This is a genomic window from Candidatus Baltobacteraceae bacterium (genome assembly GCA_036489885.1).
Taxonomy (GTDB): Bacteria; Vulcanimicrobiota; Vulcanimicrobiia; order Vulcanimicrobiales; family Vulcanimicrobiaceae; genus JAFAMS01.
Map to the genome: position 1 here is coordinate 1606638 of DASXEW010000003.1, position 113711 is coordinate 1720348.

The 113711-nt window shown below is 60.7% G+C and carries 125 protein-coding genes and 1 tRNA gene (2 of these 126 cut by a window edge); 100 read left to right on the top strand and 26 right to left on the bottom strand.

Annotation, left to right across the window (positions count from 1 at the left end):
- On the top strand, nucleotides 1-350 hold the end of the coding sequence (locus tag VGG22_13800) for a glycosyltransferase (GenBank protein ID HEY1729447.1). The gene continues 799 nt to the left of window position 1, outside the view; the window shows 350 of its 1149 coding nt (coding positions 800-1149); the start codon falls outside the window, past its left edge; the stop codon is at nucleotides 348-350.
- Here the strand turns inward: VGG22_13800 and VGG22_13805 are convergent.
- From VGG22_13805 to VGG22_13820, 4 genes are read right to left on the bottom strand one after another with little or no spacing between them, the layout of a single operon-like run.
- Entirely contained in the window at nucleotides 243-1229 is a 987-nt protein-coding gene (locus VGG22_13805; GenBank protein HEY1729448.1) for a glycosyltransferase family 1 protein, read from the bottom strand. The genes VGG22_13800 and VGG22_13805 overlap by 108 nt on opposite strands.
- Nucleotide 1230: 1 nt before the next feature.
- Nucleotides 1231-1980, bottom strand: coding sequence for a type II CAAX endopeptidase family protein (locus tag VGG22_13810; GenBank protein HEY1729449.1), 750 nt, complete (start codon nucleotides 1978-1980; stop codon nucleotides 1231-1233).
- On the bottom strand, nucleotides 1922-2737 hold the full coding sequence (rsmA, locus tag VGG22_13815) for a 16S rRNA (adenine(1518)-N(6)/adenine(1519)-N(6))-dimethyltransferase RsmA (GenBank protein HEY1729450.1): 816 nt from the start codon (nucleotides 2735-2737) through the stop codon (nucleotides 1922-1924). Before rsmA ends, VGG22_13810 begins: the two co-directional genes overlap by 59 nt.
- A complete protein-coding gene (locus VGG22_13820) occupies nucleotides 2734-3429 on the bottom strand; it encodes a 3D domain-containing protein (protein HEY1729451.1) in 696 nt (231 codons plus the stop codon). Before VGG22_13820 ends, rsmA begins: the two co-directional genes overlap by 4 nt.
- A gap of 126 nt (nucleotides 3430-3555) precedes the next feature.
- Between VGG22_13820 and VGG22_13825 the strand changes: the two genes are divergently transcribed.
- The 20 genes from VGG22_13825 to VGG22_13920 all read left to right on the top strand — a co-directional run bounded on the left by VGG22_13825 (nucleotide 3556) and on the right by VGG22_13920 (nucleotide 19351).
- Complete coding sequence (locus tag VGG22_13825; GenBank protein HEY1729452.1) at nucleotides 3556-4773, top strand: glycosyltransferase; 1218 nt, start codon at nucleotides 3556-3558, stop codon at nucleotides 4771-4773.
- A gap of 39 nt (nucleotides 4774-4812) precedes the next feature.
- Complete coding sequence (locus VGG22_13830) at nucleotides 4813-5238, top strand: hypothetical protein (protein HEY1729453.1); 426 nt, start codon at nucleotides 4813-4815, stop codon at nucleotides 5236-5238.
- Between the two features lie 16 nt (nucleotides 5239-5254).
- Nucleotides 5255-5824, top strand: coding sequence for a DNA-3-methyladenine glycosylase (locus tag VGG22_13835; protein HEY1729454.1), 570 nt, complete (start codon nucleotides 5255-5257; stop codon nucleotides 5822-5824).
- A complete protein-coding gene (locus VGG22_13840) occupies nucleotides 5821-6636 on the top strand; it encodes a pseudouridine synthase (protein HEY1729455.1) in 816 nt (271 codons plus the stop codon). The genes VGG22_13835 and VGG22_13840 overlap by 4 nt, the downstream gene beginning before the upstream one ends.
- Complete coding sequence (gene aroH, locus VGG22_13845) at nucleotides 6551-6928, top strand: chorismate mutase (protein ID HEY1729456.1); 378 nt, start codon at nucleotides 6551-6553, stop codon at nucleotides 6926-6928. Before VGG22_13840 ends, aroH begins: the two co-directional genes overlap by 86 nt.
- Nucleotides 6925-7737, top strand: coding sequence for a prephenate dehydrogenase/arogenate dehydrogenase family protein (locus VGG22_13850; GenBank protein HEY1729457.1), 813 nt, complete (start codon nucleotides 6925-6927; stop codon nucleotides 7735-7737). Before aroH ends, VGG22_13850 begins: the two co-directional genes overlap by 4 nt.
- Before the next feature lie 70 nt (nucleotides 7738-7807).
- Nucleotides 7808-9094 carry a tetratricopeptide repeat protein gene (locus VGG22_13855; protein ID HEY1729458.1) on the top strand — a complete coding sequence of 429 codons (1287 nt, stop codon included), beginning with the start codon at nucleotides 7808-7810 and terminating at the stop codon, nucleotides 9092-9094.
- 116 nt (nucleotides 9095-9210) lie between these two features.
- Nucleotides 9211-9900: a MotA/TolQ/ExbB proton channel family protein gene (locus VGG22_13860; GenBank protein HEY1729459.1), complete on the top strand. Its 690-nt coding sequence runs from the start codon at nucleotides 9211-9213 to the stop codon at nucleotides 9898-9900.
- 3 nt (nucleotides 9901-9903) lie between these two features.
- Nucleotides 9904-10317, top strand: coding sequence for a biopolymer transporter ExbD (locus VGG22_13865; GenBank protein HEY1729460.1), 414 nt, complete (start codon nucleotides 9904-9906; stop codon nucleotides 10315-10317).
- Nucleotides 10318-10334: 17 nt separating this feature from the next.
- Nucleotides 10335-10787 (top strand): biopolymer transporter ExbD, encoded by a 453-nt coding sequence (locus VGG22_13870; GenBank protein HEY1729461.1) that lies wholly within the window; start codon nucleotides 10335-10337, stop codon nucleotides 10785-10787.
- A gap of 11 nt (nucleotides 10788-10798) precedes the next feature.
- Nucleotides 10799-11560: a TonB family protein gene (locus tag VGG22_13875; protein HEY1729462.1), complete on the top strand. Its 762-nt coding sequence runs from the start codon at nucleotides 10799-10801 to the stop codon at nucleotides 11558-11560.
- Nucleotides 11561-11566: 6 nt separating this feature from the next.
- Nucleotides 11567-12412, top strand: coding sequence for an undecaprenyl-diphosphate phosphatase (locus tag VGG22_13880; protein ID HEY1729463.1), 846 nt, complete (start codon nucleotides 11567-11569; stop codon nucleotides 12410-12412).
- Entirely contained in the window at nucleotides 12409-12600 is a 192-nt protein-coding gene (locus tag VGG22_13885) for a hypothetical protein (GenBank protein HEY1729464.1), read from the top strand. Before VGG22_13880 ends, VGG22_13885 begins: the two co-directional genes overlap by 4 nt.
- The gene (gene moaC, locus VGG22_13890; protein ID HEY1729465.1) at nucleotides 12597-13073 is read left to right on the top strand and encodes a cyclic pyranopterin monophosphate synthase MoaC; all 477 of its coding nucleotides are present in this window, start codon (nucleotides 12597-12599) and stop codon (nucleotides 13071-13073) included. The genes VGG22_13885 and moaC overlap by 4 nt, the downstream gene beginning before the upstream one ends.
- A gap of 14 nt (nucleotides 13074-13087) precedes the next feature.
- Nucleotides 13088-13552: a MogA/MoaB family molybdenum cofactor biosynthesis protein gene (locus VGG22_13895; GenBank protein ID HEY1729466.1), complete on the top strand. Its 465-nt coding sequence runs from the start codon at nucleotides 13088-13090 to the stop codon at nucleotides 13550-13552.
- A 26-nt stretch (nucleotides 13553-13578) separates the two neighbouring features.
- Entirely contained in the window at nucleotides 13579-14910 is a 1332-nt protein-coding gene (locus tag VGG22_13900) for a folylpolyglutamate synthase/dihydrofolate synthase family protein (protein ID HEY1729467.1), read from the top strand.
- A 97-nt stretch (nucleotides 14911-15007) separates the two neighbouring features.
- Nucleotides 15008-15928, top strand: a complete 921-nt coding sequence (gene panB, locus VGG22_13905) for a 3-methyl-2-oxobutanoate hydroxymethyltransferase (GenBank protein HEY1729468.1) — start codon at nucleotides 15008-15010, stop codon at nucleotides 15926-15928.
- Complete coding sequence (gene folD, locus VGG22_13910) at nucleotides 15925-16797, top strand: bifunctional methylenetetrahydrofolate dehydrogenase/methenyltetrahydrofolate cyclohydrolase FolD (protein HEY1729469.1); 873 nt, start codon at nucleotides 15925-15927, stop codon at nucleotides 16795-16797. Before panB ends, folD begins: the two co-directional genes overlap by 4 nt.
- 9 nt (nucleotides 16798-16806) lie before the next feature.
- A complete protein-coding gene (locus tag VGG22_13915; GenBank protein ID HEY1729470.1) occupies nucleotides 16807-18504 on the top strand; it encodes a formate--tetrahydrofolate ligase in 1698 nt (565 codons plus the stop codon).
- A gap of 13 nt (nucleotides 18505-18517) precedes the next feature.
- Nucleotides 18518-19351: a bifunctional 5,10-methylenetetrahydrofolate dehydrogenase/5,10-methenyltetrahydrofolate cyclohydrolase gene (locus VGG22_13920; protein HEY1729471.1), complete on the top strand. Its 834-nt coding sequence runs from the start codon at nucleotides 18518-18520 to the stop codon at nucleotides 19349-19351.
- Here the strand turns inward: VGG22_13920 and VGG22_13925 are convergent.
- Genes VGG22_13925 through VGG22_13945 form a run of 5 tightly spaced genes read right to left on the bottom strand, consistent with a single transcriptional unit; the run spans nucleotide 19348 to nucleotide 23905 of the window.
- Entirely contained in the window at nucleotides 19348-20199 is an 852-nt protein-coding gene (locus VGG22_13925; GenBank protein HEY1729472.1) for an ABC transporter ATP-binding protein, read from the bottom strand. The genes VGG22_13920 and VGG22_13925 overlap by 4 nt on opposite strands.
- A gap of 2 nt (nucleotides 20200-20201) precedes the next feature.
- Complete coding sequence (locus VGG22_13930) at nucleotides 20202-21008, bottom strand: ABC transporter permease (GenBank protein ID HEY1729473.1); 807 nt, start codon at nucleotides 21006-21008, stop codon at nucleotides 20202-20204.
- Entirely contained in the window at nucleotides 21008-21832 is an 825-nt protein-coding gene (locus tag VGG22_13935; protein HEY1729474.1) for an ABC transporter ATP-binding protein, read from the bottom strand. The genes VGG22_13930 and VGG22_13935 overlap by 1 nt, the downstream gene beginning before the upstream one ends.
- Nucleotides 21829-22749 (bottom strand): ABC transporter permease, encoded by a 921-nt coding sequence (locus VGG22_13940; protein HEY1729475.1) that lies wholly within the window; start codon nucleotides 22747-22749, stop codon nucleotides 21829-21831. Before VGG22_13940 ends, VGG22_13935 begins: the two co-directional genes overlap by 4 nt.
- A gap of 10 nt (nucleotides 22750-22759) precedes the next feature.
- Complete coding sequence (locus tag VGG22_13945) at nucleotides 22760-23905, bottom strand: ABC transporter substrate-binding protein (GenBank protein ID HEY1729476.1); 1146 nt, start codon at nucleotides 23903-23905, stop codon at nucleotides 22760-22762.
- Nucleotides 23906-24000: 95 nt separating this feature from the next.
- Here VGG22_13945 and VGG22_13950 point away from each other — a divergent pair, with 95 nt between their 5' ends.
- The 11 genes from VGG22_13950 to folK all read left to right on the top strand — a co-directional run bounded on the left by VGG22_13950 (nucleotide 24001) and on the right by folK (nucleotide 32161).
- Nucleotides 24001-24300: a hypothetical protein gene (locus VGG22_13950; protein ID HEY1729477.1), complete on the top strand. Its 300-nt coding sequence runs from the start codon at nucleotides 24001-24003 to the stop codon at nucleotides 24298-24300.
- A gap of 10 nt (nucleotides 24301-24310) precedes the next feature.
- Entirely contained in the window at nucleotides 24311-25930 is a 1620-nt protein-coding gene (locus VGG22_13955) for an ATP-binding protein (GenBank protein HEY1729478.1), read from the top strand.
- Nucleotides 25930-26679 (top strand): sulfite exporter TauE/SafE family protein, encoded by a 750-nt coding sequence (locus VGG22_13960; GenBank protein HEY1729479.1) that lies wholly within the window; start codon nucleotides 25930-25932, stop codon nucleotides 26677-26679. The genes VGG22_13955 and VGG22_13960 overlap by 1 nt, the downstream gene beginning before the upstream one ends.
- A gap of 2 nt (nucleotides 26680-26681) precedes the next feature.
- Nucleotides 26682-27380, top strand: a complete 699-nt coding sequence (locus tag VGG22_13965) for a response regulator transcription factor (GenBank protein ID HEY1729480.1) — start codon at nucleotides 26682-26684, stop codon at nucleotides 27378-27380.
- 82 nt (nucleotides 27381-27462) lie between these two features.
- The gene (locus tag VGG22_13970) at nucleotides 27463-28659 is read left to right on the top strand and encodes a Rieske 2Fe-2S domain-containing protein (protein HEY1729481.1); all 1197 of its coding nucleotides are present in this window, start codon (nucleotides 27463-27465) and stop codon (nucleotides 28657-28659) included.
- Nucleotides 28649-29140: a nuclear transport factor 2 family protein gene (locus VGG22_13975; GenBank protein HEY1729482.1), complete on the top strand. Its 492-nt coding sequence runs from the start codon at nucleotides 28649-28651 to the stop codon at nucleotides 29138-29140. Before VGG22_13970 ends, VGG22_13975 begins: the two co-directional genes overlap by 11 nt.
- Nucleotides 29112-30185, top strand: a complete 1074-nt coding sequence (locus VGG22_13980) for a 2Fe-2S iron-sulfur cluster binding domain-containing protein (GenBank protein HEY1729483.1) — start codon at nucleotides 29112-29114, stop codon at nucleotides 30183-30185. Before VGG22_13975 ends, VGG22_13980 begins: the two co-directional genes overlap by 29 nt.
- On the top strand, nucleotides 30185-30496 hold the full coding sequence (locus tag VGG22_13985) for a Rieske 2Fe-2S domain-containing protein (protein HEY1729484.1): 312 nt from the start codon (nucleotides 30185-30187) through the stop codon (nucleotides 30494-30496). The genes VGG22_13980 and VGG22_13985 overlap by 1 nt, the downstream gene beginning before the upstream one ends.
- Nucleotides 30497-30510: 14 nt before the next feature.
- Nucleotides 30511-31353 (top strand): dihydropteroate synthase, encoded by an 843-nt coding sequence (gene folP / locus VGG22_13990; GenBank protein HEY1729485.1) that lies wholly within the window; start codon nucleotides 30511-30513, stop codon nucleotides 31351-31353.
- Nucleotides 31350-31700 (top strand): dihydroneopterin aldolase, encoded by a 351-nt coding sequence (gene folB, locus VGG22_13995; protein HEY1729486.1) that lies wholly within the window; start codon nucleotides 31350-31352, stop codon nucleotides 31698-31700. The genes folP and folB overlap by 4 nt, the downstream gene beginning before the upstream one ends.
- Entirely contained in the window at nucleotides 31700-32161 is a 462-nt protein-coding gene (gene folK / locus VGG22_14000; GenBank protein ID HEY1729487.1) for a 2-amino-4-hydroxy-6-hydroxymethyldihydropteridine diphosphokinase, read from the top strand. Before folB ends, folK begins: the two co-directional genes overlap by 1 nt.
- Nucleotides 32162-32178: 17 nt before the next feature.
- Here folK and VGG22_14005 read toward each other — a convergent pair whose 3' ends face one another.
- The gene (locus VGG22_14005; GenBank protein HEY1729488.1) at nucleotides 32179-32355 is read right to left on the bottom strand and encodes a hypothetical protein; all 177 of its coding nucleotides are present in this window, start codon (nucleotides 32353-32355) and stop codon (nucleotides 32179-32181) included.
- Nucleotides 32356-32394: 39 nt separating this feature from the next.
- On the bottom strand, nucleotides 32395-34332 hold the full coding sequence (locus tag VGG22_14010) for an HD domain-containing phosphohydrolase (GenBank protein HEY1729489.1): 1938 nt from the start codon (nucleotides 34330-34332) through the stop codon (nucleotides 32395-32397).
- Between the two features lie 141 nt (nucleotides 34333-34473).
- On the opposite strand from VGG22_14010, the gene VGG22_14015 reads away from it, so the two are divergent.
- From VGG22_14015 to recN, 9 genes are read left to right on the top strand one after another with little or no spacing between them, the layout of a single operon-like run.
- Nucleotides 34474-34887: a biotin/lipoyl-containing protein gene (locus VGG22_14015; GenBank protein HEY1729490.1), complete on the top strand. Its 414-nt coding sequence runs from the start codon at nucleotides 34474-34476 to the stop codon at nucleotides 34885-34887.
- On the top strand, nucleotides 34880-36241 hold the full coding sequence (gene accC / locus VGG22_14020; protein HEY1729491.1) for an acetyl-CoA carboxylase biotin carboxylase subunit: 1362 nt from the start codon (nucleotides 34880-34882) through the stop codon (nucleotides 36239-36241). Before VGG22_14015 ends, accC begins: the two co-directional genes overlap by 8 nt.
- Nucleotides 36242-36643 (top strand): transcription antitermination factor NusB, encoded by a 402-nt coding sequence (gene nusB / locus VGG22_14025; protein HEY1729492.1) that lies wholly within the window; start codon nucleotides 36242-36244, stop codon nucleotides 36641-36643.
- Nucleotides 36640-38781 carry a PBP1A family penicillin-binding protein gene (locus tag VGG22_14030; GenBank protein ID HEY1729493.1) on the top strand — a complete coding sequence of 714 codons (2142 nt, stop codon included), beginning with the start codon at nucleotides 36640-36642 and terminating at the stop codon, nucleotides 38779-38781. The genes nusB and VGG22_14030 overlap by 4 nt, the downstream gene beginning before the upstream one ends.
- A complete protein-coding gene (gene xseA, locus VGG22_14035) occupies nucleotides 38781-40148 on the top strand; it encodes an exodeoxyribonuclease VII large subunit (protein HEY1729494.1) in 1368 nt (455 codons plus the stop codon). The genes VGG22_14030 and xseA overlap by 1 nt, the downstream gene beginning before the upstream one ends.
- Complete coding sequence (xseB, locus tag VGG22_14040) at nucleotides 40129-40341, top strand: exodeoxyribonuclease VII small subunit (protein HEY1729495.1); 213 nt, start codon at nucleotides 40129-40131, stop codon at nucleotides 40339-40341. The genes xseA and xseB overlap by 20 nt, the downstream gene beginning before the upstream one ends.
- Before the next feature lie 7 nt (nucleotides 40342-40348).
- Complete coding sequence (locus VGG22_14045) at nucleotides 40349-41110, top strand: TlyA family RNA methyltransferase (protein ID HEY1729496.1); 762 nt, start codon at nucleotides 40349-40351, stop codon at nucleotides 41108-41110.
- Complete coding sequence (locus VGG22_14050) at nucleotides 41110-41979, top strand: NAD(+)/NADH kinase (GenBank protein HEY1729497.1); 870 nt, start codon at nucleotides 41110-41112, stop codon at nucleotides 41977-41979. The genes VGG22_14045 and VGG22_14050 overlap by 1 nt, the downstream gene beginning before the upstream one ends.
- Entirely contained in the window at nucleotides 41979-43649 is a 1671-nt protein-coding gene (recN, locus tag VGG22_14055) for a DNA repair protein RecN (GenBank protein ID HEY1729498.1), read from the top strand. The genes VGG22_14050 and recN overlap by 1 nt, the downstream gene beginning before the upstream one ends.
- Before the next feature lie 84 nt (nucleotides 43650-43733).
- Here the strand turns inward: recN and pyk are convergent, their stop codons facing one another.
- The gene (pyk, locus tag VGG22_14060; protein ID HEY1729499.1) at nucleotides 43734-45170 is read right to left on the bottom strand and encodes a pyruvate kinase; all 1437 of its coding nucleotides are present in this window, start codon (nucleotides 45168-45170) and stop codon (nucleotides 43734-43736) included.
- A gap of 89 nt (nucleotides 45171-45259) precedes the next feature.
- Here pyk and VGG22_14065 point away from each other — a divergent pair, with 89 nt between their 5' ends.
- The 9 genes from VGG22_14065 to VGG22_14105 all read left to right on the top strand — a co-directional run bounded on the left by VGG22_14065 (nucleotide 45260) and on the right by VGG22_14105 (nucleotide 54935).
- Nucleotides 45260-46444 (top strand): hypothetical protein, encoded by a 1185-nt coding sequence (locus tag VGG22_14065; protein HEY1729500.1) that lies wholly within the window; start codon nucleotides 45260-45262, stop codon nucleotides 46442-46444.
- Between the two features lie 76 nt (nucleotides 46445-46520).
- Entirely contained in the window at nucleotides 46521-47036 is a 516-nt protein-coding gene (locus VGG22_14070; protein ID HEY1729501.1) for a hypothetical protein, read from the top strand.
- Nucleotides 47033-48232 carry a transcription termination factor NusA gene (gene nusA / locus VGG22_14075; protein ID HEY1729502.1) on the top strand — a complete coding sequence of 400 codons (1200 nt, stop codon included), beginning with the start codon at nucleotides 47033-47035 and terminating at the stop codon, nucleotides 48230-48232. Before VGG22_14070 ends, nusA begins: the two co-directional genes overlap by 4 nt.
- A gap of 298 nt (nucleotides 48233-48530) precedes the next feature.
- Complete coding sequence (gene infB, locus VGG22_14080) at nucleotides 48531-51266, top strand: translation initiation factor IF-2 (GenBank protein ID HEY1729503.1); 2736 nt, start codon at nucleotides 48531-48533, stop codon at nucleotides 51264-51266.
- A complete protein-coding gene (gene rbfA, locus VGG22_14085) occupies nucleotides 51263-51628 on the top strand; it encodes a 30S ribosome-binding factor RbfA (GenBank protein HEY1729504.1) in 366 nt (121 codons plus the stop codon). The genes infB and rbfA overlap by 4 nt, the downstream gene beginning before the upstream one ends.
- Complete coding sequence (locus VGG22_14090) at nucleotides 51625-52605, top strand: bifunctional oligoribonuclease/PAP phosphatase NrnA (protein ID HEY1729505.1); 981 nt, start codon at nucleotides 51625-51627, stop codon at nucleotides 52603-52605. The genes rbfA and VGG22_14090 overlap by 4 nt, the downstream gene beginning before the upstream one ends.
- A 70-nt stretch (nucleotides 52606-52675) precedes the next feature.
- Nucleotides 52676-53536: a tRNA pseudouridine(55) synthase TruB gene (truB, locus tag VGG22_14095; GenBank protein HEY1729506.1), complete on the top strand. Its 861-nt coding sequence runs from the start codon at nucleotides 52676-52678 to the stop codon at nucleotides 53534-53536.
- On the top strand, nucleotides 53533-54456 hold the full coding sequence (ribF, locus tag VGG22_14100; protein HEY1729507.1) for a riboflavin biosynthesis protein RibF: 924 nt from the start codon (nucleotides 53533-53535) through the stop codon (nucleotides 54454-54456). Before truB ends, ribF begins: the two co-directional genes overlap by 4 nt.
- A complete protein-coding gene (locus VGG22_14105; protein HEY1729508.1) occupies nucleotides 54453-54935 on the top strand; it encodes a TlpA disulfide reductase family protein in 483 nt (160 codons plus the stop codon). Before ribF ends, VGG22_14105 begins: the two co-directional genes overlap by 4 nt.
- 338 nt (nucleotides 54936-55273) lie before the next feature.
- On the opposite strand, the gene VGG22_14110 is transcribed toward VGG22_14105, so the two are convergent.
- Both VGG22_14110 and VGG22_14115 read right to left on the bottom strand, forming a co-directional pair.
- Nucleotides 55274-57238, bottom strand: a complete 1965-nt coding sequence (locus VGG22_14110; GenBank protein HEY1729509.1) for an ATP-dependent Clp protease ATP-binding subunit — start codon at nucleotides 57236-57238, stop codon at nucleotides 55274-55276.
- 41 nt (nucleotides 57239-57279) lie between these two features.
- A complete protein-coding gene (locus tag VGG22_14115; protein ID HEY1729510.1) occupies nucleotides 57280-57903 on the bottom strand; it encodes an SIMPL domain-containing protein in 624 nt (207 codons plus the stop codon).
- Nucleotides 57904-58033: 130 nt separating this feature from the next.
- Here VGG22_14115 and VGG22_14120 point away from each other — a divergent pair, with 130 nt between their 5' ends.
- The 14 genes from VGG22_14120 to VGG22_14185 all read left to right on the top strand — a co-directional run bounded on the left by VGG22_14120 (nucleotide 58034) and on the right by VGG22_14185 (nucleotide 70519).
- The gene (locus tag VGG22_14120; protein HEY1729511.1) at nucleotides 58034-58291 is read left to right on the top strand and encodes a GlsB/YeaQ/YmgE family stress response membrane protein; all 258 of its coding nucleotides are present in this window, start codon (nucleotides 58034-58036) and stop codon (nucleotides 58289-58291) included.
- A 65-nt stretch (nucleotides 58292-58356) separates the two neighbouring features.
- Complete coding sequence (locus VGG22_14125) at nucleotides 58357-58611, top strand: 4Fe-4S binding protein (GenBank protein HEY1729512.1); 255 nt, start codon at nucleotides 58357-58359, stop codon at nucleotides 58609-58611.
- A gap of 26 nt (nucleotides 58612-58637) precedes the next feature.
- Nucleotides 58638-59279 (top strand): methyltransferase domain-containing protein, encoded by a 642-nt coding sequence (locus tag VGG22_14130; GenBank protein ID HEY1729513.1) that lies wholly within the window; start codon nucleotides 58638-58640, stop codon nucleotides 59277-59279.
- Nucleotides 59266-60387 (top strand): FAD-dependent monooxygenase, encoded by a 1122-nt coding sequence (locus VGG22_14135; protein HEY1729514.1) that lies wholly within the window; start codon nucleotides 59266-59268, stop codon nucleotides 60385-60387. The genes VGG22_14130 and VGG22_14135 overlap by 14 nt, the downstream gene beginning before the upstream one ends.
- A complete protein-coding gene (locus tag VGG22_14140; GenBank protein ID HEY1729515.1) occupies nucleotides 60384-60830 on the top strand; it encodes an SRPBCC family protein in 447 nt (148 codons plus the stop codon). Before VGG22_14135 ends, VGG22_14140 begins: the two co-directional genes overlap by 4 nt.
- Entirely contained in the window at nucleotides 60824-62071 is a 1248-nt protein-coding gene (locus tag VGG22_14145) for a beta-ketoacyl-ACP synthase II (GenBank protein ID HEY1729516.1), read from the top strand. Before VGG22_14140 ends, VGG22_14145 begins: the two co-directional genes overlap by 7 nt.
- A complete protein-coding gene (locus tag VGG22_14150) occupies nucleotides 62068-62751 on the top strand; it encodes an ABC transporter ATP-binding protein (protein ID HEY1729517.1) in 684 nt (227 codons plus the stop codon). Before VGG22_14145 ends, VGG22_14150 begins: the two co-directional genes overlap by 4 nt.
- On the top strand, nucleotides 62727-65276 hold the full coding sequence (locus tag VGG22_14155) for an FtsX-like permease family protein (GenBank protein HEY1729518.1): 2550 nt from the start codon (nucleotides 62727-62729) through the stop codon (nucleotides 65274-65276). Before VGG22_14150 ends, VGG22_14155 begins: the two co-directional genes overlap by 25 nt.
- Nucleotides 65273-66334 carry a lipocalin-like domain-containing protein gene (locus VGG22_14160; protein ID HEY1729519.1) on the top strand — a complete coding sequence of 354 codons (1062 nt, stop codon included), beginning with the start codon at nucleotides 65273-65275 and terminating at the stop codon, nucleotides 66332-66334. Before VGG22_14155 ends, VGG22_14160 begins: the two co-directional genes overlap by 4 nt.
- 38 nt (nucleotides 66335-66372) lie before the next feature.
- Nucleotides 66373-67188 carry an FAD binding domain-containing protein gene (locus tag VGG22_14165; protein HEY1729520.1) on the top strand — a complete coding sequence of 272 codons (816 nt, stop codon included), beginning with the start codon at nucleotides 66373-66375 and terminating at the stop codon, nucleotides 67186-67188.
- Nucleotides 67185-67991, top strand: a complete 807-nt coding sequence (locus tag VGG22_14170) for a transporter substrate-binding domain-containing protein (GenBank protein ID HEY1729521.1) — start codon at nucleotides 67185-67187, stop codon at nucleotides 67989-67991. Before VGG22_14165 ends, VGG22_14170 begins: the two co-directional genes overlap by 4 nt.
- Entirely contained in the window at nucleotides 67988-68878 is an 891-nt protein-coding gene (locus tag VGG22_14175) for a hydroxymethylglutaryl-CoA lyase (protein HEY1729522.1), read from the top strand. Before VGG22_14170 ends, VGG22_14175 begins: the two co-directional genes overlap by 4 nt.
- 21 nt (nucleotides 68879-68899) lie before the next feature.
- Entirely contained in the window at nucleotides 68900-69568 is a 669-nt protein-coding gene (locus tag VGG22_14180) for an HAD-IA family hydrolase (protein ID HEY1729523.1), read from the top strand.
- A 57-nt stretch (nucleotides 69569-69625) separates the two neighbouring features.
- Nucleotides 69626-70519 carry a fructose bisphosphate aldolase gene (locus tag VGG22_14185; GenBank protein HEY1729524.1) on the top strand — a complete coding sequence of 298 codons (894 nt, stop codon included), beginning with the start codon at nucleotides 69626-69628 and terminating at the stop codon, nucleotides 70517-70519.
- On the opposite strand, the gene VGG22_14190 is transcribed toward VGG22_14185, so the two are convergent.
- A complete protein-coding gene (locus VGG22_14190; protein HEY1729525.1) occupies nucleotides 70509-71402 on the bottom strand; it encodes a prenyltransferase in 894 nt (297 codons plus the stop codon). The genes VGG22_14185 and VGG22_14190 overlap by 11 nt on opposite strands.
- Nucleotides 71403-71426: 24 nt before the next feature.
- Here VGG22_14190 and VGG22_14195 point away from each other — a divergent pair, with 24 nt between their 5' ends.
- From VGG22_14195 to VGG22_14230, 8 genes are all read left to right on the top strand, one after another.
- Nucleotides 71427-72995, top strand: coding sequence for a Ppx/GppA phosphatase family protein (locus VGG22_14195; protein ID HEY1729526.1), 1569 nt, complete (start codon nucleotides 71427-71429; stop codon nucleotides 72993-72995).
- Nucleotides 72996-73001: 6 nt separating this feature from the next.
- A complete protein-coding gene (locus tag VGG22_14200) occupies nucleotides 73002-73706 on the top strand; it encodes a response regulator transcription factor (GenBank protein ID HEY1729527.1) in 705 nt (234 codons plus the stop codon).
- Nucleotides 73706-74863, top strand: coding sequence for an ATP-binding protein (locus tag VGG22_14205; GenBank protein HEY1729528.1), 1158 nt, complete (start codon nucleotides 73706-73708; stop codon nucleotides 74861-74863). The genes VGG22_14200 and VGG22_14205 overlap by 1 nt, the downstream gene beginning before the upstream one ends.
- Nucleotides 74864-74967: 104 nt before the next feature.
- On the top strand, nucleotides 74968-75756 hold the full coding sequence (pstB, locus tag VGG22_14210; protein HEY1729529.1) for a phosphate ABC transporter ATP-binding protein PstB: 789 nt from the start codon (nucleotides 74968-74970) through the stop codon (nucleotides 75754-75756).
- 98 nt (nucleotides 75757-75854) lie between these two features.
- Nucleotides 75855-76904 carry a phosphate ABC transporter substrate-binding protein PstS gene (gene pstS / locus VGG22_14215; protein HEY1729530.1) on the top strand — a complete coding sequence of 350 codons (1050 nt, stop codon included), beginning with the start codon at nucleotides 75855-75857 and terminating at the stop codon, nucleotides 76902-76904.
- A 6-nt stretch (nucleotides 76905-76910) separates the two neighbouring features.
- Nucleotides 76911-77933: a phosphate ABC transporter permease subunit PstC gene (pstC, locus tag VGG22_14220; GenBank protein ID HEY1729531.1), complete on the top strand. Its 1023-nt coding sequence runs from the start codon at nucleotides 76911-76913 to the stop codon at nucleotides 77931-77933.
- Entirely contained in the window at nucleotides 77930-78841 is a 912-nt protein-coding gene (gene pstA, locus VGG22_14225) for a phosphate ABC transporter permease PstA (GenBank protein ID HEY1729532.1), read from the top strand. The genes pstC and pstA overlap by 4 nt, the downstream gene beginning before the upstream one ends.
- A 14-nt stretch (nucleotides 78842-78855) precedes the next feature.
- Nucleotides 78856-79506, top strand: coding sequence for a PhoU domain-containing protein (locus VGG22_14230; protein HEY1729533.1), 651 nt, complete (start codon nucleotides 78856-78858; stop codon nucleotides 79504-79506).
- Here the strand turns inward: VGG22_14230 and VGG22_14235 are convergent.
- The gene (locus VGG22_14235) at nucleotides 79497-80048 is read right to left on the bottom strand and encodes a carboxypeptidase-like regulatory domain-containing protein (GenBank protein ID HEY1729534.1); all 552 of its coding nucleotides are present in this window, start codon (nucleotides 80046-80048) and stop codon (nucleotides 79497-79499) included. The genes VGG22_14230 and VGG22_14235 overlap by 10 nt on opposite strands.
- A 73-nt stretch (nucleotides 80049-80121) precedes the next feature.
- Here VGG22_14235 and VGG22_14240 point away from each other — a divergent pair, with 73 nt between their 5' ends.
- The 3 genes from VGG22_14240 (at nucleotide 80122) to VGG22_14250 (ending at nucleotide 83556) form a co-directional block, all read left to right on the top strand.
- On the top strand, nucleotides 80122-81306 hold the full coding sequence (locus VGG22_14240) for a glycine C-acetyltransferase (protein HEY1729535.1): 1185 nt from the start codon (nucleotides 80122-80124) through the stop codon (nucleotides 81304-81306).
- Nucleotides 81293-82603, top strand: coding sequence for a homoserine dehydrogenase (locus tag VGG22_14245; protein ID HEY1729536.1), 1311 nt, complete (start codon nucleotides 81293-81295; stop codon nucleotides 82601-82603). Before VGG22_14240 ends, VGG22_14245 begins: the two co-directional genes overlap by 14 nt.
- Before the next feature lie 122 nt (nucleotides 82604-82725).
- Nucleotides 82726-83556 carry a hypothetical protein gene (locus VGG22_14250; GenBank protein HEY1729537.1) on the top strand — a complete coding sequence of 277 codons (831 nt, stop codon included), beginning with the start codon at nucleotides 82726-82728 and terminating at the stop codon, nucleotides 83554-83556.
- Nucleotides 83557-83607: 51 nt separating this feature from the next.
- Here VGG22_14250 and VGG22_14255 read toward each other — a convergent pair whose 3' ends face one another.
- Nucleotides 83608-83946, bottom strand: a complete 339-nt coding sequence (locus VGG22_14255) for a hypothetical protein (GenBank protein HEY1729538.1) — start codon at nucleotides 83944-83946, stop codon at nucleotides 83608-83610.
- A gap of 61 nt (nucleotides 83947-84007) precedes the next feature.
- The gene (locus VGG22_14260) at nucleotides 84008-84313 is read right to left on the bottom strand and encodes a hypothetical protein (GenBank protein HEY1729539.1); all 306 of its coding nucleotides are present in this window, start codon (nucleotides 84311-84313) and stop codon (nucleotides 84008-84010) included.
- Nucleotides 84314-84435: 122 nt separating this feature from the next.
- On the opposite strand from VGG22_14260, the gene VGG22_14265 reads away from it, so the two are divergent.
- Nucleotides 84436-85290 (top strand): FecR family protein, encoded by an 855-nt coding sequence (locus tag VGG22_14265; protein HEY1729540.1) that lies wholly within the window; start codon nucleotides 84436-84438, stop codon nucleotides 85288-85290.
- Nucleotides 85291-87084 (top strand): hypothetical protein, encoded by a 1794-nt coding sequence (locus VGG22_14270; GenBank protein HEY1729541.1) that lies wholly within the window; start codon nucleotides 85291-85293, stop codon nucleotides 87082-87084.
- 3 nt (nucleotides 87085-87087) lie between these two features.
- Here the strand turns inward: VGG22_14270 and VGG22_14275 are convergent, their stop codons facing one another.
- On the bottom strand, nucleotides 87088-87495 hold the full coding sequence (locus VGG22_14275) for a cupin domain-containing protein (protein ID HEY1729542.1): 408 nt from the start codon (nucleotides 87493-87495) through the stop codon (nucleotides 87088-87090).
- 36 nt (nucleotides 87496-87531) lie between these two features.
- Nucleotides 87532-87942, bottom strand: a complete 411-nt coding sequence (locus VGG22_14280) for a cupin domain-containing protein (GenBank protein ID HEY1729543.1) — start codon at nucleotides 87940-87942, stop codon at nucleotides 87532-87534.
- A 64-nt stretch (nucleotides 87943-88006) separates the two neighbouring features.
- Here VGG22_14280 and VGG22_14285 point away from each other — a divergent pair, with 64 nt between their 5' ends.
- Nucleotides 88007-88507 carry a lipocalin-like domain-containing protein gene (locus VGG22_14285; GenBank protein HEY1729544.1) on the top strand — a complete coding sequence of 167 codons (501 nt, stop codon included), beginning with the start codon at nucleotides 88007-88009 and terminating at the stop codon, nucleotides 88505-88507.
- Nucleotides 88508-89953, top strand: a complete 1446-nt coding sequence (locus tag VGG22_14290; protein HEY1729545.1) for an MmgE/PrpD family protein — start codon at nucleotides 88508-88510, stop codon at nucleotides 89951-89953. It begins immediately after the preceding gene.
- A 2-nt stretch (nucleotides 89954-89955) separates the two neighbouring features.
- Here VGG22_14290 and VGG22_14295 read toward each other — a convergent pair whose 3' ends face one another.
- Entirely contained in the window at nucleotides 89956-90777 is an 822-nt protein-coding gene (locus VGG22_14295) for a fumarylacetoacetate hydrolase family protein (GenBank protein HEY1729546.1), read from the bottom strand.
- Between the two features lie 210 nt (nucleotides 90778-90987).
- On the opposite strand from VGG22_14295, the gene VGG22_14300 reads away from it, so the two are divergent.
- Nucleotides 90988-91719 (top strand): hypothetical protein, encoded by a 732-nt coding sequence (locus VGG22_14300; protein HEY1729547.1) that lies wholly within the window; start codon nucleotides 90988-90990, stop codon nucleotides 91717-91719.
- Between the two features lie 92 nt (nucleotides 91720-91811).
- On the opposite strand, the gene VGG22_14305 is transcribed toward VGG22_14300, so the two are convergent.
- Nucleotides 91812-91888: transfer RNA gene (locus tag VGG22_14305), tRNA-Met, on the bottom strand.
- Nucleotides 91889-91949: 61 nt separating this feature from the next.
- On the opposite strand from VGG22_14305, the gene add reads away from it, so the two are divergent.
- From add to VGG22_14330, 5 genes are read left to right on the top strand one after another with little or no spacing between them, the layout of a single operon-like run.
- Nucleotides 91950-92936 (top strand): adenosine deaminase, encoded by a 987-nt coding sequence (add, locus tag VGG22_14310; GenBank protein HEY1729548.1) that lies wholly within the window; start codon nucleotides 91950-91952, stop codon nucleotides 92934-92936.
- Nucleotides 92937-92940: 4 nt separating this feature from the next.
- Entirely contained in the window at nucleotides 92941-93612 is a 672-nt protein-coding gene (locus VGG22_14315) for a metal-dependent transcriptional regulator (protein HEY1729549.1), read from the top strand.
- A 3-nt stretch (nucleotides 93613-93615) separates the two neighbouring features.
- Nucleotides 93616-94254 carry a rhomboid family intramembrane serine protease gene (locus VGG22_14320; GenBank protein HEY1729550.1) on the top strand — a complete coding sequence of 213 codons (639 nt, stop codon included), beginning with the start codon at nucleotides 93616-93618 and terminating at the stop codon, nucleotides 94252-94254.
- The gene (locus VGG22_14325; protein HEY1729551.1) at nucleotides 94251-96161 is read left to right on the top strand and encodes an ATP-dependent DNA helicase; all 1911 of its coding nucleotides are present in this window, start codon (nucleotides 94251-94253) and stop codon (nucleotides 96159-96161) included. The genes VGG22_14320 and VGG22_14325 overlap by 4 nt, the downstream gene beginning before the upstream one ends.
- On the top strand, nucleotides 96158-97150 hold the full coding sequence (locus VGG22_14330; GenBank protein ID HEY1729552.1) for a hypothetical protein: 993 nt from the start codon (nucleotides 96158-96160) through the stop codon (nucleotides 97148-97150). Before VGG22_14325 ends, VGG22_14330 begins: the two co-directional genes overlap by 4 nt.
- On the opposite strand, the gene VGG22_14335 is transcribed toward VGG22_14330, so the two are convergent.
- Nucleotides 97116-98174, bottom strand: coding sequence for a homoserine O-acetyltransferase (locus VGG22_14335; GenBank protein HEY1729553.1), 1059 nt, complete (start codon nucleotides 98172-98174; stop codon nucleotides 97116-97118). The two genes, VGG22_14330 and VGG22_14335, sit on opposite strands and share 35 nt — an antisense overlap.
- Nucleotides 98175-98396: 222 nt before the next feature.
- Here VGG22_14335 and VGG22_14340 point away from each other — a divergent pair, with 222 nt between their 5' ends.
- Together VGG22_14340 and VGG22_14345 are read left to right on the top strand one after the other, a co-directional pair.
- The gene (locus VGG22_14340; GenBank protein HEY1729554.1) at nucleotides 98397-98681 is read left to right on the top strand and encodes a hypothetical protein; all 285 of its coding nucleotides are present in this window, start codon (nucleotides 98397-98399) and stop codon (nucleotides 98679-98681) included.
- Complete coding sequence (locus VGG22_14345; protein ID HEY1729555.1) at nucleotides 98678-99238, top strand: hypothetical protein; 561 nt, start codon at nucleotides 98678-98680, stop codon at nucleotides 99236-99238. The genes VGG22_14340 and VGG22_14345 overlap by 4 nt, the downstream gene beginning before the upstream one ends.
- On the opposite strand, the gene acs is transcribed toward VGG22_14345, so the two are convergent.
- Complete coding sequence (gene acs / locus VGG22_14350) at nucleotides 99235-101193, bottom strand: acetate--CoA ligase (GenBank protein ID HEY1729556.1); 1959 nt, start codon at nucleotides 101191-101193, stop codon at nucleotides 99235-99237. The genes VGG22_14345 and acs overlap by 4 nt on opposite strands.
- Nucleotides 101194-101232: 39 nt before the next feature.
- Between acs and VGG22_14355 the strand changes: the two genes are divergently transcribed.
- The 11 genes from VGG22_14355 to VGG22_14405 all read left to right on the top strand — a co-directional run bounded on the left by VGG22_14355 (nucleotide 101233) and on the right by VGG22_14405 (nucleotide 110013).
- Complete coding sequence (locus tag VGG22_14355; GenBank protein ID HEY1729557.1) at nucleotides 101233-101760, top strand: hypothetical protein; 528 nt, start codon at nucleotides 101233-101235, stop codon at nucleotides 101758-101760.
- 86 nt (nucleotides 101761-101846) lie between these two features.
- Nucleotides 101847-102890 (top strand): heat-inducible transcriptional repressor HrcA, encoded by a 1044-nt coding sequence (gene hrcA / locus VGG22_14360; protein ID HEY1729558.1) that lies wholly within the window; start codon nucleotides 101847-101849, stop codon nucleotides 102888-102890.
- 6 nt (nucleotides 102891-102896) lie between these two features.
- Nucleotides 102897-104027: a molecular chaperone DnaJ gene (gene dnaJ / locus VGG22_14365; GenBank protein HEY1729559.1), complete on the top strand. Its 1131-nt coding sequence runs from the start codon at nucleotides 102897-102899 to the stop codon at nucleotides 104025-104027.
- Nucleotides 104028-104044: 17 nt separating this feature from the next.
- Nucleotides 104045-104752, top strand: a complete 708-nt coding sequence (locus VGG22_14370) for a 16S rRNA (uracil(1498)-N(3))-methyltransferase (GenBank protein ID HEY1729560.1) — start codon at nucleotides 104045-104047, stop codon at nucleotides 104750-104752.
- An 18-nt stretch (nucleotides 104753-104770) separates the two neighbouring features.
- Complete coding sequence (locus VGG22_14375) at nucleotides 104771-106471, top strand: thiamine pyrophosphate-binding protein (protein HEY1729561.1); 1701 nt, start codon at nucleotides 104771-104773, stop codon at nucleotides 106469-106471.
- Complete coding sequence (locus VGG22_14380) at nucleotides 106461-106745, top strand: hypothetical protein (protein HEY1729562.1); 285 nt, start codon at nucleotides 106461-106463, stop codon at nucleotides 106743-106745. The genes VGG22_14375 and VGG22_14380 overlap by 11 nt, the downstream gene beginning before the upstream one ends.
- Nucleotides 106746-106753: 8 nt before the next feature.
- Nucleotides 106754-107461, top strand: coding sequence for a polyprenol monophosphomannose synthase (locus VGG22_14385; GenBank protein ID HEY1729563.1), 708 nt, complete (start codon nucleotides 106754-106756; stop codon nucleotides 107459-107461).
- 5 nt (nucleotides 107462-107466) lie between these two features.
- Nucleotides 107467-108336, top strand: a complete 870-nt coding sequence (gene accD / locus VGG22_14390) for an acetyl-CoA carboxylase, carboxyltransferase subunit beta (protein ID HEY1729564.1) — start codon at nucleotides 107467-107469, stop codon at nucleotides 108334-108336.
- Entirely contained in the window at nucleotides 108333-109313 is a 981-nt protein-coding gene (locus VGG22_14395; protein ID HEY1729565.1) for an acetyl-CoA carboxylase carboxyltransferase subunit alpha, read from the top strand. The genes accD and VGG22_14395 overlap by 4 nt, the downstream gene beginning before the upstream one ends.
- Nucleotides 109310-109624 (top strand): hypothetical protein, encoded by a 315-nt coding sequence (locus VGG22_14400; protein ID HEY1729566.1) that lies wholly within the window; start codon nucleotides 109310-109312, stop codon nucleotides 109622-109624. Before VGG22_14395 ends, VGG22_14400 begins: the two co-directional genes overlap by 4 nt.
- Complete coding sequence (locus VGG22_14405) at nucleotides 109621-110013, top strand: hypothetical protein (protein HEY1729567.1); 393 nt, start codon at nucleotides 109621-109623, stop codon at nucleotides 110011-110013. The genes VGG22_14400 and VGG22_14405 overlap by 4 nt, the downstream gene beginning before the upstream one ends.
- Here the strand turns inward: VGG22_14405 and VGG22_14410 are convergent.
- Nucleotides 109946-111118, bottom strand: coding sequence for an MFS transporter (locus tag VGG22_14410; GenBank protein ID HEY1729568.1), 1173 nt, complete (start codon nucleotides 111116-111118; stop codon nucleotides 109946-109948). The genes VGG22_14405 and VGG22_14410 overlap by 68 nt on opposite strands.
- A gap of 222 nt (nucleotides 111119-111340) precedes the next feature.
- Here VGG22_14410 and VGG22_14415 point away from each other — a divergent pair, with 222 nt between their 5' ends.
- Nucleotides 111341-112231, top strand: coding sequence for a MurR/RpiR family transcriptional regulator (locus tag VGG22_14415; protein HEY1729569.1), 891 nt, complete (start codon nucleotides 111341-111343; stop codon nucleotides 112229-112231).
- Nucleotides 112146-113129 (top strand): 2-hydroxy-3-oxopropionate reductase, encoded by a 984-nt coding sequence (locus VGG22_14420; GenBank protein HEY1729570.1) that lies wholly within the window; start codon nucleotides 112146-112148, stop codon nucleotides 113127-113129. The genes VGG22_14415 and VGG22_14420 overlap by 86 nt, the downstream gene beginning before the upstream one ends.
- A gap of 371 nt (nucleotides 113130-113500) precedes the next feature.
- Here the strand turns inward: VGG22_14420 and VGG22_14425 are convergent, their stop codons facing one another.
- Nucleotides 113501-113711 carry the final stretch of an NADH:flavin oxidoreductase/NADH oxidase gene (locus VGG22_14425; protein ID HEY1729571.1) on the bottom strand. The gene runs 878 nt beyond the window's last position, so the window shows 211 of its 1089 coding nt (coding positions 879-1089); the start codon falls outside the window, past its right edge; its stop codon occupies nucleotides 113501-113503.

The following is a 113711-nucleotide window of genomic DNA, read 5'->3' on the forward strand; positions in this document are numbered from 1 at the left end:
CAGGTGAGGAGGATTTCGGGCTGGTTCCCCTCGAGGCGGCAGCCGCCGGGCGTCCGGCAATCGCGCTGCGTGCGGGCGGAGCGCTCGAAACGATCGTCGATGGCGTGACCGGCGTGTTTTTCCACGAGCCCAGCGCAGCATCGCTCGCTCGCGTGCTCACGGATTTCGAACCCTCGCGCTTCGATCCGCAGCAGTTGCGCGCGCACGCCGAGCAATTCTCACCCGCGCGCTTTATCGAGCGTCTACGCACGATGGTCGGCGAGATCGCGCAGCGCAGCGAGAATGGCGCGCGCCGGTTCGTCGCGCCGTCCCAAACCGAAACGAGTAATTCCGAGCGCGCGCAAGCGTAGCGCCACGCTTTCGTCGTCGATAACCTCGCGCAGTGCGTCGCGCCATCCGGCGCGATCGTGCGGATCGACGAGCAGAGCGGCGTTACCGGCAGCTTCGGGTAACGCGCTCGCATTCGACGCAACGACAGGCGCACCACAGGCTTGCGCCTCAACCACTACCAGGCCGAAGCCTTCGGCAAGCGAGGGTACCGCAACGCAGGCTGCGCCGCGATAGAGATCGCGCAGACGCGTATCGTCGATTCGGGATTCGATGTGGAGGGCGATTGCGCGCGCACGCGCTTCGCCCTCTGCATCCGGAGCGAGTGACCCGACCACGACGAGTTGCACGTCGCGACCCCCAAACGCGTCAGCAAACGCGCCGGCCAAGAGCCGGGCGTTCTTCCGCGGTTCGCCGGCTCCAACCATCAGAACGTACGGAGACGACGGAAGCGATTGCGGTGATTCGGCCTCGCCAGGACTGAAGAAAGCATCAGGCTGCAGCGGAATCGAGACGATCCGTTCGGGACTTACGCGCAGCTCCCGCTCGATCTGCTCCGCGCTCCAGGTCGAATCGGTCGCGATGCGATCCGCTTCGCGCGCTGCGCGCCGGAGCGGCCTTTGTACGCGACGTCGTGCGATCCAATTGACGCGTTCATGCAATGCGAAGGTGTCGTGAATGTGCGCGAGCGACGGCGCTGCGGCACGAAACCGAATGCCGTTCCACGGATACCACACCACGTCATAAGCGTCGCGCCGGCGCGCGCTGCGCGTCGGTTTGTCGATGCCGAGCAGCGTGACGTCGACGCCGGCCTTCTCAGCCTCGCGCAAGACGCTCCGAACGACACGTCCCATTCCGCGCCGATCGTTGCGCAGATTGAGCGCATCGACCGCGAGGCGCACGCTACGTCTTGATTCCGGCGAGCAACAGCAGCGAGAGCGTGATGCCGTTGAACGTTCCGTGCGCAATCATCGAGGACCAAAGCGATCCGCTGCGCGCGTACACCGAGGCGAGCACGATGCCGCCGGCCGCCAGCGGAGCAATCCCCGCCGATTGCCCATGCGCAAGCCCGAAAAGTATTCCGCTCCCGAGCGCCGAGAGCGAGAACGGCATTCGCTTCCAAAGCGCGTTGAAGATGAAGCCGCGGAAGAGCAGCTCTTCCGCGAACGGCGCCAAGCCGACCGCGACGATCGCCATCACGTCGAGCCAAATGCCGGGCTTTGCGTTTTCGAACAGCTTTACCGCGGTTTGCGTCGGCGTATGGCCGACGATGCCGGCTTGAATCGCGCCGACGGTCGTTACGGAAAGCCACATGAGGATCGCGCCAACGAATCCGGCAAATATTTGGCGTCCGTGCAAAGGACCGAGAATCAAACCGAGCGGGCGATCAGCAAGCCAGGGCAGCGTCCACGCAATGTACGCGATAATCGGCACGTAACTGAGCACTTGCGCCAAGACGATGCCTCGCGTCAGCTCCTCGGCATGAACAACGTTCGGCGCGATTGCGAACGCGTGCACCAAGTAAATAATCGTGAGGAAGTAGATCCCCATCGCGCCGATCAGTGCAAGAATCGATGCCCAAATCGGGAACGCGTTAGGCGGCCAGCTCGCGGGAGAGTTCGGTAAACGCCGAAAGGTCGAGTTGTTCTGCACGGATCTCCGGATCGAGCTCGAGAGACTTCAGCGCGGCGACGGTGCGCTCGCGAGGGATTCCGAGCGCGTGCGACAGGCTGTTCGCGAGGGTCTTACGACGGTATGCGAAAGCCGCCTTCACGATCGAATCGAATCGCTGGAAATCTTCGATGTTCGGCCGGACCGTCAGCGGCTCCAAAACGACGACCGATGAATCGACGTTCGGACGCGGATAGAAATGCGAACGCCCGATCGTGAATGCGCGATGCACCTGCATGCGCGCCCGAACGACGAGACTCAAACTGCCGTAGGCAGGCGTCGACGGGCCGGCCACGAGCCGGTCGACGACATCTTTTTGCAGCATTACGACCATGCGCTCGGGCGGATTGTGCATTTTGGACAGTTCCGCAACGAGCGGCGTGCCGATGTTGTACGGCAAGTTCGCGGCGATGCGCCATGCTCCACGCGACGCGTAATCATCAAATGCAAAACGCATCGCATCGGCTTCGATGATCTCAACGCCTTCGAGATCGCGCCTATCGCGAAGCAGCGCGACTAGCGAAGAATCGATCTCGATCGCCGTGACAGCGGCGCCCCGTTCGCGCAGTGCGGCCGTGAGCGTGCCCGTGCCGGCTCCGATTTCAAGGATGCGTGAGCCGCCGCCGTCGAGCGTCAACGTCGCGATTCGCTGGGCGATCGCGCCATCGATCAGGAAGTGTTGACCGAGCCGGCGTTTCGGACGGAGGCCGCGGGCTCGTAGCTCCTGGCGAGTTTCTATTTCAGGATGTACACGTGCACGGGACGTGCACCGAACTCAAACGCCGCTGCCGATGAATCGAAGCCCAGATCGATGCGATTGCCTCGAATTGCTCCACCGGTGTCGCCCGCGATCGCGGGACCGTAACCCTTGATGTACAGATGCGTGCCCAGCGGAATCACGCGTGGATCGACGGCGACAACACCGAATCCGGCGTGCACGCCCGACTTCGTCATCCCGGAACATCCGTAACAATCGGCGGTATAAGCCGTAGCGAACATTTCAAGCGCGGCGTTTGCGAGGCGCATCGTGCCTTCAAAACCGCGTTTTGCAAGCTGCGCGTAATGTTCGTACGCCAAAATGCCGCTGATGACGACTTTCGGCTTTCCACGCTGAATTATGCGTGACGATATGACTTTCACTTGTACACGCGCATTGTCGTCCGAACGCCGAAATGACAGAATTTTTTCGCGAATCGTCGGCGTTCCGGCGCTTACGACTTTCGATCGCGTCGGCGGAAGAAAAATCGAAAGGCGATGTTCGATGATCGGATTCGTTTTGACCCGTATGCGCTGCGTCCAATGCGAGACGTGCGCGACGCTGGCAGTATGCGACCGCTCGGCTAGTGCGACGACCCTATTCTGCACGATGGGAACGGAGACGAGCGGAAGCACGATACCTACCGATAGCATGCCTGTGGCGAGAAACCGCATCGATGCGGCTTTAGTCGTCCCCTCGTTCAGAAACCGGCTCCTTCGTCTGTGCGTGTTGGTTCGAAGTTACGCAGTAAGCTGCCGTAACTGGACAGTGGCGAAAGCGGGGCGGAGTCCTTGGACTCGGTGAGTGATTCCCCAGTGGCGTCGCCCTTCGCAGGGAAGGTGGAGGGCGAACGGCGGTACGATAGCACAATCGTAAACCGTCCGTCAAATCCGGGTGTCGGAGCCCAGCTGTTGCTACGTATGAAGATCGGGATATTTTCTGAGTGTTACCATCCGATTGCGAACGGTGTCGTCGCTAGCATCGACGCGCTCTGCGATGGTCTACGAATTGCAGGACACGATGCATTTGTTGTTGCTCCGTCCGGTCGCTCCGCAGTTTGCGTGCCGTCGCTTCCGTTGCCGACGCGAACGGCATATCGTCTCGTTCTTCCGTTACTCGATCGACGTGCGCGCGCGCACGTAAGAAGCTTCGACGTAATTCACACGCACTCGCCGTTTGTTACTGGATGGATGGGCGTGCGTTTAGCGCGCAGACACGGCATTCCACTCGTGTTTACGTATCATACGCAGCTTGAAGAATACGCGCATTACGTTCCGTTCGAGCGGACCGCGACGCGCCGCGCTGCGACGACTTTGACGCGCACGTACGCGAACTTAGCCGACAGGGTTATCGTCCCGACATCCGCGATGGAGGCTCGGCTCCGGGGGCTCGGGGTAACTGCTCCGATTGCAGTCATCCCGACCGGCATCGACGTCGAACGCTTTGCCGCCGGCCGGCGCAGTGACACACTCCGCGCACGCTTCGGGGCCTCGAAGCTTGTTCTGCTCGTTTCGCGCCTGGCACGAGAGAAGAACATCGATCTCGCGATTCAAGCGCTGGGGGGCCTCGAGGATCCCGGCGTTCACCTGGCCCTGGCCGGAGACGGTCCGGAGCGGGCAGGGCTGGCAGAGCTGGCCCGCGCGGCGGGTGTCGAGGAGCGGGTTCATTTCCTCGGCCACATCCCCCGGATGGAATTGCCGGATCTCTATGCCTCCTGCGATGCGTTCGTCTTTCCGAGCTTCACCGAGACGCAGGGCCTCGTGCTGGCCGAAGCGCTGGTCTGTGGGCTTCCCGTCGTCGCCGTGGACACTCCGCAGAGCCGGGACGCGCTGGAGGGCCACGGACTGCTCGTTAGCCCACACTCAGATGCCGTGGCGTGGGGGATCGGCGAGGCACTTCGTATTGAACCGAATCAGAGTGCCGCGCATTTGGCACTCAAGCGGTTTAGTCTTGGATTACAGGCTGACCGCACCATAGAAATCTACCAGGGGCTCCTGGCGGAGCGGAGGACAGCCTGACAGTCAGATCGAACATATGTTCGATAACGAAAGTCAGTGATGAAACCGAGAAAGCCGAATTTCAAGCAAATCCACTACGTCGCGATCGCATACGCTGCGAATCTGCAGGGCGACGGCGTCGCGTACGCCGAGATCGCGGGCGAAAACGAGCCGCGGCGGATTGCATTTCGGCTCGAGCGCTATCCCGCGCTCCTCGGTCGCGAAATCGGCTACGCTGCCTTGATTGCGGTTGCAACTGCTCTGCGCGCCGAGGGCTTCCGAGCCGTTCGCCTGGCCATCCCCGACGAGCGCGTCATCGAGGACCTCGAACAGCGCCGTCAGTTGCCGCAAGCGCTCGCATTGCAGTACGTTCAGTTGAAATGCCGGCTGAACATGTTCTCGCGCGTTGACGTCATCGTCGCGAATCCGTCCGACGATCTTTGCGCACGCGCGCGTGCGGAGGTCGAGCTCGCCATCGCGGCCTAAACGCATCACACGTGCGATGCTTCCCGTGGATACAGTCGAGCTTTCGAAATTTCTGATCGGCAAGTTGCTCGTGTCGCGCATCGGCGGGACACGCAGTACTGCGCGTATCGTTGAAGTCGAGGCCTACGTTACGGGCGATCCGGCCTCGCATGCCTTTCGTGGAATCACGAAACGCAACAAGGTGATGTTCGGCCGGCGCGGTTTTGCGTACGTTTACCGTATCTACGGAACCAGCTGGTGCTTGAACGTCACCAGCGCCAAGCCCGGAGTCGGCGAAGCGGTACTCATCCGCGCGCTCGAACCCGTTGCGGGAATCGACGCAATGCGCGCAAGGCGTCCCAGTGTCGCCGATCGCGATCTCCTGCGCGGTCCCGGCCGGTTGTGCGCCGCGCTCGGGATCGACGGCGCTGTCGATGGTTTGGATTTGTGCGCTGCGCGCTCGCCGCTCGCGTTGTTCGATGATGCAGTCGCGCTTCCGATCGGCGTCTCGACGCGCATCGGTTTGACGAAGGCTGCCGAACGCGCGCTGCGCTATTATGCGCGCGGCAGCAAGTGGCTGAGCGGACGCGCTTCACTATCGCCATGAGGCTGCAACGTTATCTCGCGCTTGCGGGAATCGCATCACGGCGCGCCGCGGAAGAAATGATCGTCGGCGGTAAGGTTCGCGTGAACGGCAAACTCGTGCGCGAGCTCGGTTCGCGCGTCGAAGACGGCGATCGCGTCGAGTTCGACGGCCGCACGGTCGTCATGCCGCAACGCGAAGTCTTAGTGTTGAACAAACCCGTCGGAGTCGTCACGACGATGAGCGATCCGGAAGGCCGGCGCACCGTCGAAGATCTCGTGCGGGCGGAGCGCGGTCCGAAAGCGGCACGCCTCGTTCCGGTCGGGCGCTTGGATTACGATACGTCGGGCGTGCTGCTATTGACCAACGACGGCGATCTAGCGTACGCGTTGACGCATCCGCGTTTCGGCGTCGACAAAGTCTATCGCGCGACTCTGCGTGGCCGGCTCGAGCCCGAGGCCGTTGAAAAGCTGCGCGTCGGCATTTTCCTGGAAGGCCGCCGCACGTCGCCCGCGGCGTTGCGGGTCGTTACGGTTGCACGTGATCGTTCGGTCATCGATCTCACGTTGCACGAGGGCCGGTACCGGCAAGTGCGCCGGATGTTCGAGGCGGTCGGCCATCCGCTCGTTGCGCTCGAACGCTTGAGTTTTGGTCCGGTGAGCCTGGGCTCACTGCGGCCCGCGCATCTCCGCGAGCTCTCACCTCGTGAACGCAAGGCGCTCGATGTGCTTCTCCTGAACTCGCGCGGAGATGCCGGACGGGCTAAGGGTACGGGGAATTCGCGGCGCGACGCAGGCCGTAAGCGACGATCGCGAGGCGATACTCAGCGCGACTGAAAAAATGCTGATTGCAATCCGCGAGCGGAACAAGTTCGAGCTCGAAGATGTCGCATCGGCATTGTTCACGGTTACGCCCGACCTGCGAGCCGGTTTCCCCGCGTCCGCGGCGCGTCGTCTGGGTTGGACGAGCATCCCGCTTCTCAATTTCACGGAGATCCCTGTTCCCGGCGATTTGCCGCGCTGCATTCGCACGATGATCCTCATTAATACGACGCTCGCACAGCACGAGATCGTGCACGTCTACCTCGAGGGTGCCGTCGCACTGCGACCGGACTTGCAACGCCAGTGAGCTTCGACGGCCCGCTCGGAGTCGCGGGCGTCGGGTTGATCGGCGGTTCGATCGCGTTACGGGCCCGCAAGGTGGGGATTGAGGTCGCCGGTTTCGATGCGAACCCGTCGGCTGCGGATCTCGTCGATCGAAGCGTCGACTCGCTCGAGGCGCTGGCGCGCGTCTCGAAAACGCTTGTGATAGCACTGCCGCTGGACGCAACGCTGACCGCGATCGATGCCCTGCGTGCACTCGATGCTCCGGCTCTCGTCTTCGACGTCGCATCGGTGAAGGTTCCCGTCGTCGATCGTTCTGCCGGATGGAAGAAGTTCGTCGCGACGCATCCGATCGCCGGAGCCGAGCAACGCGGGCCGAGTGCCGCGCGGGACGATTTGTTCGAGGGACGCGTGTGGACGTACGTGCCGAGCGATCGCGAGCGCGACGCAGCGATCGAGACCTTCATTAGAGCAATGGGCGCACGTTCGTACCCGATCGATGCCGCCGAGCACGACCGCGCGCTCGCGCTCACCTCACACCTTCCGCAAGCCGTGGTCAGCGCGCTTGCCGCGCTGCTCAGCGAGCGTGAGATCGCACCCGATCTCGTAGGGTCGGGGCTCGCCTCCACTCTGCGCCTGGCCGGTTCGCCCTGGGAGATATGGGAGCCGATTCTTAAGGCGAACGGCGTCGCGATCGGGGCCGCTCTGCGAGAGCTTTCGGAACGATTAGAAGGGCTCGCCGATGATGTCGAGGCAGGAACTCTTCACCTCTCGGCGTCGTATTTCGAGAGCGCCCGCGCGGCTTACGAGGCGCTCGTAAAGCCATGGCGTTGAGCTTGCGAACGGTTTAGGCGGGCAGCACTTAAGGTAGGGTTTTAGTCTGGCGATGAACGGACGTATTTTTGTGGCGACCACGGTCGCAGTGGTTGCGCTTTCAAGTCTGCCGGCGTTGGGCGACAACCTCGGTTATTACACGCCACCGAAACTGGTAAAGCAGGGCACCTCCGCGACGCCGATCGCAGGAAACGGCACGGTGCTCATTCAGGTGTTGGTAAATCCCGACGCGTCGTTCAAAGTACAAAAGATCATCAAGTCGTCAAACTCCGACGACAATCAAGCCGCGATGGAAATCGCGAATTCCGCAAAATATTCTCCGGCGACCAAAGGCGGAAAGAAGATTGCGGCGTTCTACACGTACACGCTGAAATTCGTGGTCAACACCAAGACCAGCAACGCTGCGCCGGTTAACCCGCTCTCCAAGTACGATGCGGAAGTTCATGCCGGACACTATATCGATGCCCGCAACGGCCTGCAATCATATCTGCAGTCGCATCCCGACGATCCGCAGGCCAACGCGCTGCTCGGCGTCTCGGAATTCTTCCTCAATAACTTCGTGGATTCGGCCACGGCCTTCAACAAGGCCGGAACGGTTTCGTCGCAATACGCGACCGTTGCAGCGAACGCGTACGCGAAAGCAGCGCAAGCTGCCATTACTACGAAGAACGGCGCGGCTGCCGTTGCTTATGCAACGAAGGCCAAAGCCGTGACGCCCGGAGCGGCTACCTGGAATCTCTTAGGCAACGCCCAGCTTGTCAACAACGACACGACTGATGCGATTCAGTCCTTCGAACAGGCGCGCGCTCTTAGCCCGAGCGATCCGAAGCTGGATCCAAAAGAGCGTGGCACGATCGTGGCCAATCTGATTGCCGCGTACGCCGATTCCGATCAAATCGACAAAGCGGTTGCGCTGCTACCCGAGATGAAGCAGCTCGATCCGGATAATATGGTCGGGACGTCGCACGTCGTCGCTTACTACGCGAAGAAGGCGCTGGCTGCGTCGAACGCAGGAAAAACGTCGGACGCAATCGCCGCGTACGAGAAGGGGGGCTCCTACGGTGGGCCGCTTGCGCACACGATGTATACAAATGAAGCCATGCAGCTCATGCGCCTCGCACATCCGGACTGGAATCAGATCCAAATCGTCGCCGGAAAGGCGATTGCGCTGACCCCGGACGACGCACGCGCGAACTTGGCCTACGGCAACGTGCTCCTCAACGAGAAGAAATACAACGAAGCCTTGCCCTACCTACAAAAAGCTCAAAGCTCGGCAAAAGCCTCCGGCGACGCGGACGCAGAGAAGATGGCGTCGCAATTGTTAACTCAAGTTTCTGCCCAAGGCGCCTCCAAGTAAGGGCGCGAGGGCGGACCTAGGAGAACGCGCAGCCTTAGGAAAAGAGCGCGGCTTGTTTCGGGCCCATCGCGGCCCGCGTTTTGTAAAGAAAACACAACCGGAAGGCGGTTCACACGGTGGGCGAATTTTTCGGAAACTTTTGGTACTTCATCATCGCGGGCGGCGTGGCGATGTGGGCCTTGCTGCTCCTCTCGGTGATTGCGGTGGCGATCGTTATCGAGCGGCTATTCTTCTTCGCAACGCAGAAAAGCGACTCGCGAGCCCTCTTGCGCCAGATCGGTGAGCGCATCGCCGCGGACGACCTCCCCGGAGCACTGAAAGTCGTACGGCAAAACCGCGGCATGTTGCCTCGAATCTTGGAATTCGGACTATTGCGCGGTGAGAAGAACCGCGCCGACATCACGGACGCGCTTTCGATCGCCCTGATGGAGAATCTGAACATGCTCGAGCGAAACTTGGGCGTGATCGGTACCACCGCCGTCATCGCGCCGTTCGTGGGGCTGTTCGGAACCGTACTTGGTATCATCCGCGCCTTCCAAGACATCGCTCTCAAGGGCAACTCGACGCCGGCCGTCGTGGCCGCTGGCGTCTCGGAAGCGTTGATCACCACCGCCGCCGGACTGTTCGTTGCCGTTATCTCGGTTATTTTCTTCAACTACTTCAAGACGCGAATTAAAGCGTACAACCAAGATATGATCGTCGCCGCCAACCAGCTGGCCGAGATGCTGCACTTCCACAATACGGGAGCGCCGATCCCGACCGATCTCTACACGCCGAAGGGCGCTGCTTCGCCCGCAAAGGCCTAACTCGTGGCTCTCACCGGCGCAGCGCAAGACGATTCGGTCATGGCGGAAATCAACATCACGCCCTTCACGGACGTGCTGTTGGTGTTGTTGATCATTTTCATGATCTTGGCTGCGCTGATTACGCCGCCGGGCTTCCAAAAGCAGCTCCCCAATAAATCGAATCCGAATCAAGTCAACAACGACGATAAGAAGAAGACGATCGAGGTCGACGTCAACAACAAAGACGTCATCTTCGTCGACGGTAAACGCTCGAGCGAGCAGGCCTTGTACTATGACATGGCCGAGGTCGCGCGGCGTCGCGGACAGCTGCACGTTTCGATCGTTGCCGACGCAAAAGCAAAGTACGGGGTCATCATTCGGATACTCGACGCGGCGAAACAGGCTGGTCTAACCGACGTCGGTTTCGTTACGTCTTAAGGGGCGCACAGTAACGTATGGCAGTCAGTACAGGCGAAGACGGCGAAGAAGTAATGTCGACCATCAACATCACGCCGTTCACGGACGTGTTGTTGGTGCTCTTGATCATCTTCATCATTCTCGCGGCCGTGACGAAAGAGCCAAAGCTTCCGGACGCAAAGAACACCGAAAAAGTCAAGGATTCGCAGATCGTCGTCATCATCGACGCCAAGAACAAGATCCAAATCGGTTCCGACTCCGTCGATATCCCTGATGCGCCTGCGGCATTCAAGCGCCTGGCCGACAATACCGGACACCGTTACACTAGTGTGATCGTGAAGGCTGACCCGGCCGCTTCGTACGGTACGGTGCTGCAAGTCATGGACGCCGCTAAAAAAGAAGACCTCGTCAACTTCGGTCTCGCGAACCACGTCGAGGGGACTCCACAAGGCTCGAACGGCGCCGCCGCACCCGCCGGCGGAAAGAGCTAACCCCCGAAACGATGGCGCAAAAAAAACCAGCGGCACCAGATCCGAAACAACCGCCGAATACCGTACGAAACGTCCTCGCATACTCGCGCCGTTTTATCTTTTACGGGTTCGTGATCTCGGTTCTGCTGCACGGGCTGTTCGGACCGTTCGTCGAGTGGAAGCCGTCGAACGGGGGTACGCCTGAGCCGATTCAAACCGTAAGCGTCACGAAGCTTCAGACTCCGAGGCCGACGCCGCCGCCGACACCAACGCCGACGCCGCCGCCCAAACAAACGCCGCAACCGACGCAGCCGCCGCACGTAGTCACGAAGCTACGCGTGCAGCCGCCGAAGACGCACAGCAATAGCAACAGCGGCCCCTCGGAAAACGCGTACACGAATACGCAAGGTTCCGAAAGCGGTGTGCCGCAGGGCAATGCCAATACCGGACCGCCGGCGCCGACGGCCGGACCCGCAACCGCGACGGCAGCGCCGACGCCGACCAAGCCCGCATGCGCGGTCCCGAACGCGGCGGCAAGAGCCACGCAAAAGGTTGTGCCCGACATGCCGGAGATCGCGCGTCAAATGGGCGCGAGCGGAACGGCCCAAGTAAAAGTCACCCTCGATGCAAACGGGAACGTCACCGCTGCGACGATTGCGACGTCGACGCATAATTCGGCGCTCGACAAAGCTGCGGTGCAGGCCGCGCAGCAATCGAAATATCAGCCCGATATCGTCAACTGCGTTCCGACTCCCGGCAGCTATCTGTACGTAGTGACCTTCGAAACTCAGTAAGCTCGCGTGACATTCGCGCAGGCGATGCTGCTCGCAATCCTACAAGGGTTCAGCGAGCTATTCCCGATCAGCAGCCTCGGACATACGGTTTTGATTCCCGCGCTGTTGCACTGGAACATCGATCTTGCCAGCCCGGGCTTCTTGGCATTCGTCGTCGTGCTGCATCTCGGGACGGCACTCGCGCTGCTCGTATTCTATTGGCGCGAATGGCGTGGAATCGTCGGTGCGTTCCTCGGGAGCATCGTGCGTGGCCGCTTTTCTGGCAGCGCCGACGAGAAGACAGCGTGGCTGCTCGTCATCGGGACGATTCCCGTTGGACTATTGGGATTATTTTTCGAACGCGAGGTGCGCGGCTTGTTCGCGTCGCCGATTCCGGTCGCGCTCTTTCTTGCGCTCAACGGTCTCGTAATGTTCGCGGGTGAGTGGCTGAAGCGCAAAGATGATGGTCAGCGCGAGATGCAATCGCTTTCGTACGTCGATGTGGTTAAAGTCGGGCTTGCTGAATCGTTTGCGCTCTTGCCGGGTATTTCGCGTTCGGGAAGTGCGATCGTGGCCGGACTACTCATGAATCTCTCGGAGGCCGAAGCGGCGCGCTTTTCATTCTTGCTGGGAACGCCCGTGATTCTCGCCGCCGGCCTGCTCGAGGTCCCGCGATTGTTCGATCCGACGGCGCACGTCGCACTCGTCCAGTCGGTTGCCGGTGGGATTCTCTCGGCGATAACCGCGTATGTATCGCTGGCCTTCCTGACACGCTATTTCCGCTCGAACGACCTGCGGCCGTTCGGCTGGTACTGCCTGGCCGCGGGCGTCATTTGCTTCATCCTGTTCTTTTCCGGTATGGTGAAAGCATGAAGGGTCTCTCGTTGTTGCTTGCGATCGCGTTCTTTGTCATCGCAGTGCTCTACTGGACCGGGACGCTGCAGATTGCGGCGCACGAGCCCGGGCCGCACCACAAACACGCCGTGCTCTTCGCGGGTCTCGGCATTCTCTGCCTGATCTGGTTCCGGTTCCAAAGCGCAGCGCCATCGCGAGTCCGATGAGCCGGCCGAGCCACATTGCGCCCGACGGCTCGATCGTGATGGTCGACGTCGGCAGCAAAGCGACAACAGAACGCAGCGCGCGCGCACGCGCTGAAGTTCGTCTTGGTGCAAAAGCCGCGCAAGCAGTGCGCGAGGCGACGCTCGAAAAAGGTGACGCGCTCGTCGCGGCTCAGCTCGCGGGCATCATGGCCGCGAAAGCGACACCAACGTTGATCCCGCTCGCACACCCGATTCCGCTGTCATCGGTCGAGGTCACGTTTTCGTGGGACGGCGACGTGCTCATCATCGAAACGCGTGCGCGCACCGTTGCGCAAACCGGTGTCGAGATGGAAGCGATGACGGCGGCGAGCGTTGCCGCACTCGTCGTCTACGACATGACCAAAGCGGTCGACAAAGGCATCTCGATCGAACGAGTCCGTCTTCTCGAGAAGACCGGCGGCAAGAGTGGCAACTGGGAGTCGAAAAGCTCCTGACGTATCGCACCGGCCTGATCGTGCTTTCCGATCGAGCGGCGAGCGGCGAGCGCGCAGACGCCTGCATCCCTGTGATGCGCGAAGTGCTGACAGATGCCTACAGTATCGATGAGACGCGTGTGTTGCCCGACGATGCAGCTGCACTTTCGGCAGAGTTAATCGAGCTTGCAGACGATCGACGGCTCGCGTTGATTTTGACTAGCGGCGGAACGGGACTCGGTCCGCGCGATCGCACGCCGCAGGCGACCTTGGCAATTATCGATTACGAAGTGCCCGGAATGGCCGAGCAGATGCGCGCGGCATCCGTTGCGCGCGTACCGACGGCGATGCTCTCGCGTGCGGTTGCCGGCGTGCGTGGGAAGACGCTGATCGTCAATTTGCCCGGCAGCCCGAAGGCCGTTCGGGAAACCCTCGAGGTGATTCTACCGGTTCTGCCTCACGCGCTCGACCTTCTCACAGGCGACGTCAAAGATGGTTGAGCTTCGGCCGGGGGAATGGTAGAAGAGTGAGCTTTGCGGCAGCGCAAGCGTACTTGCAGGGAACGATCAACGAAACGATTTCGCGGCATCAACCGCATCGGTTAGAGCGCATGCGTGCGTTGCTGCGTGCGCTCGGTGATCCCCAAGAGAAATATCCGACACTGCACGTCGGCGGAACGAGCGGCAAAGGCTCGACGTCGACGATGTTGGCTGCGGTGCTGACGCAATCCGGAAAGCGCACGGGACTTCACACCAAGCCCCACATCGTGTCGCTCACCGAACGCATGCGCGTCGACGGCATCGCGATTCCGGAGGAAGAGTTCGCGAGCTTGCTCAGCGAGATCAAGCCTGCGATCGAAAGCGTGGTGCCCGAATACGGACGCCCGACGTACTACGAGACGGTCTTGGCGCTCGCGTTTACGTATTTCGTGCAAATGGAAGTCGACGTCGCCGTGATTGAGGTCGGCATCGGCGGGATGCTCGACGGCACGAACGTGCTGCGCCATCCGCAAGTCTCGGTGATCACGAACATCGGTCTCGACCACATGGACGTCTTGGGCAACACGCTCGAAGACATCGCGCTCGATAAAGCCGGGATCGCGCGGCGCGGCGTTCCGCTCGTTTCGGACGTCGCCGATCCCGGTCCGCGCGAACAGATCGAACGGATTTGCGCCCAGGTCGGCGCGCCGTTTTTTTCGGTTCGGGATCTCGCGCAGATCGAATCGCAGCCCGGTGAGACGTACGGTCAGAGCTTTACCATACGCACGCCGGAAGACGCCTATGCGCTCTCGCTCCCGATTTTGGGACGCTTTCAACAGCGCAACGCCGCAACCGCAATTCTTGCGCTCGAACAATTGAAAGACGATTTGCGGCCGACGCGAGAGAACATCGAGACCGGGATGAGCCGCCTCGTCATCCCGGGCCGTATGGAGTTCTTCCCATCGCATCCGGCTGTCGTTTTCGACATCGCGCACAATGAAGACAAAGCGCGCAATCTCGTCGACGCATTGCTTGAAACGTTTGCGGGCCGACGCTTCATGGCCGTCGTCGCCATTGGCGAAGCCAAGGATGCTCGCCAGATTCTCGCGGAGCTGAGCCGCTTGCCGGCCTCGTTCATCTTTACGTCGTTCGAAGCCGTGGGCCGAACCCCGATCTCGCCGACGCGTCTGGCGAGCTTGATGCAGGATTACGGTGCGTGGGGACGAGCCGTAAACGATCCCGTCGAAGCGTTCTCAATTGCGCGGCGTAACGCGGGCGCCGATGAAATCGTCCTTGTTACCGGCTCGACATACGTTGTCGGGACGCTGCGCGATTGGTGGTCCGCAAACGTGGCGGCCCGTTCTACGTCGCAAACCTAAATAAACCCAAGCGCGTATTTAGGAAATGTAGCGCGGCAGGAATTGAGCCACGCTCATCTTACTCGTGAGCGTACATACGCGCGTTCTTCCATTCACTATGGAAACGGAGACGAAGATGTCGAGCAATCCTGCCGAAGTCAAGCGCAAGAAAGTTACGATCCCCTCGCTAACGGCGAAGAAGAAGCAAGGGATCCCGATCTCGCAGATGGCGATCTATGATTATCCCAGCGCAATTCTCGCAGATCGGGTCGGCATCGACATTCTGTGTGTGAGCGACAGCGGCGCGATGGCGCTTTTCGGACACGAATCGACGCTCGACGTCACGTTCGACGAAGTGCTCTACATGGCGCAAGCCGTGAAGCGCGGTTCGAAATACGGGCTTCGCATGGTCGACATGCCGTACATGTCCTTCCATCTCTCCGAAGAACAAGCCATCACCAATGCGGCGCGCTATGTCGCCGAAGCCGGTGCCGAAGTGATGAAGTGCGAAGGCAACAAGCATCACGCGAAAAATATTGGCGCAATTGTGAAGGCCGGCATTCCCGTGCAAGGTCACATCGGCATCACGCCGATGCGCGAAGCGCAGCTTGGCGGTTTCAGCGCTCAGGGCAAGACTGCAGACCGTGCCAAGGAGCTGATCGAAGATGCGTGGGCAATGGTCGAGGCGGGATGCTTCTCGATTCTGTGCGAGGTTACGACGTCGGAAGTTGCCGAGTATCTGGCCGAGACGCTCCCGGTTCCGGTGATCAGCCTTGGTGCAGGGAACAAAGCCGACGGCGTGCACATCATCACTTGTGATCTTTTTCGGCTCTACGATCGTCACGTGCCGCGTCACTCGAAGATCTACGTCGAGCTCATGCCCGTCATGCAGAAAGTTTTTGAGGACTACAAGTCTGACGTCGAAACGCGCGCTTACCCCGGGCCTGAACACAGCGTGTTCATGAAGCCCGACGAGCTCGAGAAGCTTCGCAAGCTCGTGAACTGGCAGGAGAAGAGACAGCCGGTCGGAGCTCGGTGAACCCGGCGCCGCGAATCATCGACGGGGCAGCGTACGCGGCGACCGTCCGCGCCAGCGTGCGCGATGGCGTTTCGGCGCTCGAGCGCGATCGCGGTTTTGTTCCCACATTGGCGGTCGTGATCGTCGGCGACGATCCGGCGAGCCACGTTTACGTTCGCACCAAGACAAAGGCAGCCAAGGATGCCGGTATTCGTTCGATCGAGTACAAACTCGGGGACCAAACGCCGGAGGCCGAGCTTCTTGCGTTGCTCGGCGAGTTGAATGCACGCGACGACGTGCACGGGATTCTTGTCCAACTTCCTTTGCCGAAACACATCAGCGCGGATCGCATCATCTATGCGATCGACCCAGGGAAGGACGTCGACGGCTTTCACCCGCAGAACGCCGGCCTTCTGGCGCTGGGCAAGCCTGCGCTCGTGCCGTGCACGCCCCGAGGCTGCGTGATGTTGGCGAAGACCGTTCACGAATCGCTGCGGGGATTCGAGACGGTGATCATCGGCAGGTCGACAATTGTCGGTCGCCCGGCTGCCCAGCTCTTCCTGATGGAAGACTGCACGACGACCATCGCCCATTCACGGACGCGCGACATCGAAACGGTCTGCCGGCGGGCTGACCTGCTCGTCGTCGCGGCTGGGAAGCCGGAACTCGTAAAGGAGAATTGGATAAAGCCTGGCGCAACCGTAATCGACGTTGGCGTCAACCGCGTGGTCAAAGACAATGGCGCGATCCGCATCGTTGGCGACGTCGATTTTGAATCAGCTTGTCGCGTCGCTGGCGCGATAACGCCGGTTCCCGGAGGCGTAGGTCCCATGACCGTCGCTCTTCTTCTTGAAAACACTCTGCAATGCGCCCGGAATAAGGTGAGGTAACGCAGTCAGATGGCGGTAAAGTTCAAGTCAGACCTAGAGATCGCGCACGAAGCCAAAATGAAGCCGATCCGCGAGATCGCGGAGCAGATCGGGATATCTGAAGATTTCCTGATCCCGTACGGCAAGTACGTCGCGAAAGTTCAGCTCGAAGCAATCGATGAGCTCAAGAAACGTCCGCGGGCCAAATATATCGTCATGTCTGCGATTACACCGACGCCGCTCGGCGAAGGTAAGACGACGACGACTGTTGGCCTTGCGCAGGGCTTTCATCATATCGGCAAGCGCGCCACGATGTCGATTCGCCAAGCCTCGATGGGGCCGGTGTTCGGAATCAAGGGCGGTGCTGCCGGGGGCGGATACAGCCAAGTCGTCCCGATGGAAGCGCTCAATCTCCATCTTACCGGCGATTTTCACGCCATTACCTCGGCGCACAATCTGCTGTCGGCAATCGTCGACAATCATCTGCACCAAGGCAACGAGCTCGAGCTCGACAACATCACCTGGCGGCGCGTTCTCGATGTGAATGACCGCTCGCTGCGTAACATCGTCATCGGTCTGGGCGGAAAAGACGATGGCGTCACGCGTCAAACCGGTTTCGACATCACTGCGGCATCCGAGGTGATGGCGATTCTCGCGCTTGCGACGTCGCTGAAGGATTTGCGTTCGCGTCTCGAACGCATCGTCGTCGGTTACACCAAGAAGGGCAAGCCCGTCACGGCGGCCGAGCTGAAGGGCGCAGGCTCGATGGCTGTGTTGTTACGCGATGCGCTGCAGCCGAACTTGATGCAAACGCTGGAGAACACGCCTGCAATCGTTCACGCAGGTCCGTTCGGCAACATCGCGCACGGCAACTCGTCGATCGTCGGCGATATGGTCGCGATTCACACCGGCGACTATCTTGTTACTGAAGCCGGTTTCGGTGCGGATATGGGCGCAGAGCGTTTCTTCAACATCAAGTGCCGCGCGTCCGGAATGAAGCCCGATGCGGCGGTTATCGTTGCGACCGTTCGTGCGCTGAAGTCGCATTCGGGTAAGCACAAGATCGTCGGCGGAAAGCCGCTGCCCGAAGCGATCCTCAAAGAAAATCCCGACGAAGTCCATGAGGGCGCCGCGAATCTGCGCAAGCAGATCGAGAACATCCGCATTCACGGCGTCTCGCCGGTCGTCGCGATCAATTCATTCCCCGGCGACCATCCCTCCGAGCACGAAGCAATCCGCGAGATTGCAGCCTCGATGGGAGCGCGTGCCGCCGTCTCGACGCACTTCGTGAACGGCGGCAAGGGAGCCGTCGACCTCGCGGAGGCGGTTGCTGCTGCTTGCAACGAGCCGAGCAACTTCAAGTTCCTCTACTCCGACACGGCCTCACTCCGCGAAAAGATCGAAACGGTCGCCACGAAGATCTATGGCGCGGCGAAAGTGGAGTACAGCCCGGCTGCGGCGAGACAGCTCGACAGCTACGAGAAAAACGGATACGGTCACTTCCCGGTTTGCATCGCGAAGACGCAGAACTCGATCTCGTCGGATCCGTCGCTGAAGGGCGCACCGACCGGCTGGACGATGCCGGTTCGCGAGGTACGCGCTTCGGTCGGCGCAGGCTTCGTGTACCCGATCTGCGGCGACATGCGTACGATGCCGGGACTGGGCGCCGATCCTGCGGCGTTCAAGATTTCGCTCGACGACAACGGCGAGATCGTCGGACTCTCCTAACTCTACGTCGCGCATCGACGGTGCGCGATATCTGGACGATGTGGTACGCCGGCTGCGGGACGAAATTTCCGCAGCCGGTAGCCCACCTACGTGCTTGGCGACCGTGCTTGTCAGCGGCGATCCGCGCGACTTATCGAACGCGCGTCGCAAGCACGTTCACGCCGAGCGAGCGGGGATGCAGTTTCGACACGTGCAGCTGAGCCCGCGCTCCACACAGGCGGAGGTCGAGGGTGCAATCGATGAGCTCGCAGCCTCGCCGTCAGTGCACGGCATCTTCATTCAACTGCCGCTGCCTCCGCATTTACACCAAGCGGCGCTCTTCGATCGGATTCCCGTAGAAAAAGATGTCGACGGCTTGGGCCCGCTTTCGCTCGGCAAACTTGCGCGCGGCGACACTAGCATGGCTCCCGCGACTCCGAGCGGGATCGTCGGCATGCTCTTGCGGCACGGTGTAGCGTTGCGCGACGCTGCTACCGTGATTGTCGGCAGCTCGCTCGAGATTGCAATACCGCTTGCGTTATTGCTGATGCACCTATCGAAGGACGGCTCGGTGCGTCTCATAAGCCCCGACGCGCGCGACTTAGCGGCGACCACGCGTGAAGCCGACATCCTCGTGACCTGTGCTGAGCGACCGGGGTTCATTGGAGCGCCACATCTGCGTCCCGGCGCGACGGTCGTCGATGCGGGTTACAACCGAACGAAAAGCGGCGTGACCGGCGATGTCGACGTCGAGAGTGTCATGGGTCTCGCGGGCGCTCTCATTCCGTTGCCGGGCGGTATCGGGCCGGCGACGGTTGCGACCTTGCTCGAGAAAACTTGGGCTACGGCCCGCCGCTGCGCCGGCTAACCATCACCGCCGGCGACGCGACGCGAATACGCGTCGACGAAGTCGGCCGCGGCCTTGCTGCCATCGGCAAACGACTTCATCGCTTCCTCGTGGAGCAACGAGAGAGCTTGAATCTTTAGCTCGTTGGCCCGGTCGTTTTCGAAGACGTCTTTGACTTGACGCGGACGCGGTAAGTCGACTTCGAGCACGGTCCGCACGCGCGTCGGAATGTTGGTCATCACGATCAAACGATCCGCAAGATAGATCGCTTCGTCGATATCGGTCGTGACGAAGAAATTCGTGCGACGGTTCTCTTCGTAGAGCCTCGCGTAGTAGTCCCACATGAGCGACTTCGTCATTGCGTCGAGCCCGCGGAACGGCTCGTCGAGGATCATGATCGAGGGATTGTTGATCATCGCGCGCGCAAGCTCTGCACGTCGCTGCATCCCGCCGGAGAGCTGGCTCGGAAACTTGTCCCGGAAACCGTTCAGTCCGACCTTCTCGAGAAGATATTCGGCTTGCGCGCGCGTTTCGGAATTGTCTTCGCCGCAAGCGCGTGGCCCGTACATGATGTTCTCGTACGTCGACATCCACGGAAAGAGTGCCGTCTCTTGAAAGACGACCAGCCGGTCGCGACCTGGGCCGTTCACTTCCTTACCGTCGATCGTTATCGTGCCGTTCGTCGGCCGTTCGAATCCGGCCAAGAGCCGGATGAGCGTTGATTTTCCGCAACCCGAGGGCCCGACCATGACGGTGAGCTTGCCCGCCTCGATCGTAAGCGAGCAATCTTTGACGACGTCCTTTTCGAACTGCGCGAGGCCGTACGATTTGCTGACGCCCTTAACGACGACTTCGCCGGTTGTTGCCATCGTCAGCGGCTCCGTAGCCACGGAGTCACGCGATTGCCGAGCCTGCGCAGCAATTCGCTCGAAAGATAACCGGCGATGCCGATGCTAATCATGCCGACGACGATTTGCGGATACGAGCCGCCGACGTACGAATTCCAGATGAAGAAACCGAGCCCACCGCCGGCGCCCGTGGCTTGGCTTGCGCCACCCGATATCATCTCGGCCGCAACGACGACGTTCCACGTGATCCCCATTCCGACGGCAGCGCCGACCGCAATCGACGGCAACACACCGGGCAGAATGATCCGGCGAAAGATATCGAACGAGCTCGACCCCATCGAACGCGCGGCTTGAAAATAGCGAATGTCGATCGACTTGGCACCGCCGACGACGTTGAGCACCATCGTGAAGAACGCGCCAAGGAACGTTACGAAGGTGATCGACAGCTCTTGTGTGGGCCAGAAGATGATCGAGAGCGGCACCCACGCGAGCGGCGGTATCGGCCGCAGGACCTCAAAGGTCGGGAAAAGCACGCCGTATGCGGTCCGATTGACCGCGAGTGCGAGACCGAACGGAATTCCCACGACCATTGCAGCGAGAAAGCCGACGGAAACGCGCCAGATGCTCAGATAGCAGCTTTGCCAGTAGCCGGAATCGTGGACGAGTGCTGCCCATATGAGAATGACGTCGGTGGGTGCGGGGATCGCGCTGATCCACGGCAATGCGAATCCCATCCAAGATTTCGACGTAGAACCGAGCTGCCACAAAACGAGGAACACGATGATCGCGACGACTCCGCGCCAGATCGCAATGCTCGTACTCCTGCGCATCAGCCGCCTTCCTTTTCGCCGGCGGCGAACGCCTTGATCGCTTCCTCGTGGACCGCTTCGATCGTCTCTTCCATCAGCGCGCGAAAGCGCGGCGCGGTTAGGACGCTGTAATTGCGCGGATGCGGGATATCGACATCCAGGATTTTCTTCGGCCGGCAGGGGCGCGTCGTCATGATGGCAACGCGCTGCCCAAGGAAAAGCGCTTCCTCCAGATCGTGCGTGATGAAGAAGATCGTCACCGGGTTGCGGTAGTAGATCTCGAGCAGCGCCTCGTGCATAACCGATTTCGTCAGCGAATCGAGTGCGCGATACGGCTCGTCGAGGAGCAAAACTTTGGGATCATTCATCAGCGCTCGGACGATTTCGACGCGACGACGTACACCCGAGGAGAGCTCGCCCGGAAAGTTTTTCTCCATACCGGAGAGGCCGGCGTCTGCCATCATCTGGCGGGCCTTGTCTTCTGCATCCTTGCGTGAGAGGCGGCCTTGCACGATTGGCCCGAACGAAACATTCTCGAGAATCGTCTTCCATGGAAAGAGCGCGCCATTTTGGAAGACGACGACGCGATCGGGACCCGGAGCTGCCTGCGGCTTTCCCGGTCCGCACAAAACCTCACCGTCGAGATAAATCGTTCCCGACGTAATGCTGTGAAATCCGGCGATCGCATTGAGCAGCGTTGTCTTTCCGCAGCCGGAAGGCCCGACGATCATACAGATTTCTCCGGCCGGTATGTCGAGGGAGCAGTGATCGACGGCGAGGATCGCCGCTCCGTCCGGATCGTATACCTTGACGACGTCGTCGATTCGAATCGCGCCGCCGCTCATGCCGCCTCACCCAGCGCCAGCTCACGAACGCGCCACTCCATCAGGAAATTCCCGGCAGCGCGCACGAGCGCACTCGTCGCGTATCCGACGAGTCCGAGCGTGATCATCCCGATGACGATCGTCGGATACTGCACGTCGGTGTACGAGTTCATGATCAGATAGCCGAGGCCGTACTTACCGGAGACCATCTCGGCGGCGACGAGTGAGAACCACGCAACGCCCATCGAGATCTGCAAGCCGGTAAAAATAAACGGCATCGCGCCCGGGACGACAACGTTGAGGAAGACCTGAGGACGACTCGCGCCCAAACATTGCGCGGCGCGAAAGTACGTCTCATCGATCGATTCGACGCCGAGCATCGTGTTTAGCGCAGTCGCGTAGAACGACGCAAGGAACGTCAGGAAGATGACAGGCGTCTCGAGACCCTTGAACATGACAATCGCGAGCGGCACCCATGCTAGGATCGGGATGGGGCGGAGTAATTCGAAAACGGGGAAGATGAATTCTCGGAACGTCTTCGACCATCCGAGAAACAACCCGAGCGGAATGCCGAGCACCGTCGCCAGTGCGAACCCAATCGCGACGCGGCGCACGCTCACCCAAATGTCTAAATAGTAATCGGGCGTGTAGATCGAGATTCCGAACGCCGGGTTCTTACTAAACCACTCTTTGAGGACGCCGTCGGGTCCGGGCAGCTGTGCAAAGCGCGGCAGCTTCCAAACGTCGACGGCGAGATACCAAAATCCGACAAAGAGTGCGAAGCCGATCAGCATCAGATACGGACGCGGACTGCGCAGCCATTGGGCAAACTGCAGCATCGCGACCGAAAGACCGGCGTACTCGCTCGGTTTCGCTCGTTCGCGGAGCTGCTCGCCATGTTCCACCGGGCCGACGGGCAGCCCCACGGGCCGTGCCACGCTACTCGATCTAGCCGGGAAGCGGCGACATGATCACGGCCGACCCGACCGGTGTGGTTAAATGGCGCTCCTTGAGGATGCCTTCCGCAAATTGCGGCATGATGGCATCCGTCCGCAATTTATCGACGTCGATCGAGTGCACGGAGTGCAAGAACGCGGCGTCGTTCTGGATGAGCTGCAGCGTCTCAGGCGTGAAGATGAACGGCATAGTAAGGCGTTCCTTGGCGTTGTTCTGATCGGGGAATTTCCCGTAGAGTGCGCTCGCCATTGTTTTGTTCGTAAAGCCCGTCGTTTGATCGGTCGCCATTGCGACGATCTCCGAAGCATTCTTTGGGTTGGCGAGATAGCGCTGCGCATCCAGCTCGGCCTTAAGCCAACCTTGGACGACATCGGGTCGCGACTGTATGAGATCCGCGCGCATCGTCAGGTAGCCGCTATCGGGTTCGCCGATGCTGAAGCCCGAAGCAACGCGCTTAGCATAGCCTTCTTGAATGATGTGCGACGCGGTCGGCTCCCACAGCACGGCAGCGTCGAGCTTGCCGGAACGAAAGCCGCTCGTGATCACTTCGATATTCTGATTGAGGTAGGAATCCGGCTTGACCCCCAGCTTTTGGAATGCCGCTTGTGCGAAGCGGTCGGCACAGCTGCCTTTGGGAACCGCGACCGTCTTCCCGGTCAGCCATTTGAGAGCTACGATCGGGCTCGAGAAAGTCGGCGCATCGTTGCGCACGAGTAGAATGTTGCACTCATCGTGGCCGACGCCGAGCACTGCTACCATGCGAATGTCCGCGACGCTTTCTTTCGTCGTCGACACGATCGCAGGCATGTCGCCCATGTAGCCGATGTGCTGTTTGCCGGCGAGCATGTTGTTCACGATAATCGCGCCTTGCAAGCCGATTTGGAATTCGACCGTCGACCCGGCGGGCAAGTACTTCTCGTAGAACTTCTTGCCTCGCATTACGACACCCGACCACGACTCGGTGTAATACGGCTGGTATCCCACGACCAGATGTACGGGCTGTCCCGGCTTCCCGAAATCCAATCCCTGATCGGAATACGTCGGCGTAGGCGCAGTTGTGAGGAGAAGTGTTGCGCATATTGCACCGACAGTCCACAGCTGTACCGACTTCAGTGCGCGGACGAGATGAACGGCCATAAATCCCCCCTACCTAAACAGCGCCAAAAAAAGATTCTTTTAGTGCCGACCAAAACATATCAAGTGCGACCTAAATCTCCTTCACGGTTGAATGTATGCGCGATTGGCCTAATCCGGTGTATCGCGGCACGCTCGAAGAAGCGTGTGCAGCGGTTCCAACATATCCGTTCGTTGAACGAATTGGTTTGGAAGTCGAATCGATCGAAGCACCGCACGAAAAAATTGTTTTGCAACCGACATACGATGTCGGACTTCCGCCATGGTCGGGAGATTACGCGCGATGCTCCGATGCAGGCTTCGATCGGATCTTTCTCGTGCTTCGCGTTGCGAAAGGCTATCCGGGTTCGATGACGTGCGGCCATTATCCGGACGATTTTCCGACCGGGCGCCGCTGAGAGCAAAGCGATGGCAAAACGGAGGCCGGAACCTGATCTCACCGCGCAGTCGTTAGCCGTCCGTTGCGCGCGCCTGCAGCTTCAGGCTGAAGCGACGCTCGAAATCAACCGCACGATCTGCAACGCCGACGATCTCGATGAGCTCTTGATGCTGATCGCCGAGCGCTGTCGTGACCTCTTTCAGTGCGAGGTTGCCGGGTTCGCGCTGCTTCAGGATCAGGAACCGCACATCGCATGGCGCGCATGGAGTGGTTGCCGGACCGATTATCGCAATGTCATCTTTCCAAAGCGCGGCGGCATTGCGGGACGGGCCATGTCGAGCCGCAAGCCGGTGATACTACATGATCTCAACCGGCGAAAAGACGCGGCTTCTGAATTTCCGATCTCGTTCGCCGAGGGTCTACGGTCCGTATTAGGCGTCCCACTCGAGATAATGAATGCTCCGAGCGGCTGCCTGATGATCGGCTATCGTCATATTCACGATTTTGCACAGGACGAAATCGACTCGCTGTGCAGCTTTGCATCGCAAGCAGCGATCGCGGTTGAAAACGCGCGGCTCTACGAGACGTTGCGAAGCGAGCAAGCTCGACTTGAGAGCGTCGTGCAGAGCATAAACGAGGGATTGATCCTCGTCGATCTCGATGAGCGCCTGGCCTACGTCAATCGCCAAGCCCGCGCCCTGCTGCGACTCGGCGACGACGAGCCGCTCAAATTGGATCTGGCCGGATTCTTCGAACGAATCGCGCGCCAGTCTACCGATCCGACCGGCGTGCGCGAGGAGCTTACCAAGCTCGATGCCGTCGCGAGTGGATTTCCGACGCTGGACGTGCAGCTCTCCGGCTCGCCGGCCGTCGCTATTCGTTTAACGCGATTCGTCGTCTACGATTCAAAAGGCGAGAGATTGGGCCGCGGGTTCCTGTGCCGCGACGTAACCTCGGAACGTCAGGTCGACGCGATGAAATCGGAAGTTATCTCGCTCGTCTCGCATGAGCTGCGTACCCCGCTCGCGCTGATACGCGGATATGCGTCGGCGCTATTGGACGGGACGAAATCCCGCGGTGCAGCTTTACGCCGGGAATATCTCACGACCATCGACACCGAAAGCTCGAGGCTTGACGAGCTCGTGCGTAAGCTCACCGACGTCAGCAAGTTGGATCAAGGCTTGCTCGATCTCGACATGCACGACGTCGATCCGATTGCGCTGGTTCGCGCAGTCGTCGGGCGTTGGCGTAAAGCAACTTCACAGCGCACGTTTACGCTGCGAGTCACGAATCGGCTTGCGGCGGTTCGCATCGATCGAAAGCGCATCGAGCAAGTCCTGGACAATCTTTTGAGCAATGCCGTGAAGTATTCACCGCAGGACTCTGCAATAGCACTGGGCGTCGAACGGCATTTGGATTCCGTCGTGTTTTCCGTGACGGATCGTGGACCCGGGATTCCGGCCGATCAGCGTCAACGCGTCTTCGAACGATTCTTCCGCGCGCAGGTACGCGGACGCAAGCGCGACGGCAGCGGTCTCGGCTTGTACATCGCACGCGGGATCGTCAGCGCGCACGGCGGCCGGATCTGGCTCGATTCGAAAAGTGCACGCGGGACGACCGTGTTCTTTTCGGTTCCGTTCGAACACTGATGCTCGCCGTTCTCGCCGGCACGAGCGCGGTTGGCGTCTCGATCGGACTCGTCGGTATCGGGGGAATTTTCTTGATCCCGCTGCTCGTGTGGTTTGGGCTTCCGCTGGAGACTGCGATCGGGACATCGCTGCTAACCTTTACCGTAGCCGGAGTCGTTGCCACGATCGTGTACGCGATGCACGGCTCGATCGATTGGCGTGCCGCGTTGATCACGAGTGCCGGAAGTCTTGCGAGCGGCGCGTTCGGCGCCAAGCTCAGCGCGATGCTCCCGGATCGCACCGTAACGGCGTGCTTCGCGACGTTTCTTTTGTTGACGGGCCTCTTTGCGCTGTTCGGGCGTCGATTCTTCGGTCACACGGAGACCTCTCGCCCGTTGAGTGTCCCCATACTCGTTGTTTGCGGCATCCTCACCGGTATCGGTTCAGGACTTACCGGCGTCGGCGGGCCGGCGCTTCTGGTCCCGCTGCTCTTGCTCGCCGGTGCATCGCCGGCAGTTGCGGTTGCAATCAGCCAGCCGAACGCGATCTTCTCGGCCGCATCGGGCGCGACGGGACACATTCTGCTGGGGCACGTCGATTTTCACTTAGCCGGATACCTCTCAGTTTTTTGCGCGATCGGCGTGGTCGCAGGTGCGATTGCGTACCGGTACGTCAGCGCCGAGCGACTACGAACGATCGTAGGCGTTGCAGTTCTCGGTCTTGCGGTCTGGCTGATCGGGAAACTGCTCGTTGCCGGTGAAGGTCTTTAGGCGTGCCGATTACCGTACTCGTTGCAGACGATGAAGAAGGTCTGGTTCGCCTGCTTAGCTCCGAGCTCGAGCTGGCGGGCTATAGCGTACTCGCGGCCGAGGACGGAATTCGCGCCGTTGAGGTTGCCGCCAAGCGCGATCCCGACGTTATCATTTTGGATATCATGATGCCGGGCAAAGACGGTTTTGCCGTGTGCGAGGAGATTCGTGATTTCTCGTACGCGCCGATCATTATGCTCTCGGCGCGCGGACAGGAGAGCGACAAAGTACAGGCGCTGAACATCGGCGCCGACGACTACCTTACGAAGCCTTTCGGCATGAGCGAGCTGTTGGCTCGCGTCGGCGCCGCCGTGCGACGAACCCGTATCGCGCAAGGCGAGGTTCAACGCGCGCCGTTACGGATCGGCAAGATCACGATCGATTTTGCCGCGCGTCAAGTGCGAAAAGATGGTCAGCCGGTCAAATTGACGACGACCGAATACAAGCTGTTGTGCGCGCTCGCAAAAAGCCCGGGACGTGTCTTTTCGCATGAGGCGCTGCTCAACACGGTTTGGGGCCCTGAATATACGGACCAAACGGAATATTTGTGGGTGTATATGGGACGTCTTCGCAATCGATTGGAAGACGACGTAAATCACCCGAAAGTAATCGTAACGGTACCCGGTGTCGGCTACCGTTTTGACCCCGATGGAGCTGCGTAGAAGGCGGCGCTGTTTAGGCTCTATTTAGAGCGGGGTGCTACGATTGCTTGGAGAAACCCGCCCTGCTTCCGGAGGAAACAGAATGGCGCGAACGCCTGCGCAGTGGACATCACAACCGCCCGTGCCGTCGACGCATTACGTCGATCCATCCGTGTACACGGATCCGCAAATCTTTGCGGAAGAACGCGAGAAGATTTTCGCAAAGACATGGTTCCTCGCGTGTCACGAGAGCGAGATTCCGGAAAAATACGATTATCGAACGTTCCGCCATCCTGCCGGCCGCAATCTAATGATCGTGCGCGGTGACGACATGCAGGTCCGCGCGTTTTACAACGTTTGCCCGCATCGCGGCAACACGATCCTCTACAATCCCTCCGGCAACGCCAAGCATCTGATCTGCATCTTCCATGCCTTTGCGTTCGACTCACGCGGAAGCTGCGTCGATATCCCGCGCGAGAAAGCCGGCTATCAGGAACGGTTGAGTAAAGACGATTTCGGTCTGCGGACCGTGCGCTGCGAGACAGGTTTCGGCGGATTCGTCTACGTGGCGCTTGATGAGTCGGTCGAGAGTCTGAGCGATTTCATCGGACACGCCCTGGACGGCATGCTCGAGAGCCTGAACATGGAGCCGCTGGAAGTGTTCAGCTTCCACCGCGCGCAAGTCGATACCAACTTCAAGCTATGGCATGATACGAACAGCGAGTTCTACCACGATTACATGCACTATCACAACCGCCAGACGAGCATGTTGCAGCCTGGATACTTCGAGCGGCGCTATACGCCGTTCAAGAACGGACATGCGGAAGTCGGCGATCAGATCGTCAACTACGAAGCCTACGAAGGCTACAAAGGGCGCGACCTTTCGTTCCCGGGCATGAAGATGAACCAATGGAAGATGGTCGATCTTTTCCCAGGAATGACATACAATCTGCGCGGCTCGTCGTTGCGCATCGACACGGTGATGCCGGTTTCGGCGACGAGCACGTTCGTCGAGTATCGCGGCTTGGGCCTCAAGCGTGACACTCCTGATGAGCGCGCAAAGCGCGTTCACGACTACAACTCGATTTGGGGCCCCTTCGGACGCAATCTGCACGAAGACTTGCTCGGCGTTCACGGTCAAGGTAAGGCGCTCGGTCGCGGTCAGACCTACATCGTGCAAGCTCGCGAAGAAGATCGTACGATTCACGACGAGATCGGCATGCGCCATTTCTACGCCGAGTGGAGTGCGCGTATGGGACGGCCGTCGAGCGGAAACGGCAACGGTTCGCATGGCGGTTGAGACGCTGGCGTCCGGCGAAGACCGCGCTTTTCGCTCCGTCAGCGAGTTCTTGTATCGTGCATGCTTGATGCTCGACGCACGGAATTTCAAAGACTGGTTGGACGTGTGCGCCGAGGGGTTCACGTACGTCATTTGCGCCTTCAGCCCGGAGATTCGGCGTGACATGGTTTTCCTGGATCTCGACTTGGAAGGCATGACGACGCTCGTCAAACATTTGCCGCGCCATAATACCGATCAATCCACGTTTACGCGTCATATGACGGTCTACACCGCCGAGTTCGACGCGCCCGGAACGACGTGCAAAGCGCTTTCCAGCGTAGCCGTATATCGCACCGAGCTCGATGGTGGAACGACGCATCTCTTTGCGCTGGGCCGTTACCACGACACCCTGAAAATGACTCCCGGCGGTTGGCGTTTTACGGCGCGCGAGGTTCGCCTCGAAACACGGAACCTTGGCATCGGAACCCACTACCCACTCTAAAACGCATAGCGTCGTCGTCAGCGCCAGGGGCGAGACGCGCGAATTCGCGTGCGCCGAAGACGAGCGGATCCTCTATGCCGGACTGCGTGCCGGATTGCCGTTGCCGTACGAATGCGCGAGCGGGACCTGTGGTACGTGCAAGGCGGCAGTCAACGAAGGCACGACGCTCTATGCGTGGGACGCTGCTCCCGGACGCAAATATACGCGTGCCGAGCGCAACGAGGTATTGACTTGCCAAAGCTTCGCGCTCTCGGCGCTCACGCTGACGCTTCCGGGCGCGTTTGTGGCGAAGCCTGCGCGGATTGCGCCGGAGTACTTCTCGGGGACGATGGCGCGTTCGCGACTGCTCGTTCCCGACGTCATCGAGTTTGACGTCGAACTCAACCACCCGATGTCGTTCGACGCCGGTCAATTCGTGTTGCTTGAAGTCGAGGACGTCAGAGGTGCGCGGTCCTATTCGATGGTAAACTTCGAGCCCGAGTCGCGCGTCTTGCGTTTCCTCGTCAAGCGTTTTCCGGGCGGCGCGCTGACGGAGTGGATGTTCTCGCATCCGCTCGATGGGACGCAGGTCAGGATTTTCGGGCCGCTGGGACGCGCGTCGTTTGATTCGGACGAGATTCGCCATGTCGTGTGCATTGCGGGTGGTTCGGGAATCGCCGGGATGATGTCGATCCTCGAAAGCGGAAAGCGCGACGACCATTTTGACCGCCACGACATGCGGGTATTCTTCGGGGTTCGCACGTTGCAAGACGCATTCTATCTCGATGAGCTGAAAGCGCACGCCCGGAGATTTTCCGATCGCATGCGCATAACGCTCGGCCTCTCGCACGAAGAACCCTCGGAGGCGGCGAGAGTCCAACATCCGGAGCTCGAATTCGATCAGGGGTTTATTCACGAGATCGTAAAGCGCGCGCTAGCGGAGTCGCCCGCGGAAACGACGATCTACGTCGCGGGTCCGCCGCCGATGGTCGATGCGACGTTGCGGATGTTGCTGCTCGAGCTGAAGCACAGCGGAAGTCAAATCCGCTATGATAAGTTCAGCTGATGGGTTGGGACCGTGTTTCCGGCGCCGAGAATCTGGCGCCCGGTAAGATGCAACAGCTCGCGACCGAGGGCGGCAACGACGTACTGATCTTGAACGGCGCGGGCACGTTCTACGCTTGTCAGGCGATCTGTCCGCACATGGACACGCCGCTCGAAGAGGGTATGTTCGATGGCGAAACGCTGACGTGCCATCAGCATTTGTGGCAATGGGATATTGCAACCGGCGATCCGAAGGGGTTATCGGAATCTCCACTCGAGTGCCTGCGTGTTAAGAATGAAGATGGCGCCGTCATGGTCTGGCGCGACGACTGATAACCGAAACCACCGTGATTCGCGGTAGCTTGAATCTGCGCGGACGCTCGCTGGAATGGGGCGTCCGCACGTATGTAATGGGCGTCGTCAACATCACGCCTGATTCGTTCTCGAAAGACGGGACGAGCGATCCGGACGCGGCGACTGCGATCGCCGTTCATCAGCGCGATGCGGGCGCCGACATTCTCGACTTCGGGGCCGAGTCGACGCGTCCGGGACATCAACCGATCGACGAAGCGACCGAGCTCTCGCGCCTCATGCCGGTGCTCGGGCGCTTTCGAGCGCAGGACCAATCGACGATCCTTTCGATCGACACGTTCAAGCCGGCGGTGTTTCGTCGCGCGCACGCGGCGGGCGGTGACATTCTCAATTCGATCTGGGGGCTTGACGAGGCGCTCCTGGAGGTTGCGATCGAATGCGACGCACCGGTCATTGCGATGCATAACAAATCGGTGGCTGTCTATCGCAACGTGGTGGACGAAGTGCTAGCATCGTTAGATGCAACGGCGCAGCGGGCGGTACGTCGTGGTATGAAAACCCAGAACGTCATTCTCGATCCCGGAATCGGCTTCGGAAAAACTGCCGATCACAATCTCGAGCTGCTCGCCGCGCTGGATCGATTGGTCGCGCTCGGCTTCCCAACGATTCTCGGGACATCGCGAAAGTCAACGATCGGCAAGCTTACGGGGAAGCCGGTAACAGATCGGGTTTACGGAACCGCCGCGACGCTCGCGCTCGCGGCCGCAGCGGGGATCGACATCGTGCGCGTCCATGACGTCGCGCCGGCACGCGACGTCGTTCGCGTTGCGGATGCGATTGCTCGCAAGTGGCGGCCCGAAGATTGGGGTGCGCAGTGACGGATCGGATTGCGATTCGCGGGATGCGCGTTTTCGGACGTCACGGAGCGAATCCGGGCGAACAAGACGTTCCGCAACCTTTCGATGTCGACGTCGAGCTCGAAGTCGATCTCGAGCGTTCCATCCACACGGACGCACTCGACGACACGCTCGACTACCGCAAAGTGCAACAGATCGTCGCCGACGTCGTCGGAACCGGACGGTTCATGTTGCTCGAACGTCTAGCACAAGAAATTGCGCGCGTGATCTTGCAAGAGCATCGCGTTCATGCGGTGACGATCACGATCGCCAAGCCGGGCTTGCTAGCGGGAGCGACTCCCAGCGTTACGTTGCGGCGAACCCGCTAGTGCCGCTCGCGCGGATTGGTATCGGCGCGAATCTCGGAAATGCGCTGCGCACCGTGCAAATCGCTCTCCGAGAGTTGAAACGCTACGGAACGCTGGTCCGCGCGTCGTCGCTCTACAGTACGAAGCCCTGGGGCGTAAAGAACCAACCCGATTTCATCAACGCCGCGGCTCTACTGGAGACGACCCTGTCGCCACGCGAGTTGCTCGGCGAGTTGAAGAAGCTCGAGGCCGAACTTGGACGCGAGCAGACATACCGGTGGGGTCCGCGTGTCGTCGATTTCGACATTCTCGCATACAACGATTGCAAGCTCGACGAACCCGATCTCATCCTGCCGCACCCGCGCTTACACGAGCGCGCGTTTGCGCTGGTCCCGCTTGCGGAGATCGATCCGGGTTACGAGTCCGCCCGCGACGCACTTTCAGAAGAAGACCGTGGCACGGTAACTAAGGTGAGCGCGTAGTCGACGTCTCCGCCTTGTCATCCCGAGTGAAGTCGAGGGACAACGGCCATCGTCAGTGCGTAGATCGACATCACCCAAAGCATCAAGCCTGCGCCGACGCACGCCGCCACTGCCAAGACAGTCCCATGCAGAATGATCGTGCAGGCTATGGACCATACGACCATGGCAGCTCCGAGAATCGTGTAGGGCGGCACGTGAAATATCAACGAGGCAAACCCGCTCGGAAACCGGGCTCAGCCGGCGGCGGCGGCCTTCGCAGCCATGATGGGCTCGTAGACTTTCTTCGCGACGAAGACGTCGAGCAATTGCGCGTCGATCTTGCCGCGCTCCGCGAATTCTTTCGTGAGGATGTCGAGTGCGCGCTCGATGCTCATGGCCGGCTTGTATGGACGATCGCTTGCGGTGAGCGCGTCGAAAACGTCAGAGATCGTTAGCATGCGGACTTGCGGCGCGATCTCTTCGCCGCGAAGGCCGCGCGGGTAGCCCGTTCCGTCGAGATGCTCGTGATGTCCGTACGCGACTTCGGCGACTTTCTGCCAGGGCGTCTGTTTCCACGGAATCTCGCGCAGGAAGCGGAACGACTGCGTGACGTGCTGTTCCATCTTCTGGCGTTCTTCGGCGGAGAGTGAACCGCGCGGGATCTTGAGATACTCGTACTCGGCGGGCTCGAGTAAGGGATGTTCCTCGCCCAGCACGAGATAATTGCGCTTAAGGAGCGCCTCCAGTGCTTCGCCGACACCTTCCGCGACGACGCGGGGCTCGTTTGCGGATTCGACTTGTTTCGCAAGCTCCGTCAGCTCGGCGACTGCATGCGACGTCGTCTCATCGATGCGTACGACCTCGTCTGCATCGGGCGCTATCCCGGTTCGCAGCAGTTGTAGTTTGCGTGTCGCTGCACGCATTTGCATCTGCTCGATTGCGAGCAAGCAGCGCAGACGAATCATGTCGAGGCGGCCGTCGGGCAGTTTTTTGGCCTTTGCGAAAATGTATTCGGGGACAGCGACCTTTCCAAAATCGTGCAGAAGCGCGGCGTAGCGCATTTCGCGAATATCGTCCGGCGTGAATTTGTGAACCGCAGCAGGACCTGCTTCGATCGTATTGAGCATCTCGGCTTGCGCGACCGTGAGCTCGGAAACGCGTGACGAGTGGCCTTGGGTCGCAGGGTCGCGGGCTTCGATCGCTTTTACCGACGCGGTTACGAACTGTTCGAAAAGATTTTGGATCGAGTCGACGAGCTGTTTGTTGTCGATCGCGACACCGGCTTGAGAGCACAATGAGAGCAGCACGTGCTCGTGATGATCGGTGAACTCGCTGACGACTTCTTCCGTCTGGGTCGGCGATTCGAGGACAAGTTCGAAATCAGGTTTGTGATTGATCAGCTGAATGACGCCGACGATCTCGCCCAAGTAGTTGCGCATCGGCACGCACAGCACGGACTTGGTCCGATAGTTGTTATTCTTATCGAAGCTGTTGTTGAAGCGGTACTCGCGCGTGTCGCCGATCTCGTATGCGTCCGGTATGCGCAGCACCTCACCCGTGATTGCGACGTAGCCCGAAATCGAAGCGCGCGAGAGCGGGATCATCGCGCCGAGATGTTTGCCCTCGTCGTACGGCCCGGTCTGTGCGACGGCAAAGCGGAGTTTCTTCTCGCCGTCCTGTTCCGTGATCAGGAAGAGACTGCCCGAATCGGATTGCGTAAGTTCGCGGGCCTTGCGCACGATCAGGCGTTCCAGGGATTCGATGTCACGTTCGGCGGAGAGTGCGACGCCGATCTGCAACAGTTGATCCGACTCGTCGATCAGATCGCGCGCATTGTCGCGAAGCTCGAGCGTCCGCTCGGCGTTACGAACGGAAGCGAGCAGTGCGATCGAATCGATCGGGCGCGTTACCCATCCGCCGACGTGCTCGTTCTGGGCCAACCAAGCCGCATCGAAATCGCCGGGCTCCGAAAGAACGATGACCGTTCCGCCGGTCGCGTTTATCATTGAAAGTGCTCGATCGATCGCATCATGATCGCCGAGCGCATGCAGGCGCTCCGAGTCGATCATATAGACGAGCGGCCCACCGGGAGCTGCCGCAATTGGGAATGTCAGATCCGCCGGACGGCATTCGATATTCGCCGCTTCGAGGACGCTCTTACTCTCGCCAAGCTCCAGGCCGCGCGGATACACGAACAGCACTTTGGACTGAGGCTGCGTAAGGGGCAGCGCCCCTTCTAAAAGAGACATTCGTATGTTACAACAACCGGTTGCCGTTCTAGGTTCCCGTTCATTCGTAGGGCGGCCTGCGCCCCGAGCGGAAGGGCAGGCGACGTGACATTCGACGACTTGATCGAGTCGAGGGTACGACCGCTCGCCGAAACGCTGGTCCGCGAGGGACTTGAAGTGGTCAGCATAGCCGACGGTGAGATCGAAATTGAGCTTTCCCGGACTCTCGCACAGCCGGTTGAGCCGGCCGGAACCATAATCGAGGAAGCCTCCGGTCCCGCCCCCGAGTACGACGTCCTTACCTCCGATTTGGTCGGGCGGGTTCGCTTCTTGCGCCCGCCTGTGACGGCGGGTTCCGTCGTCGACGCCGATCGCGAGCTTGCTTTCATCGAGGCGCTTGGTATACGAAATCCGATCCGTTCGCGCGGTGCCGGACGTGTTGCCGTGGTCTACGTCGAAGAAGGTCAAGCTGTGGACTACGGCGCCCCCTTGTTTGCAATCGACCGCTCGCGTGTTTAGAAAAGTACTCGTTGCCAATCGCGGCGAGATTGCGCTGCGCATCATCCGCGCCTGCCGCGAGCTGGGCGTCGCGACGGTTGCGATTTTCAGTGAAGCCGATCGCTCTGCGCTTCACGTACGCCTCGCCGACGAAGCTTTTTGCGTAGGACCCGGACCCGCAGCGCGCTCGTACCTAAACATTCCGAACATTATCTCGACTGCGCTCATCACCGGCGCCGATGCATTGCATCCGGGTTACGGATTTCTCGCCGAGAACTCGCGCTTCGCGCAGATCTGCACGGATCACGGCATCACGTTCATTGGTCCGACGCCGCGGGTCATCGAACAGATGGGCGACAAGGCGAACGCAAAGCAGATCATGCAAAGCGCGGGCGTGCCGACGATTCCCGGGAGCGGAATCCTCGCGACGCTCGATGAGGCTAAGAAAGCGGCTCGTTCGATAGGGTATCCCGTGTTGCTCAAAGCAACCGCGGGCGGCGGCGGGCGCGGGATGCGTGCCGTTGCACGTGAGGACGAGATCGGCAGGGCCTTCGCAAGCGCGCAAAGTGAGGCCGAGGTAAACTTTCAAGATGGGCGGCTCTATATGGAGAAGCTCATCGTTCATCCGCGGCATGTCGAGGTGCAGATCCTCGCCGATTCGCAAGGCGAAGTCGTGCATCTGGGCGAGCGCGACTGCTCGATACAAAAGCCCTCGCACCAAAAGCTGATCGAAGAAACGCCGGCTCCGGGTCTCGACGCCGATGTACGAGACGAGCTCTGCAGAGTAGCGGTACGCGCCGGACAAGCGTGCGGTTACACGAATGCGGGGACACTCGAGTTTCTGGTTGCGGGCGAACAGATTTATTTCATGGAGATGAACACGCGGATTCAGGTCGAGCATCCCGTCACCGAGCTGATCTACGGCGTCGATCTCGTCAAAGAACAGATTCGGATCGCGTTTGGTGAGCCGCTCGGTTTTGGTCAAGCAGATCTTTCACCCCATGGTCACGCGATCGAGTGCCGCATCAACGCAGAAGATCCGGAGCGCGATTTCGCACCGGACGCGGGGATCGTGACCGCGGTCGAACTGCCCGGCGGCCCGGGCATTCGAGTCGATACGCATCTCTTCGCGGGTCTCTCGATTCCGCCGTATTACGATTCACTTTTGGCAAAGATTGTGGCCGTCGGCCGTACGCGCGCCTCGGCTCTTGCACGTATGGAACGCGCCCTCGCCGAAACCCGTATTGAAGGTGTAAAGACGACGGTTGCAATTTGCCGTCGAATCCTCGAAGATGCCCGATTTCAAGAAGGCGGCGTTCCGATCGATTTCCTCGATGAGGCGTTTATGCGCGAGCACGTGTTAACGGAAGCGTAGATGGCGTCACGCAAGCATGCGCGCGAATTGGCGCTGCAATCGCTATTCGGGGTCGAGATCGGGCACCGTCCGGCGCAAGACATGGTGATCGAAACGTGCGGTAGCGCTGATTCCGAACATCGCCGCTTTGTCGAGGACCTCGTCACCGGAACGCTCGATCACGCTGTCGAGAGCGACGCAGTGCTCACGCCGCTCCTGGACGGTTGGACGATCGAACGTCTCCCGACGATCGATCGCTTGCTGCTGCGTATGTCGGTTTTCGAGCTGATGCATCGCGAGACGCCCCAGGCCGTCGTGATCAACGAAGCCGTCGAGCTTGCGAAAAAGTTTTCGACCGATGAGTCGCCGCGCTTTGTGAACGGCGTGTTGTCGAACGTTACCAAATCGGGTGCGCGCGCGTGAGTACGGCGGCGCGGCGCACGACGGTTACGCGCAAGAAACCGGCCGCGAAGAAGAAAGGCGGAGGCGGTGGACGCTTTTTCCGGACGGCCGCATTCATCGCGCTGCTCGCGGTCCTGATTGTCGCCGGTCTTACCGCCGGCATCATCGCGACGTACTCGACGCATTTGCCCGACATCAACCGCATGGCGGATTTCCAACCCGAACGTTCGACGCAGGTGTTTGCGCGCGACGGTACGGTGCTCGCCGATCTCTACAAACAGAATCGCGTTTGGGTGTCGCTCGACAAAGTGCCGGTTTTGGTACGCAACGCGTTCGTGGCGAGCGAAGACGCTCACTTTTACTCGCATCACGGAATCGACTTCGAGGGCATTCTGCGTGCGGGCATTGCGGATTGGCGGCACCAACCGATCCAAGGCGGCTCGACCATCACGCAACAGCTCGCGCGCGGGCTGTTTCTTTCGAATGAAGTCTCGATCTCGCGCAAGATTCAGGAGGCGCTGCTCGCAATCGAGATCGAGCGCTATTACACGAAAGACGAAATTCTCGAGCGCTATCTCAATCTGATCTACCTCGGCTCGGGTGCGTACGGCGTGCAAGCCGCAGCGCACACGTATTTCGGAACCGACGTCGGAAATCTGACGCTCGGTCAAGCCGCAATGCTCGCCGGAATCGTCCCTGCGCCTTCGGATTACTCGCCGTACGTGAACCTGGATCTCGCCAAGCAGCGGCAGCGTCACGTCCTCGAGCGGATGCTCGCGAGCGGTTTCATTACGCGCGATCAGGCGGAATCCGCCGAAGCCGACTCCGTCAATCTCGTCGGCGAGCGTCCCGAGGGCTTGCAATCGTATAAGTATCCGTATTTCACGACGTACGTCGTTCACCGCTTGAACGAAACGTTCGGAACGCAGGCGACCTTCGAAGGCGGATTGACCGTCGACACGACCCTCGATCCGAAGGTGCAGCAGATGGCGCAGAAGGCCATCGATTGGGGCGTAGCGCAGGCTGCGGCCGAGGGAATCAACGCGCATGAAGCGGCGCTCGTCGCGATCCGTCCCCAAACCGGCGAGATACTTGCGATGGTCGGGGGCACCGGCTGGACGCTCGACAATCAGTTCAATCGCGCATGGCAGGCTCGCCGTCAACCGGGCTCTTCATTTAAAGTCTACGTTTACACGGCTGCCATCGATAGCGGGATTCCGCCGAACGAGATCGTCGAGGACACGCCGGTCTCGTATCCGATGGGCGACGGGACCATGTGGAGCCCTCAAGATGACGATCACCGCTTTTACGGCGCGATGACGCTGCGCTACGCGCTGGCGCAATCACGCAATGTCGTAGCGGTAAAGCTTGCCGAGCGTCTTGGCATCGATCGGGTGATCGAGTACGCAAAACGCATGGGGATCAAGGAAAAGCTCGAGCCGAATCTCTCGCTCGCTCTCGGCAGCGAAGGAATCTCGCCGCTGGAGCAGGCTGCCGGGTACGCAACGCTTGCAAACGCGGGAATTCACATCGACCCCTCACCGATTCGTCTCGTGAAAGACAGCTTCGGTTCGGTTGTTCTCGATAATCAGTATCCACAGCAGACTGAAGTCGTGAGCGCGGGGACAGCGTTCGTGATGACGCAAATGCTGACCAGCGTGATCAACGAAGGGACCGGCTATCCGAACGCCGTCATCGGACGCCCGGCCGCCGGTAAAACGGGCACGACGACGGATTTCCGCGACGCCTGGTTCGTCGGCTACACGCCCGATCTGGTTACGGCCGTGTGGCTCGGCAACGACAACTATTCGCGCATGAACGAATCGTACGGCGGCAACATCCCCGCGCGCGTCTGGGCCCGCTTCATGAAAGAAGCGCTGGCTGACGTTCCGCATCATGAATTCGAGATGCCGAAGAGCGAAGTGCGCAAAGTGCGTCTCTGCGGAAGCGGCCGCATCGAATACTTCTTGCAAGGAACGGGGCCGCCGGAATCGTGTGGCTCCGTCGACGAAACGCCCGCCAAGGCCGCACCGAAAGCAGTTCCGGCCGCAACTCCGACCGACGTTCCGCCGGGTATGGTCGGCGACGGCGAGCATTTCATGAACGTCAACAACGGCCAAACGACCACCGCCGCTCCGGAACCGGCGAACACACCATAGTGCAGCCGAAAGAGAGCACGAGCGCCCGCATTGTTGCGGTGTCGCGCTTGTCCGTCTATTTGCGCAACATTCTTGCCAACGACAAGTGGTTGCGCAATGTCGGCGTGAGAGGGGAAGTCTCGAACGTTTCAGCGCGTCCGAACGGTAACGTATATTTCGATCTCAAAGACGCGGATGCGCTTTTGAGCTGTGTCGTATGGAGCGACCAAGCGCGCGAGCTTCCGCGCCTGGAAAACGGGCAACAGGTTATCGCGTACGGTGAGATCGGCGCGTACGTAAAGAACAGCAAGTATCAGCTGATCGCGTATCGCGTCGAACAAGAAGGCGTCGGACGCCTCCACGAGCTGTATGAAAAGCTGAAGAGCAAGCTCGAAGCTGAGGGCGCATTTGCCCCCGAGCGCAAACGCCCGATCGTGACATATCCGTTCTCGCTTGCGCTCGTGAGCGCGAAGGGCGCGGCCGGTGCAGCCGACTTTCTGAAGATATTGCACGCGCGTGCACCGTACGTCGAGGTGACGTTCTGCGAGACGCCGGTGCAAGGAATCGGTGCGGCAACCGAAATCGTGCGGGCCATCAATCGCGCCTCGCGCCTCGATGTCGACTGCGTGGTGGTAGCGCGCGGCGGCGGCTCCTACGAAGACCTGTTCGCCTTTAACACGGAAGAAGTTGCGCGCGCGATTCTGCGTGCACCGAAGCCGGTGATCACCGGAATCGGTCACGAAACCGATCTGACCATCGCCGACCTCGTGGCAGATCGACGGGCCGAAACGCCCTCCGCTGCGGCGCACATCGTTGCGCCTATTCCTCGCGATGAGCTGCTGCGCTCGATCGGGGGACGCGTGAGCCGCGTCGAACGAATGGCGCGCGGAAAGATTGCCTCGGGTGCGACGCACTTGGAACGCGCAATCGGACGTTCGGCGATTACCGATCCCGGGCGTATCGTCGGGATCCGCCGGCAGCATGTCGATCGTGCAATCGGCGCGCTGGCCGTGCGCGTCGACGAAGGCGTGCGCCGGTATTCCTCGAGACTTCAAGGGCTGGATCGGCGCCTGGAGCGCTTCGATCCGAAGGGCCGCATCGCAGAGCGCCGGCGCGTTTTTGACGTGGTAGCCGTTCGGCTGCAAAATGCGGCCGATCGACGGCTCCAAGTGCTGGCCGAGCGCCTAAAACTCAAGACGACCGAGCTCAACGGCAAAGATCCGGAAGCGATTTTGCAACGTGGATACGCAATCGTACGGTATGAAGGAAAGACGGTACGCGATGCGGCGTCGGTCCCCGAAGGCGCCGCGGTACAGGCGAAGGTAGCTCGCGGAACGCTCATCGCACGCGTCGAACGGAAAGAATCGGATGGAAAAGAAGGCGGATGAGTTTGAAACCGCGCTCGCGCGGCTCGATGCGATCGTAAAACAGCTCGAGACCGAGGACGTCTCGCTGGATCGTTCCGTCGATCTCTTCAAAGAAGGCAAGGACCTTGCGCGACGCTGTGAGGCGTTGCTGAAAGACGCACAAAGCAAGATCGACGCCGCCGGCAATGGTGCCACCACAACCGAGAACTACTAGGCTCGACATGGCAGTCGCCGAGCGGAGCGGTGTGACGCGCTCGCAAGCGCGCAGTCTCATCATGGCCGGACGCGTGCGCGTCGACGGACGAGCGCTGACGAAGCCGGGCACTGCCGTCTCGGTCGACGCGTCAGTCGAGGTGGAACGTCCCCGTCCCTACGTCAGTCGCGGCGGCGAAAAGCTCGAAGCTGCGCTGGATGCGTTCGGAATCGATCCCACAGGTCTTCACGGGCTCGACATCGGCGCATCGACGGGTGGCTTTACCGATTGTCTTTTGCAGCGCGGTGTTGCGAGCGTCGTAGCCGTCGACGTCGGCTATGGCCAGATTGACTTGAAGCTGCGCGACGATTCGCGCGTGACGGTAGTCGAGCGCACCAACTTTCGAACGTTGCCGGATGATGCTTTTCCGAGCGGTTTCGATTTGATCGTCGCCGATGCGTCGTTCATTTCGCTACGGACGATCTTGCGTCGCGCGATTGCGTATCTGCGTGATGGCGGTAAGATCGTTGCGCTGCTCAAGCCGCAATTTGAAGCCGGGCGCGAGCGGCTTGGAGGCGGCGGTGTTGTGCGCGATCCGCAAACGCACCGCGACATCCTGCGCGAGTTTAGGGATGCTGCGCCGGATTTGGGACTCGGCGTCGTCGCGGCAATCGTCTCGCCGCTGCGCGGCCCGGCCGGGAACGTCGAATTCCTACTGGAGCTCAAGCGCGGAGAAAATCTGCTCGCCGACGGCGATATCGAGCGGCTCGTCGAAGAGGCGCACGGTTGATGGCGCACACCGTCGCGTTCTATATCGATCTCACGCAAGAAAGTGCCCGGCGCGTTGCCACCGAGGCGACGAGCGGTGCGCGCGATGCCGGCTACAACGTTGCGCTCTGCGACGGTCAAGACGCGACGCTGCGTCTCGCCGACAAAGGGACGCGTGTCGAGGATGCGGACTACATGGTCGCTATCGGCGGCGACGGTACGTTGCTGCGGGCCGCGCGAATTGCATACCCGTTCGACATTCCCTTACTCGGCATCAACACCGGCCGGCTTGGTTTTCTAACCGAGCTCGAGCTGGACGGCGACGGCCGCATGCGCACCGACCTCAAGCGCGTGCTCGAGGACAGATCGGAGCTTGTCATCGAGGAACGTGCCGCGCTCGAAGCGCAGCTTCCGGACGGCAAAACGCATGTTGCGCTGAACGACGTCGTCGTTCACAAGGGCGACGCCTCACGCATCGATACGTTCAGCCTCTCGCTTGACGGAGAGCATGTCGCCGATCTTCCATCCGACGGTGTCGTCGTCTCAACGGCGACGGGCTCGACGGCATATTTCCTCTCAGCTGGCGGTCCGATCATTTCGCCGCAAGTCGATGCATTCGGAATCGCAGCGCTCTTGCCTCACACGCTCTTTGCGCGTCCGCTGATCGTTCCGACGAATTCGACGATCGAGATCTGCGTCGATTCGGAAAGCATTCACGCCAATCTCGAAGCCGATGGCGAGATGGTCGCGAATCTCTCGCCGCGCGATCGCGTCATCATCCGGCGCGCCGCGAAGCCGGTACGTTTCGCGCATCGCGGAAAGCAGCGCTACTTCTCCCGCCTCGAACAGAAATTGCGTTGGGGCGTTTCGATTCGAGGAACATCGCGCTAATGGCGCTCCGGCGCCTGACCGTCGAAGATTACGAGCTTATCGCGCACGCAGAGCTCGAACCAGCCGCCGGACTGACCGCCATTACGGGCGAGACCGGCAGCGGGAAGACAATGCTGCTCGCCGCGATCGACTTTGCGCTCGGTGCGCGCGCCGCGACCGACGCGGTTCGGAAAGGACGCAAGCGCGCGCGCATTTCGCTCGAGATCGAACCGGACGCACGCACGCTCGCAGCCATTGCCGCCGCCGGCATCGAGATCGACGAGGACGAAACGCTTGCGATCGTGCGCGAACTTTCCGAGGGGAAGACGAGTGCGCGGGTCGGAGGCGTGCCGGTGAGCGCAGCGCAATTGCGCACGATCGGCCGCGAAGTTGCGGAGATCGTCGGCCAGCACGAAGCGCAGCGTCTGCTCGTCCCCGCGCAGCAGCTTGAAGCACTCGATCGGTTCGGCGGCGCGGAATTGCTTGCGACGTCGACGCAGCTGCGTGCGGCGCACGAGCGGCATGCGAGCGTAGTCGCCGAGCTTGCAGGACTCGAGGCGCAAGCCGGTCGCGCGCTCGCCGACGCCGACTATGCGACGTTCGCATCCCGCGAAATCGCCGACGCGGCGCCCGAGACGGGCGAAGAGGAGCGTTTGCGAGAGCGGCGCGATTTGCTCGTCAACGCTGAGCGGATCGCGAGCGCGTTGCGTGCGGCACACGACGCGCTGATTGACGGTGAGACGAGTGCGTCGGACAGCTTGGGCGCCGCTGCGACGTCGTTGTCGGGCGTCGGCCGCTACGCGCGCGAGCTGGAAGAGTTAGCGAGCGCGGCGAGTACGCTGCAGAGCGAGACCTCGGAGTTGTCCGCGCGCCTGGCGCGACAGCTGGAGTCTGTCGACGTCGATCCCGCCGAACTCGATTCGATCACGGGCCGGCTCGAGCTGCTCGATCGTCTCAAGAAAAAATACGGCGGCTCGGTCGGGGCGGTACTCGAAGCGAAGCAGCGCTTCGATGAAACGACCAAGCGTTTCGAGAACGCCGACGAGCATCGCGCGAGCCTGCAACGTGCCCGCGACGACGCGGCGATCGCACTCCGCGACGCTGCGGCGAAGCTCACGAAGCTGCGTCAGGCGTCCGCGAAGACGTGTGAGAAGAAAATCTCGACCGAGCTGGCTGCGCTTGCGATGCCGTCGGCGCGATTCGAGATCGCGTTCGAGACGCTCGAGCAGATTGGACCGCGTGGCGCCGAGCGGTGTGAGTTCATGCTCGCGGCGAATCCGGGTGAACCTGCGCGGTCGCTGGGACGCAGCGCTTCGGGCGGCGAGCTTTCGCGCGTCATGTTGGCGCTCACGGTCGTGCTTGCGGATCGTTCCGCTCGGACGGCGATCATCTTCGACGAAATCGATGCCGGCGTCGGCGGCGCGACCGCAAATGCCGTTGGTGCGCGTCTCGCCGATCTCGCGCGCGATCTGCAGGTCGTGTGCGTGACGCACCTCGCGCAAATCGCCGCTTACGCAGATCGTCAGGTCGCGCTGCGCAAGACTGAAACGAAATCCGCGACGCTCATCGAGATCGTCGACCTCGATCGCGACGCGCGCCTTGAAGAGTTGGCGCGCATGCTCAGCGGCGCCACAACCGGCGTGTCATTGCAGCATGCGCGGACATTGTTGAAAGAACGCAAGGCGGGATAACCGGGCGCACGTACGATGATCGCGAGCGACCGATTTCCCGCCCCTATGACAATGGCGTGATACGTGCCTTGCGCCCGGTGATCCTTACTCGATCCGGTGGAGTTTGACGACGTTGGTGCCGCCTTCGCCGACGGGCATGCCGCTCGTGACGACGATGACTTCGCCGCGTTCGGCGATCCCCTCGGAGAGCAGGCGCGCTTCGGCGAGCTCGAGCATCGTTTCGAACATCTTGTAGCTCTGAACGACCAGGGCTTCGACGCCCCAGACGACCGCGAGCCGGCGCGCGACTTCGCGCCGGGGGGTGATCGCGTAAATTCGTGCGGTCGGCCGGAATGACGAGATGTGCCGCGCCGTGTTGCCGGTCGTCGTACCGGTGACCGCCGAGCGAAGGCTCAGGTCCTCGGTGCACAGCGCCGCTGCCTGTGCGACGGTGGTCGCGATCGAGCCGTCGTGGTATTCAAGGCGCCGCGCTTTCATTTCAGCGTGCGGATAATCTTTCTCGATTTCGCTGGCAATCGTTGCCATGACTTTGACCGCTTCGAGAGGATATTTTCCACGCGCCGTTTCGCCGGACAACATTACGGCATCGGTGCCGTCGAGAATTGCATTTGCAACGTCGTTCGCCTCGGCACGCGTCGGACGCGCATTCGTGATCATCGATTCGAGCATCTGTGTCGCCGTGACGACGGGTTTGCTTGCGCGGTTTGCGCGTTCGATCAAATGCTTTTGAATCATCGGCACCGTTTCAAGAGGAACTTCGATGCCTAAGTCGCCGCGCGCGACCATGATGCCGTCGGCGACGTCGATGATCTCCGCGATGTGCTCGAGCGCTTCGTGCTTCTCGATTTTCGCCATCACCGGAGTGTCGTGGTTGCGTTCGTGAATGAAGGCCTTCACGCGTAAGAGATCCTCGGCCGAACGCACGAACGAGACGCCGACCCAGTCGACGTCCTTCGAGAGACCGTACGCCAAGTGTTCGAGGTCGCGATCCGTGACGGATTCGATTTGTAAGGTGCCGTCTGGATAATTTATGCCTTGCGAAGGACGCAGATCGCCGCCTACTTCGACGTGCGTACGTACTTCGTCCGAAGTGACCTCGTCGATGCGCAGCGCGATCGTGCCGTCTTGCAAGTAGATCGACCGGCCGGCGTCGACGTCGTTCGGCAGGTTTGCGTAGTTCACCGAGACGCACGACGGCGTGCCTTGCATTTGTCGCGTCGTGAGCGTAAAGGGTGCGCCACTCTCGAGATGAACGGTAGCTTGTCCATCGAGGGGGCCGGTTCGCACTTTGGGTCCGGGAAGATCTTGCAGCACGGCGACGATGATGTCGAGCTCGTTCGCAATACGGCGCACGTCGTCGATCACCGCGCCGTGCTCTTCGTGCGTACCGTGCGAGAAGTTCAAACGCACGACGTTGACACCGGCGAGAAACATCGATCGCAGCATCTGCGGATCGCGCGATGACGGCCCAATCGTCGCGACGATCTTCGTTCGCTTGCCTTCTCGGTTGACATTTCCCATGTTGCGCGCGCTTCTCGGACGCAACACGACAGCCTCCTGAAACTGAACCGACAAATGGAAGCTCGCGCCAAGCGTCATAGTGCGAGAGCGTGAGCGCGCGTGAGCCTGGGGACCGCCGGCGTTTCAGCGGAGCTTATGGGCTCTCGCTGGTCGTGCATTTCCTATTCTTTCTCGTGCTGTTCCAGATACTCGCATTCCGAAGCGAGTCGGGACCCTCCGAGCAGCGCGAAGCGAAGGTGGCCTCGACCACGATTACGCTCGAATCCGCGCGCCCCACGCCGACGCCGGTCGTCACGATTACCGTGCGACCGACGGCGATCCCAACAGTGGTGCCGACCTATGTCCCGACCCCGAAAGTCAGGCCGAAGCAAAGCCCGCTGCGTCTTCCACGTCCGGTTGCAACAGTTGCCGTGAGCTTCAAACCGACGTTTCTTCCGACCGCGATTCCGTCGGTCGTGCCGACGCGGCAACCGACCCTGGAACCGACGCCGACGATCGTTCCAACCGCGCGCCCCACGCCTGTGCCGACCATCGAAGAGACGGTTCGACCGACGCCCGTCCCGACCGTTCGCCCGACCATCGCCCCGACGGAAACGCCGCAGCCCGCGACGGCACCGCCGACGCCGCGGCCGACCGTCGCTCCCACGGTCGCCCCCACCGTCGCACCGACCGTCGCCCCAACGCGCGCGCCTTCGCCCACATCCGCACCCACAGCTGCGCCAACGCAGGCGCCGACTGCGGTGGCACGCGCGACGGCACCCCCGGCCACGGCACGGCCCGCGACGGCGCGTCCAACCCTCGCCCCGACGTCGCGTCCGGTCGCGGTGCGGACCGCCTCGCCGACTGCACAACCCTCGCCTGTCTCGTCGGCAAACGCAGCCGATCTCGAGGCGCGCATGAAGAAAATGCTCGGCACAATTAACGAAGAGCGGCACTACGATACGAAGAGCTACCACGACGAAATCGCGGAAGCCGAAAAGAAATTGGCCTCGGACTACGACGTCAAGAATCTGAAGCCGCCGCCGCTTAAAGGCATCAACGAGAAGACCGTCGCCTTTGAGTTCGATGTCGGGCAGGTACTCTACGCAATAAAGGTAGTCAATCTCGGCCCGCTTCTTCCGAAAATATGCGCGGGCTGGCTCGTCGTCACGCGCGGGGCCGAGCAACCGCCCGTCTTCTACGTCGGCACCTGTAGGAAGAACGACGATATCGCGGATCCTCGCGACCGGCAGCAGCGCATCAACTACCCTACCCCGCCGCCGTTGCACAACTAGGCGCCTTTGGTGTATAGTCGCTGACGAAGCGCGCCGCCAGGCGCGCTTTAGTATTTCCAAGAGGAGGGTGTCAGCCGTGCAGGCCGGTGGCGAGGCACGCGATCTGATCGGAGCCTTCGAGCGCGCAGCGCACGAGCTAACGGTCGACGCATCCTTGCGTGACATCGAAGTCGTACAGACCTCGCATCACAAGCATCGCGGCTCGATCGAATTTCGAGTCGTGATCGATAAGGCGGGGGGCGTCGACGTGGCGACCTGCGAGCGCATCTCACGCAAGCTCAACGCCGCGCTGGAGCAGTATCCCGATCTCTACACGCTTTCGGTCGAATCCGCCGGTCTGGAACGTCCACTCTTGCGGCCCGCCGACTACACACGGTTCATCGGCTCTAACGTCAAGCTCACAACCGACATCATGGTTCGCGGCGCAAAGACGCATCGCGGACGACTCGAGGGCTTGCGCGGTACCAACGTCATCCTCACGCAAAAAAACGGCGAGCTGCCGCTCCCGCTAACCCTCATCAAACACGCGAATCTCGAATTCGATCCGCGTGCCGACCTTACAAAAGAGAAAAAAGAAAGACGACACAGATGAATACTGAAATGCTCTCGGCTCTCAAAGAGATCGAAACCGAACGCGGTATCGGCTTCGAGATGCTGCTCGAAGCGCTGGAAGCTGCATTGATCTCAGCTTACAAGCGCAACTACGGCAGCGACGCAAACGCGATCGTCACGATCGACCGGCAAAGCGGAGAGTATCGCGTGTATCATCGCCGTACCGTCGTCGATGAGGTTGCCGATCCGAAACTCGAGGTTTCAAAAAAAGAAGCCGCCGGACACTACGAGCCCGGTGATTTCTTCGACGAGGAAGTAACGCCGAAAGATTTCGGCCGCATCGCTGCGCAGACCGCCAAGCAAGTCATCGTGCAGCGCATCCGCGAGGCGGAGCGCGATACGATTTTCAACACGTACAGCGCAAAGCTGCACGACATCGTTATGGGCGTCGTTCAGCGTTACGAACAACGCAATATGTACGTGCTGCTCGACGCCAAGCACGAAGCGCTCTTGCCGCTTTCGGAGCAAGTCCACCGCGAGAATTATCGCATCAACGATCGTATTCGTGCATACGTGCTCGACGTTCGTAAGAGTCCAAAAGGCCCGCTCGTCGTCCTTTCACGTGCGGCCGAGGGTCTTGTGCAGCGATTGCTCGAGAATCAAGTCCCGGAGATCCGCGAAGACGTGGTTGAGATCATGGCGATCGCGCGTGAAGCCGGCAGCCGAACGAAGGTCGCAGTGCACTCGAATCGACCTGAGGTCGATGCAGTCGGCGCGTGCCTCGGTCCGAAGTCAAGTCGCATCGCTTCCGTCTCCGACGAATTGCGCGGCGAGAAGATCGACGTCATTCGCTGGGCGCCCGATGTGAGTGGTTTCATTCAAAATGCGCTTGCACCGGCGAAAGTCATCGGCGTCGAGCTCTTCGAGGATGACGGCGTCGCGCTCGTCATCGTGCCCGATTATCAACTTTCACTTGCGATCGGACGTGAAGGTCAAAATGTACGTCTGGCTGCGCGTCTAACCGGTTGGCGACTCGACATCACATCGGAGACCGAAGCCGACACAAATCGCGCGCGTTATATTGCAGAACGTGACGAGCGCGGCGCGGTTACCGAAACGGTCGAAGCCGAAGTCGTCGCTGAAGGCGAAGAGGTCGTGGCCGAGGGTGAAGAGACCGTCGATCCGGAGCTGCTTCGGCGTCTTGAAGAGTTCAAGCGGGAGATGCTCCAGCAATAGTGTCTTTAGGGCGCGAGCCGATTCGTTCGTGCGCAGGCTGCCGAGAGCGGCATCCGCAACGCGCAATGGTCCGATTCACTCCCGCTCAGAATGGTTGGGTCGCCGATGGGACAACCCGGCGACCAGGCCGCGGCGTCTATCTCTGCTCCTCGGAGTGCGCCGCTGCGGTCGCGAAGAACAAACGATTCCCAGGGCTTAGCCAAGCGGCTGAGTTTCTCCGAACAGGCTCAAACATGATAAACTAGCGCTTCGTCGGCGAAGCCTTCTGAGGTTCGCCGTGGTCTCATTAAAGGACAGTATGGCAACGGTTACCGGAAAAGTGCGGATTTTCGAGCTCGCTAAAGAGCTCGGAATGACCTCGAAAGACCTGATCGCCCTCTTCGGGCGCTTGGGGCTCGAGGCGAAAAATCAACTCAGCGTCGTCGACGATAAGATCGCCGATCTGTTACGCGCGCAGCTAAAAGCCAAGAATGCTGCCGCCGCTGCCAAGCCCGAAGCCATCCCCGCGCCCCCGCCGGCTGCGAAGCCTAAGCCGGCGCCCAAAGCCGCCGCAGCCCCACCACCGGCCGCAAGCGGCGAGCCGGTTCCGACCCTGAAGCCCGTACTCGATACGCCGCGTCGCGCTCCAGCCGCGGCAGCCCCCGCGCCGGCACCGCCCCCGGTAGCCAGCGACAATGGCGAGGCCACTGAACCCGCTGCAGCCGCAGCTCCTAGACCCGCGCCGCCGCGTCCAGCGCCGGCTGCCGCTCCAGCCGCCGCATCGGAAGCGCCGATCCCGCAGCTCCGTCCGGTTCCGGCCGGCCAAAGTTCGATTCGCCCGCCCGCTCCCCAGGAGCAACCGCGGCCGCAAGCCGCAGCCACGTCGGCGGCGCCCGGCCCGCGCGTCGGTCTCCCCGGACGTCCCGGCGTTGCGCCGCGTCCCGGTCAACCCGGCATTCCGGGTCAGGGCTATCAAGCACGCCCGCTGACACCACCTCGTCCGGGCGCTCCCGGTACACCCGCCAATCGTCCGCGGCCAGCCGGCAACGGACCCTTCCGTCCGCTTCCGCCGGGACCACGTCCCGGTGGTCCGCGCCCCGGTATGCCGCTCAATCCGGCCGGCGGCGGACCGACGCCGAGCTCAGGTGCACCCGGCCGCGATGGCCGCGGCGCACCGCGCGATCGCGACGACAAACTATCGAAGAAAGATCGCGAGAAAGAGCAGCTGCTCGAAAAAGCGCGCAACAAAAAGCGCGGCTCGCTCGATGCAGCGCCTGCAACACCGCCTGCGAAGCTCGAGAAGATCGAGATTCCGGACGTGCTCACGGTGCAAGAGCTCGCGACATCGATGATCATTCCGGCCAAAGACATCATCAAAGAGCTCATCAAGATGGGCACGATGGCGACGATCAACCAAAACATTCCGGCCGAAACGGCGATCGCCGTCGCGAAGAAATTCGGCTTTGATGCGATCATCAAAGAAGCCGGCGAAGAAGTCGTCGTCGAGCAAGAAGAAGATCGTCCCGAGTTGCTCACGGCGCGTCCGCCGGTCGTCACCGTGCTCGGCCACGTCGATCACGGCAAGACCTCGCTGCTTGATAAAATTCGTCAAGCAAACGTTGCCGCGGGCGAAGCCGGCGGTATCACGCAGCGTATCGGTGCGTACACGGTCGAGAAGAACGATCGCAAGATTACGTTTATCGATACGCCCGGTCACGAAGCGTTCACAGCGATGCGCGCACGCGGTGCAAAAGTTACCGACGTCGCCGTGCTCGTGGTTGCCGCAGATGACGGCGTTATGCCGCAAACGATTGAGGCTATCAGCCACATTCGCGCGGCAAGCGTTCCGATCGTCGTGGCAATCAACAAGATCGATAAGGCCGACTCCAATCCCGATCAGGTGAAGACGCAGCTGACTGAACAAGGCCTGCAACCCGTCGACTGGGGCGGTAAGGTTGAAATGGTACCGGTTTCCGCGCGCAATGGCACGGGCATCGATCAACTGCTCGAGACCGTCTTGCTCGAAGCCGACATTCTCGATCTCAAAGCCAACAAGAACCGCCGTGCTGCGGCGGTCGTCATCGAGTCGGCGCTGGATCGCGGACGTGGTCCGGTTGCAACCGTGCTCGTGCAAAATGGGACGCTGCGCGTCGGCGACATCGTCGTCGTCGGTGGCACCTACGGCAAGATTCGCGCGCTTCTCGACGATCGTGGCAAGCAAGTGAAGAAAGCCGGCCCCTCGATTCCCGTCGAGCTTATGGGCCTCTCGGACGTCCCGTCAGCCGGCGATACGTTGATGGTGGTCTCCGACGAACGTGTCGCACGCGAAGCAGCTGCCAAGCGCAGCAACAAACGTCGCGACGTGCGCATTCAAACGACTGCCGGTCCGAAGATCACGCTCGAAACGTTCATGCAGATGGCAACGGAGGGCGCAAAGACGCTCAACCTCGTCATCAAAGCCGACGGTCAGGGCTCGGTCGAAGCGCTGCGCGCGCGTGTCGAATCGCTTTCAACGGCCGAGGTCAACATTCGCGTGATCTATGCCGGCGTCGGTGCGATCACGCCGAACGACGTCAACCTTGCATCGGCATCCAACGCAGTCTTGATCGGCTTCAACATCCGTCCGGATGAAGCCGTGAAGCGGCTCGCATCGACGGAACTTGTCGATCTGCGCTTCTATCAGGTGATCTACGAAGTGGAAAACGATCTGAAGAAGGCCATGGTCGGCATGCTGGATCCGAAATTCCGCGAGGTCGTCCTTGGCCGTGCGGAAGTTCGCGAAGTCTTCAAGGTCTCGAAGGTCGGTACGATTGCGGGTTGCTACGTGCAGTCCGGCAAGCTGACGCGCAGTGCGAAAGTTCGCGTGCTGCGTGACTCGGCCGTCGTTTTTGAGGGCGAATTGGAATCGCTGCGCCGCTTCAAAGACGACGTGCGCGAAGTTCAAGAGAACTTCGAGTGCGGCGTGCAGGTTGCGAAGTATCAGGATCTCAAGGCCGGCGACGTTATCGAAGCGTTCACGAGTGAGCTCGTGGCGCCGGAGATGGCAACGGCTTGAAGCCTGAACGGCGAGGCCGGATCGATCACGAAATCCAACGAGCCCTCGCAAAGATCATCGCAGAAGAGGTTAAGGATCCGCGCCTTGGTTTCGTGACCGTGACGCGCGCAGAAATCACCGGTGACATGAAGTACTGCAAGGTCTTCGTGTCAATCATCGGCGACCGTCACGTCGCGCGGCAATCGATGGATGCGCTCGAGTCGGGGAAGGGCTTCATTCGCGGCCGCCTCGGCGACGAAATCGATCTGCGCTACACGCCCGAACTGAACTTCGTGGAAGACCGAACGACGGAGCGAGCTATCGAGCTGACGCATAAGGTCGACGAAGCGGCCGCGGTGTCGTCCGGGAAGGTGCACGAATGAGCGAGACGCTGCTGCGGAACTCGACAACGGAAGAAGTCGTTGCGGAGCTCAAGCGCCGCACGCATTTCGTGATGGTTTCGCACGTGAAGCCGGACGGCGACACGCTGGGTGCCGGCATTGCACTCGGGCTTGCGCTCAAGAGTCTCGGCAAGCACGTCACGTATTTTCAGGAAGGCGAGGTTCCACGCAATCTGCGTTTCCTTCCCGACGTAGACTTGGTGACGAATAAGCTGCCGGAGGATCTGCCCGCGGATGCGCTGTTCGTCTTTGGCGACATGAGCAGTCCGTCGCGTGGTGGTGACTCGCTTCCAAAACTCAAGCGCGAGAACATCTTAGACATCGATCATCATCTCGGCAACGAGCATTTCGGAAAATTCAACTACGTGGTGGAGGACGAGTGCTCGACGGGAACGTGCGTGCTGCGTCTTCTCAAGCAGCTCGGCGCGCAAATCACGCCCGAGATCGCCACGAGCCTGTTGACGACGATCATGACCGACACCGGCGGTTTCATGCACAGCAACACCACGGCCGAAGTTCTGCGGACGTCGGCGTGGCTCGTCGATATGGGCGCCGACAAAGAACGCGTCACCGACGAAATTTTCGCCAACAAGCGGTTTGAAGCGCAGAAGTTGCTCGGTGCGGTGCTTTCGCGCGCAGTGCTCGACGACGCAGGGCGTTACTGTTGGGCCGTGATCGATCAGCAGTTGATCGACGAGCTCGGCGCCGACTACGAAGACACCGAAGACATCGTCAATCAATTGCGGGCGGTCGAAGGCGTTGAAGTCGCCGCGCTGTTCAAGGATTTCGACGGCGCCGTGCGCGTGAGCTTACGCAGCAGCGGCCGCGTCAACGTGCAAGCAGCGGCAGGGCGTCTTGGCGGCGGAGGCCATTTCCGCGCTTCGGGTCTTACGTATCCCGGTAACATAAAAGAGGCGATCGCTGGAGTGCATTCAGCCCTCTATGCAGAGGGTCTCTAAACTTCTTGTCATCCCGAGCGTAGGAACGCGAAGCGTTCCGTAGTCGAGGGACCACGAAATTTTAGGCTTCATCAACCTATTTAAGCCTCCGGGGCCGACGTCGACACAGTTCGGTGCGCGGTTGCGCTGGATTTATCGCAAATCGGGGGAGCCGAAAATTGCGATCGGACACGTTGGAACGCTCGATCCGCAAGCTGCCGGCGTTTTGCCGATTGCGCTCGGGCGAGCGACACGACTGATTCCGTTCATTCCGGACAAACGAAAGGCGTACGCGTTCACCCTCGTATTGGGCAGCGCGACCACGACCGGCGATGCGGGCGGCGACGTAATCGAGACGGCTGCCATTCCAAGCGATGCTCGCGTTCGACTGGAAGCGGCGCTGGACAAGTTCATCGGGCGCGTCGAGCAAGTGCCGCCGATGTTCAGCGCGCTCAAAGTCGAGGGCAAACCGCTTTACAAGTTCGCGCGTGCCGGCGAAACGATCGAACGCAAGTCGCGTACGATCACCATTTACTCGCTCAACGTGCTGGGTGCCGACGACGCGGCAACGTTCCGGGTGCGTGTCGCGTGCAGCGAAGGCACGTACGTGCGTACGCTCGCCGAAGATCTCGCGAAAGCGATTGGGACGCTCGGCCACGTCGGCGCGCTCTTGCGCGAAGCCTCCGGTCCGTTCGTCCTTTCGGAAAGCGTTACGCTCGACGAGGTCGCCGCCGATCCGATTGGGACGCTAAAGGCGCCCGAAAGCGTGATTGCGATTCCGACGGTTGTCCTCGATGGACGCGGGTCGGTCGATTTTCGAGCCGGCCGAATCGTCGCGATGCGTGAACCAGTCGGCGATACGCACGTCTTCGTTCGTGACATGACGCGCACGCTCGTCGGCGTCGGTGAGATGCACGGAACGATGTTGGCTCCGCGGAAAGTTTTCGTCTGAACGTACACCACTCGCTTCCAAACGCCGAGCGCGAACGTCCGCTCGCGCTCGCGATCGGATTCTTTGACGGGTTCCATCGCGGACACCGCGCGATCGTCGCGGCGCTGTTGCGCGAGCGTCGTCCGGGATATCGCGCCGCCGTGCTGACGTTTCGCAATCACCCGGCGACGCATCTTCGTCCGTCGGATGTTCCGCCGATGATCTCGACGCTCGAAGAGCGCTTGGACAATCTTGCGCGCGCGGGCATCGACGAAGCTTATCTCTTACCGTTCGACGATACGATCGCAAAACTCGACGCGCAGACGTTTCTCGAGAACGTGGTCGCAAAGAGGATCGGCGTGCGCGTGCTCGTCGTCGGGGAGAATTTCCGCTTTGGTGCGGGCCGCGGCGGCGACGCCGGTTTTGCGCGTGAGCGCATGAGCGCCCTTGGAATCGGATTCGTCGCGGTTGGGCAGCTCGAAGATCGCGGCGAGCGAATCTCCTCGACGCGAGTTCGGCGCGCGATCGCCGACGGTGACCTCGCACTCGCCGACGAGCTGCTGGGCGCACCGTACACGTTGCACGGACGCGTCGTCGTGGGTGAAGGGCGCGGCCACGATCTGGGTTTCCCGACTGCGAACTTGGACGTCTCCGGGGACAAGCTAATCCCGGCCGACGGCGTCTACCGCTGCATCGCGCGTTACGATGGTCGTGACTACGCGGCGCTCCTGTCGATCGGAACGAATCCGACCTTCGATTCCGGGACGCGGCGGACGACAGAGGTTTGGCTGCGCGACTTCGACGGCACGATCTACGGCGAGCAACTTAGTCTGCGCGAGCTGCGTTTTCTGAGGGCGCAGCTGCGCTTTGAAAATCCCGAAGCCTTGATCGAGCAGATGCGGGCCGACGTGGCCGCCGTGCCGTATCCTACTATCGCATGATTCGCAAACTTCTCGTTCTCGCCGTCGCCGCGCTGTGCACCGTTCCGGTTGCAGCAGCTGCGCCGCCGCGCCCCGGGCAACCCGCGCCGACGTTCGACATACGAACCCTCGATAACAAGCCGGTTAAGCTCACGAAGCTACACGGCAAGGCAGTCTATTTGGATTTCTTTGCCAGTTGGTGCGCGCCGTGCCGCGAGGAGACGCCCGAGATCATCAAGCTCTCGAAGCAATATCAGAAACGCGGTCTGGCCGTGATCGGTCTCGACGACAACGAAAGCAAAGATCGGGCGCAGGGCTTTAGCGATCAATTCAAGGTTCCGTTCCCGGTCGCCGTTGCAGATCAGAAGCTGCTCGACAGTTACGGCGTGATCGCGCTGCCGGTCCATGTCTTCATCGATCGCAACGGTCAGATCAAGCTCTATCGCCTCGGCGAGATGTCGAACAAAGAGATCGAAGACGCAATCAACTCTATTCTGTAGGCATTACCGGGCGCGCGTTCGATTTTCGCTTGCGTAGCATTTCGCGCAAAGGGCTCAGAGCACGAATCACTGCCACGTGTCATCCTGAGCGTAGCGCTCCCTATACAGTGTCATCCTGAGCGTAGCAACGCGCAGCGTTGCGAAGTCGAAGGGCGAGCCGTAGTCATCCGGGCCGCGTAACGATCCCTAAAGCTAGCGGGCACGATCGTGCCCTCGACCTTGTTACAACGTTTCGCAGCCCGAAGTATTCGGGCTCGCCCTTCGACGTCGCGTTCCTGCGGAACGCTACGCTCAGGATGACATGTGGCTACGCGTTGCTACGCTCAGGATGACAAGTGTTAGGCGGCTTCGACGGTGATTGCTTTCCCGTTGTAACCGACGCGGGCGGTGCTTCCTCCGGGAAGTTCACCGCGTAAGATCGCGCCTGAGAGCGGTGAGGTAACGCAGCGCGCAATCGTGCGTTGCACGAAGCGCGCTCCACTGCCGGCAGCAATACTTTCTTTCGCGAGAAACCGTCGCGCGTCGGCCGTGAGATCTAAGACGACGGCCTGCGCGCCAAGCCGCTCGACGAGCGCGCACAGCTGCAATTCTACGATCGCTTCGATCTCGGGGACGCCGAGGGAGCGGAAGAGCACGGTCTCATCGATTCGGTCGAGCAGCTCTTTGCGCAGGGCCATCTCAAGCTCGCCGATGTCGACGTTGCTGGTCATCACGACCAGTGCATGGCGAAAATCGATCGTGCGGCCTTTTGCGTCCGTGAGCCGGCCGTCATCGAGAATCTGCAACAAGATCGCGGTAACGTCGGGGTGCGCTTTTTCGACTTCATCGAACAGTACGACGCAATAGGGCCGCCGGCGCACGGGCTCCGTGAGCTGTCCCGGTTCGTCGTGACCGTGGTAGCCTGGCGGTGCGCCGAGCAGCCGTGAGATCGTATGCGTCTCCGTATATTCGCTCATGTCGAGACGCACGAGCGCATCATCGGTGCCGAAGAGAACGTGCGCGAGGGCGCGGGCGAGCTCAGTCTTGCCGACGCCTGAGGGACCAATGAACAGAAATCCGCCGACCGGTTTGCGCGGGTCTTTCAGCCCGGCGCGCGCGCGGCGAATCGCTTCCGAGACTGCGTGCACGGCTTCGTGCTGCCCGACAACGCGTGATTCGAGCGAATTCTCGAGCGCCAGTAGGCTACGCGATTCTTCCGCGCTGAGTGTGCCTTGCGGGATCCCAGTCCAGCGCGAGACGACGTTCGCAATCGTTTGCGCGTCGATGACGCCGGCAGTCCCGGCGAGTGCAGAGGTCGCCGCAGCTTCGTCTACGAGATCGATTGCCTTGTCCGGAAGAAAGCGGTCGGCGATGTAGCGCGCGGAAAGCGTCGCGGCTGCGACGAGCGCTTCATCGGTGATCCGGACTTGATGGTGGAGTGCGTATTTTTCGCGCAGGCCGCGTAAGATCGCAATCGTCTGCTCGACCGTCGGTTCATCGACGGCGACGGGCTGGAAGCGCCGCTCGAGCGCCGGATCGCTTTCGACGTGTTTGCGATATTCGCCAAACGTCGTCGCGCCGATGCATTGCAGCTCACCGCGCGCCAGCTCTGGCTTGATCATCGAAGAAAGATCGAGTGAACCTTCGGCCGCGCCCGCGCCAACGAGCGTGTGCAGCTCGTCGATGAAGAGAATGACGTCGCGTGAGGCGCGCTTGATCTCATCGAGGATGCGCTTGACGCGGCCTTCGAATTCGCCGCGATACTTTGTTCCGGCAACGAGCGGACCGAGCGACAGCGCGAGAACGCGCTTGTCGTGGAGGGCGGCTGGAACGCTTCCGGCAACGATGCGTTGCGCCAGGCCTTCGACCACCGCCGTTTTCCCGACGCCCGGCTCGCCTATCAAAACGGGATTGTTCTTGCTGCGCCGCGCGAGAATCGAGATCACCCGTTCGATTTCGTCATCGCGTCCGATGACCGGATCGAGCTTACCGGCGCGCGCATCGGCCGTGAGGTCGCGCGAGTACGTAGCCAGCGTCGGCGTTCCGCCGCGCAAGCGCTTCGTCCATTCGAGCGGATTGGGTGCCGATTGGGCGGGTTCGGAACCGCCCTCTGCGCCACGTGCGTAGCGCTCGAGTGCGAAGGCGAGTCCACCAAGGATGGCTGCAGCAGCGCCTGCACCGATCAGCGGGCGAAGCGACGCAAGCTTCCGATTTCGCGCGCAAGCCGCGCAGAGGTCGACTTGCGTCCAGCGTCCGGAGCGCATCGAATAGTCGCGAACGCTCGCGGGCTGAGCCTTACAGGCCTCGCACGTATTTTCGGTCATCGTTTGGGTCTACCGCCGGCTGCGTACCGCGGTTTCAAAGTCTACGGTGCAAGCGCATAGGTGACCGTCACGGTTGCGTGCACCTGGATCGACGACGGCGTGATTTCCGTCGGCACTTGCGCAGGCGGCCTGACCGCAAGCGTCATGACCCTGGCGGCAAAAACCGGCGGACTTTGAACGGACGATATCCGGCGGATCGCGCCGAGATGCAAATGTGCAGCTTGCGCGATCGCAGTCGCTTGCACCGCTGCATCCTCAACCGCATCTGCAAGAGCTGCAGCGTGCGCACCGCGTTCGTCCCGCACGCCGAAGCTTACGCCGTTGACTTGCGTCACGCCGGCCGCAACCGCCGCGTCGATCGCGCCCCCGGCGTTTGAGAGATTGTCGACCGTGATCGACAAACCGCGCGTCACGATGAATCCGGTCTGCGGCGGCTTATAGTTGTCGCCCGGTGCCGGTTTCGGTACGAAATTCAGATCGTAGCTCGACGTCTTGATTGCGCCGGCAGCGATGCCGATTCCACGCATCCGCTCGACGAGGGCGTTGTAAAGACGATTGTTTGCGGAAGTGGCTGTCGCCGCGACGTCATTGTGGGTGGCAATCGAAACCGAAATCGTGGCGCGATCCGGATCGCGAGAGATCGTCCCGGAGCCGGATACCGTCACCGTGCTTGGAAGAGTCGCCGCTCGCACAGGGATGCAAGCAAGAAGGCAAGCCACGCATGCCACGGTTTGGAGAACAAGCCGCCAGGGGAAAGTCCGGACGGACGGCGGGCGTTCAAGGAGGCGTTTTATCGTGAACATTCTGGCCTGGCTCCTGGTCGGATTGATAGCTGGCTCCCTGGCCCGGCGATTCCCCGGCGAGGCACCGCGCGGCGAGTGGAGCGACATCATCATTGGAGTGGCCGGCGCGATGGCGGGCGGCCTGGTGTTCTCCGCGTTCGGCCTTCCCGGCTTCTCGTCCGTCAGCATCTACAGCATGCTCGTCGCGTTCATGACGGCGCTGATCGTACTCTTGATCGTGAGGGTCTTCGTCGGGCGCCGCACGGCATAGACGATTGTCGCAGGAGGGCCTTCCGAACAGGAGCGCTCTCCAAAGAGGCACAAAAAGCCGGTGCGATGGCCTACATTATCACGGAGCCATGTATTGGCACGAAGGACAAGTCGTGCGTTGACGTGTGTCCCGTCGACTGCATTCACGGCGACGAAGAAGACACAATGCTTTTTATCGATCCCGAGGTGTGCATCGACTGTGGTGCCTGCGTCTCTGCATGCCCCGTTGAGGCGATCTACGCGGACGCCGACGTGCCCGAAAAGTGGAAGAACTACACCGAGATCAACGCCACCTGGTACAAGGAGCGCGCCGGAAAATAAAACGTAGAGTCGGCCTCCGGGAGTTGATGGACGACCCGGTCGACTCACTCGTCGAATTGGAAGCGAATCTGCGCGACATCGAACGCGCGAATCGCCGCTTTGGTGGAATCGAACCGTTGGCGCGTATCGTCGAAGCAACCGGAGCCACCGAGATTCTCGACGTCGGCTGCGGCGCTGCCGATATTCCGCGCTCGTTAATCGAGAGCGCGAGGCGTCAGGGAAGAACGCTCGCCATAACGTGCTTAGATCACAGCCAACAGATGCTCGCGATCGCACAGGCGCGCAACGGCGGAGTGCGCTTCGTGCATGCCGAGGGCGAGGCTCTTCCGTTCGAGGACGGCTCGTTCGACATTGCAATGTGTTCCCTCACCCTGCATCACATCGAGGCCAAAGACGCCATCGGATTCCTGCGCGAGCTGCGCCGCGTTTCGCGCATGACTCCGATTGTGTGCGATCTGCGCCGGACTCGGCTCGCCTACGCAATGACCTGGACGTACGCGAATCTCTTCACGCGTAATCGCTTGACGCGACACGATGCTCCCGTCTCGGTATTGCGCGCCTATACGCCGGATGAAGCGCTCGGGCTGGCACGAGAAGCCGGATGGCGTGCACCACGTGCGCGGGTCGAGCCCTGGTTTCGAATGACGCTCGTCGATGACGCACGATAAGGACCGCGTCATCATCGTCGGCGCCGGACCCGCCGGTGCGGCGACCGCGCTTGCGCTTGCGCGTGCATCGATCCCTGTAACGTTGATCGAGCGCACCGCATTTCCGCGGCGCAAGGTGTGCGGCGAGTATTTGGGGATGGGTGCAGTCGCTGCGCTCGATGCGATCGGCCTTGGCGAGCAAGTGCGCGCACTCGGCTCGCCTCTGCGTGGGATTCGCATCGTTGCGGGCGGCGCACGCGCGGAACTCGCCTTTTCGCGACCCGCAATCGGACTCGCGCGTGCAACACTCGACAACCTGATTCTCGACGAAGCGCTCGGCGCGGGTGCCGTACTCATATCAGGCCGCGTGGAAGATATATGCTTGCACGGCGTCGCCGTACGCGATGCGCGCGGTGAACGCGTGAACGTGCAGGGACGTTTCGTGGTCGGAGCCGACGGCGTCGGCTCGATCGTCGCACGCAAGCTCGGTTTGACGCTTCCGCTTCCGGCCCGTCCGCGGTTTGCAGTCGGCGGCCATTTTCGGGGTATCGAAAGCACGAGCGGTTCTCTCGAAATGTACTGCGACGGCAAAACGTATCTCGCGATCAATCCGCTCGGCGACGGGATTGCAAACGTGATGGCGGTGGCACCGAAGGATCGTCTCGAAACCTGGTCGCGCGTGATGGATTTTGCGGCTGAAGCGCGCAGTGGTCCGCGCGTCGCCGTCGGTCCGTTGGTGCACAACGTTCGACGCACGATCGCGCCCGGAACGCTGCTGGTCGGCGATGCTGCCGGATTCCTCAGTCCCTTTACGGGCCAAGGTGTCTTTCTCGCGCTGCGCAGCGCCGAGCGAGCGTCGGCGGCATTGATTCGCGCCTATGCAAACGCGAATGCTGAAGACGACGCGCTTGCCGCGTACGATGTCGAACATCGCTCGGAGCTCCGAGCGCGGATGCGTCTCGGCAAGATAGTCGACGCACTCATCGCGATTCCGTTCTTGACTCGGCGCGCGGCGCGCCGGCTCCAAGCGTCCCCGGCTCTCGCGGCGATCTTGCTCGACGCAATCGGCGGCTCGACCTCGGCGAACGCTGCGTTGCGTCCCGCCGTCTTGCGCCGGCTCCTCGCGTGAACGTCACGACAACGGCGATCGATATCGCCGCTGATCCTGCGACGATCTTTCGTTTTGCTTCTGCGACGGAACGTTGGCCCGAGTATCTACCGCATTACCGGTTCGTGCGCGTGCTCGAACACCGCGGCTTGGCGCGCGTGATCGAGATGGCCGCGTGGCGCGGCTGGATACCAGTTCGTTGGGTGGCCGAGCAGAAGGACGACCCCTCGCGTCCGCACATCGCCTTTCTGCATCTGCGTGGGTGGACGCGCGGCATGGAAGTCGAATGGCGCTTTCTGCCGATTTCGGGCGGTACGAGGGTTGAAATCGAGCATCGCCTGCGTTTTCGGTTCCCAATAGCCGCCGATTGGCTAGGCCGGCACGTCGTTTCAGACTTTTTTATTGATTTTGTGGCACAACGTACGCTGGCCCGTATGAAAGTATTAGCAGAAGCGGCATGTTGAACACCAATGGACATCGCGTCGTCGTCACCGGGATTGGGATAGTCAGCCCGATCGGAATCGGTGTGCGCGAGTTTTGGGACGGGATGCTCGCCGGCCGCGTTGGAGCGGGTCCGATCACGCGCTTCGACACGGAGGGATATCCCTCGCGGATTGCGGCCGAGATCGACAACTTCGATCCTTCCGACCACATGGACTCAAAACGTGTTCGCTGGACCGACCGGTTTGCGCAATATGCCGTCGCCGCAGCGCGCGGAGCGTTCGATGATGCCGGCATTGCAAAGAACGGTCCGCGTGAAGACGTCGGCGTCTTTATCGGATCCGCGCTGGGCGGCGTCGCTTATGCGGATGAGCAGCACGACGTGTTCCGCCGGCGCGGCTTGGGTAGCGTCCGTCCGCTTTTGGCGATCTCGGTCTTCGGTGGGTCGGCGACGTGTAACGTCGCGCTCGAGTTCGACGTGCGTGGTCCAACGGTTGCGAACGCAAATTCATGTGCGTCGGGCGCGGTGGCAATCGGCGAAGCGTTTCGTGCGGTGCGCCGCGGCGACGTGCGACTAGCCGTTGCAGGTGGAGCGGAAGCGCCGCTCTCGCCGCTCTGCTTCGGCGCCTTTACGGTGATCGGCGCGATGTCGACGCGCAACGACGATCCGCAGCACGCTAGCCGTCCGTTCGATCGCGATCGCGATGGTTTCGTCATGGCGGAAGGCGCCGGGATGCTCGTGCTCGAGCGATACGAAGATGCTGTTGCGCGCGGTGCAAATATTTACGGCGAGGTTCGCGGCTACGGCGCCAGCAACGACGCGCACCACATGTCGGCACCACGGCCGGGCGGCGAGAACGCTGCGCGCGCGATCGAGATTGCGCTCGATGAAGCGCACATTGCGCCAAACGAGATCGAAGCAGTGAGCGCCCACGGCTCGTCGACTCAGCTCGGCGATCGCGCTGAGTCGAAAGCGTTGCGTCGTGTCTTCGGCGACGGCATCGCGCAGCTGCCGATTACGGCATCCAAGGGCCAGCACGGCCACGCATTCGGAGCAGCCGGCGCGTGGGAAGCTGCCCTCTCTCTGCTGACCTTGCGCCATGGCATCTTGCCGCCCGTCGTCGGACATTTTGTTGATGATCCCGAGTGCGATCTAGCGTTTGTGCGTTCGACCGTCGAAGGTCCGGTGCGCAGTATGCTTTCCAACACGGCAGGTTTCGGCGGAATCAACGCGGCGCTGGTCTTCACTGCCCTCGATTCGTGACCGCTCCGGTCCTCGCACGGGACGTCCGTAAGGCTTACGCGACGTCGTCGGGGGATGCCATTGCCCTTGCAGGCGTCTCGCTCGAGCTCCGGCGTGGAGAAATGGTCGCGCTCGTCGGTCCGAGCGGTTGCGGTAAGACGACACTTCTCAATCTGATCGGGTGCGTCGATCTGCCGACGTCGGGCGAGATCCTGATCGAAGGCCGCCGCACGACTGATTTGAGCGACGACGAGCTTACACTACTGCGGCGCGATCGGATCGGAACGATCTTTCAATTCTTCAATTTGCTCCCGGCACTTACCGTCGAACAGAATGTCTCGCTGCCGCTCGTTTTGCGAGGCGCCGCGAAGGATGAAGTCTCGACGCGCGTCCGTGAAACGCTCGGGCTCGTTGGAATCGTTGAGCGTGCGCGCGCGTTTCCCGCGGAGCTGTCGGGCGGACAGCAGCAGCGCGTTGCCGTTGCTCGTGCGATCGTTCATCGGCCCGCGATCGTGCTGGCCGATGAGCCGACCGGCAATCTCGATTCGAAAAACGGAGCGATCGTCTTGGATCTGTTGCGTACGATCGCGAATGGCGGACAGACGGTCTTGATGGCAACGCACAACGAGAGCGCGGCGGCAATCAGCGACCGGACGCTCCATATGCAAGACGGGCAATGGGTTTACTCTTACGCGGGCTGATCGCGGGAACGCTGCGCGACGGTAGACTTCGCACGATCGTAACGGTCGTCGCCGTCGCACTCGGCGTCGCGATCGCACTTGCAATCGACCTGGCCAACGCAACGGCGGTTGATTCGTTCTCCTCGAGCGTCAACGTCGTCGCAAGTCGCGTAAATTTGCAGATTCTCGGCGCCGGGCGCGGATTCGATGAGCAGACACTGTTGCGCGTCGCGGCGCAGCCCGGTGTCATCTCCGCATCGCCCGTCATCGAAGACAGCATCGTCGTGGGCGCGCGTCGCGGGCATCCGCAAGCAGGAGAAGTGCTGCGCGTACTGGGCGTTGATTTGTTGCAGCCGTTGCCGCGCGACGCCGGGACACCGACGACGGGAACGGACGTGCACGCCGATACGCTCGTCAACGGCCAGGGTGCGGTCGTCAGCGGGCGGGTAGCGCGACGCTGGAAACTGCATGCCGGCTCGCGTTTTTCCGCGATCGCCGGTGCGCGTCCGGTCTCGCTCGTCGTCGCAGCAATTCTGCCGCCGAGCGTGGTGGGGATCGACTCGAGCGTGGTCTTCGTCGACGTCGCAACGGCACAGGATATCTTCGATAAAGTGGGAGTGCTCGATCGTATCGACTGCGTCGTCGATCCGAATCGTCTGGCGCAAACCTTTGCGGCCGTACGCAAGATCATTCCGTCGGGGACGCGGGCGGTCGAACCCAGAGTGCGTACCGGCGAGATTCGCCGCATGCTGCAGAGCTTCCAATTGAATCTCGATGCGCTCTCCGCGATCGCGCTCGTCGTCGGCATGTACCTCATCTTCAATACGGTCGCGATCGCCGTCGTGCAGCGCCGGCCGGAGATCGGGACGTTGCGCGCACTCGGCGCGACGCGCGCGCAAATATTCATCGCGTTTCTCATCGAGGGCGGTGCGCTCGGCCTGGCAGGCTCACTGTTGGGTCTCGCGCTTGGCGGATTGTTCGCGCAATTCTCGGTTGCCGCAGTAGCCCACACGGTGCAAACGCTCTACATCGGAATCGGCGTCGGAGGAGTGCTGTGGGATCCGTTACCGATCGTCAAAGCGTTCGTGCTTGGCATCGCTCTTGCCGTCGTTGCCGCGATCGTTCCGGCGCTGGAGGCCGCGCGCATTCCTCCCGCGTTGACGATGCGAGCCGCGGGCTTTGAACGCGCCTCTCCGCATTTTGCGCGTCACGCTGCCCTCGCGGGCGTGCTTGCATTCATTGCCGCCGGGCTGTTGACCACGGGTCCGCCGATCGCCGGCTTGCCGGTTTTCGGTTACCTCTCGGGGATCATGATCATCGCGGGCGGTTCGCTCTGCGTTCCGCTCGTGATCTCGGGCACCGCTGCATTTGGTCGTCGCTACTTGCATGATGCGCCGGCGCTGCTCGCCGCGGGGAATCTCGCCGGAGCGCTGCGGCGCGAAAGTGTTGCGGTTGCGGCGCTGGGCATCGCAATCGCGATGACGACTGCGGTCTCGATCTTGATCGGTTCGTTTCGCACGACTGTGGTGACGTGGGCCGACGAAGTGCTCTCGGCCGATTTGTTCGTGCGCCCGCTCGGCCCATCGGACGCCTCGTCCGATACACGTTTCTCACCACGCGTGCTCGCAGCCATCGCCCGCGTTCCGGGTGTTGTCGACGTACACGCACTGCGCTCGATTACGATTCCGTTCCGAGGACGGTTGACGGAGCTCGACGCGACCGATTTCCGGCAGCTCGCGCGCCGCAATTCGATTCAGTTTCTCGGAACCGGTGACGTCCCGGCATTGCTACGCCGGACGGCGGGAACGCGCAACGTGTTCGTTTCCGAGCCGTTCGCGACGCGCTTTGGCGTCCGGCCACGCGACTCGCTTGTGCTCGATACGCCTGCAGGCGAGATTCGCTTCGATGTAGCTGCCGTTTTCAACGATTACTCGACCGAGTCGGGGATCATCATGCTCGACCGCACGACGTTCGAGCAATTATTCGGGGACGACACGGTTGACTCGATCGCGATATGGGCGGCACCCGGCGCGAATCTGCTCGATCTTCGGACACGCGTGATTCGCAGAGTACTGCCGTTACAGATCGACATCGAGACGAATCGTGAGCTGCGCGCACTGGTCGTGCAGATCTTTAACCGGACGTTCGCGATCACTTACGCACTGTATCTGATCAGCATTGCGATTGCGCTGCTTGGCGTGATCTCGACACTGTTTGCGCTGGTGCTCGAGCGCCGGCGCGAGATCGGGATTCTACGTTATTTGGGCTTACGTACGCGCGACGTTCGGCGCATGGTGTTGGTCGAGGCGGCGTTTGTCGGCGTGCTCGGTGCGCTCGTTGGCATCGCGCTCGGGTTCCTGCTCGCGCTGCTCCTGATTTTCGTGATCAATCGCCAGGCTTTCGGCTGGCTCATCGATCTGCACGTCCCGTGGGAGTTTCTCGGTGCATCGTTCGTGGTCGTCGTAATTGCGGCGCTAATAGCGGGAATCTACCCGGCCGGAGTCGCGGCACGCATCCAAACCGTCGAGGCGATTCGAACCGAATGAAGCTTCTGGCAGTGACGCTGTTCGCTGTACTCTCGTTTCGAATTGCGAGCGCTCCCTATACGTTCGTCTTTCCACGCGATCACGGCGCCCATCCGGCGTATCAAAGCGAGTGGTGGTATTTTACAGGCCACCTGCGCGCCCACGACGGACACCGATTCGGCTTCGAATTGACCATCTTTCGATTCGGCATCCGGCCGGGGGACGCGCACTTCGCGCCAAGTGCGTCGCGCTGGCACGGCAGCGAAGTCTTTCCGGCGCATTTTGCGATCACCGACGTAGACGACAAGACGTTCGTGCACGACGAGCGCTTCGTGCGCGACGCGCTCGGCATGGGCGCCGCATCGACCACGACGCTGAACGTGCACGCCGGCAATTGGTCTATCCGCGGAATCGATCCGATTCGACTGCATGCTGCCTCCGGCGCGAACGCGATCGACCTGGCCTTGCAGCCGGATAAACCTCCCGCGATCAACGGCGAAGGCGGAATCTCTCGCAAAGGCACGTGCAGTTCATGTGCATCGCACTATTACTCGCTCACGCGTCTGGCGACCGTGGGGACGCTCGTCGTCGGCGGAACGCACTATACCGTTGATGGCGAGTCCTGGATGGATCACGAGTTCGGATCCGACGAGCTGCAAGCGAATCAGCGCGGTTGGGATTGGTATGCGCTGCAGCTCGACGACGGCCGGGAGCTGATGCTCTACGTCCTCCGGCAAGAAGATGGTGGCGTCACTCCGCAGTCGAGCGGGTCCTTGGTCGCTCGGGACGGCCGCGTCCGGCACCTGGTTTTACGCGACTTTCAGACGCAGGCGCTCGGCGTGTGGAAGAGTCCCGCGAGCGGTGCCCTCTATCCAAGCGGCTGGCACGTGCGCGTGCCGAGTGAGGGCCTCGACGTCACGATTTCGCCCCTTTTACGCGATCAGGAGCTGATCGACCAGCAACTGCACGTCGCATATTGGGAAGGCGATTGCGATCTCTCGGGGACCGATCGTTCGCGCCCGGTACGTGGTGCGGCTTATGTCGAGCTTACGGGATACGCCGGCATCCTGAGCTTCTAAGGAAAGTCGCGCGCTTGGTCGAATTCTTAGAGACAAAGATGGCTTTTAGCCAGCGCCAGCTCTCCATTTTCACGCCGCGCACGCTGCGTGACGCCCTTGGTCTCTCGTTCACGCATCGCGAACAGGTTCGCTGGCTTATCGGAACGAGCGAGTTACTCGCGTCGTCGTACACGCACGTTCCTCGCGAAGCGCAGATCGTTGACGTCCGTTCGCTCGATGAATTTCGCGCCGCCGCCGTCGGCGACGAAAACAAGATAAGGTTCGGCGCGTTCGCCACCATTACGTCGTTGCGCGGACATCCGGTACTCGAGGCAACGCTCTTCAAGGCGGCAAGCGCCGCACTGTATTTGGCGGTCTCGGAAGCGAACGTCGAAGTGGTCTCGCTGGGGCGCTCGCGCGTGACGCCGATCGACGGGCTCGTGCTTGCTCCGCACGAAGCGCCGCTCTCGATCGAGTTCGAGCCCAATTCAGGCGACATTTACGTGCAGCGTCGACGGACGATTCGCGACGGCACGGCGTCGCACGACTTGATCGTTGGAGCGACATTCCGCCTTGGAGATGACGGCCGTACCACTCGCGTTCGCGTCGCGCTTTCGATCGACGACGGACCCCCGGTTCGCGCGCGCCTCGCCGAACATCAGCTGCAGGGCGAGCGGCTCTCGAGTGACCGTACCGGTCTCGCGGCTCGTATGTGCGCCGAGGCGATCGTACCGGAGGATCCCCGCAAGGCCGCAGCCGCGCGCTCGGCACTGACGCTGGCTCTGGCCATGTTCCGGGAGGCACGCGTTCGCTGTGACGAAATGAATCGGTCTCGTCGCCCTGATCCCCCACGGAGAAAACGACGCCGCCGATGATGATCCGTTCACGCTTTCTCGCAGCGCTCGCCTTTGCCGCGCTGCCTGTTGCCGCTATCGCGCAAACGGCCGTTGCGCCGCCGCAAGATTCCCTTACGCAAATTCGCCAGACCGGTGTGTTGCGCGTCGGTTTAACCGGCGATTACGATCCGTTCAGCATTGTCGATGCGAACGGCGTTTATCGGGGTATCGATGCGGACGCAGCTGCGATGCTGGCGAAAGCAATCGGGCCGAACGTCAAGTTGGAGATCGTCAAAACGACGTGGCCCACATTGACCGCCGACCTATTGGCCAACAAGTTCGATATTGCGATGGGCGGCGTGAGTTGGAATGAAGCGCGGGCAAAAGTCGGTGAGTTGTCGAGCGCGTACATTCAAGATGGAAAAGTGGCTCTCGTGCGTGCCTCCGACAAAGGAAAGTATAAAACCAACACGCTGGCGGATTTCGATAAGCCGGACGTCTCCGTGCTCGTGAATCCCGGCGGGACGAATCAAGTGTTCGTCAACGCAAACATCAAGAACGCGAAGGTTGTCGTCGTTAACGACAATCTCGCGATCCCGGGCATGCTCGTCGACGGAAAAGGCGACGTGATGTTTACGGACGGCGTCGAGGCTCGGTTGAAGGCATCGCGCGATCACTGGCTGTACGCGGTCGATCCCGATCATCCGTTCACGCACAGCGCGCACGTCTACTTCATGCAGAAGGATCAAACCGCGTTGCTCAATTTCACCAACACGTGGATCGCGCACATGCAATCCGATGGATCGTACAACAAGCTCTTCGCAAAATATATCGGCTCATGACGATCGACATTTGCGACGTCGCCCCGCGCGACGGTCTGCAAAATGACGCAACCCAAACGGCCCCGGAGATGCGCGCCGAGCTTTGCCGGCGTCTCGCCGATGCGGGTGTCCCATACGTCGAGGCCGTGAGTTTCGTCAACGAAAAACGCGTGCCGCGCATGGCGGGGGCTGAAACGGTGGTCTCACTGTTGCCGGTCGACACCAAGACCGAGTTCAATGCCCTTGTTCTCAATGAACGGGGCTACGATCGTGCGCTAGCGACGAGCCTTCAGGCCGTGCATTACGCGTTTCCGGTAACGGACGCGTTCGGCGAGCGCAATCAAGGCGCGAAGGTCGTCGATTCGCTCGCGATTGCGAAGCGCATGATCGAACGCGCGCGCACAGACGGGCTGGGCATCTCGATCGGACTCGCGGTCGCATTCGGCTGTCCGTTCGAAGGCACGGTCGATCCGAATCATGTGCTGGAGATTGCGCATCAAGTTGCGGAGATGGGTCCCGATGCGATTTCGTTCGCGGATACGATCGGCGTCGGCGTTCCCAAGCAAGTCCGCAATCTCGTCGAAGGGATGGCCGATACGGACATCCCCATAGGCTGCCACTTCCACGACACGCGCAACACCGGCGTCGCCAACGCGCTCGCCGCTGTCGAATCCGGTGCGCAAATGCTCGACGCGTCGGTCGGTGGCGTCGGCGGCTGTCCTTTCGCGCCGGCCGCGACCGGCAACGTTGCCACGGAAGACGTCGTCTACATGCTGCACGGCATGGGCTACGAGACGGGCATCGATCTCGACAAGCTGATTTCAACCGCGAAGTGGCTCGAGAAGCAACTCGAGCATTCCGTGCCGAGCGCACTCCATCGCGCCGGCCCGTTCAAATGCATAGCATAGTGTCATCCCGAGCATAGCGCTCTGCAAGAGCGCGTAGTCGAGGGACCGCGAGCACTACTTTTTGACTTCGACGGCCTGCTTCTGGATACGGAAACTCCTGAGTATCGCGCGTGGTGCGAGCTCTACGAGCAGAATGGTCACGTCCTAGAGCTATCGACGTGGTCGCTTGCCGTCGGGACGATTGGAGGCTTCGATCCGTCGGCGCACCTAACGAGTCTTGGCACGCCGCCAAGCGCCGAAGCGTTGACGGAACAGAGGCGGCGCGTCTTGGAGCTTTGCGAGCTCGAGGACTTTTTGCCGGGAGTCGATGCACTGCTCGACGTCGCGAGTAGCCGAGGTCTGAAAACGTGCATCGTATCGTCAGGAACGCGCGCATGGATCGAGGGCCACTTAAGGAGTCGATCCGGACTCGAAAGGTTCGAGGCGATTGTTTGCGCGGATGGCGATCCGGCTCGCGCAAAACCACGGCCCGTGCTTTATCTCGAAGCGCTTGAGCATCTCGGCGTGGATGCGAACGAAGCAATCGCATTCGAAGATTCGCCGAACGGCATAGCCGCAGCAAAGGCAGCCGGAATATTTTGTGTCGCCGTACCCAATCCGGTAACTGCCGGCCTCGATCTGAGCAAGGCTGACCTCGTGCTCGACTCGCTAGCTCAATTCGAGCTTCTTGGCCGGCAAAAAGGGGGGTAGCGTGGCGATACGAATGCCACGGGTATCCTACCGTCGAGGTGACGTAATTTGAAGTCTATGACCGATCGCTCGATGAGCGAGCAGATGTCGACGAAACCCGGCTTCATTGCCGCGCTCGATCAGAGCGGAGGCTCGACCCCCGGCGCTTTACGTCTTTACGGCATCGCCGACAACGCATACAGCGGCGATGCGGAGATGTTCAAGTTGATGCACGAATTTCGCGTGCGCATCATGACGTCACCAGCGTTTACCGGCGATAAGGTCATCGCCGCGATTCTTTTCGAGCGCACGATGGACGGAACGGCGCAGGGTAAGCCGGTTCCAAGCTTCTTGTGGGAAGATCGCAAAGTCGTACCATTTCTGAAGATCGACAAGGGTCTCGAAACGGAAAGCGACGGCGTGAGCATGATGAAGCCGATGCCGGGACTCGACGATCTGCTCGCACGCGCAGCGAAGTTGGGAGTTTACGGCACGAAAGAGCGCTCGACGATCACGCTTCCGTCGAAGACCGGGATCAAAGCCATCGTCGAACAACAGTTTGAAGTCGGCAAACAGGTCGCATCTCACGGCCTCATGCCGATCCTCGAGCCGGAAGTCTCGATCAAGAGTCCGGACAAAGCCGGTGCGGAAGCGATTCTACGCGACGAGATCACGCGTCATCTCGATGCGATGGCCGAGGGACAGGTTATGCTTAAGCTGACGATTCCGGACAAGACCGACTTCTACGCCTCGTTGATCTCGCACAAGCGAGTCCAACGCGTCGTAGCGCTCTCGGGCGGCTACACGCGCGCCGATGCCGACGAAAAACTATCGCATAATCACGGAATGATCGCGAGCTTCTCGCGGGCGCTGGTTCAAGATCTCAAGGCGCAGATGAGCGACGCCGAGTTCAACACGGCGCTCACGCAGGCGATCGACGAGATATTCAAAGCCTCGACGGTCAAAGTATAAGCGCCACGTAGGCAAGCGTCGATCCGAGGATCGTCACGACGAACAGCGCGACGCCGCTTGCTGCGACGTCGGCTACGCTTGCAGTACCCACCCGCTTGCATAAGAACCACGCGATCGGTATCGTCAGAGCGACGAAATAGGCAAGTGGTATGACGCCGCCGAGCACGATTGCAAGAATCGTTCCGGCGTAGATGGCCCCCACCGCGCCGTAAATCAGATAACGCGAGCGTTCGCGCCCCAGCCGGGCGATGAGGTTCAACTTTCCGGTCGCGCAATCGGAATCGATGTCCGGATACTCGACGCAAAACATCAAGACGAACATCGCCGCAATAGAAGGCAGGCTACTGGCGAACAACCGCAGCGCCGGCACGTGCGCAAACGTCACGTATCCGGCCAGCGGGAAAAGCAGCGCTATTATGACGGCTGTGTCGAGCTCGCCCCAGCCGCGCGCAAGTAAGCGCATCGGCGGCGCGCTATACGACCAGCAGAGAACTCCGATGAGGCCGCCTACGAGTGCGGGTACGTACGCAGCACTGATTGCGAACACAAGAATCGCAAAGGTGCCGACGCCGGCGCAAACGAGCGCCGCATTGAGCGCGATGCGCGGAGAGAGTCCGCCCTCGAGTAGCGCACCGCTGCCACCCGACCAGGCCGTACGCTCCGCCGATTCATCACAAAACCGGTCGTAGTAGTCGTTGGCGTAGTGCACCATGAGGTGAAAGGACGTCACCATCATCTGTCCGAGTGCGTACACCTGCCAGTCGATGTACGCGCCGTCGTAACGCGCGATGGCCGCGCCGAGAGCGAATCCTAGTAATCCGCCGGCCAAGAACTTCAAACGTGACAAACGGATGAAGGCGCGCAACACAGGATGATTCTTCATCCTTCGTGAGAAGGGTCATGCTAGATGCGTATCGGCGCGATCGACGTTGGGACGAATTCCATCCACTTGATCGTTGTCGAGGTCGATGCAGAGTCGATGTCGACACGCACCGTCTTCAAGGCGCGCGAAATGGTGCGCCTCGGTGCCGATGATGCGCTCGAAGGCGGGATGCTCGGGAAGCGAGCGATCGCGCGTGGTGTAGAAGCAATCGCACGCTTTGTCCGGCTCGCGCACGAACGCGACGCCGAGCGCATTCGCGTCGTAGCAACGTCGGCAGTGCGTGAAGCCCGTAACGGCGCCGAATTCGCGAATGAAATTGAACGTTCGTGCGGTGTTCCGCTTGAAGTGCTCGACGAGCACGAAGAAGCGCGGCTAATTTATCTCGGTGTAACGCGGAATTTTCCGCTACACGACCGGCTCGCGTGCATCATTGACATCGGTGGCGGCTCAACCGAATGGATCGTCGCCGATGATCGGCGTCCGTACTTGCTCGAAAGCGTCAAGCTCGGGAGTCTGCGGCTATACGACGCGTTTTTGCGCGGGGACGAACCGCCGTACGAGCGATATCCGGAGCTTGTCGGCCACATCAAGACGCTATTGACGCCGCTCGTCGAGCGGCTGCGTCAGTTCGATTGCGATCTAGTGATCGGAACGTCAGGAACGATCATGGGTCTGGCTGCGCTCGACGCCGGCGACCAAGGAACGCGTCCGGGAATCCACGGTCACGCACTGACGCTCGAGCGGCTGCGAGTGCTCCAGGCCAGGATGCTGACGCTGACCGAGGCGCAGCGACGCGCACTACCCGGGATGAACGCGCGTCGCGCCGACATCATCATTGCCGGGGCCGCTGTTTTGATCGAAGGCTTGGTCGGGATCGGCGCGCGGGAGATCGTCGTCAGCCAGCACGCGCTGCGTGAAGGCGTCGTCGTCGACCTTGTGCAGGCCGACGCCGACATCGTGCGCCGGCTCGATGTTTTGCGGGCGCGCCGTCGCGAATCGGTTGCTTCGCTCGCGCGGCGCTACCAAAGCAGCGGCCTGCACGAACGCAGCGTCGCGCGTCTTGCGTTGCGTATCTTCGATGAGCTCTCGCCGCACATCCGGACGAGTCCGGTCGATCGCGAGCTGATTCACGCGGCCGCGCTGCTTCACGATATCGGAAAGTTCGTGAACCCCAGCGCCCATCACAAACACGGCGCCTACCTTATACGAAGCAGCGCGCTCGACGGTTGGAGCGACCCGGAACGAGAGCTACTTGCAACAATCGTGCGCTATCACCGCAAAGCGTTACCAAAAGTGACACACCCCGAATGGATGGCATTCGGAACGCTGGAGCGTGATCGCGTCGCACTCCTGGCAGGAATCCTTCGTGTTGCGGATGGTCTTGACGTTCGTCAACAGGGGATTGTGAGCGACGTGCGCGTTCGCTGGGGTCCTGCAGCCGTTGCGATAGAAGTCGAAGCGAACGACACCCAAAGCAGTGGCGATCTTGCATCTGAGATCGCAGCCGCGGGATACAAGGCGGACCTTCTTGCAAAAGCGCTCGGAATGGCAGTGATTCCGCGGGGAGTCGCGGCCATCTCGGCAGAAACGTAGGCGCTCGTGACCACACTCGCCACCACAACAAAACGCATCTTGGTCGTCGACGACGAGTCGGCGATTTTGCAGACCCTGCGCTTCAATCTCGCGCGAAGCGGCTATCAGGTCAGTACTGCAGGAGATGGGCGTACTGCGCTCGCGCTTGTTGCAAGCGAAGAACCGAACCTCGTGATACTCGACATCATGCTGCCGGTGCTCGACGGCATCGAGACGTGCAAAGAGATTCGCCGTCACAGCAACGTGCCGATCATCATGCTGACCGCAAAAGACCAGGAGATCGACAAAGTCGTGGCGCTTGAGATCGGCGCCGATGACTACGTTACAAAGCCGTTCTCGCTGGCTGAATTCATGGCGCGAGTAAAAGCGGCCTTACGACGTGCGGAAAAACCGCAGATCAGCGAGCGCGACGAACCGATCGTCGCCGGCGAGATTACCCTCGATCCATCGCGGCATCTGCTGCTGGTGCGGGGACATGACGTCCAGCTGGCCCCCAAAGAATTCAGCCTGCTGCACGTGCTGATGGAAAACAAGGGCCGGATCGTGACGCGGCAGATGCTGCTCGAAAAAGTCTGGGGTTACGATTTCGAAGGCGAGCATCAGACGATCAGCGTTCACGTTCGCTGGCTTCGCGAGAAAGTCGAACTCGATCCGAATAACCCGCGGCATATCATCACGGTCCGCAGCCGCGGCTACATGTTCCGGGAATAGTGAATTTGGCCGGCGAGCTGTTGGCGTTGCTCGTCGGTGCCGCCGGGGGGTTCTTCGCAGCACGCTTCGGACGCAAAAGCTTGCAGCCCCAGGCTCCCGACGTTACGGAAAAGCGCACGGAGCAACAGCGCGACGACTCGCTCGAGCAAATCGTGGCGCTCATGCCTGTCGCAGCCTTGATCGTGGATCGCAATGGTTACCTAAAATTTGCCAACGTCGTTGCGGAACGCACTTTCGAGATGGATGGCGAGCGCGGGCGCGGACGCGCGGTGATCGAAGCGATCGGTTCCCTCGATCTCGAGCGCCTGGTGCAGCGCGGCCAATTCGGTCAGCACGCTGAAGGCAGGATCGTTCTGCGCTCCCTCGAGGTCGAGCGCAGTCTTGCCGTTACGGTTCAGCCGCTTGCAAAACACGGCGGCGACATGCTCGTCTTTGGGGAAGACCGTTCGAAAATCGCCGACAGTGAACGCGTGCGGCGAGACTTCCTCGCCGACGTCTCTCACGAGCTGCGGACCCCGATTTCGTCGATCCGATTGATGGTCGAGACGATTCAGCTTTCCGATGACGATCCCGAAGCGCTTCGTCTGTTTCTTCCCAAGATGGTCGAGGAGCTCGAGCGCATGACGCGGCTCATCGAGGATTTGCTCGAGCTCGCGCGCGGTGAAGCCGGTCAGGTCCCACTCCACTTAAGTAAAATCGATCTCTCGCGTTTGGTTGAGGACACCGTCGTCGCCTTTCAAGCCCGCGCCGAAGAACAAGAGGTCGATTTGCGCTTGGATGCGCCGGGTTTGGTTGAAGCCGAAGTCGATTCGAAGCGCTTGACGCAAGTCATCGTAAACTTGATCGACAATGCACTCCGCCACACTGCATCCAAGGGTAACGTGCTGGTCGGCGTCGGCGCCGAGAACGGCGAAGCGTTTCTCAGTGTGAAAGACGATGGCGTCGGAATACCGTTCAAAGATTTGCCGCACATTTTCGAACGTTTTTACGTCGTCGACCGCTCACGTTCGCGAGGTTCGGGCGGTACTGGTCTTGGGCTTGCAATCGTAAAACAAATTATCGAAGCGCACGGAGGCAGCGTGCACGTCGATTCGGAGCTCGGTTTAGGCGCGCGTTTTTCGTGCAGGCTTCCCGTTAAGCAGGGGACAACGCCTTGATAACACACATGTGCGATGCTCTTTTTGGCGGCTTGTTTAAGGCGCCTTAATATTGCCTTAAGGATGGGTTGATCGTGCCCACCGATACTCGTAGCGAACGGATTATGTTGTTGGAAGCGGCACCGGCTGAGACACGGACAGAAGTCAAGCTCGAAGCAAAGACGCTAAACGTCTACTACGGGACGTTCCGTGCGATTAAAGACGCATCGCTTGCGATGCCGACGAATCGTGTGCAGGCACTCATCGGACCGTCGGGTTGTGGTAAGTCGACGTTTTTGCGGGCACTCGATCGCATGCACGATCTCACGCCGGGTGCGCGTATCGAGGGCGAGGTCGAGCTCGACGGCAAGAACATCTACGATGATGACGTGGACCCAGTGATGGTTCGCTATCGCATCGGCATGGTGTTTCAGCGTGCGAACCCATTCCCGAAGTCGATTTGGGAGAATGTTGCCTACGGCCCCAAAATCCACGGCCTCAAAGACAAGCACAAGCTCGATGAAATCGTCGAGCGCTCGCTGCGTCAAGCGGCGCTCTGGGAAGAGGTCAAGGATCGCCTGCATCGCTCCGCATTCGATATGTCGGGCGGACAGCAGCAGCGGCTTTGTATTGCACGCGTGCTTGCAGTCGAACCCGAGGTCATTCTAATGGACGAGCCGGCTTCGGCGCTCGATCCGATCGCCACCGCGAAGATCGAAGACCTCATCGGCGATCTGAAAAAAAATTACACCGTCGTCATCGTAACGCACTCAATGCAGCAAGCCGCGCGCATCTCCGACTTTTGTGCGTTCTTCCATCTCGGTGAACTGATCGAAAGTGGCCCGACCAACCAGGTATTCACGCGACCAAAAGATCGTCGAACGGAAGACTACATCACTGGACGTTTCGGATAACGTTAAGGACGATCTCTTCACTTTTAAGACTATGTTAAGGCTTCCCAGCTATAGTTCAGCCGTTTGCAAAGCAAACTTGCTTCAGCTTTGAGGAGAGTATGAAACCGCTGCGCATTATATTCGCGCTCCTTGCCTTTTCGATAACTACGACTGCCGCTGCATATGCGGCTGCCGAGCTCCTGGAGACGGGCTCGAGCCTCGTCTACCCGCTTATGAACCTCTGGGTGCCCGTGTACACCAAGGCGCATTCCGACGTGAAGATCACAACGCAGAGCACCGGAAGCGGAACCGGAATTTCGCAAGCTGTCGCAGGCGTTGCGCAAATCGGCGCCTCCGATGCGTATATGAGTGACGCCCAGCTTGGCACCACGCATATGCTCAACATCCCGCTTGCGATCAGCGCGCAGCAGGTCAACTACAACGTCCCCGGCTTGAACGACGTCCATCTGAATCTTTCAGGTCCGGTTCTCGCCGGAATCTACGATGGCTCGATTCATTTTTGGGACGACGCAAAGATCAAGGGCTTGAACGGCTCCGTCGCCGGCAAGCTGCCGCATGAAGCCATCATCCCCATCCATCGTGCCGATGGCTCGGGTGATACATTCATCTTCACGCAATATCTCACGTTCTCGACGCCGAGCTGGAAGAGCGGCCCGGGCTACGGCACCACGATCAGCTGGCCGTCGGTTCCGAACGGAGTCGGCGCGAACGGCAACCCCGGTATGGTTCAAGCTTGCCAAGGTGCAAAGTATTCGATCGCATACATCGGCGTTAGCTTCCTGGATCAAACGAATCAAGCCGGCCTTGGCTACGCCGCGCTGCAGAATGCGTCCGGCAAATTCGTTCTTCCGACGGAGCCCAACATTTTGGCCGCCGCTGCCGCGAAAGACAAATCAACGCCCAAAGACGAGCGGATCTCGCTTATCTATGGACCGGGCGCAAACTCATATCCGATCATCAATTACGAGTACGTGATCGTCAATCCGAAGCAAAAGGACGCTGCTACGGCCTCCGAAGTGAAGAACTTCTTGGGCTGGGCGATTACCGGCGGGCAAGAGAAGTCGTATCTCGAGAAAGTGCACTTCATCGCGCTTCCACCGAGCATCGTCAACTTGAGCAAAGCTCAAATCGCGGAAATCGGTTCGTAGGAGTACATGGCAACAGTCGCTTTGAGCGGCGCTAAAAAGCGCCGCTCAGGCGCCGCCCCACTCGACATCGCGCTGCGCTACGGATCGACGGCCACCGCCGTCGTAACGGCTACGGTCGTCTTCCTCGTCGCGGCGTTTCTGATCATCTATTCGTACCCGGCGATCGCGTTCAACGGCTTTGGGATTCTCACGCATCTCGAGTGGAATCTCGGCAACCAGTACGCTAACGGGGTCGAGCGCCACGGCGGGTTCACGGGCGCACCCGGCGCTTCGTTTGGGGCTGTCGTTTTTATCGCCGGGACCATCATTTCGTCGGCGTTCGCGATGGCAATTGCTACGCCGCTTGCCATTCTGGTCGCCATTGCGATGCACTATCAAGTTCCGCGCCGTTTGAAAACGCCGGTGAACACGCTCGTCGAGTTGATGGCGGGCGTTCCTTCGGTCGTTTACGGCTTGTGGGGCATCGGTGTGCTCGTCCCGTGGATTTCGAATTCCGTCGGCCCGTTTTTGGCGGGACACATTGCGTGGCTCCCGATCGTCGGCGGAGGGTCCGCGAGCGGCAACGGTCTGCTGGCGACGTCGTTCATTCTCGCCGTCATGGTCTTCCCGATCATGGCTGCAACGATGCGCGACGTTCTCTCGACCTTTCCAAAGATCGTATTCGAAGGCGCAATCGGTCTCGGTGCGACGCCATGGCAAGCCGTCACGACAATGGTGATCCCGGCGATCCGCACGCAAATGTTTGCGGCCGCCATGCTTGCGCTCGGTCGCGCGATCGGTGAAACGATGGCAGTCCTGATGGTCTGCGGCTCGGCGCTCAATCAGCTCCCGCAGAATATCTTCGCACCGATCAACACGATTGCGGCGGTGATCGTCTCGCAGCTCGACAGCGCTTTGACCGATCCGACCGGTATGGCGGAGCGGTCTTTGGCCGAGCTCGCGTTGATTCTCTTTGCAATCACGCTCAGCGTGAACTTGATTGCGCGACTGATTATGCGTGGCGGTGACCGCGTGAAGCGGACGGCATGAACCAAGTGGCAATCTCCGGTTCACCCGTACAGACGTCTGCCGCACGCTCGATGACGCGCGGCAGCGTACTCGTCACGATTCGACGCAACATCGGCTGGGGCGTCAGTTTGCTCGCGCTTGCCTCCGCGCTCGCGATCCTGCTCGCGATCTTCTGGTTCGTGCTCTCGCGTGGGTTGCCGGCACTTAAACCGACGCTTTTCACGACGGTCACGTCCGGCATTTCGGGTGGACTCGAAAACGCGATCCTGGGTACGCTGATGCTCGTCGTATTCGCGGTGTTCATCGTTGCGATTATCGGTTTTGGTACAGGCATCTGGCTCTCGAGCTATGCTTCAGAGAAGCCGCGTGCGCTCGTTCGGTTGCTGACGGACGTGCTGGCCGGCGTTCCGTCCGTCGTCGTCGGTTACTTCGGCTACATCTTGCTCGTGAAGATAGCGGGCTGGCAATTTTCGCTCGCCGGTGGCGCGATCGCGCTGACGATCATCATGTTACCGTACGTCGTGCGTGGCACCGACCTTGCGCTCGAGAACGTTCCGCGCGAGCTGCGTGAAGGCGGCTTCGCACTCGGTGCGACCTATACGACCGTATTAATGACGGTTTCGTGGCCGTACGCGCTGCCGAGTGTCCTTACGATGCTGTTACTCGCGACCGGAATCGCGCTCGGCGAGACGGCACCGCTCATTTACACGGCGGGTTGGTCCAATTATTTGCCGACGGCGCATTTGACGCACAGCCCGGTACCGTACCTGACGTACGTCATCTGGACGTTTATCAGTCAGCCGTTTGCGGAGTCGCACGCGCTCGCGTTTGCGGCAGCCGCGCTCTTGATGCTGATGATTGTCGTGACCAACGTCTTCGCGCGGTCCTGGCTCGAAAGTCTCGCCCGTAAACAACGCGGCGAACGCTAGATCAAAACGTGGCTATGCTGCGCGTTGCCTACCATGAAGCTCTCGAGGGGGCTGAAGTTGATCTTGGGACGCTTGGCGCGCTCATGGTCGACGCTCTGCATCATGCCGTCAGAGCCGTCGAGACATCGGACGCTGCACTCTCCGCGCGCATCATCACGGGTGCCGATCAAACGGCCGAGCTGGGGCGCCGTATCGAATCAGCCTGCATCGACCTGATCTGGCGGCAGCAGCCGCTCGCGGATGAGCTGCGCCGCGTCACCGGAATGTTCGAGATCAGCACCGATTTGCAGCGGATCAACTATTATATCGTCGACATCGCAAAACACGCGGTTCGTCTTGCGGAGAAAACTCCGGCAGGGGCGCCACGCGAGGCGCTGCGTGAGGTCGCGAAGCTTACGGAAGACGACCTCAAGTCCGCGGTCGAGGGATATTCAAAGCGCGACCTGTCGTCGGTGCGTAAGGTCCTAGAAGCCGACGAACACTATGAGAAGCTGTACAGCTCCGGAATTCGCAACCTGCAAAACGCGATTCGCGCAAACACCGATGTGCTCGCAGCCGCGACCGAGCTTCTGTTTGTTCTTACATCCTTACAACGTGTCGGAGAGCACGCATCGAGCATCGCCTGGCATACGGCGGAGATGTTCGAAGCTGACGGTCAGGCGTAAAGCAGTCTGACGTCCTTCCGGATGAGCTCGCGTGGCCGCGAGACTGCGATATCATCCTGCATCAGAGCGCGATCACCACTGCGCCATGTGACCTTGTATGTTGCCGGAAGAAGGCCGCTGAGCACGTAGCAGCCGTGTCGATCGGTACGCACCGTGTAGCTCAAGCCTTCAGCGGCGGCTTGCACGATGATGTTCATGATCGGATGGCCGAGCCGATCCAAGCACACGCCGCCGATAGCGCCGGCCGGCTTTTCCTCGACGCGATCGTTGCCGGGCGTCAGTCCGCGAATAACCTCGACGCGTTGTCCGTCCAAGACGCCCACGCCCCGCAACAGCGTCGACGTGTATCCCCCCGCCATGATCATGATATCGTATGCGCCTTCGGGGAGATCGATCGAAACGCGACCGCGAATGTTGGTGTGCTCGGTGATCAAATGTGTAGCGTCTCGGACAATGTTGATTACAACCGATGCAATAGGAACGGCGGATCTGCGATCGACGACTTGGAGATCGAGCCCCGTCGTCTGTTCCGAGGTTCGCATTCGTCCCTCTCTTGGCGATGTGAGGTAGTGCCTCCTTAAGGAGGGCCGGGTTGGTGTGTCGCATCACCCCCGGGTGAACACGCGCTACGATTCCCGGCTGTCTGCCGACCTCGACGCGCTCCGCGAGGCCGGCACCTACAAACGTCTACGTCACCTGACGACGCCGATGGCGCCCCATGTGCGGATGGAAGAGGCCGGCGACGTCCTCGTCCTTTCGAGCAACAACTATTTGGGGCTCTCGGATCAATCCGAGGTCATCGATGCCGGCATCGAGGGATTGCGTCGCTACGGAGCTGGGACCGCGTCGGTGCGCTTCATCTGCGGAACGTTTGACGTACACCGCGAGCTCGAGGCGCGAATCGCGAACTTTCTTTCCACGGAGTCATCGCTAAGCTACGTTTCGTGTTGGGCTGCCAACGAAGGGCTGCTACCAACGATCGGCACGGCCGGAACGACGATTCTCTCGGACGAGCTCAACCATGCGTCGATCATTGACGGGTGCCGCTTGGCCGCCGGTAAGCGCCTCCGTTATAAGCACGACGACATGGGCGACCTCGGGCGGCAGCTTGCAGCCGAACGTGCGCTCGGCGATCACCCGGTCTTCATCGTCACCGACGGCGTCTTCTCAATGGAAGGAAGTCTCGCCGATCTTCCGGCCATCGTCGCGCTTGCAAAACGCTACGACGCAGTAACCGTCGTCGACGACTCGCACGGTACGGGCGTGATGGGAAAGACCGGTCGCGGCACGATCGAACATTTTGGGCTCGATGGCCAAATCGACATCATCACGGGGACGCTCGGCAAAGCATTGGGCGGCGCGGCCGGCGGATTCGTCGCGGGATCACACGCGCTCATCGATACGCTCGTCCAACGCTCGCGCACGCAACTGTTCTCGAACGCTCTCCCGCCCACTGTGGCGTGCAGCGCGCTGGCCGCAATCGAGTATCTCGACGCGCACCCCGAGCTGGTGAAGAAGCTACATGCGAACGTCGCATATTTTCGCGCAGGCCTCGAGGCGCGCGGCTTTACGCCGCTGGCGGGTCCAAGCGCGATCATCCCGATCATCATCGGACCGACGGCCGGTGCAATCGCGATGAGCGACCGGCTGCTTCGCGAGGGAATCTTTGTTACCGGGTTCGGTTTTCCGGTCGTGCCCGAAGGCACGGCGCGGATTCGGGTACAGATAAGCGCGGCTCTGGAACGCGATGATCTCGACCGTGCACTCGCCGCAATGGAGCGCGCGCGTGAAGCCGGTTAAGATCGGACTTCTCGGCATCGGAACGGTCGGCAGCGGCACGTACCGTGTTCTCGAGCGCAATCGTGAAGAGATCACACGCCGCGCCGGACGCCGTATCGAGATCGCCTGGGTCGCGGCGCGCAATCTGGCGCGAGCGCGCGAGATCATCGGACCTGATGTACCGTTGACCGACGACGTGATGCGCGTTGCGCGCGACCCGGAGATAGACATCGTGGTCGAAGTGATCGGTGGAACGGGCGTCGCCAAAGACGCAATGCTCGCTGCGATCGAAAGCGGCAAACACATCGTCACCGCCAACAAAGCACTGCTCGCGACCCAGGGTAATGAGATTTTCGCAGCCGCCGGCAAGCGCAACGTCATCGTCGCGTTTGAAGGCGCCGTTTCCGTGTGCATTCCGATTATCAAGGCGCTGCGCGAAGGGCTGACCGCGAATCGCATCGAGTGGATTGCCGGCATCATCAACGGCACGAGCAACTTCATCTTGAGCGAGATGCGTTCCAAAGGCTTGCCGTTCGACGACGTTTTGCGCGAGGCACAGCGTCTGGGTTATGCCGAAGCGGATCCGACTTTCGATGTGGAGGGCGTCGACGCCGCGCACAAGATTACGCTACTCTCGGCGATCGGTTTCGGGATTCCGGTGCAATTCGATCGTGCCTACATCGAAGGAATCTCGCACCTCACGGATCGCGACATCACGTACGCCGAAGAGCTTGGATATCGCATCAAATTGCTCGGCATAACGCGCCGCGCGGCCAGCGGTATCGAGCTGCGCGTCCATCCGACGTTGATTCCCGCGCAGCGTTTGATCGCGAGCGTCGAGGGTGCGATGAACGCAATTCTCGTCAAAGGCGACGCCGCGGGCGTGACGATGTATTACGGCGCAGGCGCCGGTTCCGAACCAACGGCATCGGCGGTGATTGCCGACGTCATCGACGTTACGCGGTTGATGGAAGCCGAGCCCGAAGAGCGCGTTCCGCATCTTGCATTTCAACCGGACGCGCTTTCCGCGGTGCCTATTCTGCCGATGGTCGACGTCGAGACGTCGTACTATCTACGTTTGCGCGTCCGGGATCAAGTCGGCGCGCTCGCCGATATTGCACGCGTGCTCGCGGACTCGGAGATCTCAATTGACGCGATGTTGCAAAAAGGGCCGGCCGACAACGACGGTGAGACCGACATCGTGATTCTCACGCATCGCACGCGTGAGGGAAACCTTCAGCGGGCAATCGGGGGGCTGGTGAAGCTGCCGACAGTGCGGGAGAGCTACAGCCGAATTCGCCGGGAAGATCTTGGATGAAGGCGAGGTGAGAAAACGCTCAGGACCAGCACAGGATCGTTTCCACGTCCTCTAACCTTATTCCAAAACCACTCCCAGGGTAAAATCGGTTACTATAAGTAGCGGAAGAAGGCCGCCACCACATGAATGCAATTATAAAGAAATATTTCAGACCGGCCGCGAGCGCAGCACTCGCTGCGGCGTTCGCCTTTGCGGCGCTACCGATGGCGGCGTCAGCTCAGCAGGCTGAAGATCAGGAAATCCAGGGGACGGTGCAGTCGATCAACTCGACCTTCAACATCACCGTGCTCGATAGTAATGGTAACCTGGATAACGTTGAACTTCACCAGGGCACGGTCATCAATCCGAACGGTCTCACGCTCGCCCCTGGGATGAACGTGACGGTCGACGGATACGACGACGGCGGTCAATTCGACGCGAACGTGATCCAGACGCCCTATCAATACTCCGGCCCGGCGCCGACTCCGGAATACTACGGCCCTGGCTGGTGGTATCCGGGCTTCGCGTACGGCTACGGCCCCTCGTTTAGTCTCTTCATCGGCACGGGCGGCGGAAGGTTCGTCTATCGCCAGCCATGGGGTGGACACTGGTGGGTCAACACTCCGGTTCACACGTTCGTCGGCGCTCGCGGTGGATACGCGGCAGGCGTCCGTTATCCGGCCACGCGCTACGCCGCCCCGGTAAGCCACTACGCACCCGTTCGCTCGTACGGCGGCAGTTACGGCGCAGCGCGAGTTCCTGAGGCGCGCAGCTACGCAGCACCGCGCACGTATTCGGCGCCACGCACGTACTCGGCTCCGCGCAGCTACGCAGCTCCGGCGGCGCGCTACGGCGGCGGCGGGTACTCTGGCGCACGGTATCGCGCGACGGCCTCGCACTACAGTGCACCTGCGGCGCACTACTCGGGCGGCGGTTCTCGCGGCGGCGGTGGCTCGGGCGGACGTCATCGCTAGGCAGAACTAGGTCCATCAAAAGAAGCCTCGGCCTCCGCGCCGGGGTTTCTTTTATTTGCGATTCGTTTTGGGTCGCTTGAGCGGAAAGACCGACGCGCGGGGTTCCGTGTCGCCATAGCTCGCGGCATAGTAGCCATCACGCAAGTGCGCGAGCTTTACGTCATTGCGCAGCACCGTGCCGTCGCCGCGATAGACGATGACACTCTTGAACAGCATGACGTAGGCTGCGAGACGAACGGTCTTCCAGTCGGAGATCTTCCATGTGTTCGGCGCCATGACCGGATAGTCGTAATCCGGGATCGTGACTTTCGAATTGTCAAGCCGCTCGAAGGTTACTTTGAAGCCTTCACGTTGGAAGATCTGATCTTGAAGCGAGCTGATCGTGGCCATGAAAAAAAGCCTCGCCTTTATCAGACGAGGCTCCTTCTTTGCGGCCGGTCGGAGGAGGTTCTTAGTGTCCGTTCATGTTGTAGCTGCTGTTGGTGTGATGGTACTGGCGCCACTGATGATCGAAGTTGCTGTAGTTTCCGCTGTTCCAGTCCCCTCGATGCGCGCGATAGTATTTCGGATCGCGCTTCTGGTACCAGACCTGTGCCTGGCTGACGGTCATGTAATGCCGGTGATGACCGGCATCCCAGTAATAGGGGCGGTTGTTCGTATCCCAATAGAGTTGGACGGAGACCTGAGCCAGCGCCGGTCCCGCACCCATCGTGAAGAGCGCGACTAAGGCGACGAGCCGTGTGGCAAGCTTTTTCATGCTGAGGTCGTACCCGCAGGCCCCGTTCACAAACAAAAGGGGCCCTCGCTTGCCCTAGTTCCAGGAGATCAGACGACCGACAAGGGAAAAATGCCGCCCCCGCGCTCCGGTAGTGAGGCTGTATGCGGCGTTATATATGGCTCGTCGCCTTGGCATTGGGCGTCGCGATCCTGGGTCTGTCGGCCACGTTGGATGCCGGACGCGCCGCCACGAACAAATTCATGCAGCGGGTCAGGGGTACCGTCGGTTACCAGATCGGCGACGCGGGCGCTTTTAACAATGTTGCGTCGATGCTCGATCTTCCGGACGATGCGTTTGCGGTAACACAGGACAAGTCAGCGGCCCTCCTACAGCTCCCGGATTCGTCGATCGTATCGCTCGGCATGAACACGAAAGTGCAAGTAGGCGCGTTCGATTCATCGCAAAACGGACCGGGCGCGACGATCACCGTCGACGGCGGCGCGTTACGTTTCGAAATCAAGCGTCCGCAAGGGAGCGTTGCAAACTATCGCTTTGTAACGCCGACGTCGCAAGTCGGTGTGCGCGGAACCGTTGGTCTGTTGGCGTTGCTGAGTGGCCAAACGACGGTTGCGTGTCTCGAGTGCGCGGCCGACAGCATCACCGTCACCGTCGCCGGACAAACGTACGCACTCGCGAGCGGTCAGGTCCTAACCGTAACCGCGGCGGGTGCCGTAACGACCGGCGCCGTGACATCATCAACGCTTGGAATTTTTTCGGGCGCATGGGTTAGCACCAGTGCGGCCACAGGCGTCGCAGCGGCAACGGCAGGTGTTGCCGGCGGAAGCGGCATTCCGCCCGCGGTGCTGACCGGTGCAGGCGCGGCCGCGGCTGCGGGCATCGCGATTGACGCCGTGGTGGGGCACTCGACACCTGTTCCGGCCGGTACGGTGCAAGGGTCCGTGTCATTGCAAGGACACGCTCCGCAACCTATGTCGACGCCGCGTAAGGCGCCGTAGATGCGTTCATTGCATTTCGCGGCAATCGCCGCCTTGACGTTATCGCTCAGCGCGTGCGCCGGCGGAGGATCCGGCACGTCGAGTCCGTCGAGCAGGTTGGCAACGGCAAAGATTTCCCTGCAAATCCCCACTGGCCAATCATCCGCGTCGACGTCGGCGAAGGTACGCTATCCACAATTCGTTTCGCCGAACGCATCATCGGTGGGAATTACGGTGAATGGCGGGACCGCACAAAAATTTGACGTCAGCGCGACCTCGAATTTATGCTCAACGAGCGACAACGTGCGCACGTGTACGCTATCGCTGAGCGCTCCCTCAGGTAACGATACCTTCAGCTTCACGATTTATCTCGATCCAAATGGAGTAGGCAATATCCTCGCGACGGCGACGCAGGCAGAGCATTTGAATCCCGGTTCGCAATTCAGTTTCACGATTGCGATGAACGCCCTCGTGGGCATGGTGATCGCTACCACGCAGGGAAGCCAGAATGCGAGTTGCGGTAGCACCACTATCATCCCCTCGATAACGGAGTTGTGTGCGGACACCATCGTTCTTAGTCTGACCACGTACGACAGCAGCGGCGCCCCCATTACAGGGTCGACCCCGTATGCGTCTCCATTAACCGTCACTGTGTCACCGACCGATCCATCGCTCAGCGTCTCGCCCGGTACTATATCGGCGCCGGAACAAACATCAACGTTGACCTACAGCGGTGCCGCGATGAGCGCATCGGTCACGAACTCTGTTATGCTCACCGTTTATCTCGGTCCGCAAGAGGATCTCGCATTTTTGCAGATCCCCGTGTTCCGCGAATCGAACAGCGGACTGGGCGTTACACGTTACGCGCTTCCGGGTTCGACGGTCGGTACCGGCCTCACGAACTTCCCCGAAGAGATCACCGTCGGTCCCGACAACAATCTGTGGATCGTCGAGCGCGTGACGAACAAGGTCGATCGCATCACGACGTCCGGAACGATTACGCAGTTTGCGACGGGGTTTGGCGGATCGCCGAATCCGGTTGGTATAGCCAAGGGTAGCGACGGTAACGTCTGGTTCAACGACGGCAATTGCACGATCGGACGCATCAGCACGAGCGGTGCGCTTCAGTCGAGCGTTGTCATTCCACCCGGAACCGGGTGCTTTATGACGCAGATGACGCAAGGTCCCGACGGAAACGTCTGGTTTCTCGCACCCACCCTCAATGCGGTTGGATACGTCGATAGCGGCTTGACGCCGCACGTTTTCACGATACCGACGGGCAGCGCGATCAACTACTTCCTCGACGGCATCACTGCCGGGCCCGACAACGCGGTCTGGTTTAGCGAGAACCACGCCAACAAAATCGCGCGGATACCGACGAACGCAACAAGCGGCTCGCAAATCACCGAATACACGGTTCCGACCAGCAGCTCGGATCCGCTCGGAATTTCGCTCGGCTCGGACGGCAATCTGTGGTTCGTCGAATTTAATTCGAATCTCTACGCAAAGATTACGACGTCAGGCGTGATCACGGAATATCCGGGCGTCGTCAATCCGGCGGACTTTGCGAACATGGTCGTCATCGCGAGCGGACCAGACGGAAATATGTGGATTCCGCAGGGCGGCGGCGTTGTTCGCTTCAACCCGTCGAACCCCACTACGGCCGCGATACCGTTGTTCAACGACACCGCGCAAACCGACGATCACGGTATTGTGGCCGGGCCGGACGGTAACATGTGGTTCACCGGTGACGGCTCCGCCGGCGGCGGCGGATTCAATCCGACCGCCGACGAGATCGCGAAGTTCACGCCTTAACGGTTACTGCACGACGGTCGTTCGAGCAGCGCCCTTCGGAATGAAATAACTGATCGCGAGACGTGCCGTCGACGTTCCGTTGTTTGCAGCGGAATGCCGGTAGCCGGTCTCTTCGGTCGCGCTTTGTCCCGCGGTGAGTACGTGCGAGCCGGCGCCGTCTTTGATCGTGAACTCGCCGGAGATCACGGTTACGATTACGGGGCCGCCATGGGAGTGGTTCGGAATTGTGCCGCCCGGCGGAATGTCCAGAACCTGATTGACGAGTTCGTAGTCGCCGGGCGAAGAAACCGTAACGGTCATTACTTTGGTCGCGACGTTGACGGGGGAAGTCTCGGTTTGGCCGGAGGCATGCGAACCCAAAACCGCGATTAAGGCGCTCAAACAAAAAAGCGCGACGCTCGTACGCTTCATGCGAATCGTGTTCAGACCCGCGAGCTATTCGCCTTCTTACTTGACAATGATCGTGCGGGCGGCGCCTTCGGGAATAACGTAGGTGACGGCGAGGTGTGCGATCGTCGTACCGTTGTTTGCAGCGGCGTGAACGTACGCGGCCTCTTCGCTCATGCTCTGACCGGACGTGAGGACGCGCGTGCCCTTGTTGTCCGTAACCGTCAATTCGCCCGAAATCACCATGACGATGACGGGACCTCCGTGATGATGCTCGCGCATATATGCGCCCGGCATAAGATCCAGCAATTGATTGACGATGTCATAATCGCCGCCTGCGAGGTTGACCGGCATGTCCGCCATTGCGACGCTAAGGGGTGCTTTTAGCTGCATCTGACCGTAGGCGCGTAAGCCTACGACGGCGACAAAGGTGCACGCGCAGACCAGAAGAGCGATTGCGATGATCCTCATACGCGTTCGTCTCAACGGAGGCCTTAAGGGTCCTGCCGAACTTCTGAAGCGTTAAGGAGAGACCATGAGGCGTTCGTTGATATCGGGTTTTGTTTTTGCCATTCTCTTGGGCTCGGGTGCGTCTGCTGCGCAAACGCCTTTACGAGCTCGGCTGATTGGAACGTGGCGCTACGTCTCGGTTACGGACACGCACAAGGATGGTAGCCGGGTTCAATCCTTCGGCAAGAATCCCAGCGGCATTGCCGTCTTCCAGCCGAACGGCACCTACGTCATTGTGGTAACGCGACCCGACCTGCCGAAGTTCGCGTCGAACGCGCGCTTGCGTGGAACGGCCGCCGAAAATACCGTGGCGGTTCGAGGTTCACTCGGACATTTTGGGACCTACACCGTCAACGAGGCAGAGCGCACGTTCACGACGCGCGCAATCGGCGCGACCTTTCCGAATATGGTCGGCGTCGATCGCAAATACATCGTGGAGTCGATCACGAAGGACGAGATCGTCTGGATTCCGCTCGAGGCAACGGGTGGCGGACGAGGCCGCGGTGTTCTTCGGCGCGTTCAATAAATGAATCGACGCACCGTTCTCGGGTGGATGGCATCGGTTGCTGCGTTCGCGCCGTCATCGTTTGCGAAGCGGGCAAATGCGGCGGTTGGACCCGAGATGACCGCGCTCAGCACATATATGGGTGCCGCGGGCGCGTCGCCACTCCCATCGAACGTCGTGGAAAACGCGAAGCATCACATCCTGGACACGCTTGCGTCAATGATTTCCGGCTCGCAATTGGGTCCCGGTCAAGCGGCGCAACGCTTTATTCGCACGCATGGCGGAAAGGGCTCGTGCACGATCGCAGCGTCGCGTCTGACCGCGTCGCCGGTCGACGCCGCGCTTGCCAACGCCGAGCTGGCGCAAGCCGACGAAACCGACGACTCGCATAACGAATCGCATTCGCATCCCGGCTGTTCGATCGTCCCCGCGGCGCTTGCGGCCAGCGAAGAATTCGGCGTCGACGGAACGCGCTTTCTACGCGCGGTGACGCTCGGTTACGACGTCGGCACTCGCGCGACGATCGCGCTGTTCGGCTCGCTCGGCACATTCAATCCGAAAAGCAGTTTGAGCACGCATGCGATCGCGGGGACGTTCGGCTCAGCCGCCGCGGCGGCGTGCGTTGCCGGGCTTGACGCGCACCACATGACGTGGGTGCTCGATTATGCGGCGCAACAGTCGTCAGGGATTCACGCTTGGCAACGCGACAGCGAGCATATCGAGAAATCGTTCGTTTTCGCCGGAATGCCGGCCCGCAACGGCGTTACGGCGGCGCTGGTCGTCCAATCGGGATGGACGGGCGTCGACGACATCTTCACGGGAGAAGACAATTTCTTCAAAGCCTACGGCCCGACGGCACAGCCGGAGCGGCTCACGGAACATCTAGGCGAGCGCTACGAAATCGTCGAGACGGATATCAAAGAGTGGACGGTTGGATCGCCGATTCAAGGCGCGCTCGACGCGCTCGTTGCGATCCGTAGCCGCAGGCCGTTTGAGGCAAGCCAGGTTCAGGCCGTTACCGTGCGTCTCGCTCCTGAAATCGCGAGAACAGTAGACAACCGCAACATCCCCGATATCTGCATGCAGTACATGGTCGCGGTGATGCTTCTCGATAAGACGGCGTCATTTCGCGCGGCGCACGATATGGCGCGCATGAGGGATCCGCGGATCCTCGAGCAACGTGCCAAAATAACGCTCGTGCACGATCCGGATCTCCAAAAAGAGATGCCGGTCCGAGTCGCAATCGTCGAGGTTGCGTTTACCGACGGTACTCGCCTTTCGGAGCGCGTCACCGCCGTGCGCGGGACGCCGCGTAACCCGATGTCAAAAGACGAAGTGATCGCTAAAGCGCAGGATCTCATGAATGACGTTATCGGGCGCGAGAAATCGGAACGGCTGATCGAGACCGTCTACGCAATCGAGTCCGTGAAGGACGTCCGAAGCTTGCGACCGCTCCTTCAAACCTGACGCTACGCGTCGTTCGAAAACATCACCGAAATGCCATCAAGCGGGATGCCGTGCAGTGCCGTGTCCCAGCGCTGCCCTCTCACGGCGGGAAAGGCGCGCGTTAGCGTTCCGGTCGTGATGATCTCGCCCGCAGCAAGCGGCGGATTGTGCTGGTCGTGCCGCAATAGCTCGATCAGGTGCAGCAAGGCGTGCAACGGACCGTCGATGACATTGGAGGCATGCCCGCGATCCATTTTCTCGCCGTTACGGGATAGCTCGATATCGAACGAGCACAACATGCGCGTCCATTCGGCGAGGTCTTGCGGCTGTTGTCGTTGCGGGCCCAGCAGGAGTGCACCATGCAGGCCGTTCGCGGCGACTGAATCGGCGGCCGTGAATTTCCATCCCGGAAAAATCGACTGGACGATCTCAAAACCGTGAGTTGCCCACTCGATCGACCCCAACAACTCTTCGGGCGACAAGCCTCCGCGCGGGACAGTGCGTAATTTGAACGCGATTTCCGGTTCGATTTGCGGTTCGCTGAACGCGTCGAGGGAAAATCCGCCGCCGACGTTCGACAGTTCGTGTGCCGTCGTGTCGTAAACGTAGCCCCAGATTGGGGCGAAAACGCCGTATTCACTCCAAATCCGTCGATTCGTAAATCCGATCTTGCGACCGACGACGCGTTCTCCTCGCGCCTCACGCAGCTCGCGCATTCGAGCAATGATGGCGTAAGCCTGATCCAGATCGAACGTCGCGTCCCCCTCTGAGAAGGGGCCGATTTGCTCGCCTCGATCGAGGGCTTCAAGGGTAGATTCCGCGATATCGGCGACCGATGTTGTCATTGCTCCCGATTCTTAGCGTTCACATAAAGAGAGGCCTCGCTTACGCCGACGCCCCCCATTTGCTTGCCCTTGGCAATCTCATAACACATAGAAACATCCGATGACGAGCGACGTAAAATGACGTTGTCGACACTGGCCGCTAGCTTTGAGTGAACAGTACCCGACATGGACTCGTTAAGAAAAGAACTGCCGACACTTTGAAATTTGCGAGTGAGCGTTCATAGAATAGTCGAATCACTGGAAGGAACTGAAACACACGCGTTGATACGAACGCATATTGTTGGCGACGGGCTTCGTGAGAAGCACAGCAAAGTTTCTTATGTGGAAGGGATTATGAGAGTATCAGGCACCGTGCGGTTTGTCATCGCGTGTATCATGTGTCTTTTCGGCAGTGCGCTGTGTACAGCGAACGCCTTCGCGCAGAGCACAGCCGGCCCCGAGCCCTCGATCATTAACCTCGCCACGCCAATCCCAGGCGTAGTAACCGTGAACTTGCCGAGAGATATTCCGCTTGTTGTGGAGACCGCAGAGAGTATTAATTCGTATTCAGCCGCAACGGGCGAGCGAGTCAAATATCGCGTGTTACAAGATTTTATCGTAGGCGGATACTTGATTGCAAAAGCCGGCGACGAGGCCGAGGGAATGGTTCAGGAGGGGCAACAAGGCAAAGCTGGGTTCTACGGGATCGGCTACAAGGCGGCAAATCTTAGGGTCAGCGTTGATAAGATTTTTACGTTTTGCGGATCAACGCTGCAAGTTGACTTCGATCGGTCAGAATATCGCCGCCGTCAAGGTTTTATGGGAAGCAACAAAGACGTCGGCGTTGCCAAGGGACAGCAATACGTTCCAACTGTGGATCACCCGCAACAGGTCTGCGCTGTAAAAACGGACGAGAAAGCTCTACCGATTCCGAAGGACGCTCTTCACGCAGACAAGGGATAACGCTTGGCTGCCGAGAGCAAAAAAGAAAGAGCCTCCTTTTGATGCTGCCGCCAACGAAAAAGGAGCCTCGACATTTGCCAAGGCTCCCTGGTTGGTTGCGGGGGCCAGATTTGAACTGGCGACCTTCGGGTTATGAGCCCGACGAGCTACCGGACTGCTCCACCCCGCGGCGAACGACAGTATAGGGGTAGGCTCCAGGCGGCGTCAAGGGCCCCGATGAAGCGCGCCGCGTGACAGCGACCTGGCTTCGAGATCTTCCAAAGGTACAGCTCCACTGCCACCTTGAGGGCACGGTTCGCCCCGCGACCCTTCGGGAGCTTGGACGGCTCGTAGGTCTCGACGTCCCGCCCGACTTGTACGAGTTTGCGGACTTCCCGGAGTTCTTGCTCGCTTTCCAAGCCGTTTGCAAGGCCCTCAATGGCCCCGAGCCGTTCGCGCGGATCGCGCGCGAGTACGTAGAGGATGCAGTCGCGCAGGGTGTGCGCTATGCCGAGATTTTCATCTCGCCGTCGGTGTGGTCGTTCTTTCATCCATCGATCGATGAAGAAGCATGCGTACGCGCAATTCGCGAAGCGCTTTCGCACGACGCGATCGACGTCGCGCTGATCTGCGACGTCACGCGTAATTTCGGTCCCGAAGCTGCGGTGAAAACCGTCGAGCGCGTGTCGCGATGGAAAGGGCACGGCGTCATCGGTATAGGTCTCGGCGGCGATGAATCGCGATTCCCAGCGCAACTTTTTCCGCAAGCGTTCGAACGCGCGCGCAGCGCGGGATTACACACGGTCGCGCACGCCGGCGAAGTCGCTGGTGCGCAGTCGGTGCGCGATGCCGTCGAGATTCTCGGCGCCGAGCGGATCGGTCACGGCATTCGCGCGCTCGAAGACGATGCGGTCGTAGCGATGCTGGTCGAGCGGCGCATTCCGTTGGAAGTCTGTCCGACCTCGAATCGCCGCACTGGTGCGTGCCCGGAAGACCAGATTCATCCGCTAGCGCAGCTCGATGAGGCGGGCGTCATCGTCACGATCGACTCGGACGATCCGGCCATGTTCCGCTGTACGCTCCTCGACGAGTATGCTCTGGTCGAAGAGACGATGGGCACCGACGCGGTCGTGCGCATCGCGCGCAATGGCATCGAGGCGTCGTTCGCGTCGCCTAAGCGGAAAGCCGAGCTGCTCCACGCCTTGGAAAGCGCCACAGTCCCCGCGCGGCGAAGCTAACCGCATGCCTGGTCAGCATACGCATTTCGACGAGTCGAACGAGGAGTATCTCGAGGCGATCTATCGGCTCGAGCGCGAGGGGCCCGGCGTCTCCAATTCCGCGCTGGCTTCTGAACTTGGCGTCGCGCCCGCGTCTGTCTCCGGGATGCTGAAAAAGTTGGCGGTCGAGGGATTCATCGAGCATCAAGCTCGCGGCGGCATCGCGTTGACGCGCAAGGGTCTTGAAACTGCCGTGCGCGTCGTGCGCCGCAATCGCTTGGCTGAAGTTTTCCTGACGCAAATTCTCGGGCTGCCGTGGGATGAAGTTTATGAAGAAGCCTGCCGGCTCGAGCACGCGATCTCCGCGCGCGTCGAAGAACGGCTCGTCTCGATCCTCGGCGATCCGAAATTTTGTCCGCACGGCCATCCGATTCCATCCGCAGATCTCTCCGAGCCCGATGTCATCGGTCAGCCGATCGCGCAGCTCGAGGTCGGCGGAAAGGCAAAACTGCACAGCGTCACCGAGCAGATGACCGAATTGCTGAAGTATCTCTCCGATATCGGCTTGCAGCGCGGCACCGCGATCGAAGTCGTCGAGAAGGCGCCGCTCGGTGGTCCGATCACGATCGCGTACGACGGACGCCGTCAAGCGATCTCACTCGATCTCGCAAAGCAACTGACGGTTACCGAACTCTAAATCGTGCTGACGCGGATCCTCATTGTCACGAACATCCTCGTGTTCGTGTGGACGTACACGCACAACGCCACGGCAAGCTCGAGCAGCCTTGTGCATTACGGTGCCTTTTATGGTCCCGCCGTTCAGAACGGCGAATGGTGGCGTGCGTTTACGGCGGCGTTCGTGCATGACGGCTTTCTGCACATCGCCTTCAACATGTTCGCGCTCTGGCAAATTGGAACGGTCGTCGAGCAACTCTTCGGGACGCCCAAAATGGCGCTGCTATATGTCTTGTCGATCATCGGCTCGGGCTGGGCGATCTATGAGTTCAATTACAGTGAGATCACGATCGGCGCGAGTGGTGCAATCTTTGGGCTCTTCGGAGCACTTGTCGCTGCCGGATTGCGGCTGGGCAAGCCCGGACGCCAGTTGGTCCAGAACATGATCGGGCTCGTGCTCATCAACGTTCTGCTTGGGTTCATGATCCCGAACATCTCGCAAGCCGGGCATCTCGGCGGTCTCGTCGCAGGGTTCTTGCTTGGCATGCTGCTTTATCGCGTCCCCGAACATCTTCGTCGCCCGATGACCGTTCACGTTCAATCGCAAGGCGCTCCCATCGAAGCAGAGCTGCTCCCGCCGCCGCAACAACCACCGCATCAATGACGATCGACGAGCTATTCGCGCAAGGCGGAGCGCTCGCGCAGACGCTGCCTGCGTTCGAAGCGCGTCCGGGACAGCTGCAGATGGCGCAGCTGATCGAGCGCGGCTTTCTCGAGAACGCACACACGATCGTCGAAGCCGGCACCGGCGTCGGCAAGTCGATGGCGTACTTGATCCCCGCGATTCGAAGTAAGCGCAAAGTCGTTATTTCCACCGGAACGATCGCGTTGCAAGAACAGCTTATGCGCAAAGACATTCCGATGGCGATCGCCGCGACCGGGATTCCCGCACGCGCCGAGTTGCTCAAGGGGCGCAACCACTATCTTTGCCGCTCGAAATACGAGCACGCCGTCGGCGAACGGCTCGTGGCGCCGACTGCGGGCCTCGAGCGGCTGTGGCGATGGGCCGAGCAAACGCCAAGCGGCGACCGCGCCGAGCTTGAATTCGTGCCTCGCGCCGATGAGTGGGAGTCGCTCGACGCCGATGCGGATGATTGCGTCGGCGAATTTTGCGAACGCTTCAGCACGTGTTGGTTTTTCATGCGGCGCGATGCCACGCGTTACGCCGATCTGGTCGTCGTCAATCACGCGCTGTTCTTCATGGATCTGGCGATGGGCGGCGGACTCTTGCCGCCCTACGACTATGTGATCCTCGACGAGGCTCATCAGTGCGAGCGCTACGCCACCGCAGCATTGACCGCGACGCTCTCGCAGCCGCTCTTGGCGCGAATGATGCGCAAATTGCACGGCGCCTATCATCTGCCCGGGCATCACGACGCCGAGATCACCGAAGGGATTCGCCGCCTAACAAGCATTCTTGCGCGGCTGCCCGACGAGCGCGTGCTCTTGCGGGAAGACGAGGAGCTCGACGGGAGTCTGAGCGAGTTGCACGATTCGCTCTTACGGCTCGAAGATTGGGTGCACGTAAATTGGGAATCCGGCTTGCGGCGAACGAGCGCAAACGAAGCCGAGCGCGAACGCCGTCGCGAGCTTGCGCTCCGTACGATCACGGCGCAGCAAACGACCGTGCAGCGCATTCGGCGCAGCTTACAAGCTACCGACATCGAGCCGGACACGATCGCGTGGGTCGAACGCGTCGAGTCCGAAGCGCGCTACGAGATCAACGCCGCGCCCTTCGAGGTTGCCGACTTCTTGCGCGGCACGCTATTTACGCGCACGCAAAGCGTCGTTTTGACCAGCGCGACGTTGGCGGAGGGTACGTCGTTTGCGTTTCTCCGCTCGCAGCTAGGCGTCGATGAAGCGCAGGAGCTGGTCGCGCCGTCGCCGTTCGATTATCCGAAGCAGGCGCGGCTCTATGTTGCGCCGCCGCGCTTCAACCCGAAGAGCCGCGACTTTGCGGAGCTGGTGACGCCGGTCATCGAGGAGTGCCTGGAGCGGACGCGCGGACGCGCGTTCGTGCTCTTCACTTCCTACGCGCGATTGCACGAAATCTATGCGCTGTTGCGCGAACGGCTGCCGTACCCGGTGCGCCTCCAGGGCGAATTACCCCGCTCGCAACTCCTCGAGTGGTTTCGCAGCACGAAGAATGCGGTGCTGTTCGCGACCGCGACATTCTGGGAAGGGATCGACGTCGTCGGTGAAGCGCTCTCGTGTGTGATCGTCGACCGGCTTCCGTTTCCGTCGCCGAGCGATCCCCTCGTTGCTGCGCGCATCGCAGCGCTCGAACGGCGCGGCCTCAGCGGCTTTGAGGGATACATGATTCCCGTTGCAACGATGCGCCTGAAACAAGGTTTCGGGCGGCTCATCCGTTCGCAAACGGACACAGGGCTCTTGGCGCTGCTCGATGGAAGAGCGCTCGGGATGCGTTACGGCGCCACGATTCTTTCAGCCTTGCCGCCTGCCACACGCATCGATGATCTTGACGCGTTGGAGGGTTTGTTCACGCGATGAATCTGCGAGTCTGCGCGTTGTTCTGCACGTTTGTTCTCGTTCTGCAACCGGTGGCTGCAAATGCGTGGGGCGAAGTCGGTCATATGATGATAAGCCGCGCAGGAGCACAGTCGCTTCCGAACAGCGTGCCCGCATTTTTGCGCACGCCGGGCGCCGTCACCGAGATCGCGTTGCTCGGGCCCGAACCGGATAATCTCAAAGACGCAGGGACGAGCGAAGATCGCGACGCCGATACGGGCCACTATCTCGACGTCGGCGACGACGGCACGATCGCGGGCGTTCCGCTGAACGCCCTTCCCCCAACGCGCGAAGCATACGACACCGCGCTGCGCGCAGCCGGCACCGACGAGTATAAGATGGGTTATCTGCCGTACTCGATTATCGACGGTTTCGAGGTCGTTCGCAAAGATTTTGCGTACTGGCGTGCCGACGACTACATGGCGCATAATGCGACCGACTCCGGCGCGCGCTCGTATTTCGCCGGGCTGCGCAATTTGCGCGAGACGCTGACGCTTCGCGACATCGGATGGTGGAGTCACTTCGTCGGCGATGGGAGCCAACCGCTGCACGTGACGCTGCACTTCAATGGTTGGGAGAAGTATCCGAATTCGCAGGGACTGCACGCGCGCTTCGAGTCCGATTATGTCGGAAAGTATCTCGATGAAAACACGGTCATCGCACATATGCCGGGCTGGACGGCCTGCAATTGCACGATCGAAGCCGAAACGGCGCGCTACTTGGCCGCAACGAACGCGCAAGTCGTTCCGACGTACGGACTCTTCGCTCAGGGCAAGTTTGCTGCGCGCACGGACGCCGGCGTGAACTTCACCGCGGATCGTCTCGCGGCCGGTGCAAGCGAGCTACGTAACCTCATCGTCGAGGCGTGGCGGCAAAGCGAGGACGGCAGCGTCGGCTATCCGCTGATCAAAATTCGCGATATTGAATCGGGTAAGGTTATGCCGACGCGGCGCGCGCTGGGAGGCGAATAGCCGGGCGTACCAGCTCGGCTAGATCATCCGAGTCCGCGAGAAACGCGTCGTGCCCGTGATCGGAATGAAGCTCGAAATAATCGCAGCTGAATCCGCGTTCGCGCCAACGGTTCGCCGCGGCGCGCACGTATTGCGGCAGAAACAGAATGTCCGATGAGATCCCGACGAATGTAAGTTTCGGACGCGTGTCGAGATTCGTGCGATCGCGCGTCTCGAACAGATCCATCGCGCGGGAGAGCGCGATATACGTGTTCGCATCGAAGCGCGCGGTGAGGCGATTGCCCTGTTCGTCGAGATAGCCCTCGATGTCGAAGCGCTCGGCCAGCGAACGATACGGATTCTCGCCATTGCGATTCGGCTTGCGTTCGTTGCGCTGCGTGAAGAGCTCGTCGCTCTTGTAGGTGATCATGGCGATCTTGCGTGCGAGGCGAAGCCCCGAAAGCGGCGGTTCGCCGTCATAGAAATCGCCGCCGCGAAAATTCGGATCGAGTCGAATCGCTTCGAGGGCGACGCGGTTGTAGGCGATCCCGAGCGCCGAGAAATGATCGAACGCGCCGACGCAGACGGCATGTCTAACCATGTCGGGGTGATCGAACGCCCACTGCAGCGTTTGCATTCCGCCGAGTGAGCCACCCATGACGACGGCCAGGCGTTCGATGCCGAGCGCGTGCAGCGCACGGTACTCCGCTTCAACCATGTCTTTGACGGTGACGAGCGGCCAACGCGAACCAAACGGTTTTCCGTCCGGCGCGAGCGACGACGGCCCGGTCGAGCCGTAACAACCGCCGAGCACATTCACTCCGATCACACACGTGTCGGCGGGATCGAAGAGCTTACCGGGTCCGACGATTCCGTCCCACCAGTCGCGCACGCGTGCGCTGCCCGTCAGCGCGTGCGGAATCAGAACCGCATTGCTGCCGTCTTTGCGAAGCTCACCCTCGATGGCGACGAATTGCTCGACGCGCTCGAGTCGTCCGCCGCACGCAAGGTCGAGCGGACCGATGTCGATAGAACGCTCGATCACTGAGACGCGACTGTATCATGCCGTGCGAAGAAGGGTCAACGAAAATGGGGAGCACCTGGCGGCATCGCCAAGGCAACCGAGCAATCGGGATCAATTTCGACGATAGACTATACTTTTAGGTGTAGTAGAGTATACTTAAATGTATATATGACTGCACCTGGACGTATACTAGGCGATCCAGTCCCCGCGCCGCCTCTGTTCGGAAGTGCAATGCGGACAGGCATGCTTTTGCTCATCGCCGTCCTCCAGGAGACCTATCCAGCCGAGCTCGGACGATATCTCGGGGCCCAGGTGTCATCCGTCCAGCGCACTCTCGATAGTCTTGAAAACGAAGGCATCGTTGCTACGCGCAAGTTGGTAGTGCGCAGAGTTACGCTCAATCCGCTATACCCGGCGGCAAGCGAGCTGAAAGCCTTACTCCTACGAATTGCCGAGGGCTATCCGGAATACGCCGAGATCAAAGAGTCGATTCGAAAACGGCCTCGGCGCCGGAACAAGCCGTTGTGATTGACGAGAACTCGACGCTCGAAGACGTCTGCTACGCCGTCGCGCGAGCTTTGAGCGAGATAGACAGCGACGTTGTCCTAACGGGCGGGAGTGCGGCCGAGATATACGCTCCGGGATTTTACACCTCTCTCGATGCGGATTTCGTCTTCAGAAAGACGCCACGAAAAAATGCCTTAGAGGATGCTCTAGCCCGAATCGGATTTACGAAAGCCGCTTCGACCGGAATGTTCGTCCACGCCAAAACGAGTTACACGCTTGATTTTCCCAGGGGCCCACTTGCCGTAGGTGGTGACTACGTTACCGTCACGCAGAAATTGAAGCGTGGCGATATCACACTTCAGATATTGACGTCAACTGATTGCGTACGCGACAGGCTCGCGCATTTCTATTTTTGGGACGACTATACGGCCTTGGCAGCCGCGGTTGCCGTTACCCAGTTGCAAGGCAACGGCATCGATCAAGAGACCATACGGGAATGGACCGAGCGCGAAAGCCGCAAGAATAATGCCGACTACACGCACAAGCTCACCGAATATCGGAAGCGATGCGGAGCTTAGTCTTCTTTGCTCGCTTCCATCACGGCGCGTTTTCGAAGTTCGTCGACGACGCTCGAATCGGCAAGCGTGGTCGTGTCGCCGAGGATTCTCCCTTCGGCGATGTCACGAAGCAGCCGGCGCATGATCTTGCCACTGCGCGTCTTGGGAAGCTCCGGCGTAAACGTCAGATACTTCGGGCGTGTGAACTTCCCGAGTTTCGTTGCAACGTGATCGCGGAGCTCGTTTGCGAGCTCGTTCGAGCCCTTGGCATGACTGCGCAGTGAAACGAATGCGACGATCGCCTGTCCTGTGATCTCGTCGAGTTTTCCGCAGACGGCGGCTTCCGCGACGGCGGGATGATCGACGAGCGCGCTCTCGACTTCCGTCGTCGAGATGCGGTGACCGCTGACGTTCATCACGTCGTCGATGCGGCCCATAAACCAGAAGTCGCCGTCTTGATCGCGATTGACGCCGTCGCCGGCCAGATACAAGTGAGGAAATTTCGACCAATACGTTTCTTTGTAGCGTTCGGGGTCGCCCCAAATGCCGCGCAACATCGACGGCCACGGGCGCTTGAGCACGCAGTAGCCGCCGCCTCCGAGCGGAACGCTTTGGCCCGCATCGTTGACGACGTCGGCAAGAACGCCCGGGAACGGTTTCGTGGCTGAACCCGGCTTGAGCGTCGTGATGCCGGGCAACGGCGTGATCATGATCGCGCCCGTTTCCGTTTGCCACCACGTATCGACGACGGGGCATCGGCTGCCGCCGATGTGTTCGTAGTACCAAATCCATGCTTCGGGATTGATCGGTTCGCCGACCGATCCCAACAAACGCAGCGACTTCATGTCATGTTTTGCGGGAAGATCATCGCCCCACTTCATGAATGTGCGAATCGCCGTCGGAGCAGTGTAGAGGATCGAGATTTTGTAGCGCTCGATGATCTCCCATAACCGGTCACGCTCCGGATAGTCAGGCGTGCCTTCGTAAATCACGCTCGTCGCCGCGTTGCAAAGCGGACCGTAAACAATGTACGAGTGTCCGGTCACCCAGCCGATGTCGGCTGCGCACCAATAGACGTCTTCCTCTTTGTAATCGAAGACGAGCTTGTGGGTCGTCATCACGCCGGTCAGATAGCCGCCGGTCGTGTGCATGATGCCTTTGGGCTTGGCCGTCGTGCCGCTCGTGTAGAGCAGATAGAGCAGATCCTCGGCATTCATCCGCTCGGGCTCGCACGTCACCGGCTGATCCCGGGTGAGATCGTCCCACCAGTGATCCCGTCCGCTCTTCATGTCGATCGCTTCACCGGTGCGCTTGGCGACGATCATATGTTTGAGCGACGGCATGCCTTTCTCGACAGCCGCGTCGCAATTTGCTTTGAGTGCGACTTTGCTGCCGCGCCGCCACGCACCGTCGGCCGTGATGATCGCAACGCACGCGGAATCGTTGACACGATCGACGATCGAATCCGGCGAGAACCCGCCGAAGATCACCGAGTGCGCCGCGCCAATTCGCGCGCACGCAAGCATCGCCACCGGAAGCTGCGGAATCATGCCCATGTAGATCGCGACGCGATCGCCCTTCTTGATTCCGAGTTTGCGCAGAGCATTTGCAAACTTGCAGACGTCGTCGAGAAGCTGCTGGTACGTTATCGTCCAGCGATCGCCGGGTTCGCCTTCATAATAGTAGGCGATGCGGGTACCCTTACCGGCTTTGACGTGACGGTCCAAACAATTAACCGACGCGTTGAGCTCGCCGTCCGCGAACCACGTGGCAAAAGGCTCGTTCCATTCGAGCGTCTGCGTGAAGGGCTTCATCCAGTCCAGCTTGCGCGCCCAGCTAGACCACCAGGCTACGGGGTCTTTTTCGGCCTCTTCGTAGATCCCAGGTTGCGCATTTGCAGCCTTCGCGAAAGCGGGCGGCGGCGGAAAGCGCCGGCTCTCGACCAGAAGAGTGTCGATTGCGTCTTTCGTCTGCATGCGCATGGGTTTCGGTCTGGTCCCAGCGAATACTGCCTTATGGTCGTCGTACGAATCGATCCGCGCTTGACATTGTCCGACGGCTTTTACGGCGGGCTGATAGGCGGAGCAGTGCTCTCCGTATTCTTTGCGGTAATCGACTTCTTTTTGCACGAGCCGCTCGATTCGATCTACCTATTCATGGCTTCGTCGGTGCTCGGCAAGGCGGCTTTGAATGGCGGTTGGATGCCGCTCGTATTAGGCCTCGCGCTTATGTTTTTGATGGCCTCGCTTGGCGGAATTTTCTTCGCCGCGTTCGCGCGCAAGTTTACGTTCCTCGCGAAGTCGCCGATCTCGTCGCTAGCCGGCTTGGTGTACGGCTTCATCGTGTGGTTCGTTTTCGTCGACATCATCATCCCGCTCACGGGGATGCAGCAAACCGTCGATCATCCGCTCTGGATATCTGCGATCGGAATCGGCATCTTTTACGGCTCGGCGTTGTGTGAATTCTTAGCCAGCGTTTCGCGAAATCGAACGGCGCGGGCCGAACGCGCAAACGAGTCGTCGCCGGGAGGCGCCCCCGCTTAGCGGCTCATCCTTGACCCCCGGAGCGGCGGATGATACCCTGAAGTTGGCAGTCGTGGCGATTGACTGCTAAGTATGAGTAAGGAAGCGTGACGACGACGGCACTCGACAAGCGTAAGGCGTTCATCCTCCAGACGGTGGTCTACGAATATATCAACACCGCCGAGCCCGTCGGCTCCATGACGCTTACTCAGAAGTATAACCTTGGCGTTTCATCCGCGACGATTCGCAACGAGATGGCAGAGCTCGAGGCGAGCGGCTATCTCGTGCAGCCGCATACGTCGAGCGGGCGCGTCCCCTCGGACGCCGGCTACCGGACATACGTTGACGAGCTGATGTCGCCCGAAACCTTGCGGCCCGAAGAGACGCAGCGCATTCGCGAAGAGTTTCGCGCCGCCAGCCGTCATCTCGACGACGTCATCGAGCAGACCACGCGACTGCTGGGACAGCTCTCACGCAGCCTTGCGTTCGTGATTGCTCCCGCGCGCTCGACGCAGACGTTCCGTCATATTCAGCTGATCTGGTTCTCGGAACGAACCGGACTCGCGGTCGTCGTGACCTCGCTTGGAACGCCGACGCAGATGTTGTTCGAGCTGAAATCCGATGTGAGCGCCGACAACCTCACGCGCCTATCGAATTTGCTGAATGCGCGCTTGGGTGGCCGCCTGCTGGCCGAGATCGCGAGCACCGAAATCTCGTCTGCGGTCAAGGAACTCGGGCTTGGCGCCGACATGGCCGATGCGGTTCAGCATGCATTTACGGAAGCGGCCGATCCATCCGATCCGCTCATCGCCGCGAGCGGCGCTCAGAATCTGCTCGATCAACCCGAGTTTCACGATTTGCGCAAGCTGCGTTCGATTCTGCGTATCGTCGAAGAGCAAAAGCGTTTGTACGAGCTCGTCGCCGAAGGCGTCACGCAGGAAGGGACGCACGTGCGAATCGGTCACGAGTTGGGTACTGATGAAATCTCGGAGTGCAGTTTGGTAACGGTCCCGTATCGCATCGGAGAACATGCCGTAGGACTTCTGGCAATCCTCGGACCACGCCGGATGCCGTACGGACGCTTGATGGCGCTCGCCGGAAGCACCGCCGACTCGCTCGGTGCCCACTTACTCGACGTCGAGCTGCCATAAAACAACATGCCGGCTGACTACTATGACGTCTTGGGCGTCAAGCGCGGCGCATCCGAGACGGACATAAAGCGTGCCTATCGTTCGCTGGCGCGCAAGTATCATCCCGACGTCGCCGTCGACAAGGCCGCGGCGGAAACGCATTTCAAGGAAATCAACGAGGCGTATTCGATACTGAGCGATCCGCAGAAGCGGCAAATGTACGATCAGTACGGTCACGCGGGCATCAACGGAGCGGCACAGCCCGGCAGCCCCTTCTCCGGATTCGGCGGCGAAGGCTTCGGCGACATCTTCGACATGTTCTTCGGTGCCGCGCGCGCCCAAACGCAAACACAACGCCGTCAAGGTCCCGTTCGCGGTCAAGATCTGCGATACGATCTGCAGATTACGCTCGAAGAAGCGTTCGAAGGTTCGCAGCGCGAGATTTCATTCAAGCACATGGCGCAGTGCGTCACGTGCAAAGGTACCGGCGCTGCACCCGGGACGCCGATTCTAACGTGCGAGCGTTGTGGTGGAACCGGCGCACAGCGCACGGTGCGTCAAACGCCGCTCGGGCAGTTCGTTACGCAGAGCACCTGCGCGATGTGCAGCGGCTCGGGACAAACGATTCCAAGCCCATGCGCAACGTGCTTGGGACGCGGGCAAACCGAGGCAGACAAGACGCTCAACGTCAAGATTCCGGCTGGCGTCGATGATGGTAGCCGCATCCGTATCTCCGGTAACGGCGAATCGGGATTGCGCGGCGGTCCGACCGGTGATCTCTACGTCTTCCTTTCAATTACGCGTCACTCGACGTTCCGGCGCGATGGTGCCGACTTGTACCTCGATGTGCCGATCAGCTTTCCGCAAGCTGCACTCGGCGCTGCCATCACGATTCATACGCTCGAAGGCCCGCTCGAGCTGCAGGTTGCTGCCGGAACGCAAACCGGCTCGCTCTATCGTATGCGTGCGCACGGCATGCCGTCGGTGCGCGGTACGTCGCGCGGCGACCTCATCGTCACCGTTCACGTGATCGTCCCCACCAAGCTCTCCAAGCAAGAGCGCGATATTCTCGAAGAATACGCGGCTGCAGGCGGCGATCGGATCGAAGACGCCAAGACGTTCTTCGATCGCGTCAAAGACGCGTTTCGGGCCGACTGAGCGAACCGCGGTTTTTCATCGAAGGCCGTCACGCGGCCGGTGATTCGCTAACGCTTTCGAAAGAAGACGCGCACAAGATCGTCGACGTCTTGCGCCGGCGAAGCGGTGATGCGATCGCGGTCGTCGATTCAGCGGCACAAGAGTTTCGCGCGACGCTGACGGTTGGACCAAGCAGCGTCGAAGCACGTCTGGATGAGCTCGTGCACGCACGCAATCGCGAGAGTGCACGCGCGATCACGCTTGCCCAGATGATTCCGAAGGGGCAAAAGCTGGATTACGTCGTCGAGAAAGCGACGGAACTTGGCATCCATGCTTTGGTCCCGGTGCAATCGTCACGATCCGTGGGCGAGGCATCGGCGAATAAGTTGACGCGTTGGCGAAATCTCGCGCGCAGCGCGGCTCAGCAATCGGGGCGAACGCGCATCCCGGACGTCGAAGGCCCGATTGATTTCCCCGCGCTCGTTGCCCGTATTCGGGATTTTGATGCCGCGATCTTAGCGTGGGAGCTTGCAGAGCAGCCGCTGCGCGCCGCACTTGCGGCGATTGGGAACGCTCGCTCGATCTTGGTGATCGTCGGGCCCGAGGGTGGTTTCTCGCATGCGGAGGCCGACGCCGCGGTCGCGGCCGGCGCCCACGCGGTCTCGCTTGGTTCGCGAATCCTTCGCACCGAGACGGCGCCGCTTGTGATATTGACGGCCATCCTCTACGAAGGCGGAGAACTATAGAGAAATGAAGCAACGCGCGTGGCAATAGCAGTACGAGAGCGAACCGGCGGCGCCATTCTGATCGACGCGCTGCGAGCGAACGGCGCCGAGCAGATCTATTGTGTCCCGGGCGAAAGCTATTTGGATGCGCTCGATGCGTTTTACGATGCGCGTGAAACGCTGCGCTTGATTGTGTGCCGCCAAGAAGGCGGTGCCTCGTACATGGCCGAGACGTACGGCAAGCTGACCGGCAAACCCGGAATCTGCTTCGTGACACGCGGTCCGGGCGCTACCAACGGCTCGATTGGAATTCACACTGCGCGCCAAGACTCGACGCCGATGATCATGTTCATGGGTCAAGTCGATTCATCCATGCGCGATCGCGAAGCGTTTCAAGAGATCTCCGTTCCCGCGATGTTCGGATCGCTCGCAAAGTGGGCGGCGCAGATTGACGACGCGGCGCGGATCCCCGAATATGTTGCACGCGCATTCCACACCGCTACCTCCGGGCGCCCGGGGCCGGTCGTGCTCGGTCTTCCCGAAGACGTGCTGGCTGCGCGGACGAACGCCGGCGACGTCGCTGCTGTAGCATCCACGCGCCCCACGCCCTCGGCTGATTCGATCGTCGCGATGCGCGAGATGATCGCGCAAGCAGAGCGTCCGATTGCGATTCTCGGCGGAAGCGGATGGACGGAAGCGGCGCGCGCGGACGTAACGAAGTTCCTCGAAGCCTGGGCTATACCGTCGACCTGTGGTTTTCGCCGGCAAGATCGCATCGACAACCGTTCGTCCGTTTATGCGGGATACGCCGGGATCGGAATCATGCCGCAGCTCGCTGCGCGCATCCGCGAAGCGGACCTCATCATCGGGATCGGTTCGCGACTTTCGGAAGCAGTCACGCAAGGTTACACGCTGCTCGAAGCGCCGCGGCCAAAGCAGCGCCTGATTCACGTTCATCCCGATCCGGATGAGCTCGGGCGCGTGTACCAAGCCGATCTTGTCGTCAACGCCGGTATGCCCGAGCTAGGCCTTGCGCTTCGCAGCATCGCGCCGCCGTCGGTACCGTGGCGCAAATGGACGGGACAGCTGCGAGGCGAGTACGAACATTCGCGGAACATTGCGAATCGCGAAGCGGTCGCGCGCGATGGTTATGTCGACATGGCGACGGTCGTCGCATACCTCGATGCGAATCTTCCCGATGATGCCATTATTACGACTGGAGCCGGCAACTTCGCGGGCTGGGTTCATCGCTTCTATCGTTATCGTGGATTCGGTACGCAACTCGGCGCGGTGAACGGCTCGATGGGTTACGGATTGCCCTCCGCGATTGCGGCAAAGATTACGCACCCCGACCGCATTTGCGTCGCGTTCTGCGGTGACGGCGATTTCCTAATGACGGGCCAAGAGCTCGCGACCGCGATCAAAGAGCGTGCGTCCGTGATCGCAATCGTCGCAAACAACGCGATGTACGGAACGATTCGCATGCATCAAGAGCGCGAGCATCCCGAGCGCGTCATCGGCACTGATCTCGAGAACCCCGATTTCGCCAAATTCGCCGAAGCATTCGGTGCTTACGGGGAGCGCGTTTCGCGTCCGGATGATTTTCCGGCGGCGTTCGAGCGTGCGGTACGCTCGGGCAAACCGGCCGTCCTTGAAATCATGGCCGATCCCGACTTGATCAGTTCACGCGCGACGGTGTCGTCGATGCGCGAGCATGCGAAGCGGCGGAATGGCACGTAGACTCGAGGGCTTGGACGTCGGAACGCCGGTGTTCTGCGGCGAGACGCGTGTCGGCACCGTCGACGGCATCTATGCAGAGGGCAGTGCCGAAGTCGCGGAATACATGGTCGTGCGTTGGGAGTCGCGCGACAATACTCCCGTGTTGATCGCGACCAAAGATGTCGAAACGCTCGAAGATCGCGGGGTCACCCTGATGGGAGACGATCCTGCGCAGTACGTCACGGCGCCGAAGTACGAAGACAAACTGTATCCGTCGCTGCGGCGCATCCATTAGAGGCCGCATTGCGCTTTTCCATCGTCATCCCGACGTATAACGAAGCCGGGGGCATCGAGCGATTGATCGAAGCGGTCGATGCCGTCTTCAAGCAGAATGCGCTTGACGGCGAGATCATCGTAGTCGACGACAATTCGCCGGACGGCACCGGTGCAATCGTCGATCGCCTTGCGGACCGCTATCCCGTACGCTGTCTGCACCGTCCGGGCAAGCTCGGTCTGTCATCGGGCGTGATCGACGGCTGGAAATTTGCGCGTCCGGAATCCGAAGCGGTCGGCGCAATGGATGCGGACTTCAGCCACGATCCTCGAGTGATCACGCAAATGGTGCGCGCGCTCGAAAACGGCTACGATCTCGCCATCGGAAGCCGCTACGTTCCCGGAGGGGGAATCGAGAATTGGCCTTGGCGACGCAAAGTGACGTCGCTCGTTGCGATCGCGCTGGCAAAACCGCTCACGCGAATACGCGATATCACGAGCGGTTTCTTTATGGTCCGCCGTTCGGCGCTTGAAGGCGTTGAGCTCGATCCGATCGGCTTCAAGATCGGCCTCGAAGTGATTGCGAAGGCCCGTTACCGTAAGGCAATCGAAGTACCGTACGTGTTCACCGATCGGGTTGCCGGAAGCTCTAAGCTGAACCAAGGTGAGATATTCAACTATTTGCGGCAGCTTAACCGCATCTATCGAAGCAGAATCACCGGAGGCTTGCGCCGCTAGTGCCGATGCCGGATTGGCTACGCGTTCGGAAGAACGCGCAGGCGCAGGACGCAGCACAATGGACGAAGTGTTCGGGTTGCGGCGAGCTCGTCTACAAACCTGACCTCAAAACGAATCACGAGATCTGTCCGAAGTGCGGCCACTACTTCCGTATGCACGCTGCCGATCGGCTCTCGATGCTGCTCGATGGTGACTTTCTCGAAGTCGGCGGCGAGATCGAGCCCGGCGATCCGCTCAAATGGGTCGACAAGAAACCGTATCCCGAGAAGCTCGCAAGCGATCGCGCCAAGAGCGGACTCTCGGAAGCGGTCGTAGCCGGATTTGGTGCGATCGGCGGTTTCCCCGTCGGTATCGCCGTGATGGATTTTCATTTTCGCGGCGGCACGATGGGAACGGTCGTCGGCGATCGCGTCGCGATGTTGTTCGAACGTGCGCGCGAGCGCAGAGTTCCGGCCCTCGTGTTTTCCGCGAGTGGCGGAGCGCGCATGGAAGAAGGCGTGCTGGCGCTGATGCAGCTGGCGAAGACGACGAACGCCGTCGAGCGCTTCCGGCGCGACGGTCTTTCATACATATCGGTGTTGACCGATCCGACGACGGGCGGCGTTTCGGCCAGCTTCGCGTTTCAAGCCGATGTCATCGTGGCCGAAGCACATGCGGCAATTGGTTTCGCCGGGCGACGCGTCATCGAGCAAACGATCCGGCAGAAGCTTCCAGAGAATTTCCAGCGCGCCGAATTCTTGCTCGAGCACGGCGCAATCGATATGGTCGTCGATCGTCCAAAGTTGCGCGACACGCTGGTGCGGTTACTCGACTACGGAATCGCTGCTCCGCGCGGCGCCAGCCGTAACGGCGCACTCCAAGGCGGCTCGTCGTGAACCCGATCGTCGATCGCGAGAAAGGTTTGCTCGAGCTCGAGCGGCGGATCACCGAGCTCAAAGGGCTCAGCACGTCGCAGAGCGTCGATCTTTCGAGCCAAATCACCGCGCTCGAAGCCGAGTACGCCAAGATTCAGCGCGAGATATTCGGTGCGCTTTCGCCATGGGAGCGCGTCAATATGGCGCGGCATCCGAAACGTCCAACGGCGGCCGAGTACATCGCCAAGCTCGATCAATTCGACGAGCTGCACGGCGACCGGCATTTTCACGACGACCCAGCCGTCATCGCCGGCTTCGCCAAGCTGCGTTCGCGGCGCGTCATGGCGATCGGTCAGCAACGCGGTCGCGACACGAAGGAGAATCTGCGCGTAAACTTCGGGATGGTCAAGCCGGAGGGCTACCGCAAGATAAAGCGGCTCTTTGGGCTCGCCTCGAGGCTCGGCTTGCCTATCGTCGCGTTCGTCGATACGAAGGGCGCAGATCCGGGTATTGATTCGGAAGAACGTGCGCAATCGGAAGCTATCGCCTCCTGTCTGTATGCGTTGGCCGAATCGGTCGTGCCGTCGGTCTCCGTCGTGATCGGTGAGGGCGGCAGCGGTGGAGCGCTCGCGCTCGGGATGACCGACCGCATTTTGATGCTGGAACACAGTATCTATTCGGTTGCGGGACCGGAAGCGGCGGCTGCGATTCTCTTCTCCGATGCGACCAAAGCCCCCGAAGCGGCTGCGAGCCTACGGCTGACGAGCGAGGATATCTATCGCTTCGGCATCGCCGACGAGGTCATCAGCGAACCGCTCGGCGGCGCGCACCGTGATCGTGATATTACGATCGAACGCGTGCTTTCAGCCATCGATCGGCATCTCAGCGACCTCACGACGCGTACGCCGCAGCAACTGCAAGAAGACCGCTACAGCAAGTATCGGCGCGTGGGCGCGTTGAATACGAACCAGATGGCCGGCGGAGAATTGCAGCGGTGAGCACGCAATCGATCCTTCGAGGGGTCGGTCGCGGCGTGTTCGTCGTAGTCATTCTCGGCGTTTTTTCGATGATCGCGATTCAATATGCACGCATCGTTCATCGCAATGTCGTGCTCGCGCATGCGCTCTGGGTAGTCCAAACCGACATTACGCGCCTGCAATCCGAAAAGGACCGTCGCACAGCGACCATTAGCCGTCTATCGGATCCGCAGGGTGCGATACCCGAGATTCACGATCGGCTCCATTTGACGATGCCGAACGAATCGATCATCTATCTGAAGGGAAACAAACCGCAAAGCGCACCCCAATGACGCTGTTGGGAACGGTCATCAACCTTCACCATTTCGGCGCGGCGGTGCGCCTTGCAGACGGTCGCCTTGCTTCTGTTCCCGCGGCCGAGGTCGATGCGCACCGCGCCATGTTCGAGGAATCGTTTGCGGCTCGGAGGCCTCTGCGATTGGCCATTAGTGACAGCGACAAAGGCCTGTGCGTCGTGCTTGCGGACTTCGTGTCGGCGGAGCCGCTCGCGATGAACCTGACTGATGATGCGTTCGAAGAACGTTTGGCCGACTATCTGCGAGAAACGGAAGAGTGGGCGCCGCCCGATCAGCCGCAACCGTTCGAACGCCATCTCACCCGGAAACGCCGCCGCGCCGCGCAGTTTGACTCATCTGCAGTCCGACCGCGAGCGGAATCGTAAACAAAACGAGCGCCGCAACGGCGGCCATCAGCGTTGGGACTCCGTGCGCATCGCTTAGCGCACCCGAAAGCACGGGTGAGATCGCACCCGAGCCGATGCCGACCGTATAGAAGATGCCGAAGGCCCGTTGGCGCTGCCGGGGTGCGACCAGTTCGGGCACGCTTCCATAGAGCACGGAAGACGTACCGTTGAGCGCAACGCCGATGAGCGGAAGAACGGCGAGCGTTGCACCGAGGTTGAGCGGCAAGATCGCGAGGATTCCGAGCGCCGTTAGACCCTCGGTAATGCAGACGGTCGCGAGTACGCCGATGCGATCGCCGAGAAAACCACAAATGAACTTTCCGGCCGCTCCGCCGGCGAAGATCAAGGTCAGTGCGAAGCCGACGGTTTGCACCGGCGTCCCTTTGCCGGTGATGACGAACGGCAGGAATGTGAGAAATCCGGTGCGCGTCGCGCTGTCGATCGCGCCTATTGCAAGCAAAAGTGCAAAGCCGCGCGTGAACGTGCGCCCGGTAGCAGCGCCGTTAGGTTGCGCATCATCGTGTTCTACTACGACGCGCGCCCGCGGGCCAAAGATCAGAATCGCGGCCGCTACGCACAGTCCGATGCATGCGACGATGAGCAAAACCGAGCGCCAAGGCATCACGATCAAGAGCGCTGCAACGAGCGCCGGAATCGCCATCTTGCCGACGTCGCCCGAGAAGTTGTAGGTTCCGAGCGCTGCGCGTGAGCGCGCGCCCTCGTATGCCTGCGCGATCAAATTCGAGGAGATTGGGTGTTGTACGCTTGCCCCAATTCCGCCGGCAAAAAGTGCGACTGCGATCGCAACATATGTCGAGCGCGTAGCCGTAATCGCATAACAGAGTGCAGCCAATGCGGTTCCGATAACGAGTATCGTGCGGGCTCCCACGCGTTCGGCGATGATTGAAGATGGAACCTGAAATGTGGCCATCGCGCCGCTGTACAGCGAGCGCAGAAGGCCGACCGTAGCCAGCGATAGCCCGAATTCGTTGCGCCAAATCGGGAGCATGACGTACAAGAGGTCTGTGAGGCCGTCGTGCATGACGTGAGCCAAACAGGCGACGAGCAGCGTACGGGCTTTCAAGGCGGGTTCTTTCTCGCGCAGCGCGCGCCGAAGCGAACCTCCAGCCTTTTATGCCTTAAGTTGTACGACGAAATTCGTCGCTGGCGCCGCTCGGTCGCGGTCCCCGCTCTGCGGGCGGAACCCTAGGCGCTGCGAAGACATTCTAGAACCCTAGCATTTTCGGTGTCAAGCGTTCTACAAATGTATCGAGGGGGAGAGGAACGAGCGGCGAACGCCGAGGTCGTGAGCACTGTAATCGACGCTGCTAAACGCACGGCACAAACAGTCAAAGTGCCTGGTTGCTTTGTTCGTATTCAAGGCAGCTACATCTCCCTACGCGCCGCCGAACAGCGCGTTGCCGACTTCATTCTCAAGAACGCGGAAGAGCTGATTTATCTGACCGTAACCGAGCTCGCCGAACGCACGGAAACCAGCGAATCGACGGTCGTGCGGCTTTGCCAAAAAATCGGCTACAAAGGTTATCAAGAGTTTAAGATTGTTTTGGCTCGCGATCTCGTCGAGCCCACCGATGCGATCTACGAACGCATCGAAGAAGACGATGCACTCGCCGCCATCAAGACAAAGGTCTTCGCAGCCAACGCGCAAGCGCTGCAAGACACGCTCGAAGTTCTCGACGACGCTGAGCTGCAGCGCGCGATCGACGCCGTTGCAGCGGCAAAACGCGTCGAGATCTACGGAGTCGGCGGCAGCGGTTCGATCGCGGTCGACGCATACCATAAGCTGCTGAAGCTCGGCATCGCCGCCATCGCGATCTCCGATTCCGACCTGATGGGGATGTCGTCCGCGCTCCTTCGCCCGGGAACCGTCGCCCTCGGAATCAGCCACACCGGGATGAGCCGCGACGTGTGCGAGGCACTCGATCACGCCAAGACCGGCGGCGCCACGACGATCTGCATCACGCACCGAGCGACCTCGCCGATCACGAAGGTTGCCGACATCAAGCTCTTCACGGCGGCCAAAGAGACCGCGTTCCGAAGCGATGCGATGTCGAGCCGCATCGCGCAGCTTTCGATTATCGACACCATCTATGTCGGCGTCGCACTCAAAGACTATCAGCACGCCACGCAAACGATCGCGCAGACGCGCGAGGCGACAGCCAAGAAAAGGTACTAGCATGGCAGCAAACGGCAAGCCGGTCATCGGCTTCATCGGCCTCGGCATCATGGGGAAACCGATGGCTCGCAATTTGATGAAGGCGGGCTACTCGCTCGTCGTGCACAATCGCGGCCGCGCTCCCGTCGATGAGCTCGCGAAGGAAGGCGCCAAAGCCGGTTCCTCCGCCATGGATGTCGCGCAGCAAAGCGACGTCATCATTTTGATGCTGCCGGATTCGCCCGACGTTGAAGCGGCCGTGCTCGGCAAAGACGGCGTGCTCGAAGGCATGAAGCCTGGCGCGACGCTCGTGGACATGAGCACGATCACGCCGGCCACGGCGCGCCGCGTTGCGGGCGAAGTTCGCAAGAAGGGCGGCAAAGCGCTCGACGCTCCGGTGAGCGGCGGTGAAAAAGGCGCGACCGACGCAACGCTTTCCATCATGGTGGGCGGGCCGCAAGATGTTTTCGATGCCGTGCTTCCTATTTTTCAAACGCTTGGAAAAAATATCGTCCTCGTCGGCGATAGCGGTGCCGGACAAATTGCCAAAGCCTCAAACCAGCTGGTTGTCGGCGTGACGATTGAGGCGGTCGCCGAAGCGCTGGCGCTGGCTGAAGCGGCCGGCGTCGATCCCGCCAAAGTGCGCGCGGTCCTACTTGGCGGATTTGCGCAAAGTAAAATCCTCGACGCGCACGGACAGCGTATGCTCGACGGCAACTTCGTTCCCGGATTTAAAGCGAAGCTCCATCAAAAAGACATGCGCATCGTGAATCAAACCGCGCAAGAGTCGGGCCTCGACGTGCCGGCGGCAAAGCTCGCGCTCGACCGCTTCAACAAGCTCGTTGAGGGCGGCGGAGGCGAGAAAGACCACAGCGCGCTGCGCACCCTGCTCACACTGAAGAGCGCGGCTACGCGCTGATCCACCCTCTTGTCATCCCGAGCGTAGCGAAGCGTAGTCGAGGGACCGCTAGGCGCTAATTCACGCTTTGTGTCATCCTGAGCGTAGCACTCCGAACGAAGTGAGCGGGTGTGGAGTCGAAGGACCGCGACGATCTCGGTGATTGGCGTTTTAAAGTTGCGAATTGCGACCTTGGCGTCGGTGCTCGTTCTCCTGACGCAACTGTTGCCCGCGGTTGCCATTGCGGACTATTCGCCTTCAGGCAGTCGCGACATAACCCAAAAGAAAGTCGGCTACGGTACGGCTTGCTTTATAAACGGTCTGCGATTCGGTCCACTAAGCTATTTGGTACGGGACGCTCAAAAGCGCGCGCCCGTGGATTCCAGCTGAACTTAGGCGCTAATTCGTTTGGCGGCGCGAGCGAGTTTCGCGCGCTCGTACTGTTTGGGCCACGGCAGATCGAAATCGAGCTCGGCAGCCGCATACATCGGGAAGTACGGATCGCGTAAGAACTCGCGCGCCATCACGATCAAATCGGCTTGGCCGTGGTTGAGGATGCGTTCGCATTCTTCGGGCGTCGTGATCAGCCCGACCGCAGCGGTC

Excerpts from the sequence above, each read along its gene's own strand:
- VGG22_13875 (HEY1729462.1), top strand. The coding sequence starts at position 10,799 with ATGGCGCAAAAAAAACCAGCGGCACCAGATCCGAAACAACCGCCGAAT.
- VGG22_14110 (HEY1729509.1), bottom strand. The coding sequence starts at position 57,238 with ATGACCGAAAATACGTGCGAGGCCTGTAAGGCTCAGCCCGCGAGCGTT.
- moaC (HEY1729465.1), top strand. The coding sequence starts at position 12,597 with ATGAGCCGGCCGAGCCACATTGCGCCCGACGGCTCGATCGTGATGGTC.
- aroH (HEY1729456.1), top strand. The coding sequence starts at position 6,551 with ATGCCGGACGGGCTAAGGGTACGGGGAATTCGCGGCGCGACGCAGGCC.
- VGG22_13970 (HEY1729481.1), top strand. The coding sequence starts at position 27,463 with ATGGCGCGAACGCCTGCGCAGTGGACATCACAACCGCCCGTGCCGTCG.
- VGG22_14260 (HEY1729539.1), bottom strand. The coding sequence starts at position 84,313 with ATGAAAAAGCTTGCCACACGGCTCGTCGCCTTAGTCGCGCTCTTCACG.
- VGG22_14190 (HEY1729525.1), bottom strand. The coding sequence starts at position 71,402 with ATGAAGAATCATCCTGTGTTGCGCGCCTTCATCCGTTTGTCACGTTTG.
- VGG22_14420 (HEY1729570.1), top strand. The coding sequence starts at position 112,146 with ATGTCGGCGTCGCACTCAAAGACTATCAGCACGCCACGCAAACGATCG.
- VGG22_14130 (HEY1729513.1), top strand. The coding sequence starts at position 58,638 with ATGGACGACCCGGTCGACTCACTCGTCGAATTGGAAGCGAATCTGCGC.
- VGG22_13975 (HEY1729482.1), top strand. The coding sequence starts at position 28,649 with ATGGCGGTTGAGACGCTGGCGTCCGGCGAAGACCGCGCTTTTCGCTCC.
- VGG22_13960 (HEY1729479.1), top strand. The coding sequence starts at position 25,930 with ATGCTCGCCGTTCTCGCCGGCACGAGCGCGGTTGGCGTCTCGATCGGA.
- VGG22_14045 (HEY1729496.1), top strand. The coding sequence starts at position 40,349 with ATGGCAGTCGCCGAGCGGAGCGGTGTGACGCGCTCGCAAGCGCGCAGT.
- VGG22_13930 (HEY1729473.1), bottom strand. The coding sequence starts at position 21,008 with ATGCGCAGGAGTACGAGCATTGCGATCTGGCGCGGAGTCGTCGCGATC.
- panB (HEY1729468.1), top strand. The coding sequence starts at position 15,008 with ATGGAAACGGAGACGAAGATGTCGAGCAATCCTGCCGAAGTCAAGCGC.
- VGG22_14050 (HEY1729497.1), top strand. The coding sequence starts at position 41,110 with ATGGCGCACACCGTCGCGTTCTATATCGATCTCACGCAAGAAAGTGCC.
- VGG22_14255 (HEY1729538.1), bottom strand. The coding sequence starts at position 83,946 with ATGGCCACGATCAGCTCGCTTCAAGATCAGATCTTCCAACGTGAAGGC.
- pstA (HEY1729532.1), top strand. The coding sequence starts at position 77,930 with ATGAACCAAGTGGCAATCTCCGGTTCACCCGTACAGACGTCTGCCGCA.
- VGG22_14170 (HEY1729521.1), top strand. The coding sequence starts at position 67,185 with ATGATGATCCGTTCACGCTTTCTCGCAGCGCTCGCCTTTGCCGCGCTG.
- nusB (HEY1729492.1), top strand. The coding sequence starts at position 36,242 with ATGGCGTCACGCAAGCATGCGCGCGAATTGGCGCTGCAATCGCTATTC.
- VGG22_14090 (HEY1729505.1), top strand. The coding sequence starts at position 51,625 with ATGAGCGAGACGCTGCTGCGGAACTCGACAACGGAAGAAGTCGTTGCG.
- pstB (HEY1729529.1), top strand. The coding sequence starts at position 74,968 with ATGTTGTTGGAAGCGGCACCGGCTGAGACACGGACAGAAGTCAAGCTC.
- nusA (HEY1729502.1), top strand. The coding sequence starts at position 47,033 with ATGAATACTGAAATGCTCTCGGCTCTCAAAGAGATCGAAACCGAACGC.
- VGG22_14325 (HEY1729551.1), top strand. The coding sequence starts at position 94,251 with ATGACGATCGACGAGCTATTCGCGCAAGGCGGAGCGCTCGCGCAGACG.
- VGG22_14145 (HEY1729516.1), top strand. The coding sequence starts at position 60,824 with ATGTTGAACACCAATGGACATCGCGTCGTCGTCACCGGGATTGGGATA.
- VGG22_14125 (HEY1729512.1), top strand. The coding sequence starts at position 58,357 with ATGGCCTACATTATCACGGAGCCATGTATTGGCACGAAGGACAAGTCG.
- infB (HEY1729503.1), top strand. The coding sequence starts at position 48,531 with ATGGCAACGGTTACCGGAAAAGTGCGGATTTTCGAGCTCGCTAAAGAG.
- VGG22_14160 (HEY1729519.1), top strand. The coding sequence starts at position 65,273 with ATGAAGCTTCTGGCAGTGACGCTGTTCGCTGTACTCTCGTTTCGAATT.
- VGG22_14355 (HEY1729557.1), top strand. The coding sequence starts at position 101,233 with ATGGTCGTCGTACGAATCGATCCGCGCTTGACATTGTCCGACGGCTTT.
- VGG22_14135 (HEY1729514.1), top strand. The coding sequence starts at position 59,266 with ATGACGCACGATAAGGACCGCGTCATCATCGTCGGCGCCGGACCCGCC.
- VGG22_14265 (HEY1729540.1), top strand. The coding sequence starts at position 84,436 with ATGCGGCGTTATATATGGCTCGTCGCCTTGGCATTGGGCGTCGCGATC.
- VGG22_14155 (HEY1729518.1), top strand. The coding sequence starts at position 62,727 with ATGGGTTTACTCTTACGCGGGCTGATCGCGGGAACGCTGCGCGACGGT.
- pstS (HEY1729530.1), top strand. The coding sequence starts at position 75,855 with ATGAAACCGCTGCGCATTATATTCGCGCTCCTTGCCTTTTCGATAACT.
- VGG22_14315 (HEY1729549.1), top strand. The coding sequence starts at position 92,941 with ATGCCTGGTCAGCATACGCATTTCGACGAGTCGAACGAGGAGTATCTC.
- VGG22_13935 (HEY1729474.1), bottom strand. The coding sequence starts at position 21,832 with ATGAGCGGCGGCGCGATTCGAATCGACGACGTCGTCAAGGTATACGAT.
- VGG22_14275 (HEY1729542.1), bottom strand. The coding sequence starts at position 87,495 with ATGAAGCGTACGAGCGTCGCGCTTTTTTGTTTGAGCGCCTTAATCGCG.
- pstC (HEY1729531.1), top strand. The coding sequence starts at position 76,911 with ATGGCAACAGTCGCTTTGAGCGGCGCTAAAAAGCGCCGCTCAGGCGCC.
- VGG22_13915 (HEY1729470.1), top strand. The coding sequence starts at position 16,807 with ATGGCGGTAAAGTTCAAGTCAGACCTAGAGATCGCGCACGAAGCCAAA.
- VGG22_14290 (HEY1729545.1), top strand. The coding sequence starts at position 88,508 with ATGAATCGACGCACCGTTCTCGGGTGGATGGCATCGGTTGCTGCGTTC.
- VGG22_14295 (HEY1729546.1), bottom strand. The coding sequence starts at position 90,777 with ATGACAACATCGGTCGCCGATATCGCGGAATCTACCCTTGAAGCCCTC.
- VGG22_14195 (HEY1729526.1), top strand. The coding sequence starts at position 71,427 with ATGCGTATCGGCGCGATCGACGTTGGGACGAATTCCATCCACTTGATC.
- VGG22_14230 (HEY1729533.1), top strand. The coding sequence starts at position 78,856 with ATGCTGCGCGTTGCCTACCATGAAGCTCTCGAGGGGGCTGAAGTTGAT.
- VGG22_13885 (HEY1729464.1), top strand. The coding sequence starts at position 12,409 with ATGAAGGGTCTCTCGTTGTTGCTTGCGATCGCGTTCTTTGTCATCGCA.
- VGG22_13955 (HEY1729478.1), top strand. The coding sequence starts at position 24,311 with ATGGCAAAACGGAGGCCGGAACCTGATCTCACCGCGCAGTCGTTAGCC.
- VGG22_14280 (HEY1729543.1), bottom strand. The coding sequence starts at position 87,942 with ATGAGGATCATCGCAATCGCTCTTCTGGTCTGCGCGTGCACCTTTGTC.
- VGG22_14405 (HEY1729567.1), top strand. The coding sequence starts at position 109,621 with ATGACGCTGTTGGGAACGGTCATCAACCTTCACCATTTCGGCGCGGCG.
- recN (HEY1729498.1), top strand. The coding sequence starts at position 41,979 with ATGGCGCTCCGGCGCCTGACCGTCGAAGATTACGAGCTTATCGCGCAC.
- VGG22_14165 (HEY1729520.1), top strand. The coding sequence starts at position 66,373 with ATGGCTTTTAGCCAGCGCCAGCTCTCCATTTTCACGCCGCGCACGCTG.
- dnaJ (HEY1729559.1), top strand. The coding sequence starts at position 102,897 with ATGCCGGCTGACTACTATGACGTCTTGGGCGTCAAGCGCGGCGCATCC.
- VGG22_13830 (HEY1729453.1), top strand. The coding sequence starts at position 4,813 with ATGAAACCGAGAAAGCCGAATTTCAAGCAAATCCACTACGTCGCGATC.
- VGG22_14105 (HEY1729508.1), top strand. The coding sequence starts at position 54,453 with ATGATTCGCAAACTTCTCGTTCTCGCCGTCGCCGCGCTGTGCACCGTT.
- VGG22_14250 (HEY1729537.1), top strand. The coding sequence starts at position 82,726 with ATGAATGCAATTATAAAGAAATATTTCAGACCGGCCGCGAGCGCAGCA.
- VGG22_14330 (HEY1729552.1), top strand. The coding sequence starts at position 96,158 with ATGAATCTGCGAGTCTGCGCGTTGTTCTGCACGTTTGTTCTCGTTCTG.
- VGG22_13925 (HEY1729472.1), bottom strand. The coding sequence starts at position 20,199 with ATGGCAACAACCGGCGAAGTCGTCGTTAAGGGCGTCAGCAAATCGTAC.
- VGG22_14270 (HEY1729541.1), top strand. The coding sequence starts at position 85,291 with ATGCGTTCATTGCATTTCGCGGCAATCGCCGCCTTGACGTTATCGCTC.
- VGG22_13870 (HEY1729461.1), top strand. The coding sequence starts at position 10,335 with ATGGCAGTCAGTACAGGCGAAGACGGCGAAGAAGTAATGTCGACCATC.
- VGG22_13950 (HEY1729477.1), top strand. The coding sequence starts at position 24,001 with ATGCGCGATTGGCCTAATCCGGTGTATCGCGGCACGCTCGAAGAAGCG.
- VGG22_14185 (HEY1729524.1), top strand. The coding sequence starts at position 69,626 with ATGACCGATCGCTCGATGAGCGAGCAGATGTCGACGAAACCCGGCTTC.
- VGG22_14380 (HEY1729562.1), top strand. The coding sequence starts at position 106,461 with ATGGCACGTAGACTCGAGGGCTTGGACGTCGGAACGCCGGTGTTCTGC.
- VGG22_14235 (HEY1729534.1), bottom strand. The coding sequence starts at position 80,048 with ATGCGAACCTCGGAACAGACGACGGGGCTCGATCTCCAAGTCGTCGAT.
- VGG22_14340 (HEY1729554.1), top strand. The coding sequence starts at position 98,397 with ATGCTTTTGCTCATCGCCGTCCTCCAGGAGACCTATCCAGCCGAGCTC.
- xseB (HEY1729495.1), top strand. The coding sequence starts at position 40,129 with ATGGAAAAGAAGGCGGATGAGTTTGAAACCGCGCTCGCGCGGCTCGAT.
- VGG22_13985 (HEY1729484.1), top strand. The coding sequence starts at position 30,185 with ATGGGTTGGGACCGTGTTTCCGGCGCCGAGAATCTGGCGCCCGGTAAG.
- accD (HEY1729564.1), top strand. The coding sequence starts at position 107,467 with ATGCCGGATTGGCTACGCGTTCGGAAGAACGCGCAGGCGCAGGACGCA.
- acs (HEY1729556.1), bottom strand. The coding sequence starts at position 101,193 with ATGCAGACGAAAGACGCAATCGACACTCTTCTGGTCGAGAGCCGGCGC.
- VGG22_14175 (HEY1729522.1), top strand. The coding sequence starts at position 67,988 with ATGACGATCGACATTTGCGACGTCGCCCCGCGCGACGGTCTGCAAAAT.
- VGG22_13840 (HEY1729455.1), top strand. The coding sequence starts at position 5,821 with ATGAGGCTGCAACGTTATCTCGCGCTTGCGGGAATCGCATCACGGCGC.
- VGG22_13945 (HEY1729476.1), bottom strand. The coding sequence starts at position 23,905 with ATGGCCGTTCATCTCGTCCGCGCACTGAAGTCGGTACAGCTGTGGACT.
- VGG22_13820 (HEY1729451.1), bottom strand. The coding sequence starts at position 3,429 with ATGCGGTTTCTCGCCACAGGCATGCTATCGGTAGGTATCGTGCTTCCG.
- VGG22_14285 (HEY1729544.1), top strand. The coding sequence starts at position 88,007 with ATGAGGCGTTCGTTGATATCGGGTTTTGTTTTTGCCATTCTCTTGGGC.
- VGG22_13835 (HEY1729454.1), top strand. The coding sequence starts at position 5,255 with ATGCTTCCCGTGGATACAGTCGAGCTTTCGAAATTTCTGATCGGCAAG.
- pyk (HEY1729499.1), bottom strand. The coding sequence starts at position 45,170 with ATGGGAAATGTCAACCGAGAAGGCAAGCGAACGAAGATCGTCGCGACG.